General features: G+C 63.5%; 105 protein-coding genes and 1 tRNA gene (1 of these 106 only partly in view). 49 read left to right on the forward strand and 57 right to left on the reverse strand.

Annotated elements, in window-relative coordinates:
- From lon to tig, 4 genes are all read right to left on the reverse strand, one after another.
- On the reverse strand, window positions 1–788 hold the 5' end (the start) of the coding sequence (lon, locus tag AWB76_RS16615) for an endopeptidase La (protein ID WP_061161225.1). It extends 1,636 nt beyond the left edge of the window; 788 of the gene's 2,424 nt are visible here — the first part of the coding sequence; the start codon lies at window positions 786–788; the stop codon falls past the left edge of the window.
- 186 nt (window positions 789–974) lie between these two features.
- Window positions 975–2,246 (reverse strand): ATP-dependent Clp protease ATP-binding subunit ClpX, encoded by a 1,272-nt coding sequence (gene clpX, locus AWB76_RS16620; RefSeq protein ID WP_008349753.1) that lies wholly within the window; start codon window positions 2,244–2,246, stop codon window positions 975–977.
- A gap of 172 nt (window positions 2,247–2,418) precedes the next feature.
- Entirely contained in the window at window positions 2,419–3,072 is a 654-nt protein-coding gene (clpP, locus tag AWB76_RS16625; protein ID WP_035498698.1) for an ATP-dependent Clp endopeptidase proteolytic subunit ClpP, read from the reverse strand.
- A 139-nt stretch (window positions 3,073–3,211) separates the two neighbouring features.
- Entirely contained in the window at window positions 3,212–4,558 is a 1,347-nt protein-coding gene (tig, locus tag AWB76_RS16630) for a trigger factor (RefSeq protein WP_061161226.1), read from the reverse strand.
- 231 nt (window positions 4,559–4,789) lie between these two features.
- On the opposite strand from tig, the gene AWB76_RS40970 reads away from it, so the two are divergent.
- On the forward strand, window positions 4,790–5,005 hold the full coding sequence (locus AWB76_RS40970) for a hypothetical protein (RefSeq protein ID WP_157696157.1): 216 nt from the start codon (window positions 4,790–4,792) through the stop codon (window positions 5,003–5,005).
- A gap of 79 nt (window positions 5,006–5,084) precedes the next feature.
- On the forward strand, window positions 5,085–6,233 hold the full coding sequence (locus AWB76_RS16635; protein WP_061161227.1) for a glycerate kinase family protein: 1,149 nt from the start codon (window positions 5,085–5,087) through the stop codon (window positions 6,231–6,233).
- Window positions 6,234–6,257: 24 nt separating this feature from the next.
- Here AWB76_RS16635 and AWB76_RS16640 read toward each other — a convergent pair whose 3' ends face one another.
- Together AWB76_RS16640 and AWB76_RS16645 are read right to left on the reverse strand one after the other, a co-directional pair.
- Window positions 6,258–7,700: a PepSY-associated TM helix domain-containing protein gene (locus tag AWB76_RS16640; protein ID WP_061161228.1), complete on the reverse strand. Its 1,443-nt coding sequence runs from the start codon at window positions 7,698–7,700 to the stop codon at window positions 6,258–6,260.
- A gap of 219 nt (window positions 7,701–7,919) precedes the next feature.
- Window positions 7,920–8,288: a DUF2946 domain-containing protein gene (locus AWB76_RS16645; RefSeq protein ID WP_061161229.1), complete on the reverse strand. Its 369-nt coding sequence runs from the start codon at window positions 8,286–8,288 to the stop codon at window positions 7,920–7,922.
- A 260-nt stretch (window positions 8,289–8,548) separates the two neighbouring features.
- On the opposite strand from AWB76_RS16645, the gene AWB76_RS16650 reads away from it, so the two are divergent.
- A tRNA-Leu gene (locus AWB76_RS16650) sits at window positions 8,549–8,635 on the forward strand.
- Window positions 8,636–8,680: 45 nt separating this feature from the next.
- Here the strand turns inward: AWB76_RS16650 and AWB76_RS16655 are convergent.
- The gene (locus tag AWB76_RS16655; protein ID WP_061161230.1) at window positions 8,681–9,067 is read right to left on the reverse strand and encodes a DUF5594 family protein; all 387 of its coding nucleotides are present in this window, start codon (window positions 9,065–9,067) and stop codon (window positions 8,681–8,683) included.
- Window positions 9,068–9,286: 219 nt separating this feature from the next.
- Here AWB76_RS16655 and AWB76_RS16660 point away from each other — a divergent pair, with 219 nt between their 5' ends.
- Window positions 9,287–10,129: a squalene/phytoene synthase family protein gene (locus AWB76_RS16660; protein ID WP_061161231.1), complete on the forward strand. Its 843-nt coding sequence runs from the start codon at window positions 9,287–9,289 to the stop codon at window positions 10,127–10,129.
- Here AWB76_RS16660 and AWB76_RS16665 read toward each other — a convergent pair.
- Both AWB76_RS16665 and AWB76_RS16670 read right to left on the reverse strand, forming a co-directional pair.
- A complete protein-coding gene (locus AWB76_RS16665) occupies window positions 10,126–10,974 on the reverse strand; it encodes a DUF1501 domain-containing protein (protein ID WP_061161232.1) in 849 nt (282 codons plus the stop codon). The genes AWB76_RS16660 and AWB76_RS16665 overlap by 4 nt on opposite strands.
- Before the next feature lie 17 nt (window positions 10,975–10,991).
- The gene (locus AWB76_RS16670; protein ID WP_061161233.1) at window positions 10,992–11,363 is read right to left on the reverse strand and encodes a hypothetical protein; all 372 of its coding nucleotides are present in this window, start codon (window positions 11,361–11,363) and stop codon (window positions 10,992–10,994) included.
- A gap of 245 nt (window positions 11,364–11,608) precedes the next feature.
- Between AWB76_RS16670 and ompR the strand changes: the two genes are divergently transcribed.
- The 4 genes from ompR (at window position 11,609) to AWB76_RS16690 (ending at window position 15,116) form a co-directional block, all read left to right on the forward strand.
- Window positions 11,609–12,334, forward strand: a complete 726-nt coding sequence (gene ompR, locus AWB76_RS16675; protein WP_008349770.1) for a two-component system response regulator GluR — start codon at window positions 11,609–11,611, stop codon at window positions 12,332–12,334.
- A 62-nt stretch (window positions 12,335–12,396) separates the two neighbouring features.
- A complete protein-coding gene (locus AWB76_RS16680) occupies window positions 12,397–13,761 on the forward strand; it encodes a two-component system sensor histidine kinase GluS (protein WP_061161234.1) in 1,365 nt (454 codons plus the stop codon).
- Between the two features lie 194 nt (window positions 13,762–13,955).
- Complete coding sequence (locus AWB76_RS16685; protein WP_061161235.1) at window positions 13,956–14,504, forward strand: peroxiredoxin; 549 nt, start codon at window positions 13,956–13,958, stop codon at window positions 14,502–14,504.
- An 87-nt stretch (window positions 14,505–14,591) separates the two neighbouring features.
- Window positions 14,592–15,116 carry a carboxymuconolactone decarboxylase family protein gene (locus tag AWB76_RS16690; protein WP_061161236.1) on the forward strand — a complete coding sequence of 175 codons (525 nt, stop codon included), beginning with the start codon at window positions 14,592–14,594 and terminating at the stop codon, window positions 15,114–15,116.
- Between the two features lie 16 nt (window positions 15,117–15,132).
- Here AWB76_RS16690 and ispF read toward each other — a convergent pair whose 3' ends face one another.
- Together ispF and ispD are read right to left on the reverse strand one after the other, a co-directional pair.
- On the reverse strand, window positions 15,133–15,624 hold the full coding sequence (gene ispF, locus AWB76_RS16695; protein WP_061137492.1) for a 2-C-methyl-D-erythritol 2,4-cyclodiphosphate synthase: 492 nt from the start codon (window positions 15,622–15,624) through the stop codon (window positions 15,133–15,135).
- 26 nt (window positions 15,625–15,650) lie between these two features.
- Entirely contained in the window at window positions 15,651–16,373 is a 723-nt protein-coding gene (ispD, locus tag AWB76_RS16700) for a 2-C-methyl-D-erythritol 4-phosphate cytidylyltransferase (RefSeq protein WP_061161237.1), read from the reverse strand.
- Window positions 16,374–16,500: 127 nt separating this feature from the next.
- Here ispD and mfd point away from each other — a divergent pair, with 127 nt between their 5' ends.
- From mfd to AWB76_RS16715, 3 genes are all read left to right on the forward strand, one after another.
- The gene (gene mfd / locus AWB76_RS16705) at window positions 16,501–19,977 is read left to right on the forward strand and encodes a transcription-repair coupling factor (protein WP_061161238.1); all 3,477 of its coding nucleotides are present in this window, start codon (window positions 16,501–16,503) and stop codon (window positions 19,975–19,977) included.
- 755 nt (window positions 19,978–20,732) lie between these two features.
- Window positions 20,733–21,968, forward strand: a complete 1,236-nt coding sequence (gene argE / locus AWB76_RS16710) for an acetylornithine deacetylase (protein ID WP_061161239.1) — start codon at window positions 20,733–20,735, stop codon at window positions 21,966–21,968.
- Between the two features lie 23 nt (window positions 21,969–21,991).
- On the forward strand, window positions 21,992–22,999 hold the full coding sequence (locus AWB76_RS16715; protein ID WP_061161240.1) for a threonine/serine dehydratase family protein: 1,008 nt from the start codon (window positions 21,992–21,994) through the stop codon (window positions 22,997–22,999).
- 54 nt (window positions 23,000–23,053) lie between these two features.
- Here AWB76_RS16715 and AWB76_RS16720 read toward each other — a convergent pair whose 3' ends face one another.
- From AWB76_RS16720 to AWB76_RS16735, 4 genes are all read right to left on the reverse strand, one after another.
- Entirely contained in the window at window positions 23,054–23,869 is an 816-nt protein-coding gene (locus AWB76_RS16720) for an ABC transporter permease subunit (protein ID WP_061161328.1), read from the reverse strand.
- Window positions 23,869–24,777, reverse strand: a complete 909-nt coding sequence (locus AWB76_RS16725) for an ABC transporter permease subunit (protein WP_061161241.1) — start codon at window positions 24,775–24,777, stop codon at window positions 23,869–23,871. The genes AWB76_RS16720 and AWB76_RS16725 overlap by 1 nt, the downstream gene beginning before the upstream one ends.
- Window positions 24,774–25,946, reverse strand: a complete 1,173-nt coding sequence (locus AWB76_RS16730; RefSeq protein ID WP_061161242.1) for an ABC transporter ATP-binding protein — start codon at window positions 25,944–25,946, stop codon at window positions 24,774–24,776. Before AWB76_RS16730 ends, AWB76_RS16725 begins: the two co-directional genes overlap by 4 nt.
- Window positions 25,947–26,081: 135 nt before the next feature.
- Window positions 26,082–27,197, reverse strand: coding sequence for a polyamine ABC transporter substrate-binding protein (locus AWB76_RS16735; protein WP_061161243.1), 1,116 nt, complete (start codon window positions 27,195–27,197; stop codon window positions 26,082–26,084).
- Window positions 27,198–27,770: 573 nt separating this feature from the next.
- On the opposite strand from AWB76_RS16735, the gene AWB76_RS16740 reads away from it, so the two are divergent.
- The 3 genes from AWB76_RS16740 to AWB76_RS16750 all read left to right on the forward strand — a co-directional run bounded on the left by AWB76_RS16740 (window position 27,771) and on the right by AWB76_RS16750 (window position 30,765).
- A complete protein-coding gene (locus AWB76_RS16740; RefSeq protein ID WP_061161329.1) occupies window positions 27,771–29,108 on the forward strand; it encodes an Nramp family divalent metal transporter in 1,338 nt (445 codons plus the stop codon).
- A gap of 101 nt (window positions 29,109–29,209) precedes the next feature.
- Complete coding sequence (locus AWB76_RS16745) at window positions 29,210–30,490, forward strand: phospholipase A (protein WP_244173385.1); 1,281 nt, start codon at window positions 29,210–29,212, stop codon at window positions 30,488–30,490.
- A 71-nt stretch (window positions 30,491–30,561) separates the two neighbouring features.
- Window positions 30,562–30,765: a DUF1289 domain-containing protein gene (locus AWB76_RS16750; protein ID WP_061161244.1), complete on the forward strand. Its 204-nt coding sequence runs from the start codon at window positions 30,562–30,564 to the stop codon at window positions 30,763–30,765.
- Between the two features lie 69 nt (window positions 30,766–30,834).
- Here the strand turns inward: AWB76_RS16750 and AWB76_RS16755 are convergent, their stop codons facing one another.
- From AWB76_RS16755 to AWB76_RS16770, 4 genes are all read right to left on the reverse strand, one after another.
- The gene (locus tag AWB76_RS16755) at window positions 30,835–32,427 is read right to left on the reverse strand and encodes an ABC-F family ATPase (RefSeq protein WP_061161245.1); all 1,593 of its coding nucleotides are present in this window, start codon (window positions 32,425–32,427) and stop codon (window positions 30,835–30,837) included.
- A gap of 199 nt (window positions 32,428–32,626) precedes the next feature.
- Window positions 32,627–34,072 carry a threonine synthase gene (gene thrC, locus AWB76_RS16760; protein ID WP_061161246.1) on the reverse strand — a complete coding sequence of 482 codons (1,446 nt, stop codon included), beginning with the start codon at window positions 34,070–34,072 and terminating at the stop codon, window positions 32,627–32,629.
- A 9-nt stretch (window positions 34,073–34,081) separates the two neighbouring features.
- A complete protein-coding gene (locus tag AWB76_RS16765; RefSeq protein WP_061161247.1) occupies window positions 34,082–35,404 on the reverse strand; it encodes a homoserine dehydrogenase in 1,323 nt (440 codons plus the stop codon).
- A 25-nt stretch (window positions 35,405–35,429) separates the two neighbouring features.
- Window positions 35,430–36,668, reverse strand: coding sequence for a pyridoxal phosphate-dependent aminotransferase (locus AWB76_RS16770; protein WP_096031314.1), 1,239 nt, complete (start codon window positions 36,666–36,668; stop codon window positions 35,430–35,432).
- Between the two features lie 420 nt (window positions 36,669–37,088).
- On the opposite strand from AWB76_RS16770, the gene AWB76_RS16775 reads away from it, so the two are divergent.
- The 12 genes from AWB76_RS16775 (at window position 37,089) to AWB76_RS16830 (ending at window position 49,875) form a co-directional block, all read left to right on the forward strand.
- The gene (locus tag AWB76_RS16775) at window positions 37,089–37,475 is read left to right on the forward strand and encodes an Mth938-like domain-containing protein (protein ID WP_061161248.1); all 387 of its coding nucleotides are present in this window, start codon (window positions 37,089–37,091) and stop codon (window positions 37,473–37,475) included.
- 303 nt (window positions 37,476–37,778) lie between these two features.
- Window positions 37,779–39,452 (forward strand): glycosyltransferase family 39 protein, encoded by a 1,674-nt coding sequence (locus AWB76_RS16780; RefSeq protein WP_061161249.1) that lies wholly within the window; start codon window positions 37,779–37,781, stop codon window positions 39,450–39,452.
- Window positions 39,453–39,549: 97 nt separating this feature from the next.
- Window positions 39,550–39,921: an SMR family transporter gene (locus AWB76_RS16785; RefSeq protein ID WP_061161250.1), complete on the forward strand. Its 372-nt coding sequence runs from the start codon at window positions 39,550–39,552 to the stop codon at window positions 39,919–39,921.
- 53 nt (window positions 39,922–39,974) lie between these two features.
- On the forward strand, window positions 39,975–41,132 hold the full coding sequence (locus tag AWB76_RS16790; protein WP_061161251.1) for a DegT/DnrJ/EryC1/StrS family aminotransferase: 1,158 nt from the start codon (window positions 39,975–39,977) through the stop codon (window positions 41,130–41,132).
- A 29-nt stretch (window positions 41,133–41,161) separates the two neighbouring features.
- Window positions 41,162–42,199: a glycosyltransferase gene (locus AWB76_RS16795; RefSeq protein ID WP_061161252.1), complete on the forward strand. Its 1,038-nt coding sequence runs from the start codon at window positions 41,162–41,164 to the stop codon at window positions 42,197–42,199.
- On the forward strand, window positions 42,196–43,182 hold the full coding sequence (locus AWB76_RS16800; RefSeq protein WP_061161253.1) for a formyltransferase: 987 nt from the start codon (window positions 42,196–42,198) through the stop codon (window positions 43,180–43,182). The genes AWB76_RS16795 and AWB76_RS16800 overlap by 4 nt, the downstream gene beginning before the upstream one ends.
- Window positions 43,179–44,225: a bifunctional UDP-4-keto-pentose/UDP-xylose synthase gene (locus AWB76_RS16805; RefSeq protein ID WP_061161254.1), complete on the forward strand. Its 1,047-nt coding sequence runs from the start codon at window positions 43,179–43,181 to the stop codon at window positions 44,223–44,225. The genes AWB76_RS16800 and AWB76_RS16805 overlap by 4 nt, the downstream gene beginning before the upstream one ends.
- A 9-nt stretch (window positions 44,226–44,234) precedes the next feature.
- Entirely contained in the window at window positions 44,235–45,131 is an 897-nt protein-coding gene (locus AWB76_RS16810) for a polysaccharide deacetylase family protein (protein ID WP_061161255.1), read from the forward strand.
- A 72-nt stretch (window positions 45,132–45,203) separates the two neighbouring features.
- Window positions 45,204–45,665 carry a peroxiredoxin gene (locus tag AWB76_RS16815; protein ID WP_061161256.1) on the forward strand — a complete coding sequence of 154 codons (462 nt, stop codon included), beginning with the start codon at window positions 45,204–45,206 and terminating at the stop codon, window positions 45,663–45,665.
- Between the two features lie 397 nt (window positions 45,666–46,062).
- Window positions 46,063–47,928, forward strand: a complete 1,866-nt coding sequence (locus AWB76_RS16820; RefSeq protein ID WP_061161257.1) for a PhoH family protein — start codon at window positions 46,063–46,065, stop codon at window positions 47,926–47,928.
- Window positions 47,929–48,120: 192 nt separating this feature from the next.
- Complete coding sequence (locus AWB76_RS16825; RefSeq protein ID WP_061161258.1) at window positions 48,121–49,011, forward strand: C40 family peptidase; 891 nt, start codon at window positions 48,121–48,123, stop codon at window positions 49,009–49,011.
- 57 nt (window positions 49,012–49,068) lie between these two features.
- Window positions 49,069–49,875: an SDR family oxidoreductase gene (locus tag AWB76_RS16830; RefSeq protein WP_061161259.1), complete on the forward strand. Its 807-nt coding sequence runs from the start codon at window positions 49,069–49,071 to the stop codon at window positions 49,873–49,875.
- 39 nt (window positions 49,876–49,914) lie between these two features.
- On the opposite strand, the gene AWB76_RS16835 is transcribed toward AWB76_RS16830, so the two are convergent.
- The 8 genes from AWB76_RS16835 to AWB76_RS16870 all read right to left on the reverse strand — a co-directional run bounded on the left by AWB76_RS16835 (window position 49,915) and on the right by AWB76_RS16870 (window position 55,865).
- The gene (locus AWB76_RS16835) at window positions 49,915–50,925 is read right to left on the reverse strand and encodes an inorganic phosphate transporter (protein ID WP_061161260.1); all 1,011 of its coding nucleotides are present in this window, start codon (window positions 50,923–50,925) and stop codon (window positions 49,915–49,917) included.
- 112 nt (window positions 50,926–51,037) lie between these two features.
- Window positions 51,038–51,664 carry a DUF47 domain-containing protein gene (locus AWB76_RS16840; RefSeq protein WP_061161261.1) on the reverse strand — a complete coding sequence of 209 codons (627 nt, stop codon included), beginning with the start codon at window positions 51,662–51,664 and terminating at the stop codon, window positions 51,038–51,040.
- Between the two features lie 140 nt (window positions 51,665–51,804).
- Window positions 51,805–53,193 (reverse strand): replicative DNA helicase, encoded by a 1,389-nt coding sequence (locus AWB76_RS16845; RefSeq protein ID WP_061161262.1) that lies wholly within the window; start codon window positions 53,191–53,193, stop codon window positions 51,805–51,807.
- Between the two features lie 123 nt (window positions 53,194–53,316).
- Window positions 53,317–53,772 (reverse strand): 50S ribosomal protein L9, encoded by a 456-nt coding sequence (rplI, locus tag AWB76_RS16850; RefSeq protein WP_061161263.1) that lies wholly within the window; start codon window positions 53,770–53,772, stop codon window positions 53,317–53,319.
- Between the two features lie 28 nt (window positions 53,773–53,800).
- Window positions 53,801–54,076: a 30S ribosomal protein S18 gene (gene rpsR, locus AWB76_RS16855; protein ID WP_007000150.1), complete on the reverse strand. Its 276-nt coding sequence runs from the start codon at window positions 54,074–54,076 to the stop codon at window positions 53,801–53,803.
- Window positions 54,077–54,078: 2 nt separating this feature from the next.
- Entirely contained in the window at window positions 54,079–54,378 is a 300-nt protein-coding gene (gene priB / locus AWB76_RS16860; RefSeq protein ID WP_061161264.1) for a primosomal replication protein N, read from the reverse strand.
- Window positions 54,379–54,421: 43 nt separating this feature from the next.
- Window positions 54,422–54,793, reverse strand: a complete 372-nt coding sequence (gene rpsF / locus AWB76_RS16865; protein ID WP_061161265.1) for a 30S ribosomal protein S6 — start codon at window positions 54,791–54,793, stop codon at window positions 54,422–54,424.
- Window positions 54,794–54,911: 118 nt separating this feature from the next.
- Window positions 54,912–55,865: a LysR family transcriptional regulator gene (locus AWB76_RS16870; RefSeq protein WP_061161266.1), complete on the reverse strand. Its 954-nt coding sequence runs from the start codon at window positions 55,863–55,865 to the stop codon at window positions 54,912–54,914.
- A 170-nt stretch (window positions 55,866–56,035) separates the two neighbouring features.
- Here AWB76_RS16870 and gcl point away from each other — a divergent pair, with 170 nt between their 5' ends.
- From gcl to lysM, 4 genes are all read left to right on the forward strand, one after another.
- Window positions 56,036–57,811 carry a glyoxylate carboligase gene (gene gcl / locus AWB76_RS16875; protein ID WP_061161267.1) on the forward strand — a complete coding sequence of 592 codons (1,776 nt, stop codon included), beginning with the start codon at window positions 56,036–56,038 and terminating at the stop codon, window positions 57,809–57,811.
- Window positions 57,812–57,881: 70 nt separating this feature from the next.
- Window positions 57,882–58,682, forward strand: coding sequence for a hydroxypyruvate isomerase (hyi, locus tag AWB76_RS16880; RefSeq protein WP_061161332.1), 801 nt, complete (start codon window positions 57,882–57,884; stop codon window positions 58,680–58,682).
- 27 nt (window positions 58,683–58,709) lie between these two features.
- A complete protein-coding gene (locus tag AWB76_RS16885) occupies window positions 58,710–59,618 on the forward strand; it encodes a 2-hydroxy-3-oxopropionate reductase (RefSeq protein WP_061161268.1) in 909 nt (302 codons plus the stop codon).
- Window positions 59,619–59,920: 302 nt separating this feature from the next.
- Window positions 59,921–60,415, forward strand: a complete 495-nt coding sequence (lysM, locus tag AWB76_RS16890; RefSeq protein WP_061161269.1) for a peptidoglycan-binding protein LysM — start codon at window positions 59,921–59,923, stop codon at window positions 60,413–60,415.
- A gap of 120 nt (window positions 60,416–60,535) precedes the next feature.
- On the opposite strand, the gene AWB76_RS16895 is transcribed toward lysM, so the two are convergent.
- Window positions 60,536–61,918 carry an FAD-containing oxidoreductase gene (locus AWB76_RS16895; protein WP_061161270.1) on the reverse strand — a complete coding sequence of 461 codons (1,383 nt, stop codon included), beginning with the start codon at window positions 61,916–61,918 and terminating at the stop codon, window positions 60,536–60,538.
- A 239-nt stretch (window positions 61,919–62,157) separates the two neighbouring features.
- Here AWB76_RS16895 and AWB76_RS16900 point away from each other — a divergent pair, with 239 nt between their 5' ends.
- Window positions 62,158–63,471 (forward strand): cation:proton antiporter, encoded by a 1,314-nt coding sequence (locus tag AWB76_RS16900; RefSeq protein ID WP_061161271.1) that lies wholly within the window; start codon window positions 62,158–62,160, stop codon window positions 63,469–63,471.
- The gene (locus tag AWB76_RS16905) at window positions 63,468–64,082 is read left to right on the forward strand and encodes a P-loop nucleotide/nucleoside kinase family protein (RefSeq protein ID WP_061161272.1); all 615 of its coding nucleotides are present in this window, start codon (window positions 63,468–63,470) and stop codon (window positions 64,080–64,082) included. Before AWB76_RS16900 ends, AWB76_RS16905 begins: the two co-directional genes overlap by 4 nt.
- On the opposite strand, the gene AWB76_RS16910 is transcribed toward AWB76_RS16905, so the two are convergent.
- From AWB76_RS16910 to AWB76_RS16920, 3 genes are all read right to left on the reverse strand, one after another.
- Window positions 64,079–65,188: a saccharopine dehydrogenase family protein gene (locus tag AWB76_RS16910; RefSeq protein ID WP_061161333.1), complete on the reverse strand. Its 1,110-nt coding sequence runs from the start codon at window positions 65,186–65,188 to the stop codon at window positions 64,079–64,081. The two genes, AWB76_RS16905 and AWB76_RS16910, sit on opposite strands and share 4 nt — an antisense overlap.
- Before the next feature lie 146 nt (window positions 65,189–65,334).
- The gene (locus tag AWB76_RS16915) at window positions 65,335–65,790 is read right to left on the reverse strand and encodes an Lrp/AsnC family transcriptional regulator (protein ID WP_053568293.1); all 456 of its coding nucleotides are present in this window, start codon (window positions 65,788–65,790) and stop codon (window positions 65,335–65,337) included.
- Between the two features lie 105 nt (window positions 65,791–65,895).
- Window positions 65,896–66,786, reverse strand: a complete 891-nt coding sequence (locus AWB76_RS16920) for a LysR family transcriptional regulator (RefSeq protein ID WP_061161273.1) — start codon at window positions 66,784–66,786, stop codon at window positions 65,896–65,898.
- Between the two features lie 164 nt (window positions 66,787–66,950).
- On the opposite strand from AWB76_RS16920, the gene AWB76_RS16925 reads away from it, so the two are divergent.
- Together AWB76_RS16925 and AWB76_RS16930 are read left to right on the forward strand one after the other, a co-directional pair.
- Window positions 66,951–67,466, forward strand: a complete 516-nt coding sequence (locus AWB76_RS16925) for a Spy/CpxP family protein refolding chaperone (RefSeq protein ID WP_061161274.1) — start codon at window positions 66,951–66,953, stop codon at window positions 67,464–67,466.
- A 119-nt stretch (window positions 67,467–67,585) separates the two neighbouring features.
- Window positions 67,586–68,014 carry a PGDYG domain-containing protein gene (locus AWB76_RS16930; protein ID WP_061161275.1) on the forward strand — a complete coding sequence of 143 codons (429 nt, stop codon included), beginning with the start codon at window positions 67,586–67,588 and terminating at the stop codon, window positions 68,012–68,014.
- Window positions 68,015–68,021: 7 nt separating this feature from the next.
- Here AWB76_RS16930 and AWB76_RS16935 read toward each other — a convergent pair whose 3' ends face one another.
- The 8 genes from AWB76_RS16935 to AWB76_RS16970 all read right to left on the reverse strand — a co-directional run bounded on the left by AWB76_RS16935 (window position 68,022) and on the right by AWB76_RS16970 (window position 76,297).
- Window positions 68,022–68,387: a DUF3022 domain-containing protein gene (locus AWB76_RS16935; protein ID WP_035507842.1), complete on the reverse strand. Its 366-nt coding sequence runs from the start codon at window positions 68,385–68,387 to the stop codon at window positions 68,022–68,024.
- Window positions 68,388–68,427: 40 nt separating this feature from the next.
- Entirely contained in the window at window positions 68,428–69,219 is a 792-nt protein-coding gene (locus tag AWB76_RS16940; RefSeq protein ID WP_061161276.1) for a YhfC family intramembrane metalloprotease, read from the reverse strand.
- Window positions 69,220–70,311, reverse strand: coding sequence for a LacI family DNA-binding transcriptional regulator (locus tag AWB76_RS16945; RefSeq protein ID WP_061161277.1), 1,092 nt, complete (start codon window positions 70,309–70,311; stop codon window positions 69,220–69,222).
- A gap of 103 nt (window positions 70,312–70,414) precedes the next feature.
- A complete protein-coding gene (locus AWB76_RS16950) occupies window positions 70,415–71,383 on the reverse strand; it encodes a 2-hydroxyacid dehydrogenase (protein WP_061161278.1) in 969 nt (322 codons plus the stop codon).
- 688 nt (window positions 71,384–72,071) lie between these two features.
- On the reverse strand, window positions 72,072–73,355 hold the full coding sequence (locus AWB76_RS16955; RefSeq protein WP_061161279.1) for an MFS transporter: 1,284 nt from the start codon (window positions 73,353–73,355) through the stop codon (window positions 72,072–72,074).
- Window positions 73,356–73,398: 43 nt separating this feature from the next.
- Window positions 73,399–74,400: a sugar kinase gene (locus AWB76_RS16960; RefSeq protein WP_061161334.1), complete on the reverse strand. Its 1,002-nt coding sequence runs from the start codon at window positions 74,398–74,400 to the stop codon at window positions 73,399–73,401.
- 56 nt (window positions 74,401–74,456) lie between these two features.
- Complete coding sequence (locus AWB76_RS16965) at window positions 74,457–75,266, reverse strand: sugar phosphate isomerase/epimerase family protein (protein WP_061161335.1); 810 nt, start codon at window positions 75,264–75,266, stop codon at window positions 74,457–74,459.
- Window positions 75,267–75,406: 140 nt separating this feature from the next.
- Window positions 75,407–76,297: a LysR family transcriptional regulator gene (locus tag AWB76_RS16970; RefSeq protein ID WP_061161280.1), complete on the reverse strand. Its 891-nt coding sequence runs from the start codon at window positions 76,295–76,297 to the stop codon at window positions 75,407–75,409.
- Between the two features lie 116 nt (window positions 76,298–76,413).
- Here AWB76_RS16970 and AWB76_RS16975 point away from each other — a divergent pair, with 116 nt between their 5' ends.
- The 4 genes from AWB76_RS16975 (at window position 76,414) to AWB76_RS16990 (ending at window position 82,170) form a co-directional block, all read left to right on the forward strand.
- Window positions 76,414–77,484, forward strand: a complete 1,071-nt coding sequence (locus AWB76_RS16975; protein WP_061161281.1) for a YeiH family protein — start codon at window positions 76,414–76,416, stop codon at window positions 77,482–77,484.
- A 67-nt stretch (window positions 77,485–77,551) separates the two neighbouring features.
- Window positions 77,552–80,482: a molybdopterin oxidoreductase family protein gene (locus tag AWB76_RS16980; protein ID WP_061161282.1), complete on the forward strand. Its 2,931-nt coding sequence runs from the start codon at window positions 77,552–77,554 to the stop codon at window positions 80,480–80,482.
- A gap of 11 nt (window positions 80,483–80,493) precedes the next feature.
- Window positions 80,494–81,213 (forward strand): 4Fe-4S dicluster domain-containing protein, encoded by a 720-nt coding sequence (locus AWB76_RS16985; protein ID WP_061161283.1) that lies wholly within the window; start codon window positions 80,494–80,496, stop codon window positions 81,211–81,213.
- Window positions 81,214–81,231: 18 nt separating this feature from the next.
- Window positions 81,232–82,170: a dimethyl sulfoxide reductase anchor subunit family protein gene (locus AWB76_RS16990; protein WP_061161284.1), complete on the forward strand. Its 939-nt coding sequence runs from the start codon at window positions 81,232–81,234 to the stop codon at window positions 82,168–82,170.
- 22 nt (window positions 82,171–82,192) lie between these two features.
- Here AWB76_RS16990 and AWB76_RS16995 read toward each other — a convergent pair whose 3' ends face one another.
- Window positions 82,193–83,434, reverse strand: coding sequence for a cystathionine gamma-synthase family protein (locus tag AWB76_RS16995; RefSeq protein ID WP_061161336.1), 1,242 nt, complete (start codon window positions 83,432–83,434; stop codon window positions 82,193–82,195).
- 191 nt (window positions 83,435–83,625) lie between these two features.
- Between AWB76_RS16995 and AWB76_RS17000 the strand changes: the two genes are divergently transcribed.
- The 7 genes from AWB76_RS17000 (at window position 83,626) to AWB76_RS17030 (ending at window position 91,062) form a co-directional block, all read left to right on the forward strand.
- Window positions 83,626–84,360: a glutathione S-transferase gene (locus AWB76_RS17000; RefSeq protein ID WP_061161285.1), complete on the forward strand. Its 735-nt coding sequence runs from the start codon at window positions 83,626–83,628 to the stop codon at window positions 84,358–84,360.
- Window positions 84,361–84,386: 26 nt separating this feature from the next.
- The gene (gene dkgB, locus AWB76_RS17005; protein WP_061161286.1) at window positions 84,387–85,190 is read left to right on the forward strand and encodes a 2,5-didehydrogluconate reductase DkgB; all 804 of its coding nucleotides are present in this window, start codon (window positions 84,387–84,389) and stop codon (window positions 85,188–85,190) included.
- 175 nt (window positions 85,191–85,365) lie between these two features.
- Complete coding sequence (locus tag AWB76_RS17010) at window positions 85,366–87,102, forward strand: ClcB-like voltage-gated chloride channel protein (protein WP_061161287.1); 1,737 nt, start codon at window positions 85,366–85,368, stop codon at window positions 87,100–87,102.
- 228 nt (window positions 87,103–87,330) lie between these two features.
- Entirely contained in the window at window positions 87,331–87,597 is a 267-nt protein-coding gene (locus AWB76_RS17015; RefSeq protein WP_061161288.1) for a hypothetical protein, read from the forward strand.
- A gap of 39 nt (window positions 87,598–87,636) precedes the next feature.
- Complete coding sequence (locus AWB76_RS17020) at window positions 87,637–87,879, forward strand: DUF2795 domain-containing protein (protein ID WP_061161289.1); 243 nt, start codon at window positions 87,637–87,639, stop codon at window positions 87,877–87,879.
- 531 nt (window positions 87,880–88,410) lie between these two features.
- The gene (locus AWB76_RS17025; RefSeq protein ID WP_061161290.1) at window positions 88,411–88,806 is read left to right on the forward strand and encodes a DUF2946 domain-containing protein; all 396 of its coding nucleotides are present in this window, start codon (window positions 88,411–88,413) and stop codon (window positions 88,804–88,806) included.
- Window positions 88,807–88,974: 168 nt separating this feature from the next.
- Window positions 88,975–91,062 carry a TonB-dependent receptor family protein gene (locus AWB76_RS17030; RefSeq protein WP_061161337.1) on the forward strand — a complete coding sequence of 696 codons (2,088 nt, stop codon included), beginning with the start codon at window positions 88,975–88,977 and terminating at the stop codon, window positions 91,060–91,062.
- A 13-nt stretch (window positions 91,063–91,075) separates the two neighbouring features.
- On the opposite strand, the gene AWB76_RS17035 is transcribed toward AWB76_RS17030, so the two are convergent.
- Complete coding sequence (locus AWB76_RS17035; protein WP_061161291.1) at window positions 91,076–93,448, reverse strand: AsmA family protein; 2,373 nt, start codon at window positions 93,446–93,448, stop codon at window positions 91,076–91,078.
- A 124-nt stretch (window positions 93,449–93,572) separates the two neighbouring features.
- Between AWB76_RS17035 and AWB76_RS17040 the strand changes: the two genes are divergently transcribed.
- Together AWB76_RS17040 and AWB76_RS17045 are read left to right on the forward strand one after the other, a co-directional pair.
- Window positions 93,573–94,262: an ABC transporter ATP-binding protein gene (locus AWB76_RS17040; RefSeq protein ID WP_208606579.1), complete on the forward strand. Its 690-nt coding sequence runs from the start codon at window positions 93,573–93,575 to the stop codon at window positions 94,260–94,262.
- Window positions 94,259–95,074, forward strand: coding sequence for an ABC transporter permease (locus AWB76_RS17045; protein ID WP_061161292.1), 816 nt, complete (start codon window positions 94,259–94,261; stop codon window positions 95,072–95,074). Before AWB76_RS17040 ends, AWB76_RS17045 begins: the two co-directional genes overlap by 4 nt.
- Before the next feature lies 1 nt (window position 95,075).
- Here the strand turns inward: AWB76_RS17045 and AWB76_RS17050 are convergent, their stop codons facing one another.
- From AWB76_RS17050 to AWB76_RS17100, 11 genes are all read right to left on the reverse strand, one after another.
- Window positions 95,076–95,552, reverse strand: coding sequence for a VOC family protein (locus AWB76_RS17050; protein ID WP_061161293.1), 477 nt, complete (start codon window positions 95,550–95,552; stop codon window positions 95,076–95,078).
- 52 nt (window positions 95,553–95,604) lie between these two features.
- Entirely contained in the window at window positions 95,605–96,075 is a 471-nt protein-coding gene (locus tag AWB76_RS17055) for a VOC family protein (protein WP_061161294.1), read from the reverse strand.
- Between the two features lie 141 nt (window positions 96,076–96,216).
- Window positions 96,217–98,154: a hybrid sensor histidine kinase/response regulator gene (locus tag AWB76_RS17060; protein WP_061161295.1), complete on the reverse strand. Its 1,938-nt coding sequence runs from the start codon at window positions 98,152–98,154 to the stop codon at window positions 96,217–96,219.
- Window positions 98,155–98,228: 74 nt separating this feature from the next.
- Window positions 98,229–98,693: a response regulator gene (locus AWB76_RS17065; protein ID WP_008349436.1), complete on the reverse strand. Its 465-nt coding sequence runs from the start codon at window positions 98,691–98,693 to the stop codon at window positions 98,229–98,231.
- Entirely contained in the window at window positions 98,686–101,058 is a 2,373-nt protein-coding gene (locus tag AWB76_RS17070; RefSeq protein WP_061161296.1) for an ATP-binding protein, read from the reverse strand. Before AWB76_RS17070 ends, AWB76_RS17065 begins: the two co-directional genes overlap by 8 nt.
- The gene (locus AWB76_RS17075; RefSeq protein WP_061161297.1) at window positions 101,055–101,681 is read right to left on the reverse strand and encodes a biliverdin-producing heme oxygenase; all 627 of its coding nucleotides are present in this window, start codon (window positions 101,679–101,681) and stop codon (window positions 101,055–101,057) included. The genes AWB76_RS17070 and AWB76_RS17075 overlap by 4 nt, the downstream gene beginning before the upstream one ends.
- 185 nt (window positions 101,682–101,866) lie before the next feature.
- Window positions 101,867–102,169, reverse strand: a complete 303-nt coding sequence (locus AWB76_RS17080; protein WP_074171364.1) for a hypothetical protein — start codon at window positions 102,167–102,169, stop codon at window positions 101,867–101,869.
- 32 nt (window positions 102,170–102,201) lie between these two features.
- Window positions 102,202–104,892, reverse strand: coding sequence for a DNA ligase D (ligD, locus tag AWB76_RS17085; RefSeq protein ID WP_061161298.1), 2,691 nt, complete (start codon window positions 104,890–104,892; stop codon window positions 102,202–102,204).
- 4 nt (window positions 104,893–104,896) lie between these two features.
- Complete coding sequence (gene ku / locus AWB76_RS17090) at window positions 104,897–105,808, reverse strand: non-homologous end joining protein Ku (RefSeq protein WP_061161340.1); 912 nt, start codon at window positions 105,806–105,808, stop codon at window positions 104,897–104,899.
- A gap of 258 nt (window positions 105,809–106,066) precedes the next feature.
- Window positions 106,067–106,618, reverse strand: a complete 552-nt coding sequence (locus tag AWB76_RS17095; RefSeq protein WP_061161299.1) for a DUF6013 family protein — start codon at window positions 106,616–106,618, stop codon at window positions 106,067–106,069.
- A gap of 156 nt (window positions 106,619–106,774) precedes the next feature.
- Window positions 106,775–107,791, reverse strand: a complete 1,017-nt coding sequence (locus tag AWB76_RS17100; RefSeq protein WP_061161300.1) for a zinc-binding alcohol dehydrogenase family protein — start codon at window positions 107,789–107,791, stop codon at window positions 106,775–106,777.
- A gap of 98 nt (window positions 107,792–107,889) precedes the next feature.
- Here AWB76_RS17100 and AWB76_RS17105 point away from each other — a divergent pair, with 98 nt between their 5' ends.
- Window positions 107,890–108,846 (forward strand): LysR family transcriptional regulator, encoded by a 957-nt coding sequence (locus AWB76_RS17105; protein ID WP_061161301.1) that lies wholly within the window; start codon window positions 107,890–107,892, stop codon window positions 108,844–108,846.
- A gap of 47 nt (window positions 108,847–108,893) precedes the next feature.
- Window positions 108,894–109,733 (forward strand): phosphoserine phosphatase SerB, encoded by an 840-nt coding sequence (serB, locus tag AWB76_RS17110; RefSeq protein WP_061161302.1) that lies wholly within the window; start codon window positions 108,894–108,896, stop codon window positions 109,731–109,733.
- Between the two features lie 39 nt (window positions 109,734–109,772).
- Here the strand turns inward: serB and AWB76_RS17115 are convergent, their stop codons facing one another.
- The 5 genes from AWB76_RS17115 to rimO form a co-directional block, all read right to left on the reverse strand.
- Complete coding sequence (locus AWB76_RS17115; protein ID WP_061161303.1) at window positions 109,773–110,966, reverse strand: cystathionine beta-lyase; 1,194 nt, start codon at window positions 110,964–110,966, stop codon at window positions 109,773–109,775.
- 66 nt (window positions 110,967–111,032) lie between these two features.
- A complete protein-coding gene (locus AWB76_RS17120; RefSeq protein WP_061161304.1) occupies window positions 111,033–111,668 on the reverse strand; it encodes a hypothetical protein in 636 nt (211 codons plus the stop codon).
- An 11-nt stretch (window positions 111,669–111,679) separates the two neighbouring features.
- Window positions 111,680–112,864, reverse strand: a complete 1,185-nt coding sequence (gene bktB, locus AWB76_RS17125) for a beta-ketothiolase BktB (protein ID WP_061161305.1) — start codon at window positions 112,862–112,864, stop codon at window positions 111,680–111,682.
- A 17-nt stretch (window positions 112,865–112,881) separates the two neighbouring features.
- On the reverse strand, window positions 112,882–113,805 hold the full coding sequence (locus AWB76_RS17130; protein ID WP_061161306.1) for a sugar kinase: 924 nt from the start codon (window positions 113,803–113,805) through the stop codon (window positions 112,882–112,884).
- 4 nt (window positions 113,806–113,809) lie between these two features.
- Window positions 113,810–115,201 (reverse strand): 30S ribosomal protein S12 methylthiotransferase RimO, encoded by a 1,392-nt coding sequence (gene rimO, locus AWB76_RS17135; protein ID WP_096031315.1) that lies wholly within the window; start codon window positions 115,199–115,201, stop codon window positions 113,810–113,812.
- Window positions 115,202–115,343: the final 142 nt, after the last annotated feature.

Consider the following 115,343-nt stretch of genomic DNA (forward strand, 5'->3'; position numbering starts at 1 on the left):
GCGGCGGTGATGCGCTTCTCGAGCTCTTCGAGATCCGCACCCTCTTCGCCTTCGCCCAGTTCCTTCTGGATGGCCTTGACCTGCTCGTTCAGGTAGTACTCGCGCTGACTCTTTTCCATCTGGCGCTTGACGCGGCCACGGATGCGCTTTTCGACCTGAAGGATGTCGATTTCGGCTTCGAGCTGGGCGAGCAAATGCTCCAGACGCTCGATCACAGGGAACATCTCGAGGATGTGCTGCTTTTGGTCGAGCTTGAGCGGCAGATGCGCGGCGATGGTGTCCGCAAGACGACCCGCCTCGTCGATGCCCGACAGCGACGTCAGGATCTCGGGCGGAATCTTCTTGTTGAGCTTCACGTACTGATCGAACTGCGAGACGATCGCGCGGCGCAGCGCTTCGGTTTCAGCGCTGTCGGCGTGATCCGGCTCGAGCGGCATGACATCGCAGGAAAACTGCGTTTCCTGCTCTTCGATCGAGAGCGTTTTCGCGCGCTGTAGGCCTTCGACGAGCACTTTGACGGTGCCGTCCGGCAGCTTCAGCATTTGCAGGATGTTGGCGACACATCCTACTTCGTACATGTCCTTTTCGGTCGGCTCGTCCTTCGCCGCCGTTTTCTGGGCGACGAGCATGATGTGCTTGCCGCCTTCCATCGCGGCTTCGAGTGCCTTGATCGACTTGGGCCGCCCGACGAAGAGCGGAATCACCATATGCGGGAAAACGACTACGTCGCGCAGCGGGAGCAGCGGCAGCGTAATGCGTTCCTGCGGGAGGAGTTGGGTTCCTGACATTTCATTTCCCCATTAGTGGAATCAGTTCAGTCGTAAGTAAGGCCGTTCAGAGCTATTGCAAGCCTTTATCGGAAGGGAAAAGTCGTTAGTCAAAGATCGCGTCAGTAACGTCCACAAGATAAACCGACAAAAATAAAAGGCCGTTCACGTCGCCATGAACGACCTTTCGCCGACACACAGCCTGCTTCAGTTCGATCCTGCTACTTTCGGCGCGTCTTCGTAGATGAGCAGCGGCTTGCCGTCGCCGTCGATCGTGTTGTCGTCGACGATCACCTTCGAAACGCCCTTCATCGTCGGCAGTTCGTACATCACGTCGAGCAACGCCTGTTCCAGAATCGAACGCAGGCCGCGGGCGCCGGTTTTGCGGCGAATCGCTTTCTGCGCGATGGCCTGGAGCGCCGCCGGACGGATTTCCAGTTCCACGCGTTCCATCGCAAAGAGCTTGTGATACTGCTTCACGAGCGCGTTCTTCGGCTCGATCAGAATCTTCACGAGCGCGGCTTCGTCGAGCTTGCCGAGCGTCGCCACAACGGGCAGACGGCCGATCAGTTCCGGAATCAGACCGAATTTGATCAGATCTTCCGGCTCGACTTCGCGCAGGACTTCGCCCGCGTCACGATCCTGCTTGCTCTTCACGCTCGCGCCGAAACCGATTCCGGTTTTCTCGGTGCGATCCGTGATGACTTTTTCAAGCCCGTCGAACGCGCCGCCGCAAACGAACAGGATATTGGTCGTGTCGACCTGGATGAAATCCTGATTCGGGTGCTTGCGTCCGCCTTGCGGCGGCACCGACGCCATTGTGCCTTCGATCAGCTTCAGGAGCGCCTGCTGCACGCCCTCGCCCGACACGTCACGCGTGATGGACGGGTTGTCCGACTTGCGGCTGATCTTGTCGATTTCGTCGATGTACACGATTCCGCGCTGCGCCTTGTCGACTTCGTAATTGCAATTCTGCAGCAGCTTCTGAATGATGTTCTCGACGTCCTCGCCGACATAGCCGGCTTCGGTCAGCGTCGTGGCATCCGCGATCACGAACGGCACATTCAGCATGCGCGCGAGCGTTTGCGCGAGCAGCGTCTTCCCCGAGCCGGTCGGCCCGATCAGGAGAATGTTGCTCTTCGACAGCTCGATGTCGTCCTTCTTGTCGAGATGCTTGAGCCGCTTGTAATGGTTGTACACGGCCACCGCGAGAATTTTCTTCGCGCGTTCCTGGCCGATCACGTACTGATTGAGGATGTCGCTGATTTCCTGCGGGCTCGGCAGGTCGGACTTGGTCAGCCCGGCCTCCTCCGCCGCACCGGCTGCCTCGTCGCGAATGATCTCGTTGCACAGGTCGATACATTCATCGCAGATGAACACCGACGGCCCGGCGATGAGCTTCTTGACCTCATGCTGGCTTTTGCCGCAGAACGAGCAATACAGCAGCTTTTCGCTACTGGAACCTTTTTTGTCCGCCATAAATGTGTAAGCCTCCGGACACTCTTGTTACATGATACGCCCTTCGATTCGCCCACGCAGATTCGCACCCGCGTGGACAAACGAAGCGCGTTTTGGCGTTGCGCCGCGTGCGCGACTTCGTACTTTGCCGGCCCTGCCTCCAGAAGCCGGCGCGGCGCCGCTCCGGACGCCTTCAGGGACGCTTGTGAAGCACCTGGTCGACGAGACCGTAAGCCTGCGCATCGTCGCCCGACATGAAGTTGTCGCGATCCGTGTCGCGCGCAATGCGCTCGACCGGCTGACCCGTGTGATGCGACAGCAACTGATTCAAACGTTCCTTCAGGTACAGGATTTCCCGCGCCTGGATCTCGATGTCCGATGCCTGACCGCGTGCGCCGCCGAGCGGCTGGTGGATCATCACGCGCGCATTCGGCAGCGCGACGCGCTTGCCCTTCGCACCCGCCGCCAGCAGGAACGCGCCCATGCTCGCGGCGAGACCCATGCACAGCGTGGAGACATCGGGCTTCACGAACTGCATGGTGTCGTAGATCGCCATGCCGGCCGAAACCGAGCCGCCGGGGCTGTTGATGTAAAGGCTGATGTCCTTGTCCGGATTCTCGCTTTCGAGGAACAGCAACTGTGCGACGACGAGATTGGCCGACTGGTCGTTCACTTCACCGACGAGAAACACCACGCGCTCCTTGAGGAGACGCGAGTAAATGTCATAGGCACGCTCGCCGCGGCCGCTCGTTTCCACGACCATCGGAACGAGGCCGAGCGCCTGGGCTTCGAAATCCCGCGATGCGTGGGACGCCAACGTGTCGAGCAATTCAGCGCGAAAGGTCATGCAATTTCCTTGTTCGGAATAGGGATACTGAACGACAAAGGAACATCCAGTAGAACGGCATGCAAACGCCCAAACTTTAATGCAAAAAAGGCGTGCGAGCCGTCAGTCCGACGACTCCGCACGCCCCTTGCCTAACGCGTCAGGCTTGCGCCGTTGCGCTGGCCAGTTCCTCGAAGCTGACTTCCTTGTCGGTCACCTTGGCCTTGCCCAGGACGAAATCGACGACGTTGCTTTCGACGACGTACGCTTCCATCTCGGCGAGGCGCTGCTGGTTCGAATAATACCAGCGGACGACTTCCTTCGGGTCTTCGTAGCTCTTGGCGAATTCGTCCACTTCAGCGCGGATCTGCTCAGGCTTCGCCTGCAGTTCATTGACCTTCACGAGTTCGGCGAGCACGAGGCCCAGCTTCACGCGGCGCTCGGCCTGCTCGGCGAACATTTCGGCCGGGATCGGCGCGTCGGCGGCGTTCGGCACACCGCGCTGCTGCAGGTCCTGGCGAGCCATTTCGACGAGGCGCTGCTGATCCTGCTCGATCAGTGCCTTCGGCACGTCCAGCTCGGAGATCTTGAGGAGCGCGTCCATGACCTGGTTCTTCACGATCTGCTGCGTGCGGCGCTTGGCTTCGCGCTCCAGGTTGTCCTTGATCTCGGTGCGCATTTTCGTGAGGTCGCCGTCTTCGATGCCGAGCGACTTCGCGAAGTCCGCGTTGATTTCCGGCAGATGCGGCCACTCGATCTTCTTGACCGTGATGGTGAATTGCGCCGTTTTGCCCGCCACGTCCTTGCCGTGGTAGTCCTCGGGGAACTTGAGGTCGAACTCGCGCGTTTCGCCTGCTTTCAGGCCCGTCGCAGCTTGCTCGAATTCGGGCAGCATGCGGCCTTCGCCCAGCACGAACGCGAAGTCCTCCGCGCTGCCGCCTTCGAACGCGACGCCGTCGATCTTGCCGACGAAGTCGAGCGTCACGCGGTCGCCTTCCTTGGCTGCGAGGTCCGCGCCGCCGTCGCCGTGCTCGCCGGCTTCGCCGCGTGCGTGGAAGTGCACGCGCTGCTTGCGCAGGATGTCCAGCGTGCGGTCGACTTCGGCTTCCGAGATGGTCGTGACCGTACGTTCGATTTCAGCGCTCGTCACGTCGCCGAGCTGCACTTCGGGATACACCTCGAAGGTGGCGTCGAACGCGTAGGCGTCGGTTGCGGCTTCCGACTTCGGCGCGAAGCTCGGCTGGCCCGCGACGCGCAAGTTTTCGGCGCGCGTGACGTCGAAGAATTCCTTGCCGACCTTGTCGCTCAACACTTCGGCCTCGACCTGGCCGCCGTACTGCTGCGTCACCATCTTGAGCGGCACCTTGCCCGGGCGGAAACCCGGCATGCGCACGTTCTTGGCCAACTGGCGGATGCGCGAATCCACTTCCTTCTGCACCGTGTCTTTCGGCAGGGAAATCGTCACGCGGCGTTCGAGCTTGCCGAGGTTCTCAACTACGTTAGCCATGGCTGAAATCGTCCTAGAGTAAATCGTAAATTCGGTGTTCGGTTCTTCCGCGGTTCTTAAGGCGCGGGTCCGGATGCAGACTCTGCATGAGCCGGCCGATATCGACGCCTGGCGCCGGAAGACGCGCAAAAATGCGTCTCGCGAATGTGCCGGAACGTCGCCCGACACGGTGTCAGTCAACAGAGCCAAGTATTTTAGCAAACAATTCCGGGCGGCCCTTCCGACGAATCAGTGAACGCGCTGTTTCGCTTTGATTTGCCTCGAGAATCGCCCATTTTGCGCATCGATTTCGGCGTAAATCCGCGTTTTCCCGGCGCGTTCGCGCGTGCAGAATTCCCGCTATCGGCACGCGGCTATTTTGCGGCGCGCGCCACGCTGATAAGCTTGCCGGCGCATGATTCACGCGACGAAGCGGCCCGGCGCGCAATCCATTGCCGCAAGGCATGAAACGCATGCAACAAATGCATAGATAAGGCCTCGCTGCCGCTTTTCAATCGTCCCTCTACACCAGAACATTCGAGACACCATGCCTAATGCCACGTCTGCTGCTCCTGTAGTTGTCATCGCTCCCGATTCCTTCAAGGGCTCGCTCTCCGCGGAAGGCGTCGCGAACGCCATCGCGGAAGGCATCAGGCGCGCGCGGCCGGATGCCGACATTCGCATCCGCCCGATGGCCGACGGCGGCGAAGGCACGCTCGACGCGATGCTCTCGGCGGGCGGCGAGCGCCGCATGCTCAACGTGCGCGGCGCGGCGGCGGCACGCCGCGATGCCGCCACGGGCCTGCTCGACGACGGCGGCGCGATCATCGAGACGGCGGAAGTCGTCGGCATCACCGATCCCGACGGCATGGCCGTGCCCGTCGCCGAACGCAGCACGCTCGGCATGGGCGAGGCGATCCGCGCGCTGCTCGACTCGGGCGCGCGCAAGTTCTACGTCGCGCTCGGCGGCAGCAGCACCAACGACGGCGGCGCGGGCCTGCTCGTCGGCCTCGGACTGAAACTCTTCGATGCCGACGGCAAAGCGCTCGACCCGGTGCCGTCGGCGCTCGCGCGGGTGGCGCGCATCGATGCATCGGGGCTCGATCCACGCGTGAAGGAGGCGGAATTCGTCGGCATGTCCGATGTCGACAATCCGCTCACCGGCGATCACGGCGCGACCGCGATCTTCGGTCCGCAAAAGGGCGTGACGCCGGAGCAAGTGGCGACAATCGATGCCGCTCTCGCCCATTTCGCCGATCTGCTCGAACCCGCGATGGGCGTCGCGAAACGCAACGAACCCGGCGCGGGCGCGGCCGGCGGACTCGGCTTCGCGCTGCACATGCTTGGCGCGCGCTTCGAGACGGGCGCGGAAGTCGTGGCGCGCGAGATCGGGCTCGATGCCGCGCTGGAAGGCGCGAACTGGCTCATCACGGGCGAAGGCCGCTCCGACGTGCAGACGCTGCACGGCAAGGCGCCTTTCATCGCCTGCAAGCATGCGCGCGATCAGGGCGTGCCGGCGTCGCTGCTGTCGGGCGCCGTCGATTCGGCCGCGCTGCCGCGCCTCTCCGAGTTCTTCAGCGGCTGCTTCTCGCCGGCTCCGGGTCCGATCACGCTCGAAACGGCAATCCGCGATGCCGCGCGCCTGCTCGCCAACGAAGCCGAGCAACTCACGCGGCTGCGGTTCGGTTCCAAGTAAAGCGGAACGAGGCGCGCGGACCCGTCAGGCCGCCGCGCGCTTCACGCCGAACGCGAGGCGATCGAGGCACCACACGGCGAGCATCGTCGCGCCCATCATCGGGAAAATCATGCCGAGCACGGTCAGGCTGCCGCGCCATGCGCGCATCGGCGGACGCTTCGCCGGACGCACCGGCACGCCGAGTTCGCGCGCGGGCCGGCGCTTCATCCACATGACGAAGCCCGTCACGGACAACGCCGCGAGGCCGAGCGAGATCGCCGAGCAGGCGATCTGGTTCGCGAGCCCGAAATAACGCCCCATGTGCAGCGACGTGCCGTACGAAATCAGTTTCGCGACGCCGCCGTAGCTTGCGTAATCGATATCGGACAGCACGTGGCCACTGTATTGATCGACGTGCAGCGTGCGTTCGGCGCGCGGATTGGCGGGGAAATACGACACGGTGTAGACGCCCGTCGGCCTGGTCGGTAACGCGATGCCGTAGTCGTCGGCGATACCATTTTTCGCGGCGAGCGCGACCATGTCGTCGAGCGGCACACGCGCAGCCGATGGCGACGCCTCCGCGCCCTCGGGCACCATCGTCGCGCCGACGGCCCACGGCGTCTGATGCAGCGGCAGGTCGTCCATCTTCATCTGCATGCCGTGCATCGCGTGTTCGCCGGCGTCTTTCGCTTCGTGCGTCGCCGCGGGCTTCGTCGAATGCACGTGCGCCTCGCCCCACGCGCCCTTCGGATAACCGAGCGATGCCGATGTCGCGAGCGCCTTGAACTCCTTGCCCCACGATCCCGACCACGGCAGCCCCGAGAGCACGAAAAAGAGCGCGCCGATCGCGAGCCAGATGCCGCCCACCGCGTGCAGATCGCGCCACCACGCGCGCCCTTCGAGCGACAGCCGCGGCAGCCACAGGCCGCCCTTTCTCGCGTTCAAGCGGCCCGGCCACCACAGTGCGATGCCGGTGCCGATCATCACAAGCGTCCAGCATCCCGCGAGTTCCATCAGCAGTTCGCCAGTCTTGCCGAGCATCAGGCCGCGATGCAGATTGCGCACCTGCTTCATCAAGCGATGTTCGACGGACAGCGTGCCGAGCACCGTGCCGTCATACGGGTTCACATACACGCTTTCGCTCTCGCCCGACGGCAGGCGAAAGACGAATTCGGCACTGCGCGTGCGATCGGTTTCGATTTGCGCGAGCGTCGGCACGGCGCCGCGCGGTTCGCTCGCGACGGCTTTCGCGAGCAGGACGTCGCGCGAAAGCTGCGGGCCGTGCGTGTCCGCGACGACCATTCTGTCGCGATGGAGCAGCGGCTCGATCTGCGGCTGGAAACAATAGATCGTGCCGGTGATCGCGAGCACGATCAGGAGCGGCATCACGAAGAGTGCCGCATAGAAATGCCAGCGCCACAGCGTGCGACGATGCGCGATGACTTCCGCGTTCGACGCCGCTGCCGCGTTCGGATTGGGTGCAAGCATGGCGATTCTCGTTGAGTGTGTGCGCGTTCGGTGAGCGAGCAGCGGCGTGGCGATGCCCATGCGCGCTCATGCGGTCGCACTAAGGTACTGTCGGCGTCGCAGCCCTATTCCCGGGCGTGCGCGCAATTCGATGGAAACAAACAACCGCCGGCGAGCGATCGCGCGTGCGTTGCGCTCATGCGCGCGACGGACGTCGAAGCGATCGGACGAAGGACGGTTTCAGGAAACGACGGGAGGCGCGCGCGGACTTGCGGCGTTGAAGGACTTCGAGAAGAATCCGCCGACATGCGCGTATATCGGCGCACGAACGACGCGCTCGACCCGCGCGGCCTCGTGCGCAACGCCCGTGACGATCGGCGGATTATGCGCAAGCAGTCCGCAGTACGAGCAGGCGTCGAAATGGCTCGCGGCGTCGTGATGCCCTTCGTGCGCATCCGCTGTGGATGCATCGACCGTGCATAGCACCGCGTGCGGATCGGCGGCATTGCGCGCGGCGAGCGTCTGGCTGATGACCGGCGCGACAATGGCAAGCCACATGGCGGCGATGCCGAGCCATGCGACAAAGCGATTGCGCGCATTGCGAGTCATGAGCGGGAATGTGATGCCGAAGCGAAGGATGGAACGAAATTGTAGGCAGCTGATGCGCAAGCCGCAATCGCCGCGCGCGTATGCCCGGGATCGATGCGCTTGCAGGCGTCTCGCAGCCCAAAAAGCGTTGACGCAATTTCGCAGACATCGACAGATGAATCGGTTAGAATCTCCGGCTTGGCACAGTGGACCGGTGCCGGACACGGCGGCATCGCCGGGCGCGGATCATCCCCGCATCAGCCCAGAGCGCCTGCCGTGTTGCGAGGATGGCGAAATTGGTAGACGCACCAGGTTTAGGTCCTGACGCCCGCAAGGGTGTGGGGGTTCGAGTCCCCCTCCTCGCACCACAACGAAACCCCTTTCATCGGCAAAGGGGTTTTTCGTTTTCGGGCCTAGATGTCGAGGTCGCCCAGCTCGACCGTCATCAACTCGCCTTTTGCCTGCGAGCGACCCGCGAAGTCGATGCCCGCCCGATCCATCGCCCGTCTGATTTCATCCGGTATCTGCTGACTCGCGCGCACGGTGGCGATCGGCCGGTCGACGTGCGACAGGAATCGCCGCACGCAAGTCGGCTGCCAGACCACGAAGACATTGAGCGGGTACGTCAGCTTCGCATCGGCGCCGCGGTTCGCGGTGATGTGCAGTCCGACGGTCGGCGAGACGTGCATCTGACGCGGGCACACGCGAAAGTCGAAGCCGAAATCCGTCGCCACGCTTCTCACGAGGTGAGGCAGACACGTGTCGCCGAATTGCCGGTTCTCGGATTTGCTCAAGGCCACGGATGCCTCCGCCTCAGACGCCGATAGAGTCGATTGCCGCAGTGTTGCGCGCGGGAAAAACAGCGTCGGTGGTTCGGCGCACAATCTTGCAGTGCGAAGCCGCCGGCAGCGAAGCCGCGCCTCGCCGGATAAAATGAGCGCCCGTGCGCCGGTTCGCCGCGTGACGAACCGAAAGACAAAACCGCGACGCGTCCCCTTCGACTCCCACAAGCCCCGTTCGTGAATTTCGACGACTATTGCCAGCAAAAGGCCGCACCCGAAGGGTCCGGCACGTACTACGCGCTGCGCCGCGCGCCAGCGGCGAAGCAGCCGCTTCTGACTGCGCTCTACGCGCTTTATCGCGAGCTGGAAGAGACCGTCAGGGAGACCAGCGATCCGACCATCGGCCGTACCAAGCACGCGTGGTGGCAGAGCGAGCTCGGCCGGCTCGATGGCGGTGAGCCCACGCATCCCGTCACGAAGGCATTGCAGGCCCACGCGGGCGATGCCGCGCACCCCGTTCTGGACGATGCCGGCCGTGCGTCGCTTGCCGCCGTGGTCGACGGCTTCGGCATGGACCTCGATCAGGCGCGTTATCTCGACTGGCCCGGCTTGCGGCGCTATCTCGATCAGACCGGCGGCGCATTCGCGACGGCAGTGGCTCGCGCGAGCGCGCGTGATCCGCAGCAAGCCGCGGTGTGGGCCGCGCCGCTCGGATCGGCGTTGTTGCTCGCGGAGCGCGTACACGATGTCGGCGACGATGCGCGTAATGGCCGCATCTATCTTCCCATCGACGAGTTGCAGCGCTTCAACGTGACGGCTGCGGACATCATCAATCGCAAGTACGGCGATGCGTTCACGGACCTCATGCGCTTCCAGACCGGACGGGCCCGGCAAGCGCTCGGCGATGCACTGGCCGCCATTCCCGCGCCGGAACGCGCGGCGCAGCGCGTGCTGCGCGCGCAGGCTGCGCTGTCGCTCGCGCTCTTCGATGAGATCGAGCGGGAGAACTTTCAGGTGCTGCATCAACGCATCGCGTTGACGCCGATCCGCAAGCTGTGGATCACATGGAAGACGCGTTAGACGCGAATAATCGGTAGCGGCTCGAAAATGCAATCGTTTTGCCCGCATGCGTCGAGTACCGTCGCATAGAGCCTTCTGAAATCGACGTCCACGGACAAACCACCGTCTGCATCGAGTCGATCGAGTCGCGGCGGCGTGCCGTAGAGTCCGCCGCGCACGCATCCGCCCATCACGAAATGCGCCGCGGCCGCGCCGTGCTCCGTGCCGCCAGCCGCGTTCTCTCGCGCGGCGCGTCCGAACTCCGAACGCGTCATCACAAGCGTGCGACGCCATGCACCGGATGCGATCAGCGAAGCGCGCAAGGATGCAAGACACTCGCCCAGTTCAGCAAGCAGCGCAGCATGCCGATGCAACTGATGTTCGTGCGTATCGAAGCCATGCAAGGTGATGTGCGTCACCTTTATGCCGCGCGCATGCACACCATTCACATGATCGAGCCAGCCATCGGTGCGATATTCATCGGCATGCGACGCGGTGTCCCATATCTGGCGCGAACGGTAATGCGAGCGATTGGGCGCGTCGTATCCGATGCCCTGCACGATCGCCAGATCCTTCGCGCGCCACGCGCTCATCAACGGTCGCAGCGACGGATGCAGTCCTGTGTGCTCATCGAGCATCAACGCGTGGTCGTTCGGTATCGCGAGCGTGGGCCGCAACGCGCGATAGCGTGGATCGGCGATCGGGATGACCGTGTTGAGCGCATCGTTGCCGCCGTCGAGATCGACGAGCACGAGCGAGTCAACGGCAGGAGAAGTATTGAAATGTGCGATAGCGCACGCATCGATCATGTTGCCCGCGCATCCCGCGAACGCGCCGGCAATCGAGAGGAACTGACGTCGGTTCATCGTGCAAACAGGCAGCTTCAGCGCTTGTAGAGATCGCGCACCGCTTCTTCGATGTGCTGGCGCAAGAGACGCCGCTCGTCGGCGGTCATCACGGTATGGCGCGGCGGACGCGCGGGCGGCGTCTGATCGACCTGCTGGATGGATTGCATGGCCGGCGCTTTGGGATCGCGGTCGCGACTCGATGGTGTCGCGCCCTTGCTCACGCGCTGCTGCGCGCGAATCATGCGGCCGTCGAAACGATTCGGGGAACTCGTGAAGCCGCGATCGAAGCCTGTCGATTGCGCATAGGCGTGAGGCGTGCTCAGTACTGCGTAAAGCGCACTGGCAAGTAGTGTCTTCCTAAAAATGCGCTGTGTGCGCACGGGTCCGCGCTGCCGCGCTCCCTTCATGTTGTTCCCTTCGTTGCTCGACAACCGGACAGCCTCAGTCTTTTCATTCACGTCTTGCCGTGGCTTGGTCGGGCCACAAGACGCGCTTGGTCTAATGGAGTATCTACCGAATGGCGGGCTTAGGTAAAGCAGTGTACGCACCAAACCCTTAGGCCGTGCCACAGCCCCCGTAAATTTTGTAACGAACTGTTACACTCCGTTTTGTTACAAACTCGGTGTTTGAACAAACGCGCTAAGATGCCGCCATGGAAACCAAGAACCCTTCAAAAATTCTCGTCGTCGACGACGATCCGCGCCTGCGCGACCTGCTGCGGCGCTATCTCGGTGAACAGGGCTTCAACGTGTACGTCGCAGAGAACGCGCCGTCGATGAACAAGCTCTGGGTGCGCGAGCGTTTCGATCTGCTCGTCCTCGATCTGATGCTGCCCGGCGAAGACGGTCTTTCCATCTGCCGGCGTCTGCGCGGCAGCAACGATCGCACGCCTATCATCATGCTCACCGCGAAGGGTGAAGACGTCGATCGCATCGTCGGCCTCGAAATGGGCGCGGACGACTATCTGCCGAAGCCTTTCAATCCGCGCGAACTCGTCGCGCGCATTCACGCGGTGTTGCGTCGTCAGACGCCGTCCGAATTGCCGGGCGCGCCGTCCGAAACCACCGAAGTGTTCGAGTTCGGCGAATTCGCGCTGAACCTCGCGACGCGCACGCTCACAAAGAACGGCCAGGAAATTCCGCTGACCACCGGCGAGTTTTCGGTGCTGAAGGTCTTCGCGCGTCATCCGCGTCAGCCGCTCTCGCGCGAAAAGCTCATGGAGCTTGCGCGCGGCCGTGAATACGAAGTGTTCGACCGCAGCCTCGACGTCCAGATCTCGCGTCTGCGCAAGCTGATCGAGCCCGATCCCAGCAGTCCGCGTTTCATCCAGACCGTGTGGGGCCTCGGCTACGTGTTCATTCCCGACGGCGCGGCCTGATCGGTCTTCGAGCGAGTTTCGTCACGCTTTCTCCCCTTCACCGAGCTGAACCCGACAGACTCATGCGCATCGACAGGCGGCTACTGGCGCTCGCGTTCGGCGGCCTGTTCTGGCGAACCTTCGCGCTGATCGCGCTGCTCATCGCAGTCAGTCTGACGGCGTGGTTCCAGAGCTTTCGCGTGATCGAGCGCGAGCCGCGCGCGCAACGCGTGGCGCTTCAGCTCGTCGCCGTGGTCAAGCTCACGCGCACCGCCCTGCTTTATTCCGACCCCGATCTGCGCCGCGCGCTGCTCCAGGATCTGGAAAGCAACGAGGGCGTGCGCGTGTATCCGCGCGAGACCACCGACAAATACAAGCTGCAGCCCGATGAGTCGCTCAACCGGCTGATCGAGCGCGACGTGCGCGGGCGGCTCGGCAACGAGACGATCATCGCGCAATCGGTGAACGATATTCCGGGCGTCTGGATCAGCTTCAAGATCGACGACGACGATTACTGGGTTGCGCTCGATCGCGATCAGCTCGATACCGTCACCGGCCTGCAATGGGCCGGATGGGGCGTGTTCGCGCTTGCGCTGTCGCTGTTCGGCGCGGCGTTCATCACGAGTCTCGTGAACCGGCCGTTCGCGCGCCTCGCGCTCGCGGCGCGCAAGGTCGGCTCGGGACAATCGCCCGAACCGTTGCCCGAACGCGGCATGGGCGTGGCGGCGGAAACCAATCGAAGCTTCAACCAGATGGTGACCGATCTCGAGCAGCTCGAAGCGGATCGCGCGCTGATGCTCGCGGGCATTTCGCACGATCTGCGCACGCCGCTCGCGCGTTTGCGGCTCGAAACGGAGATGAGTCCGTCTGACGAAGCGACCAAGCTCGCGATGATCGACGACATCGAGCAGATGGACATGATCATCGGGCGCTTCCTCGACTATGCGCGGCCGATGCAACGCATGCCCGAGGCCGTCGATCTGTCGATGATTGCAAGCGAACTCGCCGCCCGCTTCCAGGCCGACGACGGCGTCGTCATGCGTACCGATCTGGCGCAGGGCGCGATCATCGAAGGTGATCCTACGGATGCGCGCCGCGTGGTCGGCAACCTGCTCGAGAACGCGCGCAAATACGGCCGCAGCGAACACGACGACGTCGCGCGTATTACGCTGCAAACGCGCGTCGCGCACGGCAAGGTCGAACTCTCCGTGATGGACGAAGGCCGCGGCATTCCCGACGATCAGGTCGCGCTCATCACGCGCCCGTTCTATCGCGTCGATACGGCGCGCACGCAGGCGAACGGCACGGGCCTCGGCATGGCGATCGTGCAGCGCCTTGTCACCCGTCAGCGCGGCACGCTGCGTCTACGCAACCGCACGCCTTTGCCGGGCTTCGAAGTCACGATCGACTTCCCGCCGATGAAAGGCGGCGTGCGCTTCGAAGGCTAGACGCCCTTTCATCGACGTTCGTCAATTCCTATCCGTCTCGGTAGTTAAAAACTATCGAGACAATTATTTTTATAGAGTTAAGATGAACCGGGTTAACGCTCGGTGCGGCTGGCATGAAAGTGTCACGCGCGCGTTACGACGATCCAGTAGCTTGATGAGACTGTCCTTTCAACGATTTCACAGGAGTTTTCCGCATGAAGACCGTTGGCGATAAAGTCGAAGCATTCACTGTCACCGCTGCGAAGCCGGGTTTCAACCATCACGAAGAGAACGGCCAGTCCGCGTTCGAGGAAATCACCGAGCAGTCCTTTCCGGGCAAGTGGAAGATCATCTACTTCTATCCGAAAGACTTCACGTTCGTGTGCCCGACGGAAATCGTCGAATTCGCGAAGCTGGCGACCGATTTCGAGGATCGCGACGCGGTTCTGCTCGGCGGCAGCGTGGACAACGAATTCGTCAAGCTCGCCTGGCGCCGCGAGCATAAAGACCTGAACAAGCTGAACCACTACGCGTTCGGCGACGTGAAAGGCGAACTGATCGATCAACTCGGCGTGCGCGACAAGGAAGCCGGCGTCGCGCTGCGGGCGACGTTCATCGTCGATCCGGACAACGTCATCCAGCACGTGTCGGTCAACAATCTGAACGTGGGCCGCAGTCCGGAAGAAGTCCTGCGTATTCTCGACGGCTTGCAAACGGACGAACTGTGCCCGTGCAACCGCGCGGTCGGCGGCGCGACGCTGTAAGCGTTCCTGATGCTGCAAAGCCCGCCATTGCGCCGCATGTTTTCGGTCGAATGGCGGGCTTTTTAACGCCACCGAAGAGGAAAAACAATGGAATTTCTGTCTGCGATCAAGGAACTCGTGCCGGACTATGCGAAGGACATTCGCCTGAACGTCGACGGCACGATCGCGCGCTCATCGCTCGAAGGCAATGACGCGGCCGGCGTCGCGCTGGCCGCCGCGTATGCCGCGAAAGCGACGAAGCTCGTCGGCATCATCCGCCAGGCGGGCGTGCTCTCGCCCGAAGAGACGAACGCCGTGCTCACCGCCGCCGCGCTGATGGGCATGAACAACGTCTGGTATCCGTATCTGGAAATGGCCGACAACGCCGATCTGAAAACCCAGCCCGCCAACTTGCGCATGAACGCGTATGCGTCGCACGGCGGCGTCGACAAGCGGCGCTTCGAGATGTACGCGCTCGCGGCGTCGATCGTCGGCAAGTGCCATTTCTGCGTGAAATCGCACTACGAGAATCTCGTGGCCGAAGGCATGTCGGCGACGCAATTGCGCGACGTCGGCCGCATCGCGGCGGTGATCAATGCCGTCGCGCTGACGATCGAAGCCGAAGGAAAGTGACGCTTCCCGCCGCGTTTCAGCCGTCGATCGACGTGCGGCGCAACAGCACCGCGGCCTGCGCCTCGATGCCTTCCTTGCGCCCGAGATAGCCGAGCTTCTCGTTCGTCTTGGCTTTCACGTTCACGCGATCCATCGGGAGATCGAGATCGGCGGCGATGTTTTCACGCATCGCGTCGATATGCGGCGCGAGCTTGGGCGCCTGCGCGATGATCGTGCTGTCCACATTGGCGATCGCGAATCCCGCCTCCGACACGCGCCGGAACGCCTCGCGCAGCAGCACGCGGCTGTCCGCGCCGGCGAATTCCGTCGCCGTATCGGGGAAATGGCGGCCGATATCGCCGAGCGACGCCGCGCCGAACAGCGCGTCGGTGATCGCGTGCAGGAGCACGTCGGCGTCCGAGTGGCCGAGCAGACCGCGCTCGTAAGGAATCGTCACGCCGCCGATGATGAGCGGGCGACCCTCGACGAGCTGATGTACGTCGTACCCTTGTCCGATTCTGAAATCCATCGATGCAAACCTTGGTTGAGTGTGGGTCAGGCGTTCGCGGAAAGCATCGCGCCCGCGAGCGCGAAATCTTCCGGATAGGTCACCTTGAAGTTGCGCAAGCTGCCCTGAACGAGCTTCGGCGAGTGGCCGAGCCATTCGATGGCGCTCGCTTCGTCCGTCAGATCGTGGCCGTCGTGACGCGCACGCTCGATCGCTTCGCGCAACATGCCGAGCCGGAACATTTGCGGCGTCTGCGCCTGCCAGAGCCCGTCGCGCGATTCGGTGCGTGCGACGCGGACGTCCTTGGTGGGCACATCGGGCATGTTCGGTGCGACGCGTTTCAACGTATCCGCGACCGGCAGCGCGAGAATGCCGCCGATGGCATCATCGCGCAGTTCCGCGACAAGTTTGCGAATCAGCTCCGGCGTGATGCCGGGGCGCGCGGCGTCGTGCACGAGGACCCAGTCGTCGTCGCGCGCGCCGAAATTCGCGAGCGCGTTGAGCCCGTTGTACACCGACGCCTGCCGCGAGGCGCCGCCGCAGCGCTCGACCGCGAAGCGCAATCCGGCGAAGCGGCGCGCGTCGAAATGACTGTCGTCCGGTGCGAGCACGACGAGGGTCTGCGAGAATTCGGAGCACGCGTCGAACGCCGCGAGCGTGTACGCGAGCATCGGGCGGCCCGCGACCGTCTGGTATTGCTTCGGCATCGGCGCGCCGGAGCGGCTGCCGGTTCCGGCGCAGGGAATCAGTGAAAACAGGCGCGAAGTCACGGGCGAATGAGGTAAGCAAGTCAAAGTTGAAGCCCGGATTTTATAATAGGTCTTTCGCGACCACGTCCCGCGCATGCCGGTTCGACTCTCCGAACCCGCGTTTGCCGGACGGCTCCATGCACACCTTATGCCTTCCAAAGCCGTCAACGCGCAGTCCAGTTCTCCCATCGCCCTCGTGAAAGCGGGTCAGCGCTTCGTCTTCGATGGCGCGAGCGGCTCGTCGGATGCGCTCGCCATCGCGCGCTATTTCGCGGCGTATCGCGAGAGCGTGCCGCTCCTGACGGTCGTCACCGCCGGCGCCGTCGACGCGCAGCGGCTCGCCGTCGAAATCCCCTACTTCGCGCCCGATGCGCGCGTGCGCCTTCTGCCCGACTGGGAGACGCTGCCGTACGACACGTTTTCGCCGCACCAGGATCTCGTGTCGGAGCGGCTCGCGACGCTGCACGATCTCGGCGAAGGCCGCTGCGACATTCTCATCGTGCCGGCGACAACGGCGCTTTATCGCATGCCGCCCGCGTCGTTTCTCGCGGCTTACACGTTTTCGTTCACGCAGGGCGAGCGGCTCGACGAAGCGAAGCTCAAGGCGCAGCTGACGCTCGCGGGCTACGAGCACGTGAGCCAGGTCGTGCGGCCGGGCGAATATTGCGTGCGCGGCTCGCTGATCGACCTGTATCCGATGGGTTCGGCGCTGCCGTATCGCATCGACCTTTTCGACGATCAGGTGGATTCCATCCGCGCCTTCGATCCGGACACGCAGCGCAGCCTCTATCCCGTGCGCGACGTGCGCCTGTTGCCGGGCCGCGAGTTTCCGTTCGACGAAGCCGCGCGCACCGCTTTCCGCAGCCGCTGGCGCGAGGTCTTCGAGGGCGATCCGAGCCGCTCGCAGATCTACAAGGACATGGGCAACGGCGTGCCGTCGGCGGGTATCGAATACTATCTGCCGCTCTTCTTCGACGAAACCGCCACGCTCTTTCACTATCTGCCGCAAGGTTCGCAGCTCGCGTTCGTCGGCGATATGGATGCCGCGATCAAGCGCTTCACGCACGACACGAAGCAGCGCTTCGACTTCCTTTCGCACGATCGCGAGCGGCCGTTGCTCGAACCGCGCCGGCTCTTTCTGACCGACGACGATTTCTTCACGTTCGCGAAACCCTTCGCGCAGTTGAAGTTCCCCGCCACGCCGGAAGGCGGCTGGGCCGTGCCGCTGCCGGGACTCGCGATCGACCGTCACGCCGACGAGCCTTTGCTCGCGCTGCGCCACTATCTGGAGCAGACGGAGAACCGCGTGATGCTCGTCGCGGAATCGGCGGGACGTCGCGAGACGATCCAGCAATTGCTCGCCGACAACGGCCTGCGCGGCGAATCGCGCGACACGTTCCAGGAATGGCTGAGCGCCGAAGGCAAGTTCACGCTCGGCATCGCGCCGCTTGCGAACGGCTTTTCGCTGCCTGGGGAAAAGCTTTCGATCGTCACCGAAACGGAGCTTTACGGACCGCTCGCGCGCCGCGCCGGACGCCGCCGACAGGAACAGGCGAGCAACGTCGATTCGATGGTGCGCGACCTCGCCGAATTGAAAGTCGGCGATCCGGTCGTACATGCGCAACACGGCATCGGACGGTACATGGGCCTCGTGTCGATGGATCTCGGCGAAGGCGAAACCGAGTTCCTGCATCTGGAGTACCACAACGAAGCGAAGCTGTACGTGCCCGTCGCGCAACTGCATGTGATTTCGCGCTATAGCGGCGCGGACCCGGAAAGCGCGCCGTTGCATACGCTCGGCTCCGGCCAGTGGGAAAAGGCCAAGCGCAAGGCCGCGCAGCAGATTCGCGACACGGCCGCCGAACTGCTCAACCTGTACGCGCGCCGCGCCGCGCGCGAAGGTTATGCGTTCAAGCTCGATCCGCGCGAATACGTCAAGTTCGCGGAAAGCTTCGGCTTCGAGGAAACGCCTGATCAGGCCGCGGCGATCGCGTCCGTCATCGGCGACATGACGAGCGGCAAGCCGATGGACCGCCTCGTGTGCGGCGACGTCGGCTTCGGCAAGACGGAAGTCGCGTTGCGCGCGGCGTTCATCGCGGTGATGGCGGGCAAGCAGGTCGCGATTCTTTCGCCGACGACGCTGCTCGCCGAACAACACACGCAGACGTTCACCGACCGCTTCGCCGACTGGCCCGTGCGCATCGCGGAACTGTCGCGTTTCAAGACCGGCAAGGAAGTATCGACGTCCGTGCAGCAGATCAACGAAGGCTCGGTCGATATCGTCATCGGCACGCACAAGCTCTTGTCGAGCGATGTGAAGTTCAAGCGCCTCGGGCTCGTGATCATCGACGAGGAGCATCGTTTCGGCGTGCGTCAGAAGGAAGCGCTGAAGGCGTTGCGCGCCGAAGTCGACGTGCTCACGCTGACCGCGACGCCGATTCCGCGCACGCTCGGCATGGCGCTCGAAGGCCTGCGCGACTTCTCGGTGATCGCGACCGCGCCGCAAAAGCGGCTTGCGATCAAGACCTTCGTGCGCCGCGAGGAAGACGGCGTGATCCGTGAAGCGATGCTGCGCGAACTGAAGCGCGGCGGCCAGGTGTACTTCCTGCACAACGAGGTCGAGACGATCGAGAACCGTCGCGCGATGCTCGAAGCGCTGGTGCCGGAGGCGCGCATCGCGGTCGCGCATGGACAGATGCACGAGCGCGAGCTCGAGCGCGTGATGCGCGATTTCGTCGGCCAGCGCGCGAACGTGCTGTTGTGCACGACGATCATCGAGACCGGCATCGACGTGCCGAGCGCGAATACGATCCTCATGCATCGCGCGGACAAGTTTGGTCTTGCGCAGTTGCATCAGTTGCGCGGACGTGTCGGGCGCTCGCATCACCAGGCGTATGCGTATTTACTTGTGCACGATCCGCAGTCACTCACGAAGCAGGCGCAGCGCCGGCTCGAAGCGATCCAGCAGATGGAGGAGCTCGGCTCGGGCTTCTATCTCGCGATGCACGATCTGGAAATTCGCGGGACCGGCGAAGTGCTCGGCGACAAGCAATCGGGCGAGATTCACGAGATCGGCTTTCAGCTTTACACCGACATGCTGAACGATGCCGTGCGTGCGCTGCGGGACGGCCGCGAGCCGGATCTGAACGCGCCGCTCGCGGCGACGACGGAGATCAACTTGCACGCGCCCGCGATTCTGCCCGCCGATTATTGCGCCGACGTGCAAGAGCGTCTGTCGTTGTACAAGCGGCTGGCGAACTGCGAATCGAGCGATGCGATCGATGGCATTCTCGAAGAGCTCGTCGATCGCTTCGGCAAGTTGCCGCCGCAGGCGCATGCGCTTGTCGAGACGCATCGGTTGCGGCTGGCTGCGAAGCCGCTCGGGATCTCTAAGATCGATGCGGGCGAGCAGTCTATCTCGCTGCAGTTCATTCCGAATCCGCCTGTGGATGGCATGAAGATCATCGAGATGGTGCAGAAGCACAAGCACATCAAGCTGGCAGGGCAGGACAAGTTGCGCATCGAGTCGCGGAGTCCCGATCTTGCGGTGCGGATCTCCACCGTGAAGGAGACGCTGCGGGCCTTGGGGGGGCCGGTGCGGCAGGCGGTGGCTGCTTCTCGTTGATTGTGTTCTTCGGTCGGGGTTCTGCTGTGGAATCCTGTTTTCGTGTTGGTTTATTAGCACTGCCCCTGTGCGGGGCGGCAGTCACTTTCTTTGCTGCTGCAAAGAAAGTAACCAAAGAAAGCAGCTCGATACGCGCGCGGTCACACGCAATTTGGGTAGTTCTCTCGTCCTCGGTGGCACTCGCCTAAGTGTCGCCCTCAAGCACCCCACCGGGCTTGGATCGCGCACGGTCTGACTGGCTAGTCGTTCCAGGGCGCTGGTTCAGCACCAAATAGCTCCGGCCCGCTTCGCGGCCGACCGGTCCATTGGGTCGGCGCGTGCTTCTTTGCTGACGCTTCCATCTCACCGCACATGAGTCAGCTTGGTTTCCCTTGCAGACCCAACGGCGGCGCTTAGCGCTGTGCCGGAACTCTTTCGTGCTGAACCAGCGCGCCAAAACTAATAGCGTGTCAGACCGTGCGCGACCCAAGCCCGATGGGGCCTTCGAGGGCACTCTTTAGGCGAGTGCCACCTTGGACGAGAGGACTACCCAAACTACGTGTGACCGCGGGCGTCAGAAGCTGCTTTCTTTGGTTACTTTCTTTGCAGCAGCAAAGAAAGTGACTGCCGCCCCGCACAGGGGCAGTGCCAATAGACCAAAAGCAAACCGGGATCCGGCGAAACAAAACCAAAAAATGCCAAAACCCCAAAAAGCCCCATGCGGCCAGCATCACCCTTTTGGGCTATGATCAAACCCTACCCGCAGGAGTCAAAAAATGTCACAGATCGCTGATCCGGCGCATCTCGAAGCCCCATCTTCCTCGTCCAAATCTTCCACGCCGATCTCCCTCCCGTGGATCGAGCGCCTCGTTTCCATCGACACCGTCAGCCGTAATCCGAATCTCGGTTTGATCGAAACCGTGCGCGACGAACTGCGCCGTGCGGGCATCGAAGCGATCATCACGAACGATCCGCGCGGCCAGTGGGCGAATCTCTTCGCCACGGTCCCGGCGCACGACGGCGAAACCAACGGCGGCATCGTGCTGTCGGGCCACACGGACGTCGTGCCGGTCGACGGTCAGGACTGGCAGAGCGATCCGTTCAAGCCCGAAGTGCGCGACGGCCTGCTCTACGGTCGCGGCTCGTGCGACATGAAAGGCTTCATCGGCGCGGCGCTCGCCATGCTCCCGAAAATGCAGTCGACGAAACTCGCGAAACCCATCCACTTCGCGCTTTCCTACGACGAAGAAGTCGGCTGCGCCGGCGCGCCGCTGATGATCGCCGATCTGCAAAAACGCGGCTTGAAACCCGATGGCTGCATCGTCGGCGAACCGACGTCGATGCGCCCGATCATCGCGCATAAGGGCATCAACACCTACCACTGCTGCGTGCGCGGCTTCGCGGCGCACTCGTCGCTGACGCCGAAGGGTTTGAACGCGATCGAATATGCCGCGCGGCTCATCTGCCACATCCGCGATTTTGTCGACGAATTCCGCGCGCAAGGTCCGTTCGACGAACTCTACGACGTGCCCTTCACCACCGGCCAGACGAGCACGATCAAAGGCGGCAACGCGATCAACACCGTCCCCGCCGAATGCAACTTCGAGTTCGAGTTCCGCAATCTGCCGACCATCGACCCGGATCAGATTTTCAGACGCATCGAGTCGTACGCGCACGAAACGCTGTTGCCGAAGATGTTGAAGGAACACGGCAACGCGGCCATCGAATTCACGAAGCTCGCGTCCGCGCCCGGCCTCGATGCGACCGAGCAGGCCGCGATCACGCAGCTCGTGCGCGCGTTGACCGAAAACCAGGACAAGCACAAGGTCGCCTACGGCACCGAAGCCGGATTGTTCGCGAACGCGGGCGTGCCGAGCATCGTGTGCGGGCCGGGCAATATCGAGCAGGCGCACAAGGCGAACGAGTACGTGTCGCTCGAACAGCTCATCCAGTGCGAAGCGTTCCTTGGCAAGTTCATTCACAGCATGTCCGTCGGAGCACAGCCCCGCTGACCTTCTCTATCGACCTACACGCCATGTCCACCGCCACGCAGCATTCCGACAATACGATCGACGGCACGCCCATTCCGACGCTCGACGAGATCGCCGAGCAGCACATGGCGCTCACGCCGTGGGTCGCGCGCACGCCGACTTTCGAGCGCCACGATTTTCCGACGCTCGAAGGCACGCCGATCACGTTCAAGTTCGAACTGCTGCAGGCAAGCGGCACGTTCAAGGCGCGCGGCGCGTTCTCGAACATCCTCGCGCTCACCGATAGCGAACGTTCGGCGGGCGTCACGTGCGTATCGGCGGGCAATCACGCCGTGGCGGTGGCGTACGCGGCGCAGCGCATGGACGTGGGCGCGAAGGTCGTCATCATCAAAAGCGCGAGCCCGGCGCGCGTCGCGCTATGCCGGCGCTTCGGCGCGGAAGTCGTGTTCGCGGAAAATGTGGCCGAGGCATTCGATGTCGTGCGGCGCGTCGAGGCGGAAGAAGGACGCGTGTTTCTCCATCCGTTCAACGGTTATCGCACGGTGCTCGGCACGGCGACCCTTGGCTACGAATGGACGTCACAGGCGCCCGATCTCGACGCGGTGATCCTGCCGATCGGCGGCGGCGGCCTGGCGGCGGGCGTATCGACGGCGATGCGTCTCGCGAATCCGTCGCTGCACGTGTACGGCGTGGAACCCGAAGGATCGGACGCGATGAAGCGCAGCTTCGAAGCGAATCACACGATCAAGATGGGCGCAATGCACGGCATCGCCGATTCGCTGATGGCGCCGCACACCGAGCAGTACAGCTACGAGCTGTGCCGGCGGCATATCGACGACATCGTCACCGTGTCCGACAACGAATTGCGGCACGGCATGCTGCAGTTGTTCAGCGAGTTGAAGCTCGCCGTGGAGCCGGCATGTGCCGCCGCCACAGCCGCCCTGCTCGGGCCGTTGCGCGAGCGTCTGCAAGGCAAGCGCGTCGGCGTGCTGTTGTGCGGCACCAATACCGATCCGGCCACGTTCGCGAAGCATCTGGCGAACGCCGTCTAAAAATGCGCGCGGCCCCGTTCAGGGGCCGCGATTTCATCGAAATCGAACGAGACGTTACATCACCGCCGCGAGTCTTCTGCGCTCGCTGCGCTGCATGAACGCATTTGCCGCGATCACGCCGACGGTCACGAACGCGATGAACAAGGTCGCGAGCGCGTTCATCTCCGGATTCAGACCCAGACGCACACGCGAGAACACGACGAGCGGCAACGTGGTCGAGCCGGGACCGGACAGGAACGCCGACAGCACGAGATCGTCGATCGACAGCGTGAAGGACAGCAGCCAGCCCGCGACGAGCGCCTGCGAGATCAGCGGCAGCGTGATCGAGAAGAACACGCGCAACGGCGTCGCGCCGAGATCGAGCGCCGCTTCCTCCAGCGACGGATTCAGCTCCCGCACGCGCGATTCCACGATGATCGCGACATACGAAATGCACAGCATCACGTGCCCGATCCAGATTGTGAAGAAGCCGCGATCCGGCCATCCGATGAGCTTCGCCATTTCGACGAACAGCAGCAGCAGCGAAATGCCCTGAATGACTTCGGGGATCACGAGTGGCGCGTTGATCATGCCCGCGTAAAGCGTGAAGCCCTTGAAGCGCCCCATGCGCGCGAGCACGAAGCCCGCCCATGTGCCGATCACGACCGACGCGCATGCCGTGAAGAACGCGATGCGCAATGACAGCCACGCGGCGTTGATAAGTTCGTCATCGGTGACGAGCGCGCGATACCACTTCAGCGACGGCTCGGTCCACACGGTGACGAGCGGTGAATCATTGAACGAATAAACGATGAGGCTCAGGATCGGGATATACAGAAACGCAAACCCGAGACCCAGCGCGGTGACCTGCAACGGACGGCTGACCTTGATCATCGCTTTTCCTCCAGTTGCTTCGCCTGGAAGTGCTGGAAGAGCGCCATCGGCACGAGCAGCAAGAGGACCATCGCGCAGGTGACGGCGGAAGCCATCGGCCAGTCGGCGTTGTTGAAGAACTCGTTCCACATGACGCGGCCGATCATCAGCGTATCCGCGCCGCCGAGCAGTTCCGGAATCACGTACTCGCCCACCGCCGGAATGAACACCAGCAGACAGCCCGCGATGATGCCGTTCTTCGACAGCGGCAACGTGATCTGCACAAACGCCTTCCACGGCTTCGCGCCGAGATCGTAGGCCGCTTCGAGCAAGGTCAGATCCATCTTCACGAGATGCGCGTAAAGCGGCATCACGAGAAACGGCAGATACGAATACACCATGCCGATATACACCGCGATGTTCGTGTGATACAGCTCGATCGGCGAATGCAGCAGGCCGATCGACATCAGGAAATTGTTCAGGAGTCCGTTGTTCTTGAGAATGCCGATCCACGCGTACACGCGAATCAGGAACGACGTCCAGAACGGCAGCATCACGGCCATCATCAGGATATTGCGCGAGGCCGGATTCGAGCGGGCGATGTAATACGCCATCGGATAGCCGATCAGGAGGCACAGCAATGTGGAGACCGCCGCGACCAGCAGCGAGTTCATATAGGTCGCGAAGTACAGGCTGTCCTTGACGAGGAACGCGTAGTGCGCGAGATCGAGCGCGATATGCATCACGCCCTCTTCCATCGTCACGAGATCCGTGTACGGCGGAATGCCGAGCTGGCTATCCGCGAAGCTGATCTTCACGACGAGCAGGAACGGCACGAAGAACAGCATCAGCAGCCACAGATACGGGCCGCCGATGACGAGCGTGCGTCCGGAAATGCCGATGCGCTTGAGCCAGTTCATCATCATGCCGTCAGCACCACGCCCGCCGACGCGCTCCAGCGCACGTAGACTTCGTCGTCGAACGTGGGCGAATCGATCTCGCCGATCGCGAGGCTCGACAGGTTCGCGACCACGACCTTGCCGGAATCGAGCGTCACGTGATAGAGCGTGTAGCCGCCCATGTACGCGATGTTCGTCACCCTGCCGCGGCCCCAGTTGTACGTGCCTTCGGGCGGCTTGCGCGTGAGCGCGATGCGCTCCGGGCGCACCGAGATCGTCACCGGCATGCCGAGCGGCCCGGTGATGCCGTGGCTCACATAGAGACGCACCGGCAGATCCGGCGATTCGATAAAAATGTGATCCGGCTCGTCCTCGACGACATTGCCGTCGAAGAGATTCGTCGAGCCGATGAACTGCGCCGAGAAGCGGGTGTTCGGATACTCGTACACCTCGTGCGGCGTGCCGAGCTGCACGATCTGCCCTTCGCTCATCACGGCGAGGCGATTGGCCATCGTCATCGCTTCTTCCTGGTCGTGCGTCACCATGATGCAGGTGACGCCCACCGAGTCGAGAATGTTGACCAGCTCGATCTGCGTGCGCTGACGGATCTGCTTGTCGAGCGCGGACATCGGCTCGTCGAGCAGAAGCAGCTTCGGGCGCTTCACGAGGCTGCGCGCGAGCGCGACGCGCTGCTGCTGGCCGCCCGACAACTGATGCGGCTTGCGCTTGGCGAACTTCGCCATCTGCACGAGTTCGAGCGCGTTGTTGACGCGGTCCTTGAGTTCGCCGCCTTTTACGCCTTCCTGTTTCAGCCCGAACGCGACGTTCGACTCCACACTCATGTGCGGAAAGAGCGCGTAGGACTGGAACATCATGTTGACCGGCCGGTTGTACGGCGGCATCTTCGCGAGATCTTCGCCGTCGATCAGGATCTGCCCTTCGGTCACGGATTCGAGTCCGGCGAGCATGCGCAGCAGCGTCGACTTGCCGCAGCCCGAGCTGCCGAGCAGCGCGAACAGTTCGCCCTTCTTCACCGACAGATTCACGCCCCGCACGGCCGTCGTCTCGCCGAATTTCTTCACGACGTCGACGATCCGCACGAAGTTGTCGTCCGTGTTCTGGGCCGACGGGAGACCGCCCGGCTCGCGCCGGCCGGCATTAGGCGCTGCCTTCACTGCGCTCGACTGCTCACTCATGATTGCCTGTTCGACTCCTTGCTTCGATGCGTCTTTCGTGACTCGCCCGCCGAACGTTGCGCGTTGCGGTCACGAACAAAGCCCCCGGAGGTCCAGGGGCTTCGTCGTTTCAAAAGAATAACCGGCTTGCCAGTTTCATCGGCCGGACTTGAATTCTGTCCAGAGCCGCGTCTGCAGGCGCTGGATTTCCGGCGGCAGCGGCTTCAGCAGGAACAGCGTCTTGATGACGTCCTGCGGCGGATACACGGCCGGATCGTTCGCCACGTCCTTGTCCACGTACTTGCGCGCTTCGAGGTTCGCGCTCGGGTAGTACACGGCGTTCGTGATCGCGGCGTGAACCTGCGGCGTCTCGATGTAGTTGATCCACTCGTGCGCGGCCTCCTTGTTCTTGGCGTCCTTCGGAATCGCCATCACGTCGAACCAAACCGGCGCGCCGCCCTTCGGAATGTAGTACTCGATCTTGAACGGCTTCTTCGCGTCGACGGCGCGATGCTTCGCGATCACGACATCGCCCGACCAGCCGTAGGTGAAGCAGATGTCGCCGCCGACCATGTCGTTGATGTAGCCCGACGAGTTGAACTGCGTGATGTACGGACGGATCTTCTTCATCATCGCGAGCGCGTCACGATAGTCGGCCGGGTTCGTGCTCATCGGATCCTTGCCGATGTAATGCAGCGCCGCCGCGAACATCTGGTCCGGCGCGTCGAGCACGGAGACGCCGCACGCCTTCAGCTTCGAGATGTTCTCGGGCTTGAAGAGGATGTCCCAGTTGTTCAGCTCGACGTTCGGACCGAGGATCTGCTTCGCCTTGTCGACGTTGTAGCCGAGACCCGTCGTGCCGTAGGCCCAGGGCACCACGTACTTGTTGCCGGGGTCCGCGCCCTCGACGAGCTTCATCAGGTCGGGATCGAGATACTTGAGATTGGGCAGTTTCGACTTGTCGAGCGGCGCGAAGATGTTCGCGGCGATCTGCTTGCCGGCGTAGTTGCTCGTCGGCACGACGATGTCATAGCCCGAACGGCCGGTGAGCAGCTTGGCCTGCAGGGTGTCGTCGCTGTCGTAGTTGTCGTACTTCACCTTGATGCCGGTCTGCTTGGTGAAGTTGGGAATCGTGTCCTTGGCGATATAGTCAGACCAGTTGTAGACATTCAACTGCGTGTCCTTCGCGGATGCCGCGAGCGGAGTCAACATCGCGGCGCATGCCAGAGCGCCCGCCAGCTTGGCCGTGCGGCTCGCCAGTTTCTCGTTCATTTCGATTCTCCCTTGTTCCGACGTGTCCCGACGTCGTGCCGCGCGGACCCGGCGCATTGTCCCATCGCCGATTGACCCGCGACTCCCTTAAAACCCCGAAAACTACCATTAAACGCAAGCGCGACAAAAAACTAATGCGCTGCTTGTCGCGCAAAATGCACACGCCCTTGCGCTGCGCCGCCGCAGTCTTGCCACGCGGGCTTCTCCAGGGCTTGGCGCCGCTTGCGGACGGCTAGAAAGAGCGCGCATTTTAGCCCCTAATCGGCTGCTGCGGCACCTGATAAAACCACACTCGTCAAAGTGACACGCAAGCGTAAGCCCATTGCAATGTCATTATTCGTGATCGGCCGCCTGCATCCCTTCGCGTCGTCGTTTCGTATCTCTTTTGGAGCGACGGAAACGGGATGAGCCCGGGCGTCCGAGCCTGACGAGCTTTGACGAATAGCCAGCGGAACAGTTGTTGCGAGCCAATTCGACGTGCGCCGCGAAATGCGGCGTCTTCCGGACCGGCAACGCACGCGCTTCGACCGACACGACGCCGCCGTTGCATCGCTATTCGAGGCCGCCTACCGCATGAATACCCATCCGTCCGTGCTCGCCCAGCTTTCAGCCGCGAAACCCGGCGCGCAGTCGCCCGCGGCAGGCCGCGAGGACCGGCAACGGGCGCCTCGGCCGCGCGGGCGCTGGTATTCGTTCGCCGGCGCGGGCGCGCTCGTGGCCATCGGCTATATGGATCCCGGCAACTGGGCGACGGCGCTCGCGAGCGGCGCGCGCTACGGCTACTCGCTGCTGTTCGTGGTGCTGCTCGCGAGCCTCATGGGCATGCTGCTGCAATGGATTGCGTCGCGCCTGGGCGTCGTGACGGGGCGCGATCTCGCGCAGTTGTGCCGCGAACGCTACAGCCGCCGCATGACGCTCGTGCTGTGGATCGCGTGCGAGATCGCGATCATCGCGTGCGATGTTGCCGAGGTCGTCGGCAGCGCGGTCGCCTTGCAGATGCTTTTCGGCGTCTCGCTCACCGCGGGCGTGCTGATCTCGGCGGTCGCGACCTTCGCGATGCTCGCGCTGCAAAGCCGCGGCGAGCGCCCGTTGCGGCGGGCCGTGTCGACGCTGATTTTCTTCGTGAGCCTTTGCTTCGTGATCGAGCTCGCGCTGGCGCATCCGGTCTGGGGCGACGCGGTGCGCGGGCTCGCCCCGTCGCGCGAGCTGCTGCGCGATGCCGGCATGCTCTGGCTCGCCGCCGGCGTGCTCGGCGCGACGGTCATGCCGCACAACCTCTACCTGCACTCGGCGCTCGTCAAAGACCACGCGAGCGCGGGCGACGACGCCACCATCGGGCGCACGCTGCGCGGCGTGAACATCGACACGTTCGGCTCGCTCGGGCTCGCGTTCATCGTCAATGCTTCGCTGCTGGTGGTCGCGGCGGCCGTCTTTCACGCGAACGGCCACACCGGTGTCGACGATCTCGCCGATGCGCACCGTCTCCTCGCGCCGCTCGTCGGCAGTCACTGGGCGGGCGTCGTGTTCGCGACCGCGCTGCTCGCGTGCGGCCTGAACGCGACGGTCACCGGCACGCTCGCCGGCCAGGCGGTGATGGAAGGCTTTCTGCGCCTCAGGATGGCCCGCTGGGCGCGAGCGCTGCTGACGCGCGGCCTCGCGATCGGCCCGGCGCTCGTCGCGGTCGGAAGCTTCGGCCAGCATGGCTCGAACACGCTGCTGGTCGCGACGCAGGTCGTGTTGAGCCTGCAATTGCCGCTCGCGGTGATTCCGCTCGTGCGCTTCGCCTCCGATGCCGGGCTGATGGGCCGCTGGCGCGTCGCGCGTGTGCCGCTCGCGCTGGCGTGGGCATGCGCGGGCGTGATCGTCGCGTTGAACGGAGCCATGCTCTGGCAGGCGGTTTTTTCACGCTGACATGTCGATTTCGTGTCGATCTCGGGTTCGTGGCGCGTCTCGTGCTACCAAATCGCTTTTGCCCCTCGCCCTCGCCCTCGCCCGAACAGGACACGAATTACATGGCTCACGGCCCTCGATCGCCTTCCATCGAACATTCCCGCCGCTTTTCCGGCTGCGCGCGCACCGTCACGCTTTTGTGCGCCGGCCTGTGTGCGAGCGCAGCGGCTGACGCGACGGTCGCTGTTGTGCAGCCCGCGCGCGAAGCCGCCGCTTCTCAGCCGCTCGAACTGACGCTCCTCTATACCGACGACGACGCGAAAACACTGACCGTCGATGTCCCGAAGCAACTGATCGTGAACCTCACCAACGGCGATCTGCCGCCCGCGCCGCTCACGCTCGAACGCGATCCGAACGTGCCGGACCGTCTGCGTCTCGCGCCGGGCCAATATCGACGAGTGCGCTTTTCCGCGCCGTGGCCCGATTCCGCGCGCGGCACGGTGAAAATCGATCCGGTCGGCTTCGATGCTTCGCCGATGCTCGTCACGATCAATCGCAGCGACACGCAGACTCAGGTTGCCGCCGCCGAAAAGCGCGAAGCGCAAGCCACGACGCCCGGACAACTCGCCAGCGCGACGGCTGCCGCGAACGCCGTCTCCACGCCGGCGTCCAGCACCGACACGCTGCTTTCCGGCCGCTTCTCGACGTTCGAGCCGATCTATTTCGCCGACGGCAAGAACGGCGACAACCTGGCGAAATTCCAGTTCAGCTTCAAATACCGCCTGCATCTGCCCGACGATCCGCGTTCGCGCGGCTTTCTGGACAATCTCTACTTCGGCTACACGCAGACGGCGATCTGGAATCTGTCCGCCGAATCCGTGCCGTTTCGCGACATCAGCTTTCAGCCGCAACTGTTCTACTACGTGGAGGACACCGGCTGGAAGAGCGCGCTCTTCACGCGCATGGGCGTGGCGGCGGGCATCGGGCACGAATCGAATGGCAAGAGCGGCGACGAATCGCGCGCGATCAACATCGCGTTCGTGCGTCCGACGTGGGATTTCGGCGATCTGAACAGCAATCACCTGACGCTTTCGCCGAAGTTCTACTACTACCTGTCGAGGGCCGGCAACGAGGACATCGCGGATTATCGCGGCTATGTCGATTTTCTCGTGAAGTACGGCAGTCCCGACGGCTGGCAGCTCGCGACGACACTGCGCAAAGGCACGAAGCACTGGTACGGCAGCGTGGAATCGCAACTGACGTATCCGCTCGCGAAGCTGATCGGCAGCGCGTGGGGCGGGTATCTCTTCCTGAGCTACTTCAACGGATACGGTGAGGACATCCTCGATTACAACCAGCGACATCACTGGATCGCCCGGATAGGCTACAGTATCGCCCGTTGAGTTTTTTTACGATTTTGAACGCCGCGTTGCCGCCCTTTTTGTTCGGCGCCGATGCGGCCACGAGTTAGCCCATGTCTTCGAATCTTCACGGTCTGCCCGATAGTCCCTGCATCGGCGTGTGCTCCACGCTCTTCGACGAAGTCTGCAAAGGCTGCGGCCGTACGGCCGGCGAGGTGTCCAACTGGGTGTTCCTCAACGACGAGGAAAAACGCGCGATCTGGGAGCGCATCACGCGCGAAGGAACGGCGATGCGGTTTCGCAACGACCGGCTCTGACCAGCAATACAAAAACGGCCCGCTCTTTCGAGACGGGCCGTTCTTTTGCAGCATGTGCGAGGCGGCAGATTACTGAATGCCCTGGCTCGACAGGAAATCCTCGTAATTCCCGCCGAAGTCACGCAGCGTGCCATCGGTCTTCACTTCAATGATGCGATTCGCCAGCCCGCTCACGAATTCGCGGTCGTGCGACACGAAGATCAGCGTGCCTTCGAACTTCTCCAGCGCGATCTGCAGCGATTCGATCGACTCCATGTCCATGTGGTTCGTCGGCTCGTCCATCAGCAGCACGTTGTGGCGGCCGAGCATCAGCTTGCCCCAGATCATGCGGCCCTTCTCGCCGCCCGACAGCACCTTCACGTTCTTCTTGATGTCGTCCGCGTTGAACAGCAGACGGCCGAGCGTGCCGCGCATCATCTGCTCGTCGTCGCCTTCCTTGCGGTATTGGTCGATCCACTCGGTCAGCGTCTCGTCCTTCGGAAACTCTTCGTACGTGTCCTGCGGCATGTAACCGACGTTCGCGTTCTCCGCCCACTTCACCGTGCCGTGATCCAGCTCCAGCGCGCCCTTGAGCGACTTGAGCAGCGTCGTCTTGCCCGCGCCGTTCTCGCCGATGATCGCGATACGCTCGCCCGGCTGAACCGACAGGCTGAAGTTCTGGAAGATCGTCCGGTCGTACTTCTTCGTGATGTCTTCCGCGACCACCGCGATGTTGTGCAGCTTCTTTTCGTACTCGAAGCGGATAAACGGGTTCTGACGCGACGACGGCTTGAATTCCTCGATCTTGATCTTGTCGATCATCTTCAGGCGGCTCGTTGCCTGACGCGCCTTCGACTTGTTCGCCGAGAAGCGGCGCACGAAGTCCTGCAGATCCGCCACGCGTTCCTTCGCCTTCTGGTTCGCGGCCTGCTGACGCTCGCGCGCCTGCGTCGACGCCAGCATGTAGTCGTCGTAATTGCCCGGCCAGACCTTCAGCGTGCCGTAGTCCATGTCCGCCATGTGCGTGCAGACCTGGTTCAGGAAGTGACGATCGTGGGAGATGATGATCATCGTCGAGTTGTACTGGTTGAGCACGTCTTCCAGCCAACGGATCGAGTTGATGTCGAGGTTGTTGGTCGGTTCGTCGAGCAGCAGGACGTCCGGCTTCGAGAACAGCGCCTGGGCGAGCAGCACGCGCAGCTTCCAGCCGGGCGCCACGTTGCTCATCGGACCGTTGTGATCGTTGATGTCGATGCCGATGCCCAGCAGCAACTCGCCTGCGCGGGCTTCGGCCGTGTAGCCGTCGTATTCGGCGAACTTGGCTTCGAGGTCGGCGGCGCGCATGTAGTCGTCGTCGGTCGCGTCCGGGTTCGCGTAGATCGCGTCGCGCTCGGTCATCGCGGCCCACATTTCGGTGTGGCCCATCATGACGACGTCGAGCACACGCATGTCTTCGTACGCGAACTGATCCTGACGCAGCTTGCCGAGACGGATGTTCGGCTCGAGCATGACGTTGCCGGAGCTCGGCTCCAGATCGCCGCCGAGGATCTTCATGAAAGTCGACTTGCCGCAGCCGTTCGCGCCGATCAAGCCATAGCGGTTGCCTTCGCCGAACTTGACCGAGATGTTCTCGAAGAGGGGCTTGGGCCCGAATTGCATGGTGATATTGGCGGTAGACAGCACGGCGCGTCCTTTTGAATGGGGTACGACGAAAAACCTAAGATTTTAGCAGCTTTTGGCAGGGTTTTGCCCTCGCTGGGCCCTTTGCGCGCTTCTCACTCCGGCGCAATTTGGTGCCGCATCATGAAAAACGGGGCGCGGCGATGAAGCCACACCCCGTGCGTAAAGCGCCGAGCCGCCCGCGGCGGCCGCGCCGCTCGCGTTACGTGCGCTCGGCGATAAACGCCTTCACCACGCCTGCATCGGCAGAGACGATATCGAACCTTTGTGGCAGTTTTTCAAGCCCCACGAACGCCGACGGCCGCTCCGGCTCGCGATTGAGCGCCTCGCGGATCGTCTCGCCGAACTTGATCGGCTGCGCGGTTTCCAGAACGATCATCGGCACGCCGGGCTTCAGATTTTCGCGCGCGACCTTCACGCCGTCGGCGGTGTGCGTGTCGATCATCGTGTGATAGCGCTCGAACACGTCGCGGATGGTCTTCACGCGGTCGTCGTGATCGCTCTTGCCCGACACGAACCCGAACTCCTTCACGCGCGCGAAGTCGCCGCTCGCGGCGAGGTCGAAGCCGCCCTTCTCTTCGACGTCGCGGAACAGTTGCAGCACGCGCGCCGGATCGCGGCCGAGCAGGTCGTACACGAAGCGCTCGAAATTCGACGCCTTCGAAATATCCATGCTCGGGCTGGTCGTGTGATACGTCTCCGCCGCGCCGCGCACGCGATACACGCCCGTCTTGAAGAACTCGTCGAGCACGTCGTTCTCGTTGGTCGCGACGACGAGCTGATCGATCGGCAAGCCCATCATGCGCGCGATATGTCCCGCGCACACGTTGCCGAAGTTGCCCGAGGGCACCGTGAACGACACGCGTTCGTCGTTGCTCTTCGTCGCGGCGAAATAGCCCTTGAAGTAGTACACGACTTGCGCGACGACGCGCGCCCAGTTGATCGAATTGACCGTGCCGATCTTGTGCTTCGCCTTGTACGCGTGATCGTTCGAGACGGCCTTGACGATGTCCTGGCAGTTGTCGAAGTTGCCCTCGACCGCCAGATTGAAGATGTTCGGATCTTGCAGCGAGAACATCTGCGCGGTCTGGAACGCGCTCATCTTCTTGTGCGGCGAAAGCATGAACACGCGCACGCCGGTCTTGCCGCGCATCGCGTATTCGGCGGCGCTGCCGGTGTCGCCCGAGGTCGCGCCGAGAATGTTCAGCGTCTCGCCGTGCTTCTCCAGCGCGTACTCGAACAGATTGCCGAGCAGTTGCATCGCCATGTCCTTGAAGGCGAGCGTCGGACCGTTCGACAGTTCCAGCAGCGAGATCGTCGTGCCGTTTTCCTCGCCGAGCGTCTTCAAAGGCGTGATCTGCACCGCGCTCTCTTCGTGGCGCACGTTGCTGTACACCTGCGCCGTGTAGGTCTTGCGCGTGAGCGAGCGCAGGTCCTCGGCGGGAATGTCGTCGCTGAACTTCGACAGCACTTCGAACGCCAGGTCCGCGTACGACAGCGTGCGCCAGTGCGCGAGTTCATCGGCGCTGACTTTTGGATATTCCGCCGGCAGATAGAGGCCGCCGTCTTTGGCGAGGCCGCCCAGCAGGATATCGGAGAACGTGTGGCGCTCGTTCGTGCCGGCGCCGCGCGTCGAAATGTAGTTCATCGTGCGTCCTTAGTTGAGCGCTTCCATGCGCAGCTTCGTCACCTTCGAGACGACCGTGGACAGCGCCTCGATCTGCCCGATCGCCGCGTTCACGTTCTTTTCCAGCGTCTCGTGCGTGATGAGGATGATGTCCGTCTCGCCCTTGTTCGCGCCGTCGACTTCTTCCGATTCCTTCTGCAGCAAGGCGTCGATGGAAATGCCCTTGTCCGCGAGAATGCGCGTGATGTTCGCGAGCACGCCCGTCACGTCCGCGACGCGCAGACGCAGGTAGTAGCCGCTCGTCACTTCGTCGATCGGCAAAATGGGCGTGTTCGAGAGACTGTCCGGCTGGAACGCCAGATGCGGTACGCGGTGTTCCGGATCGGCCGTATGTAGGCGCGTCACGTCGACGAGATCCGCGACCACGGCCGAAGCCGTGGGCTCCGCGCCCGCGCCCTTGCCGTAGTACAGCGTGGTGCCGACCGCGTCGCCGTGCACGACGACCGCGTTCATCGCGCCTTCCACGTTCGCGAGCAGGCGCTTGGCGGGAATCAGCGTCGGATGCGTGCGCAACTCGATGCCCTTCTCCGACCGCCGCGCGATACCGAGCAGCTTGATGCGATAACCCAAGTCTTCCGCGTAACGAATGTCGATCGCGGCAAGCTTGCTGATGCCTTCCACATACGCGCGATCGAACTGCACCGGCACGCCGAACGCGATCGCGCTCATGATCGTGACCTTGTGCGCCGCGTCGACGCCTTCGATGTCGAAGGTCGGATCGGCTTCGGCGTAACCGAGCTCCTGCGCGGCTTTCAGCGCGGTCGCGAAGTCGAGCCCGCGGTCGCGCATCTCCGAGAGAATGTAGTTCGTCGTGCCGTTGATGATGCCCGCGATGTACTCGATGCGGTTCGCCGTCAGCCCTTCGCGCAGCGCCTTGATGATGGGGATGCCGCCCGCCACCGCCGCTTCGAACGCGACCATCACGCCCTTCGCGCGCGCGGCCTCGAAAATCTCCGTGCCGTGGACCGCGAGCAGCGCCTTGTTGGCCGTCACGACATGCTTGCCGTTCGCGATCGCGCGCAGCACCAGCTCGCGCGCGAAACCCGTGCCGCCGATCATTTCGCACACGATGTCGATGGAAGGATCGTCGACGACCGCGTTGAAGTCGCCCGTCAGCGCGATGCCTGCCTGCTTCGCGGCTTCGGCCTTCGCCGGCGTGCGCACCGCGACGCGCGCGATTTCGATGCCGCGTCCCGCACGTCGTTTGATTTCTTCCTGGTTACGGCGCAGCACCGTGAAGGTGCCGCTGCCCACCGTGCCGAAGCCCAAAAGTCCTACTTTGATCGGTTCCATGCAGCGCGAGTCTTTAAAAGAGAGATTAAGCGGAATGCCGTTTTCGATAGCCGTCGAGGAAGCGCGCGATGCGATTGATCGAATCCGCGAGATCGTCGACGTTCGGCAGGAAAACCACGCGGAAGTGATCCGGCGTCGGCCAGTTGAAGCCCGTGCCCTGCACGAGCAGCACGCGCTCTTCGAGCAGCAGGTCGGTGATGAACTGCTGGTCGTCCTGGATCGGGTACATCTTCGGATCGAGCTTCGGGAACATGTACAGCGCGGCTTGCGGCTTCACGCAGGTCACGCCCGGAATCGCCGTGAGCATGTCGTACGCGAGCTCGCGCTGCTTGAAGAGACGCCCGCCCGGCAAGATCAGGTCGTTGATGCTCTGATAGCCGCCGAGCGCCGTTTGGATTGCGTACTGGCCGGGCACGTTCGGGCACAGGCGCATCGACGCGAGAATGCCGAGACCTTCGAGATAATCCTTCGCGCGGCGGCGGTTCTCTTCGATCAGCCCGGAAATCGCCATCCAGCCCGCGCGATAACCGCACGAGCGGTAACTTTTCGAGAGACTGTTGAACGTAACCGTGATGACGTCTTCGGACAGGGCGGCCATTGCCGTATGCGTCTGGCCGTCGTAGACGATCTTGTCGTAGACCTCGTCGGCGAAAATGATCAGGCCGTGCTCGCGCGCGATCGCGATCAGTTCGCGCAGCAGGTCGTCAGAGTACAGCGCGCCGGTCGGATTGTTCGGGTTGATGACGACGAGCGCCTTGGTATTCGGCGTGATCTTCGCGCGGATGTCGTCGAGATCGGGCATCCAGCCGTTGCTCTCGTCGCACATGTAGTGGCGCGGCGTGCCCGACGACAGGCTCACCGCAGCCGTCCAGAGCGGATAGTCCGGCGCCGGCAGCAGCACTTCGTCGCCGTCGTTCAGGAGCGCCTGCATCGCCATGACGATCAGCTCGGACGCCCCGTTGCCGATGTAGATATCGTCCAGTTCGACGCCCGTCACGCCCTTTTGCTGCGTGTAATGCATGATCGCCTTGCGCGCAGCGAACACACCCTTCGAATCCGAATAGCCCGACGAACCCGGCAGGTTGCGGATCATGTCCTGAATGATCTCGTCCGGCGCTTCGAAGCCGAACGGGGCCAGATTGCCGATATTCAGCTTGATGATGCGATGCCCTTCCTCTTCGAGGCGCTTCGCGTGTTCGAGCACGGGCCCGCGAATGTCGTAACAGACGTTTTGCAGCTTGTTGGATTTGAGAATCGGTTTCACGACTGGCGCTCTGTGTCTGGTGTGAATGCGGACTGGTTTCCGGATGTCGGTCAGGTGCGGCTCGGTTTTGCAGACAGCCAGCCTGGCGCGCGGAAAGCGTACGGGCGTGGTGCGAAAAACCAAAGGGTGAAGCGGCTCGCCCGGACGGCTCGCACTTTCCCGAGCACCGAACGATGCATTTTAGACGCCGCGCCAGGTAAGGCACGGGCGATGCGGACCGGATTGCGTGCCGGCGGCGGCTTGTGGCGGCACGCAAGCGCAACGGGCGGCGCACGAGCGAGCCCGGCAGCCGAAAAGTTATAATTTACTGATTATGGCCCAGTTCCGCAATGCACCAATCGAATGCGCCGAAAGGGGCGCAAACGGCGTTGCACCTGCGCCTGACGGACCTTTTCCACTATTCCTTGCCGGATCATTGTTTTGAAACTGCACCAGGATTCCAATAGCGCGCTCAACACCATCACGAGCTACGGAGACGGATTCGTGGCGATCAATCTCCAAAGGCACGAAAGCAGCGTGATCGTCATGCCCGAGACGCCGGTTGCGGCGTGGCCGGTGTCGTCGTTCGAGGCGCTCACGCCGGAGCATTTCGACGCGCTCGTCGAGGCGGCGCCAGAAGTCGTCATTTTCGGCAGCGGATCGCGGCTGCGTTTTCCGCATCCGCGCCTCACGGCGCAACTGGCGAAGCACCGTATCGGCGTCGAGACGATGGATTTCGGCGCGGCCTGCCGCACGTACAACATATTGATGTCCGAAGGCCGGCGGGTCGCCGCCGCGCTCTTGATCGAAGAGCCGGCGAAGCGCTAAGGAAACACTAAGGAAGCGCTGGCAGACTCCTGCCGCCCGTCCGATAAAGGCGCGAGCCGGCGTCTGGCGCGGGATCAAATTTGACGGGAGGCAGCCGGGCGTGCGCTACACTCCCGCCCGGCATCCGTCTTTACAGGATGCGGGGCGCGGCGCGAACGCATCGATCGGGTGATCGCCGGGAGGGATTCGCGGCGCTCATCGGCCCGAACGTGCATGCAGAAGCTGCAGTCTCGCCCAGCACGTATCCGCCACCCAATTCGTTTCACTAGCGCCGCACATCGCGGCATCGGACAGGTCGACTTCATGAACGATACGCCTACCCGGCTACCGCTCACGCGTCTTTCGCTCATTCTTCTCCTTCTCGCGCTCGCGATCATCTGGTTCGCGCCGCTCGGGTATCGCCATCTCGTGCCGAGCGATGAAGGCCGCTACGCCGAAATGGCGCGCGAGATGTTCGTGACCGGCGACTGGATCACGCCGCGCTACAACGGCTACAAGTATTTCGAGAAGCCGCCGTTGCAAACCTGGGCGAACGCGCTCACATTCGCGTGGTTCGGCATCGGAGAATGGCAGGCGCGGCTCTATACGGCGCTCACGGGCTTCGCGGGCGTGCTGCTCGTCGGCTATACCGGCACGCGCGTGTTCAACGCCGTGACGGGCTTCGCCGCCGCGGTCATCCTCGCGACGTGCCCGTACTGGAACCTGATGGGCCACTTCAACACGCTCGACATGGGCCTGTCGTTCTGGATGCAGCTCACGCTCTGCGCGCTCCTGCTCGCCCAGCGCCCCGGCCTGCCGACGCGCGAAGTGCGCCTCTGGATGTGGCTCTGCTGGGCCGGAATGGGCGCCGCCGTGCTGTCGAAAGGTCTCGTCGGCCTGATCCTGCCGGGCGCGGTCCTCGTCCTCTATTCGCTCGTATCGCGCGATTGGGCGTTGTGGAAGCGGCTCTATATCGGCAGCGGGCTGATCGTGTTCCTGATCGTGACCGGCCCCTGGTTCGCGCTCGTGCAGATGAAGAACCCCGAGTTCTTCAACTTCTTCTTCATCGTCCAGCAGTTCAAGCGCTACCTGACGCCCGAGCAGAACCGCCCCGGCGCGTTCTACTATTTCGTGCCCGTGTTGATCGTGGGTTTCCTGCCGTGGCTGTCGATCGCCTTTCAGAGCGTGCGCCACGGACTGAAAACGCCGCGCCAGCCCAACGGCTTCGCGCCCGTCACGATGCTGCTGATCTGGTCGGCGTTCATCTTCCTGTTCTTCAGCGCGTCGCATTCGAAGCTCATTTCCTACGTGCTGCCGATCGCCCCGGCGCTTGCGCTCGTGATCGGGCTCTATTTGCCGTCGCTGACGAAGACGCAGTACCGCATGCATCTGATCGGCTATGCGGTGTTTCTGATCGCCGCGGCGTTCGGCGCGATCTTCCTTGGCCGCGCTGGCAGCGCCAATACGCCGAATGCGCTCTATCGCGAATTCCAGATCTGGGTGTACGCGGGGCTCGCCGTCGCGTTCGCCGTGACGATATTCGCGCTCTGGCTGAACCGGCGCAGCGTGCTCGCGGGCGCGGCCGGACTGGGCGCGGCGTGGCTGCTGCTCGGCACGATCGCGGGCTCGGGCCACGACGTCTTCGGCACGCAGAGTTCCGGCGTGCAGCTCGTTCCCGCCGTGAAGGCCGCGATGGCCAAGCTGCCGCCCGACACGCCCTTCTATTCGATCGCGAAGCTCGACCACACGATGCCCTTCTACCTCGGCCATACGATGATCATGGTCGGCGAAGCGGACGAGCTGACCTTCGGCGTGCAGACCGAGCCGCAAAAATGGGTGCCGAGCATCGACGAATGGGTCAAGGTGTGGGATTCGGAACGCTACGCGCTCGCGCTGATGCCGCCCGGCCGCTACGACGAACTCATGGCACGCCACGTGCCCATGCAGGTGATCGCCCGCGACGAGCGCCGCGTGATCGTGGAGAAACCGCAGCCGTGAGCGCGGTTTTTTCTCTCGCGAGCGATGCTGCACTGCACGATCGTTCGGCATTTCGCCCTGAACCGAGTATCCTTGTTCCGCATTTGAAAAACGCGCGATGAACCCGATTTCCTTTATTTGCATCGTCATCGGCGTATCGTTGAACGCATGCGCCCAGCTTCTGCTCAAAGCCGGCGTGAACGCGGTGGGCCATTTCGACATGACGCCCGCCAACATTCTGCCGGTCGGCATCAAGATCGCGACGCAGTGGCCCATCATCGGCGGGCTCGCGTGTTATGTGCTGAGCGTCGTCGTGTGGATCGTCGGGCTGTCGCGCGTGGACGTGTCGATCGCCTATCCGATGCTCTCGCTCGGCTACGTCGTCAACGCGTTCGCCGCGTGGTATCTGTTCGGCGAAGTGATGTCGATGCAGCGGCTCATCGGTATCGGCATCATTCTGATCGGCGTCGTGGTGCTCGCGCGCGGCTGACGCGCCCAGCGAGGCATCGCCCGGATCCATTCATTTTCTTAAACGCATAGTCCATGACTCAAACAACGCGGCCGTTTTTGCCTTTCGTGAAGCCCGACATCGACGAAGAAACCATTCAGGGCGTCGTCGACGTGCTGCGCTCGGGCTGGATCACGACCGGGCCGCAGAATCAGCAGTTCGAGGCCGAGTTGTCGGCCTACGTGGGCGGCCGCCCGGTGCGCGCGTTCAACTCGGGCACCTGCACGATGGAAATTGGCTTGCGCATCGCGGGCGTCGGTCCCGGCGATGAAGTCATCACCACGCCGATGACCTGGGTCTCGACGGCGAACGTAATCCTCGAAGTCGGCGCGACGCCGGTGTTCGTCGATATCGATCCGGTCACGCGCAACATCGACCTGAACCTGCTCGAACGCGCGATCACGCCGCGCACGAAGGCGATCATGCCGGTGTATCTGGCGGGCCTGCCCGTCGACATGGACAAGCTCTACGAGATTGCGCGCGCCCACAAGCTGCGCGTGATCGAGGACGCCGCGCAGGCGTTCGGCTCGAGCTGGAAAGGCGAGCGCATCGGCGCGATCGGCGACATCGTGTCGTTCAGCTTCCACGCGAACAAGAACGTGACGTCGATCGAAGGCGGCGCGCTCGTCATGAACAACGAGGACGAGGCGGAACTCGCGCGCAAATATCGTTTGCAGGGCATCACGCGCACCGGCTTCGACGGCATGGACTGCGACGTGCTCGGCGGCAAGTACAACCTGACGGACGTCGCGGCACGCGTGGGGCTCGGCTCGCTGCGGCGCGTCGAAAGCCTCACGCAGCAGCGTCGTGAGCTTGCGCGCCTCTATTTCGATGCCTTCGAAGGCAGCGCGGCGGTCGCGCTCGGCGTAGGTCTGCCAATTCAGAACTTCACCGATCACAACTGGCACATGTTCCAGATCGCGCTGCCGCTGGAAAAGCTCAAGCTCACGCGCGCGGAATTCATGGCGCAACTGAAGGAGCGCAACGTCGGAAGCGGCGTGCACTATCCGGCGCTGCACCTGTTCACGCTGTATCGCGCGCGCGGATTCAAGGAAGGCATGTTCCCGCATGCGGAGCGCTACGGCGCGTCGAACGTGACGCTGCCGCTCTTTCCGGGCATGAGCGCCGAAGACGTGACGCACGTCGTCAAGTCCATCGACGACATCTGCGAGCAGTTCGGACACAACGGGTAACACGGACCATCAAGGACAATCAGCGCAACATGAGTCATTTCGATTTTCCGGCGACGTCCCCCGAGCTTTCGGTGATCATCCCGGTGTACAACGAGGAGGACGGCCTCGCCGCCCTCTTTCAGCGCCTCTATCCGGCGCTCGACGCGCTCGGCACGTCGTATGAGGTGATCTTCATCAACGACGGCAGCCGCGACAAATCCGCCGCGCTGCTCGCGCAGCAATTCCACGCGCGGCCCGACACCACGCGCGTCATTCTGCTCAACGGCAATTACGGCCAGCACATGGCGATTCTCGCGGGCTTCGAGCAATCGCGCGGCGAGATCGTCGTCACGCTCGATGCCGACCTGCAGAATCCGCCCGAGGAAATCGGCAAGCTCGTCGAAAAGATGCGCGAGGGGTACGACTATGTCGGCACCATTCGTCAGCAACGGCAGGACAGCCTGTGGCGCAAGAAGGCGTCGCGCGCGATGAACCGTCTGCGCGAGCGCATCACCAAGATTCGCATGACGGACCAGGGCTGCATGCTGCGCGCGTACAGCCGCCATATCATCGATACGATCAATCGCTGCGGCGAAATCAACACCTTCATTCCGGCGCTCGCGTACACCTTCGCGCAGAACCCGATCGAAGTCGATGTCGCCCACGAAGAGCGTTTCGCGGGCGAATCAAAGTACTCGCTCTATAGCCTCATCCGCCTGAATTTCGATCTCGTCACCGGCTTTTCGGTGGTGCCGCTGCAATGGCTGTCGTTCATCGGCGTGATTCTGTCGGTCGGCTCGGCGGGCCTGTTCCTGCTGCTGTTGATTCGCCGCTTCATGTTCGGCGCGGAAGTCCAGGGTGTGTTCACCCTCTTCGCCATCACGTTCTTCATGCTCGGCGTAATCATCTTCGCGCTCGGGCTGCTCGGCGAATACATCGGGCGGATCTATCAGCAGGTGCGTGCGCGGCCGCGTTATCTCGTGCAGACCATTCTCGAACAGCGCGACGGCGTGTCGGTCGCGGCCAAGCCGCTGCAGGATGCCGTTCAGCAGGTGGTTGCCGTCACGCGTGAGGAAGGCGGCCGATGAAACCGCGCGCAGTCGTCTTCGCCTACCACAATGTCGGCGTGCGCTGCCTGCAGGTGCTGCTCGCGCGCGGCGTCGATGTCGCGCTCGTCGTCACGCACGAAGACAGCGCGAGCGAGAACATCTGGTTCGGCAGCGTCGCGCAGGTCGCGGCGGAACACGGCATCGACACGATCACGCCCGCCGATCCGAAGTCGCCCGAACTGTTCGATATCGTCGAAAAGATCGCGCCGGACTTCATCTTCTCGTTCTACTACCGGAACATGCTGCCGGTCTCGCTGCTCTCGCTCGCGCGGCGCGGCGCGTACAACATGCATGGCTCGCTCCTGCCGAAGTATCGCGGCCGCGTGCCGACGAACTGGGCCGTGATCAACGGCGAGACCGAAGCCGGCGCGACGCTGCATGAAATGCTGGAGAAGCCCGACGCAGGCGCGATCCTCGCGCAAACGCCAGTGCCCATTCTCCCCGACGACACCGCGGCGCAAGTCTTCGACAAGACCGTCGTCGCCGCCGAGCAGACGCTCTGGCGCGTGCTGCCCGCCTTGCTCGCGGGCGAAGCGCCGCATCTGCCGAACGACCTCGCGTCGGGCAGCTATTACGGCGGACGCAAGCCGGAAGATGGCCGCATCGACTGGTCGCAGCCCGCTCAACGTGTCTATAACCTGATTCGCGCGGTCGCGCCGCCTTATCCGGGCGCTTTCACGGATATCGGCGCGGATCGTTTCATCGTCGCGCGGGCGCGGCTCGTGCCCGAAACGGGCGCGCCGGGCGTATCCCCCGAAAGACTCCGTGAGTTGCGGGGTTTGCCCCCGGGCCTAAGGGTGGCGGATAATGCGCTGTTTGGCGTCTGCGGCGATGGCCGCGTCATCGCCATCCACGAATTGCGTCATCGGCCACTGAACGCCGGCGCGCAACCGTCGGGCGAAGAACGCACCGTCGATCCCGCCGAATTCGGCCGAATCATTCAATCCTCTCGTCATTCATGAAAAAAGTTCTGATCCTGGGTGTCAACGGCTTTATCGGCCATCACCTGTCCAAGCGCATCCTCGAAACCACCGACTGGGAAGTCTTCGGGATGGACATGCAAACCGACCGCCTGGGCGACCTCGCGAATCACGAGCGGATGCATTTCTTCGAAGGCGACATCACGATCAACAAGGAGTGGGTCGAGTATCACGTGAAGAAGTGCGACGTGATCCTGCCGCTCGTCGCGATCGCCACGCCCGCCACCTACGTGAAGCAGCCGCTGCGCGTGTTCGAGCTGGACTTCGAAGCGAACCTGCCGATCGTCCGCTCGGCCGTGAAGTACGGCAAGCATCTGGTGTTTCCGTCGACGTCCGAGGTGTACGGCATGTGCACCGACGAGCAGTTCGATCCGGAAAACTCCGTGCTCTCGTACGGTCCGATCAACAAGCCACGCTGGATCTACGCGTGCTCGAAGCAGCTCATGGACCGCGTGATCTGGGGCTACGGCATGGAGGGGCTGAACTTCACCCTCTTCCGTCCGTTCAACTGGATCGGACCGGGCCTCGACTCGATCTACACGCCGAAGGAAGGTTCGTCGCGCGTCGTGACGCAGTTCCTCGGGCACATCGTGCGCGGCGAGAACATCAGTCTCGTCGACGGCGGCGCTCAAAAGCGCGCCTTCACCGACATCGACGACGGCATCGGCGCGCTGATGAAGATCATCGAGAACAAGGGCGGCGTGGCGTCGGGCAAGATCTACAACATCGGCAATCCGACAAACAACTTCTCGGTGCGCGAACTCGCGAACAAGATGCTCGCGCTCGCGAACGAGTTCCCCGAGTATTCGGACAGCGCGAAGAACGTGCAGCTCGTCGAGACGTCGTCGGGTGCGTACTACGGCAACGGCTATCAGGACGTGCAGAACCGCGTGCCGAAGATCGACAACACGATGCAGGAACTCGGCTGGGCGCCGCAAGCGACCATGGACGACGCGCTGCGCAAGATCTTCGAAGCGTACCGCGGGCATGTGGGCGAAGCCCGCAAGCTGGTGGAACAGGCGTAAGGCGCGCGCGTGGCCCGCATCGTTCTGAAAATCGACGTCGATACGCTGCGCGGCACGCGCGAGGGCGTGCCCAACCTCGGGCGTCTGCTCGACAAGTACAGCGCCCGCGCGACGTTCCTCTTCAGCCTCGGCCCGGATCACACCGGCTGGGCGCTGCGGCGCGTCTTCCGGCCGGGCTTTCTGAAGAAGGTGTCGCGCACGTCGGTGGCCGAGCACTACGGCGTGAAGACGCTCATGTACGGCGTGCTGCTGCCGGGGCCGGACATCGGGCGGGAAGCGGTGTCGGAAATGCGCGCCATCCACGAGGCCGGCTTCGAATGCGGCATCCATACGTGGGATCACGTCTACTGGCAGGACAACGTGCGCGGGCGCGATCGCGACTGGACCGTCGCGCAGATGCAGCAGAGCCATGCGCGTTTCATCGAGATTTTCGGCGGGCCGCCCGTCACGCACGGCGCGGCCGGCTGGCAGATGAACGGCTACGCGTTCGAACAGATCGACGCATGGGGCATGCGCTACGCATCCGACGGGCGCGGCCACACGCCGTACATCCCCGTGCTCGATGGCCGCACGCTGAATCACATCCAGATGCCCACCACGCTGCCGACGCTCGACGAAGTGCTCGGCGTGGACGGCGTCGACGAAAGCAATGTCGCGGCGCACGTGCTGCGCCACACGGCGAACAATCCGCACGATCAGGTGTTCACGCTGCACGCCGAGCTCGAAGGCCAGAAGCTCGCGCCCGTGTTCGAGCAACTGCTGGCCGGCTGGCGCGCGCAGGGACACAGCTTCGCCACGATGGGCGACTACCATGCGACGCTGGACCGCTTGTCGCTGCCCACGTACCCTGTGACGTGGGGCGAAATTCCGGGCCGCGCGGGCGAACTCATCGTCCAGCCGGGCTGAAGCGGCGCGTGGCCGCTTGCGAATCGCCCCCGTTTTTCTCACCAACAAACCAGAACAACCGGAGAAACCTACGTGTCAGTTGCAGTCGACCAGCCCGTTCCCGATTTCACCGCACCCGCGACGGGTGGCGAGTTCACCCTGTCCTCCTTGCGCGGCAGGAAAGTCGTGCTTTTCTTCTACCCGAAGGACAACACGCCGGGCTGCACGACCGAAAGCCTGGGGTTTCGCGACCACTACGATCAGTTCAGAGCGGCCGGCGCGGAAGTGGTCGGGATTTCGCGTGACAGCGTGAAATCGCACGACAACTTCAAGGCGAAGCTGGAGCTGCCGTACACACTGGTTTCCGATAGCGACGAAGCCATCTGCTCGCTCTTCGATGTCATCAAAATGAAGAAAATGTATGGCAAGGAAGTGCGTGGCGTGGAGCGCTCGACCTTCCTCGTCGACGCGAAAGGCGTGCTTCGGCGCGAGTTCCGCGGCGTCAAGGTGCCAGGCCACGTAGCGGCGATCGTCGAGGCTGTACAAGCGATTTGAGGCACGTTATATTGGTTCGCAATGAGCGCCTGTCCTCCCCATTTCCTTTCGTTTAGCGCGAGCCGCCGTGTACCCGCCGGTACGGTCGGCATGGATCCGGGCTATGTGGAGCCGGCAAGGGAAAGGCGCTCTGAAGTTGAAGTCAGCCGCTGGTTCCGGTAGTCGGAACGGCGGCTTTTTTATTTGGCGTCGCACAAAAGCCACGGTTGATCGGCTCGCGCGCGATGTGTTGCACGCAACCTCCAAGGAGCAGATCGAAACTTAGGCGAACCGGCGTTTTCGACAACGAAGCGCGCCACCGGGCGCAAACTGCGGGAACCGTTCGCTTCGAGGGCGTACGAGCAGGATGCGACAGGCGGCGCACGATACACGACCCGATTCCTTTCGAGGGAACACCATGCCTTTGCCTACCGCCCCAACCAAGCTCGGCCATCTCCTTCCGGCTGAAGAATACAAGGCCAAAGCCCGGCCTTCGAAACAGTCGAAAAAACAGGCTACGGCGAGCGATGACGACGCCTACGGCGCGGCCGAGACCGTCGCCGCCGAGCGTCCCGCCACGAACGCGGCGCACACGCTGCGCTCGATCGCGAGCGAGGTGCTGACCCAGATTCCGGCCGAACCGCACGTTGAAGCGGTCGTGCCGCCGCCTGCGCCGGGCACCGTGCCCGTGCGCGGCCGAAAATCGAAACAGACCGCGGCGCTCCTGCAGCCCGCGCCGGCTGCGCGCGCCACGCCGGAACCTGTCGAAGCCCGCTCCGAGCGCGCCGAAACGCCCGTCGCGACCGAAGCACCCGCGCCCGCCACGGCGCGGGACACGCGCGCACAGAACAAACGCCGCAAGGGCACGGCGGCCGAAGCCGAACTGCGCAAGCTTTTCGTGCTCGACACCAATGTGCTGATGCACGACCCGAGCTCGCTCTTCCGCTTCGAGGAACACGACGTCTATCTGCCGATGATGACGTTGGAAGAACTCGACAACCACAAGAAGGGCATGTCGGAAGTGGCGCGCAACGCGCGTCAGGTGAGCCGCACGCTCGATGCGCTCGTCGCGCACGCGGGCAATGCCAGCAAGATGGCCGAAGGCCTGCCGCTCGCCGCGCAAGGCAATCGCGACGCGCTCGGCCGTCTCTACTTCCAGACGACGCTCACGGACATCGAGCCGGTGGAAGGCTTGCCGGTCGGCAAGGCGGACAACCAGATTCTCGGCGTCGTGCGCGCGTTGCAGAAGGAACGGCCGGATCGCCAGGTCGTGCTGGTGTCGAAAGACATCAACATGCGCATCAAGGCGCATGCGCTCGGCCTGCCCGCCGAAGACTACTTCAACGATCAGGTTCTGGAAGACAAGGATCTGCTCTACTCGGGCGTGCGCGCGCTGCCGCAGGACTTCTGGACCAAGCACGCGAAGGGCATGGAGAGCTGGCAGGACACCAAGACCGGCACGACGTATTACCGCGTGACCGGGCCGCTGTGTCCGTCGATGCTGGTCAACGAGTTCGTCTATCTCGAACCGCAGAACGGCGAGCCGTCGTTTCATGCGGTCGTGCGCGAGCTGAACGGCAAGACCGCGCTGCTGCAGACGCTGCGCGACTACGGTCATCACAAGAACAATGTGTGGGGCATCACCGCGCGCAATCGCGAGCAGAATTTCGCCCTCAATCTGTTGATGAATCCGGAAGTCGATTTCGTCACGCTGCTCGGTCAGGCCGGCACCGGCAAGACGCTGATGGCGCTCGCCGCCGGCCTCGCGCAAGTGCTCGACGACAAGCGCTACAACGAGATCATCGTGACGCGCGCGACGGTTCCGGTCGGCGAGGACATCGGTTTTCTGCCGGGCACGGAGGAAGAGAAGATGCAGCCGTGGATGGGCGCATTCGACGACAACCTCGAAGTCCTCCAGAAAACCGACGACGCCGCCGGCGAATGGGGCCGCGCCGCGACGCAGGAGCTGATCCGTTCGCGCCTGAAGGTGAAGAGCATGAACTTCATGCGCGGCCGCACGTTCGTCGACAAGTACGTGATCATCGACGAGGCGCAAAATCTGACGCCGAAGCAGATGAAAACGCTCGTCACGCGCGCGGGTCCGGGCACGAAGATCATCTGTCTTGGCAATATCGCGCAGATCGACACGCCTTATCTGACGGAAGGCAGCTCGGGTCTCACGTATGTCGTCGATCGCTTCAAGGGCTGGACGCACAGCGGCCATGTGACGCTCGCGCGTGGTGAGCGCTCGCGTCTCGCCGATTACGCGTCGGACATTCTGTAGGCCCGGCATCATCGCGATGAAACGGCCCGGCGGAACGATCCGCCGGGCTTTTTTTTCATCTGAACGTTCCGCGGCGGCAACACTTACAGCGGAAACTTCATGTAAATCCTCAAGACATCTTGCCGCACGCCCGTGGCACGGATTAGTATCGGCACACTGTCCTTCCGGGCGAGCTTTCGCTCGTCTATTTCAATGCGTCGAATCTGGCTACCGCTTTTCGTTACCGTGCTGCTCGCCGCGTGTGGAACCGCGCCGCAGCAGGCCACGCGCAAGCCCGCCGCCAGCACGAGCGCCAACCGCACTTACAGTCCTTCGCCCGGCTTTCCGAATTTCGTCGATCACAGTGTCGGGCGCGAGGAAATCTCCATTCAGGCGATGTCGCTCGTCGGCGTGCCCTACCGCTGGGGCGGCAACACGCCCGATGCAGGCTTCGATTGCAGCGGGCTCGTGCGATATGTCGTCGACCGCGCGGCATCGGTGAATCTGCCGCGCACGACCGCCGATATGAGTTCGCGCGGTGAATCCGTCGAACCGGATGAGATCGCGCCGGGCGACCTGATCTTCTTCAATACGACCGGACGGCCGCATTCGCACGTCGGCATCTATGTCGGCAAGCTGCGCTTCGTGAATGCGCCATCGACGGGCGGCACCGTGCGGCTCGACTATCTGACGAACCCGTATTGGGCGAAGCGTTTCGATGGCATCCGCCGCGTCGCGCCGCCGAAAGCCGCGCCTGCGCCGTTCGATGCGCCGACCTACATCGCGTCGCCCGCTCCCGTCCAGACGCCTGTGCCTGTGCCTGTGCCTGTGCCTGAGCCCGCGCCCGCGCCCGCTCCGGCGAACGCGGATGCCTTCGAGCCGCCGCCTTCGACGCTCAACGCGGCGCAACGTCAGGCCCGGGCCGCGGGCGCCACGACACCGAGCGTCGCGACGATGAATGCATCGTCCGATCCGATTCAGGCGGCCGCCGACGCCTTCGAGCCGCCCGTGCGCGTCATGCGCGCCTCCACCGGCTCGCTCGCCGCACCCCGCCCCGCGCAGAACGACGATCCCATCGCCCGCTTCGCCACCGGCACGAACTGACGCGCGCTGCGCGTCTCTGCTATCGTGTTCGGATCATCTTCGACGGAGCGCAACACCATGGACTTGGGACTCGCGGGCAAGGTCGTCCTGATCACCGGCGGCAGCAAGGGAATCGGATTCGCATGCGCCAAAGCGTTCGCGAGCGAAGGCGCGAAGGTCGCGATCGTTTCGCGCGATGCCGCGAATCTCGCCCGCGCCCGGGAGCAACTGGCGAGCGACGGCTATCACGTGCATCTTGCGCGCGCGGATTTGCACGAAGCGCACAGCGCCGAGGATGTCGTCGAGGAAGCGAGCGCCGCGCTCGGACCGATCGATATTCTCATCAACAGCGCCGGCGCCGCCCGCCGCTACGATCCCGATACGCTCGATGCCGCCGCCTACAAGGCCGCCATGGACGCCAAGTATTTCGCCTACGTCTATCCGCAGCAGGTCGTGCTGAAGCGCATGGCCGAGCGCCTTCGCAACGACCCGAACGCCGAGCCTGGCGCGATCGTCAATATCGTGGGAATGGGCGGGAAGATCGCGACTGACATTCATATCGCGGGCGGCGCGGCCAATGCGGCGCTGATGCTCAACACCGTCGGACTCGCGCATCATTACGCGAAACTGGGCATCCGCATCAACGCGATCAATCCCGGCGCGACGCTCACGGAGCGCGTCGAGGAAGCGCTCGAACTGGAGGCGCAGCGGCAAGGCGTGACGCGCGATCAGGTGCTCGCCGACAGCCAGGCCAAAGTGCCGCTCGGACGTTACGCGAAACCGGAGGAAATCGCCGACGTGGCGCTCTTTCTGGCAAGCCGCCGCGCGAGTTACGTGTCGGGCGCGATCATTCCGATGGACGGAGTGTCGTCGCCGATCATCTGACGCGCTGCGGGCCCGGAACAAGCCCGCAGGCGGAACGAATCAAAGGAAGCGGTGGCCGATCCACCAGCCGGCTGCCGCCAGCGCGGCGGATGCGGGAATGGTCAGAATCCATGCCCACACGATATTGCCCGCGACGCCCCAGCGCACTGCGCTGAACTTCTGCGTCGCGCCAACGCCGACGATCGCGCCGGTGATCGTATGCGTCGTCGACACGGGAATGCCGAGGAAGGACGCGACGAAAAGCGTGATCGCCCCGCCCGTCTCCGCGCAAAATCCGCCGACGGGCTTCAGCTTCGTGATCTTCTGGCCCATCGTGCGCACGATGCGCCAGCCGCCGAAGAGCGTGCCGAGACCCATCGACAGATAGCACAGGCCGATCACCCAGATCGGCGGCGCATCGGCGGTGGCGGACGCATAGCCGGTCGCGATCAGCAGCATCCAGATGATGCCGATGGTCTTCTGTGCATCGTTGCCGCCGTGGCCGAGCGAATACAGCCCCGCCGAGACGAGCTGCATGCGGCGGAAACGCCGGTCGACCTTGGACGGCGGCGTGCGGAAATACAGCCACGACACGAGCAGCATGAAGAACGAGCCGAGCACGAAGCCGAGCAGCGGCGAGATGAAAATGAACGCGACCGTCTTCAGCAGTCCGTCCCAGTTGAGCGATCCCCAGCCCGACTTCGCGAGCGCCGCGCCGACGAGGCCGCCGATGAGCGCGTGCGACGAACTCGAGGGAATGCCGTAGATCCAGGTGACGATGTTCCAGCCGATCGCGCCGACGAGCGCACCGAAGATGACGTAGTGATCGACGATTCCCGGATCGATCGTGCCTTTGCCAACGGTGGCGGCGACTTTCAGGTGAAAGATGAAATACGCGATGACGTTGAACGCGGCGGCAAACGCGACGGCCTGCTGCGGCTTCAGCACGCCGGTCGAGACGACCGTGGCGATGGAATTGGCAGCGTCGTGAAAGCCGTTCATGAAGTCGAACGCGAGCGCGACGATGACGAGCAAGGAGACTGCCCAAATGGCGAGTTGAATCGAATGCATCAGTTGGTGTTGTTTTGCCCGGTCATGAAAAACAATGCCGGTTTGTCGTCCCGGTTTGATCGTGTCCCGCCGCGCGCGGGCCTGCCGCGCGCCGGGGGCTCGGACGGCTAGGTCAGGCGTTTTCCAGCACGATGCCTTCGATGATGTTCGCGACGTCTTCGCACTTGTCGGTGATCGTCTCGAGCAACTCGTAAATCGCCTTCAGCTTGATGAGCGTCTTGACGTCGTCTTCCTCGCGGAAGAGTTTCGACATGGCCGAGCGCAGCACGCGGTCGGCATCCGACTCCAGACGGTCGATTTCCTCGCAAATCTTCAGGATCTCGCTCGCGCGCTTCATGTCCGCCAGCAATTCGACCGCCTTCTGCACGCGCGTGACCGTGCCCGTGCAGATGTGCGCGAGCTGGCTCGCTTCCGACGTCACGGCACGCACGTCGTACAGCGAAATGGCCGTGGCGACGTCCTCCATCAGATCGAGGATGTCGTCCATCGTCGTGATGAGCTTGTGAATTTCGTCGCGGTCGAGCGGCGTGATGAACGTCTTGTGCAGCAGGTCGATGGTCTCGTGCGTGAGCTTGTCGGCGCGCTTTTCGTTCGCCTGCACGTTCTGCTTGTGAACCTCGGCTTCGTCGAGGTTGTCGATCAGCAGCTCGAGCTCGCGGCTCGCGTCGACCATGCACTTTGCGTGCGCGTTGAAGATCTCGAAAAATTTGCCCTCGGTGGGCATGAAACGACCGAACATGAAAATCCCGATAAATGGGTCAATCTGAGTCAGACATCAAACTGACATATTGTACCTGCGCGCACTTGCCGGCGCACCGCGCGCATCTGACGCGCGGCTGCGACGGTGGCGGACTCTTGACAGCGGATGCGGTGGATGAGTTATTCGCCGCCGTAGAAGTTTTGCGCGCCGGCGAAGTTGTCGAACTTCGTGTATTGACCGTGGAACGTCAGACGAACTGGGCCGATCGGGCCGTTACGCTGCTTGCCGATGATGATTTCCGCCGTGCCCTTGTCGGGGCTGTCGGGGTTGTAGACTTCATCGCGATAGATGAAGAGGATCACGTCCGCGTCCTGTTCGATAGCGCCCGATTCCCGCAAGTCCGACATGATCGGCCGCTTGTTCGGACGTTGCTCGAGACCACGATTCAACTGCGACAACGCGATCACGGGCACGTCGAGTTCCTTGGCGAGACTCTTGAGCGAACGCGAGATTTCGGAGATCTCGGTCGCACGGTTTTCGCCGCCGCCCGAACCCGACATCAGCTGCAGATAATCGACGATGATCAGCCCGAGCTTGCCGCATTGCCGCGACAGACGCCGCGCGCGCGAGCGCAGCTCCATCGGATTCAGGCCGCCGGTTTCATCGATGAAAAGTTGCGCCTCGCTCATTTTTTGCACGGCGTGCGTGAGCTTCGGCCAATCCTCGTCCGTGAGACGGCCCGTACGCATGCGATGCTGGTCCAGCCGGCCGACGGAGCCGAGCATACGCATGGTCAGTTGCGTGCCGGGCATTTCCATCGAGAACACCGCGACCGGCAAACCGTACTCCACCGCCACGTATTCGCCGATGTTCATCGAGAAAGCCGTCTTACCCATCGACGGGCGCCCCGCTACGATGATCAGTTCGCCGCCGTGCATACCCGAGGTCATGCGGTCGAGGTCGACGAAGCCCGTGGGCGTGCCGGTCACGTCGCTTGGATTGGCGGTGTGATACAGCGTGTCGATACGCTCCACGACCTGCGTCAAGAGCGGCCCGATCTCCAGAAAACCCTGCGTGCCGCGCGCGCCGTCTTCGGCGATCGAGAACACGCGCGCTTCGGCTTCGTCGAGAATCTGACGGACTTCCTTGCCTTGCGGATTGAACGCATCGGCGGAGATTTCATCGGCGACGGACACAAGGCGGCGCAGCACCGCGCGATCGCGCACGATTTCCGCGTAGCGGCGGATATTCGCCGCGCTCGGCGTGTTCTGCGCCAGCGCGTTCAGATACGCGAGCCCGCCCACTTCCTCGGCCTTGCCGGCCATCGTGAGCGCTTCGTAGACGGTGATGACGTCCGCCGGGCGCGTTGAGGCGATCAGCTTGCCGATGTGCTCGTAAATGATGCGATGGTCATAGCGATAGAAATCGCTCTGATGCATCAGGTCGGCGATGCGGTCCCATGCGGCGTTGTCCAGCAGCAGGCCGCCGATCACGGATTGTTCGGCTTCGATCGAATGAGGCGGGACCTTCAGCGCGTCGAGTTGCGGGTCTTTGGACGGTGCGTTCATGGGGTGGAATTATCGATGAATTCGGCGCGTAGGAACAACGCTCAGACAAATAAAAAAGGCAGGAACCTCGACGGTTCCTGCCCTTCTTTCCTGCGCTGCGAGGTGCGAGGCCTCGCCTGAAACTTACGCGTGCTCGCCGAGCACCGACACCGTGACGTCGACCAGCACGTCCGTGTGCAGCGCCACTTGAACCGGATGATCGCCGACCATCTTGATCGGGCCTTGCGGCAGACGCACTTGCGCCTTTTCCACTTCCGCGAAGCCTTGCTTCTTCAGCGCGTCAGCGATGTCCGCGTTCGTGACCGAACCGAACAGACGGCCGTCGACGCCAGCCTTCTGGCCGATCTGAACCGTGAAACCGTTCAGCTTTTCGCCTTGAGCTTCAGCAGCCTTCAGCTTCTCGGCAGCGACCTTTTCGAGTTCGGCGCGGCGCACTTCGAATTCAGCGATTGCGTCCTTGGTCGCGCGGCGAGCCTTCTTGCCGGGGATCAGGAAGTTACGTGCGTAGCCGTCCTTGACCTTGACGATATCGCCGAGGTTGCCCAGGTTGACGACTTTTTCCAAAAGAATGATTTGCATTTTTGGCTTTCCTTAGTGCGTCGTCTGATTAGGCCTTGTGCAGGTCGGTGTACGGCAGGAGCGCGAGGAAACGCGCGCGCTTGATTGCCGTGTCGAGCTGGCGCTGATAGTGCGCCTTCGTGCCAGTCAGACGAGCCGGCGTGATCTTGCCGTTTTCGCCGATGAAGTCCTTCAGCGTTTCCGTGTCCTTGTAGTCGATGTACTCGACACCGGCTGCCGTGAAACGGCAGAACTTCTTGCGCTTGAAGAGCGGGTTTTGTTGCTGACGACGCTTGTCGAATTTCTTACCAGTCGGGCGGGGCATGATTAGTCCTTTCCAATGTCCTGCAATTCTGTGATGTGAAACACCAGGGTTCGTGCGTTACGGCTTCTCTTCGCCAGAAAGCCGGTGAAGCGTGTTTCGACGCCCATCGGACAGCTTTCCAGTCTGCCGCTCGCTTCGCCGGCCGCGACCGCCTGCAGGGTCAGTTCGATTTTCCGGGCGATGCCCGCCTCGACGACTTCTGCCGCGTGTTGCAACGTGCAGCTTGCGATGGGAATCCCGGCGGGCGTGTACCGCACCGGTTCGCGTTCCACGACGCTTGCTGTCAGTTGCAGCCGGTTCACTTAAAGTGTTCGTTCCTGGTGGCTTGACAGTTCGAAACTGTCCTTAAGCCTGCGCTTCGGACGGCTGGCTAGCCGCCTTCTTGGCTTCTTCGCGCTGCACTTCCTTCATCATCGGCGACGGGCCGGTTTCGGCCTTCTTCATCTTGACGATGAGGTGACGCAGAACGGCGTCGTTGAACTTGAATGCGTGCTCCAGCTCTTCGAGCGTGGTCTGGTCGCATTCGATGTTCATGCAGACGTAGTGAGCCTTCGCGAGTTTCTCGATCATGTAGGCCAGCTGGCGGCGGCCCCAGTCCTCGATGCGGTGGATCTGGCCACCGTGCGACGTGATCGTGCTCTTGTAGCGCTCGATCATTGCGGGCACTTGCTCGCTCTGATCGGGATGCACGATAAAGACGATTTCGTAATGACGCATATTCACTCCTTGTGGATTAAAGCCACCCGGGCGTCGGACCGGTGCGGCAAGTGAGAAGCCAAACAGTATATACCTGGCTGACATCTATGCGCAAGGCTTTGGCTGGGTTTTCAAGCACTTAGCCCGTATGCGCCGGCTCGGCGTGCGGTTCGCCCGGAAGCGTCAGCCGGCGGCTCCAGTAACCCGGCTGCGCGTAAATTTCCTTAAGGTAATCAATGAAATAGCGCACTCTTGCCGGTACGTAACGCTGCTGCGGATAGACGGCGAGAATGTCATAGTCGGGAAGCTCGAAATCGTCGAGGACGGTTTCCAGTTCGCCCGATTCCAGTTGCCGCTGGATTTCCCACGTCGAACGCCAGCCCAGACCGAGGCCCTCCGACGCCCAGCGATGCAGCAACTCGCCGTCGTTGCAGTCGAGATTGCCCGTCACGCGCACCGTCACGACCTTGCCATTGCGCCGGAAATACCAGCCGCGGTTCTGTCCGCCCTGCAGATTGAACGCGAGACAGTTGTGATTCGGCAGGTCTTCGAGCGTCTTCGGCCGCCCGTGCTTCCTGAAATACGCAGGCGTGCCGCACACGACGCGCCGGTTGCTCGCGAGCTTCACCGCGACGAAATTCGGATCGACCGCCCCGCCGATGCGAATCGACAGATCGTAGCCCTCGCGCACCAGATCGACGACGCGATCGGTCAGATTGAACGACATCTGCAATTCAGGCTTGTCACGCACGAACGGCGGCGCGTGCGGCGCGACGTGCATGCGCCCGAACGCGGCCGGCGCCGACACGATCAGATGCCCGCCCACCGCGCGCCGGCCTGCGGCGAGCTCGTTTTCCGCCTGATCCCAGTCGGCGAGCAGGTTCTTGCAGCGGTCGAGAAACGCCGCGCCTTCTTCGCTCACGACGAGCCGCCGCGTCGAACGATACATCAGCTTCACGCCAAGGCGCTTCTCGAGTGCGTCGATGCGCCGTCCGAGAATCACGGGCGACACGCCCTCCTCCAGCGCCGCCGCGGCGAGGCTTCCCGCCTCAGCCACGCGCACGAAGGTTTCTATCTGCTTGAAGCGGTCCATCTCGCGTCTCCCGCCAATGCCCCATCAATCGGGCATTCGGTACTTTTTGTTTGGAAAAAAGCGACTACCGCTGATCTTATCAAACCTTTTTCACAGACTTAAAGTGGAACGGAACCCTGCTTGAATGCAGACAGCGATTTCGGATAGAGACCCCCAGGAAGGAGACAATCATGCCCAAGATGAGAGCCGTCGACGCAGCCGTCCTCGTGCTGGAAAAAGAAGGAATCGATACCGCGTTCGGTGTGCCGGGCGCGGCCATCAACCCGTTCTACTCGGCGATGAAGAAGTCGGGCGGCATCAGCCACGTGCTCGCGCGTCACGTCGAAGGCGCATCGCACATGGCCGAAGGTTATACCCGCGCGGCGCCGGGCAACATCGGTGTGTGCATCGGCACGTCGGGCCCGGCCGGCACGGACATGATCACCGGCCTCTACTCGGCTCAGGCCGATTCGATCCCCATTCTCGCGATCACCGGCCAGGCGCCGCGCGCGCGTCTGTACAAGGAAGATTTCCAGGCCGTCGATATCGAATCGATCGCCAAGCCCGTCACGAAATGGGCCGTCACGGTGCGCGAACCGGCGCTCGTGCCGCGCGTGTTCCAGCAGGCGTTTCACCTGATGCGCTCGGGCCGTCCGGGTCCGGTGCTGGTCGACCTGCCGATCGACGTGCAGATGGCCGAAATCGAATTCGACATCGACACCTACGAGCCGCTGCCGGTCTACAAGCCGAAAGCGACGCGCGCGCAGGTCGAGAAGGCGCTCACGATGCTCAACGACGCCGAGAAGCCGTTGATCGTCTCGGGCGGCGGCGTGCTGAACGCGGCGGCGGAAGACCTGCTCGTGCAGTTCGCGGAAACGCTCGGCGTGCCCGTCATTCCGACGCTCATGTCGTGGGGCGCGATCCCCGACGATCACCCGCTCATGGCCGGCATGGTCGGCTTGCAGACGTCGCACCGCTACGGCAACGCGACGATGCTCGCCTCCGATTTCGTGCTCGGCATCGGCAACCGCTGGGCGAATCGTCACACGGGCAGCGTCGAGGTTTACACCAAGGGCCGTAAGTTCGTGCACGTGGATATCGAGCCGACGCAGATCGGCCGCGTGTTCGGACCGGATCTCGGCATCGTGTCGGATGCGAAGGCCGCGCTCGAACTGTTCGTCGACGTGGCGAAGGAATGGAAGGCTGCCGGCAAGCTGAAGGATCGCGGCGCGTGGGTTGCGGACTGCCAGCAGCGCAAGCGCACCCTGCAGCGCAAGACGCACTTCGACAATGTGCCGATGAAGCCGCAGCGCGTCTACGAAGAGATGAACCTCGCGTTCGATCGCGACACCTGCTTCGTGACGACGATCGGTCTTTCGCAGATCGCGGGCGCGCAGTTCCTGCACGTGTTCAAGGCGCGCAACTGGATCAACTGCGGTCAGGCCGGCCCGCTCGGCTGGACGATCCCTGCCGCGCTCGGCGTGCGTGCGGCGGACCCGCAACGCAAGATCGTCGCGCTGTCGGGCGACTATGACTTCCAGTTCATGATCGAAGAACTCGCGGTCGGCGCGCAATTCAAGCTGCCCTACGTGCACGTGGTCGTGAACAACTCGTATCTCGGCCTGATCCGTCAGGCGCAGCGCGGCTTCGAGATGGACTACTGCGTGCAGCTCGCGTTCGACAACATCAACGCGCCTGAACTCGAAGGCTACGGCGTGGATCACGTCGCGGTCGCCGAAGGCCTCGGCTGCAAGGCACTGCGCGTGTTCAAGCCGGAAGACATCGCGCCGGCGCTCAAGAAGGCGCAAGCGCTGGCCGCCGAACATCAGGTGCCGGTCGTCGTCGAGATGATTCTCGAACGCGTGACCAACATCGCGATGGGCACCGAGATCGACGCGATCAACGAGTTCGAGGAACTCGCCGAAACGAAGGCAGACGCACCGACCGCCGTCACGCCGCTCGACTGAGAAGCGCCGCCGCGCGTTCATCCAAGGAACGCGCGGCGTGCATCCGCTGACCGACCATCAGGAAAGAACAATGCCGAAATTTGCCGCGAATTTGACCATGCTGTTCAACGAAGTCCCGTTCCTCGACCGCTTCGCCGCGGCCGCGAATGCGGGCTTCAAGGCGGTCGAGTTCCTGTTTCCTTACGCCTTCTCGACCAGCGATATCCAGAAGCGCCTGAAGGACAACGACTTGCGGATCGTGCTGCATAACCTGCCCGCCGGCAACTGGGAAGCGGGCGAGCGCGGCATCGCGTGTCTGCCGGACCGTGTCGCCGAATTCCGCGAAGGCGTGCCGCGCGCGATCGAGTACGCGAAGGCGCTGAATGTGCCGCAACTGAACTGCCTCGTCGGCATTCCGGCGGCGGGCGTGTCGGCGGAACAGGCGCGCGCGACCATCATCGAAAATTTGCGCTTCGCTGCCGATGCGCTGAAGAAAGAAGGCATCCGGCTGCTGGTCGAGCCGTGCAACTCGTATGACATTCCGGGCTTCGCGCTGAATCGGTCGAAGGAAGGACTGGATGTGATCCAGGCGGTCGGCTCGGACAATCTGTTCCTGCAGTACGACATCTATCACATGCAGCGCATGGAAGGCGAACTCGCCGCGACGATCAAGAAGAACCTGCCGAAGATCGCGCACATCCAGCTTGCCGACAACCCCGGCCGCAACGAGCCCGGCACGGGCGAGATCAACTATCCGTTCCTGTTCGCGCTGCTCGACGAGATCGGCTATCAAGGCTGGATCGGCTGCGAGTACAAGCCGCTCAACGGCACGGAGGCGGGCCTCGGCTGGCTGCAGAGCATCGGCGGCGTGAAGCAGGGCGCGACCGCTTAAACCAGACACATAGGAGGAGCTAGAAGTATGGCAACGATCGGTTTCATCGGCCTCGGCATCATGGGCGCGCACATGGCGCGCAATCTCATCAAGGGCGGCCACAAGCTCGTCGTGAACGGCAAGTTTCCGGTGCCGGACGATATCCGCGCGCAGACCCAAGTCGTCGCGGACTCGACCGCTGTGGCGCAGGAAAGCGAAATCGTCATCACGATGGTGCCGGACACGCCCGATGTCGCCAATGTGCTGTTCGCCGATGACGGCGTCGCGAAGGGTCTCACGAAGGGCAAGCTCGTGATCGACATGAGCTCGATCGCCCCGCTCGAGACGCAGGAGTTCGCGAAGAAAATCAACGCGCTCGGCTGCGACTATCTCGACGCACCGGTGTCCGGCGGCGAAGTCGGCGCACGTGAAGCGACGCTCACGATCATGGTCGGCGGCCCGGAGAAGTCGTTCGACATTGCGAAGCCGCTCTTCGAACTGATGGGCAAGAACATTTCGCTCATCGGCGATAACGGCGCGGGTCAAACGTGCAAGGTCGCGAACCAGATTATCGTCGCGTTGAACATCGAAGCCGTTGGCGAAGCGCTGCTCTTTGCGGCACGCTCGGGCGCCGATCCGGAGCGCGTGCGTAAGGCGCTGATGGGCGGTTTCGCATCGTCGCGCATTCTCGAAGTGCATGGCGAGCGCATGACGAAGCGCACATTCAATCCGGGCTTCCGTATCGAACTGCATCAGAAAGACTTGAATCTGGCGCTCGATGGCGCGCGCAAGATGGGCCTCGCCCTGCCCCACACCGCGAGCGCGCAGCAACTCTTCAGCGTGTGCGCGGCGAACGGCGGCAAGGCGTGGGATCACTCGGCGCTCGTGCGTGCGCTCGAGATCATGTCGAACTTCCAGGTGGCCGACGAGCCGCAGCAGACCAAAGCTGCTGCGTGATTCGCATCACCTGAACCGTGGGGCGTCCCGCGTATGGGCACGCGGGACAAATGCCGCTCTGGGCTGAGGGCGGCAAGTGGGGTCCGAGAAGCGGCACCCGGCGGTGCGCCGGGTAAGCCTTGGTCGGTCAGACGGTTTGTCGTCGGGTGTCCGCGTCGGATTGTTGCAAATTGCGTCCTTCATCTGACGCATGAGCGGTGCTAGAAATCCTTTTGTTGAAACTCAGAACTATCTGGTGGTCATCGCGACTAATCTGCCTAGACTTCGCGGGCCGTAACCACCGTTAATCAAGGAGTTGAACAATGGGCATTCTCAGCTTTATCAAGGAAGCAGGTGAGAAACTCTTCGGCGCAGTCACGCCGAGCGCAGAGGCGGCGCCCGCTGCCGCGCCGGTCGATGTCGCCGCGCTGAATCAGAAGGCGGGCGAAGCCATCGCGGCGTACATCCGTTCGCAAGGTCTCAACGCGGATAATCTCGATGTAAAATACGACGGCGCGTCGCATACGGTGACCGTGTCGGGTCAGGCGGCGGATCAGGCGACGAAGGAAAAGATTCTCGTTGCCGCGGGCAATGTGCAGCATGTCGATAAGGTCGACGATCAGTTGACCGTGCCGAATGCCGAGCCCGAGTCGCAGTATTACACCGTCGTGTCGGGTGACAATCTTTGGAAGATCGCCGAGAAGTATTACGGCAATGGTTCCAAGAACGATGTGATCTTCGAAGCCAACAAGCCGATGTTGAAAAGTCCGGACAAGATTTATCCGGGGCAAGTTTTGCGTATTCCGGCGGCGAGCTGATTCTTTTCTTCTTTTTCTCTTTTTCTCTTTTTCTCTTTTCTCGCCTTTCAAAACGCGGACCCTTGGTTCGCGTTTTTTGCTTTTTGCGTTTTTGCCAGATCCCGGCGAAACGCCCAAACCTCAGCCCAACGCCCCCAACCCCTCCAACAGCGTAGGAATCAACTCACTCACAGTCGGATGAATATGCATAGCCCGCTGCAGAGTCGTATAGGGCGCATCCGCATTCATGATATCGATGAACGTATGAATGGCTTCATCCCCTTCGATCCCGTAAATCGCAGCCCCTAAAAACCGCTGCGTTTGCGCATCGACGAGTGCCTTCATGAAGCCATCGGTCTCACCGCGCTCCCGAGCGCGCCCAACGCGTGACATCGGCATCGTGGCAATGAGCGCCTCGCGCCCGTCCTTGCGCACCTCTTCCTCACTCATCCCCACCCGAGCGAACGGCGGATCGACGAACACCGCATAAGCCATGATGCGCGTATCGACGCTTCGTGATTCCCCATCGAGCAAATTGGAAGCGATGATCTCGTAGTCATTCCACGACGTATGCGTGAACGCGCCGCGTCCGTTCACATCGCCCAACGCGTACACGCCATCCGCTTTGGTGCGCAATTGACCGTCGACATCGATCATGCCGTGCCTGTTCACCGCGATGCCAGCATGCTCCAGTCCCAGATCGTCGGTGTTCGGCGTGCGGCCCGTCGCGAACAAAAGATGCGACGCGTCGATAACTTCGTCACCATTGAAAACGCGCACGCCGCCTGCCAAAGGCTCCACGCGCGATAGCTGCGCGCCGAAGCGAAACTCGACGCCCTCTCGCACGAACACGTCCTGCATCGCGCGGGCGACGTCCTCATCCTCGCGCGTCAGGATGCGCTCGCCACGCACCAGCAACGTGACGCGGCTGCCGAAGCGCCGGAACATCTGCCCGAACTCCAGCGCGATATAGCTCGCCCCGACAATCACCAGATGCTCCGGCACTTCGGTCAGTTCGAGAATCGACGAATTGGTCAGATACGGCACGCGCCCGAGGCCATCGACATCCGGCACCACCGCGCGCGTGCCCGTGTTGATGAAAACGAGATCGGCATCGATCTGCTGCATCGAGCCGTCGTTCGCCTCGATCGCCAGCGCGCGCGGTCCCGTGAAGCGCGCGTGTCCATTGAACACGCTGAGGTTCTTCGTCGCGCGCAGCCACTTTTCGATGCCCGTGCGCGAGCCGCCGATCACCTCGTCCTTGCGCGCCTTCACGCGCGCCATGTCGATGCGGATATCGCCGCCGATCATCACGCCGTACTGCGCCGCCGTGCGCGCGACATGCGCGGCCCGCGCGCTCGCGACATAAGTCTTGGTCGGCGTGCAGCCGACGTTCACGCAGGTGCCGCCAAAAAGATGCCGCTCGATCACCGCCGTGTGCCTGCCGCTTTGCGCTAGCCGCACGGCCAGCGGCGAGCCGCCTTGCCCCGTGCCAATGACAACCGCATCGAAATGCTGTGACATGCTCGGTTCTCCCGGGTCTTTGCATACAAAACGCAAAAGACCATGCGAATGAAGCGGATGAAGAATGCAGCAGCTGGAATCGAAATGCATCTTACGCGCAACTCGTTGAGCGGGCAGAAAGCCGGTCCGATGCCCGCTGTGCGGACACGGGCATGGCGCGTGCTGTCTTCGATTCGAACGTCCCGCGCAGCACGGCGCGCGGTCCGCTCAATCATCAGCATCTGTAGCCGAAGGCATTCATGATCGAGACGATCTGGTTTCTCGTCGTGGGCGGCGTGCTCATTTTCATGGGCCTCGCCAGTTCGATGTTCAAGCGCCTGCCGATCAGCACCGCGATGTGCTACCTCGCGATCGGCTTCGCGATGGGCCCGGGCACGGCCAATCTCCTCACGCTCGACCTCGCGACCGACGCAACGGTCCTCAGGCGCATCACCGAGGTCGCGATGCTCGTGTCGCTCTTCGCGATCGGCCTGAGGCTGCGCGTGCCGCCCACCGACCGCATCTGGCTCCTGCCGATCCGCCTCGGCCTCGTCGCGATGGTGCTCACCGTCGCCGTACTCGCGCTCTTCGGCGTCTACGTGCTCGGGCTCAGTTGGGGACCGTCGCTGCTACTCGCCGCGATGCTCGCGCCAACCGACCCCGTGCTCGCGCACGACGTGCAGGTGGAAACGCCCGGCGACATCGACCTGTTGCGCTTTTCATTGACGGGCGAAGGCGGGCTCAACGACGGCATCGCGCTGCCGTTCGCGTTGCTCGGTATCGCGGTGTGCCGCTTCGAGGCGAAACCGGGCGAGGCGTTGCATTGGGGCTTCGCATTGCAGGCGATGTGGGGCATCGCGGGCGCGCTCGTGAGCGGCTGGCTGCTCGGCGCGCTGTCGGTTCGGCTCGTCGCGTGGCTGCGCACGCGCCACGGGCAGGCGCTCGGGCCGGAAGGCTTCTATGCGCTCGGGCTCATCGCGCTGTCGTACGGCGTGGCCGAATTGCTGCACACATACGCGTTTCTCGCGGTATTCGCCGCCGGTCTCGCAATGCGCCGCGTCGAGCAGAAGCAGAGCGGCGACAAGTCCGCGCGCCAAGCGGTCGGCAAGATCGATGCGGACGATGTCGGCGCCGCTGCGGCCGATCCCGAACGCGCCCACGCATTCATGGCCGAGCGCGTGCACGGCTTCACAATCGAGCTGGAACGCATCGCCGAAGTGGCGATCATGCTGATGGTCGGCGCCGTGCTCGCGACGATGTGGCGCGACGTATTCACCTGGCAGGCGACCGTGCTCATCGGCGCGCTCTTTCTGGTGTTGCGGCCGGCGGCGGTCGAGGCATCACTCATCGGCTCGCAGGCGACGGGCGCGCAGCGACGGCTCATGAGCTGGTTCGGCATACGCGGCGTCGGCTCGTTCTATTATTTGCTCTATGCATTCGAACATGCGCCGCGCGATGTGACCGCGCCACTCGTGCCGCTCGTCATCGGGACCATCGCCGCTTCGGTCATCGTGCACGGCATCAGCGCGACGCCGCTCATGAACCGGTATCAGCGCGCGCGAACCGATGCATGACCTTCGCCTTTTCTTTCGAGGACCGACCCGGCGTGAAGCATCTGATCTTCTTCTGCGGACATGCCGGCACCGGCAAGACGACGCTCGCCAAACGCCTCTTCGCGCCGCTGATGCAGGCGAGCGGCAAGCCCTTCTGTCTGCTCGACAAGGACACGCTCTACGGCGCGTATAGCGCGGCCGCGATCGGCGCGCTGACCGGCGATCCGCACGACCGCGACAGCCCGCTTTTTATCGAGCATTTCCGCGATCCGGAGTATCGCTGTCTCATCGATACGGCCGCCGAAAATCTCGCGCTCGGCGTGAGTGCCGTGATTGTCGCCCCGCTTACGCGCGAGGTGCGCAATGCACGGCTTTTCGATCGCGCGTGGCTCGGCATCGATGGCGACGTCGACATTCGCGTCGTCTGGGTGCATGTCGATGAGGATGTCGCGCGTGAACGCATCGTCGCGCGCGGCGATCCGAACGATGCGTACAAGCTCGCGCATTGGGAGGAATATCGCGAGCGTCTCTTTGTTCCCGATGAGGCGCTCGCCCGAACGCTCGTGATGTTCGACAACACCGCGCCGTCCGATCAGGCGCACGACGAACTGCTCGTGCGCCTCATTGGTTAAGCAGCGGCGAGCTGTCGAGCCGTCGCCACCGCGTTCGCGCCTTCGTACAGCTTGCCGAAGCGGTTGTTCAGAAACGCGGCGAGCGGCACCTGTTCCTGACGCACGAAGCCGCTTTGCGGCAGCACGCCTTCGCGGAAAAGATCGAGTTCCGCGCAAATCGCGCCGGCGGTCGTGATCTGGATCGCGCTCATCGGCACGCCGCACACGTCCTTCGCGAAGATCTTGCGCGTGAACACGTCCTGCACGAGTTGTCCGCGACGCATGCCCGTCACCGTCACGAAGATCAGCACGACGTCCTGCGCCGTCGACGGCACCGCGCGCTTCAACATCGTCTTGAGACCGTCACGGTCGGTGGACATGCGCAGATCGTCGAGCAGGAACTTCATCAGATCGCGATGGCCCGGATAGCGCACCGACTTGTAGTCGAGCGTCTCGACCTTGCCCGCGAGCGTTTCGCATAACGTGCCGAGTCCGCCCGACGTATTGAACGCTTCATACTCGATGCCATCGAGCGAAAAATGTTCGACGCCTTCGAGCGGCTGCACCCATTGCGTGCGCCCTTCGCGAATCGCCTCGCACGGCTGGCAATACTCGTTGATGAGGCCGTCGATGCTCCACGTGAGGTTGTACTTCAGCGCATTCGTCGGGAACTCGGGCAGCGCGCCGACGCGCATTTTCACTTCGCGCACATCGTCGAGACGCTTCGCCAGATCATGCGCGACGATGCCGATGAAACCCGGCGCAAGACCGCATTGCGGCATGAAGGCAAGCTCCGAGTCGTCCGCGATCGCGCGGATCGCGTGCGTCGCGCGCACGTCCTCGGTCAGATCGAAATAATGCACGCCCGCCGCTTTCGCCGCCGACGCGACGTTGATCGCGAGGTAGTAAGGCAGCGCGTTGACGAGCGCATCGAAGCCGGCGAGCGCTTGACGCAGCGCCGGCGTATCCGCGGAATCGACGCGGCGCGTCGGGATGCCTTGCACATCGAGAAGCGCGAGCGCGTGTTCGTCGCGATCGAACGCGACGACGTCGAAATCCCCCGTTTCGCGCAGCAAATGGGCAATGCTCTGACCGATCAATCCGGCGCCGACGAGGGCCACTTTCATGTTCATCTCCTTTGTGTGTGCGTGTTGGCCGATACACTTCTTCACACAGTTTAGGAGCACGCGAATACTGATCCTAGACGCAAAATGATGCGCTTCGACGACGTATTTCGTCGTTTCGACGATCGATCACTACGATTCGTATCGACTCAACCTGCGCGATCGATTTTGCGCGCGAGGATGATGGACGTCGTCGTCCGTTCGACGCCTTCCAGCGCGCCGATTTCATCGAGCAGATCGTTCAGGCGGTCGGGAGAATCGGCGCGCAGCCAGGCGACGTAATCGAACTCGCCGCTCACCGCGCAGAGCAACTGAATCTCCGGCATGCGCGCAAAGCGCTTCTGCAGGTCGCGGCCGTACTTCGGCGTGAGCTTGATGCCGACATACGCCTGAATGCTCGCATCGAGCACATCCTGACCGAGCCGCACGCCGTAACCCGCGATCACGTTGTTCTTCTCGAGCCGCGCAATGCGGGCGATGACCGTCGTGCGCGCGACGCCCAGTTGCCGCGCGAGATTCGCAACGCTCTCGCGCGCGTTCATCTGCAAAAGCGCGACGAGATTGCGGTCGATGTCGTCGAGCTGATCGAGGCGCGGCGGTCTCATGTGGGCGTCGTCCTTGGCGTTTTGTGTTTTGCGTTATGCGTTTTGAATGCCATCTGGCATTTTGTGTTTAGCATTATCGCCGAGACGCTATGCAAACAACGCCGGTCAGACGCCGAGCTTCGTCACCATGAAATCGACAAAACTCGCGAGCTTGGGCGTCGCGCGCGTATCGCGTGGATAGACCAAATGCACAGGCGATGGCTTCGGCAGGAAGTCCTGCAGCACGGCGACGAGCGCGCCGCTTTTCAGCTCGTCGTCGACGAGTGCGTGCGGCTGAAGCACGAGACCGAAGCCCGCGAGCGCCGCCTTCTTGAGCGCCTGCCCGTTGTTCGTGCGAAAGCGCGCGGACTGGGTGCGGCGCGCGTGCATCGTGTCGTCCTCGCCTTCGAGCCGCCAGCCCGCCTCGCGGCCCAGATGCACGAAGCCCAGGCACTCGTGGCTCGCGAGATCGGCGGGCGTCGTGGGCGTGCCTGTGCGCGCGAGATAGGAAGGCGCCGCGCATACCGTCATCGCGTACGGTTCGAGCGGGCGCGCGACGAAGCTCGAATCGGCGAGCGTGCCGATGCGCACGGCAGCGTCGAACCCCTCTTCCACGATATCGACCATGCGGTTGGTCAGATCGAGCTCGACGCTGATTTGCGCGAACGCCGCGAGAAATTCGGTCACGGCCGGCGTGACGAACTGCACGCCGTATGTCAGCGGCGCGGTGACGCGCAGTACGCCGCGCGGCGTCGCGCTCATGGATTCGGCGAGGGAATCGGCGGAATCGACTTCCGCGAGAATGCGCCGGCAGCGTTCGTAATATTCGCGGCCGATCTCGGTCAGACTCTGGCGACGCGTCGTGCGCACGATGAGCCGTGCATCGAGCCGCGCTTCCAGCGCCTGCAGATGCTTGCCGGCCATCGGCGCGGATATCGAAAAGCGTCCGGCGGCGGCGCTCAGGCTGCCCGCCTCGACGATGGCGACGAAGACCCGCATGCTCAACAAGGTATCCACTGCGTTTATTTCCAGAGTCGTTTCGAATGTAAGCAGTTGTGGCAATACGGGCGAATCCGCATGCACTCGTGATACTAATATCCGCCGATGGCGTGATCGTCGCGCTTCCTTTCGGCGCGGCTTACGAAGCACGCCGCTTTCCATATCGATCGAAGGTAACCCGAATGAAAAGAACACTCGTTGCATTGGCCGCATTTTGCGCATTGAGCCCGGTTTTCGCACAGCCGTCGGCGCCCGCTGCGGCATCGTCGCCCGCCGCTCAGACCGCGGCATCGGCACCGGCCGGCAGCAAGCGCGAGGCACGCGTCGAGGAGCGTATCAAGGAACTGCATTCGAGCCTCAAGATCACGCCGCAGCAGGAAGATCAGTGGTCGAAGTTCGCCGATGTCATGCGCGACAACGGCCGCACGATGGCCGATCTGTACCGGCAGCGCATCGCGCAGCGCGACACGATGTCCGCGCTCGATGACATGAAGCAATACGAGCAGATCACCCAGGCCAACGCCGATGGCACGAAGCGCCTCGTCGAAGCTTTCGAGCCGCTTTACGCGAGCCTTTCGCCCGAGCAGAAGAAGCTGGCCGATACGAGCTTCCGCTCGGAGCACGGCAAGCCGCGTCACAGCGCGCATCGTCATCCGCATGCGGCGGGCGCGGATGCGGCATCGGCAACGAAACCCTGAAGCAGGACGGCACAAAAGAGCCCGCATCGCGCGATGCGGGCTCTTTTTCGTTCGCCGGGTGCAAAATGGCGCGAATGCCGTTACGATCCCGCTCCGCCCACGTCATTCCCAATCCCGCCATGCTCCATCTTTCGCAACTCGATCTCGCCACCGATCCCGCCGCGCGCCGCGTCGTGAAGGACGAAGCCGTCGCCGTCGAATTCGCGGCCGCAGCCGGTGAACTCATGAGCCTCGAAGGACCGAATCGCTATGCGAGCGGCGATGCGATCGTCAGCGGCGCCGGCGGCGAACGCTGGGTCGTGTCGCGCGAGCGCTTCGATGCGAAGTACGTGCCCGAAGGCGGCATCGCGCACGGCGAGGCGGGCACGTATCGCAACCGTCCGAGCGTGGTGCTCGCGAAGGAGATGCGCAAGCCCTTCTCCATCGCGCGCTCCGCAGCCGGCGACATCCTGACCGGCGACGCCGGCGACTGGGTCATGCAATACGCGCCGGGCGATTACGGCGTCGTGAAAGCGGCGCGCTTCGCCAAGGTCTATCGCGACGCTTGAGCCGCGCTCAGGCGAAGTCCTCGCCCATTTCGATGTCCACTTCACGCGGCACGGTCTGGCCGTCCGCGTACATCTCTTCGAGCGATCCGAGCGTCGCTTCCACATAGGCGCGCAACACCGCATAGCTGCGCGCGTGCATGCGCGGCGGCATCGCACGATAACGCGCGAGCGCGGCCGGATCGAAGCGCACGTCGATCGTGATGCGCCGCGCGCTCGAACCGAAGCGCATCGCCACGTAGTGAATCACGAGCGAAGTCCGGCCTTCATCGTCCTTGCGTTCGGCGAATTGCGTCTGCTCGGGAAAGAGATCGCAGATCACGTGCGCGAGCATGTCGATGTCCGCGCTCGGGCAGTCGTATTGATAGTCGTCCATTCGATGTCGATATTCGATTGAAGCCGAGAGCGCAATCGGCTTATCTGCCCTGCGCCGCGGCACGCCGATAGTAGCGCACGAGCGCGGCCGCGACGATCACGCCGAGCACGAGATACACGGCGTCGGCGGCGATGAGCGGCACGAGCCGCGCCTGAAAGAGCGCCGCAGGCAAGCCGACGAGCGCATGCGCCGCGATGAGAAACGCGAGCGCGTGCCGCGAGCGTTCGCGCAGCATTTGCCACATCAGCGCGGAAAAGCCGAGTTGCAGCACGAACGCACCCGCACGCTCGACCAAAAAAATGCCCGCCGAAACCGGCGACAAGCTCATCAGCACGAGATGAATGCGCGCGATGGCTTCGAGCGGCGCGTTGGCGAAATGCGCATCGAGCGTGCCGCGATTCGCGAGCACCGCATAGACGATCCATTGCGTCTGCACGAGCACGCCGACGATCCACGCTTCCGCCCCGCCGTGCCCGATGCCGTAACCGAGCGCCGGCCCGTGCCGGTCGAGCGCGCCCGGCTCGCGCGAGATGAGCCATTTCATCGCCAGAAAACGTCCGACTTCCTCGCACAGGCCCGCCGCGATCGCGCCATAGATGACGAACACCGCGGGATTCGCGAGCCACGCCGAGGTGACCGGATTGCTCAACATGAAGCCATGCAGCGCACGTTCGATGACCATCGCGAAGAGCGCGAATGTGGCGATGCCGAGAATCGCCTCGCGCGGCACGATCGCGAAGCGCGGCTGCAGCTTCCTGTAAAGCACGATGGGCATCGCGGCGATGATGAGCGTCGCGAGCGCGAGGCTCAGCAAGGTCGTCACACTGACCATTCAGATTCCTTGTGATGCTTGTTGCGCGTCGTCGTGATTCGCGCGTGCCGTCGATGCGCGCACGACGAGCTCGCCCGGCAGCAGGCATTCGCGCGCGGGCATCGCGGCGCCGCCGAGACGCTCGTGAAGAAATTCGACCGCGCGCCGGCCAATATCGTACGTCGGCTGGCGGACGGTCGTCATGCCGGCGAGCTGCGCCCATTCGGAATCGTCGATCGACATCAGCGCGACGCTCGCCTGCCAGTCCGCGCCGTGACGCTCCTTCAGATGCACCGCGACGCGCAGCGCGACCGGCCCGTTCGCCGCGAACAATGCGACGCGCTTGCCCGCCGCTTTCGCCGCCGCGACGCGTGTGTCGAGTTCGGCGAGCGCGGGCGATGCATCGGCGAGATCGATTACGAGCGTCGAGCCGCTCGCATCGAGCGCCGCGACGGTCTCGCGAAACGCGGCCTCGCGCAGGCGCCGCGAGCTCACGTGCGTGACGGGCTGCACGATGAACAGCAGTTCGTCGAAACCTTCGTCGACGAGATGACGCGTCGCGATCTGCACGGCGGCGGGATTGTCGAGCCCGACCATGTCGGTGATGAAACCTTCGACGGAGCGATCGACGAGCACGACCGGAATGCCGCCGCGCGCGAAGCCTTGCAGCAGTTCTTCCTTCACACCGAGCGCATTGACGATGACGCCTTCGACGCGATACGTCGTCAGCAATTGCAGATAGCGCCGCTCCATGTCGATTTCGTTGGCTGCGTGACAGATGAGCGGCATGTAGCCGAGCGCGTGGCACGCGGCCTCGACGCCTTGCAGCACTTCGACGGAATAGGGATTGGTGAGGTCGGCGAGCAGCATGCCGATCAGACGATTGCGGCCGCGTTTCAGGCCGCGCGCCATCTGGTTCGGCCGATAGTCGAGCTTGGCGATGGCCGCCTCGATGCGCTCGCGCAGATCGGGCGACAGCACGCCGATCTCGCCGTTCAGATAGCGCGAAATGCTGGTCTTGCCAGTACCGGCTTCGCGGGCGACATCGGTGATGGTCGCGCGGCGCGCGCCGAACGCGCTCGGGCGGTTCGTCAGTGTGGGATCGTCGGACATAGTGGTCGTGGGCACGCGCTTCGCCGTGAAACGTGGCGCGATGCGGTCATTATCGTTCTCCTCGCATCGCGCATGTTAGCGCATGCCCGCGCGACCCCGTTTTTCAGCGCGCGAGGACGTCGCGATTCACGATGTTCTGCGTGAGCGTGCCGTCCAGTGCGCCGATGAGATTTTCCGCGGCGTTGCGCGCCATCGCGTGACGCGTTTCGAGCGTGGCCGAGCCGATGTGCGGCAGCGCCACGACATTTTTCATCGCGAGCAGCGGCGAATCGGCGGGCAGCGGTTCGTGTTCGAACACGTCGAGACCGGCGCCGCGGATCGTGCCGTTCTGCAGCGCTTCGATGAGCGCGGCTTCGTCGACGGTCGGCCCGCGCGAAGCGTTGATCAGGATCGCGTCCGGCTTCATTTTCTTCAGCTCCTTCACGCCGATGAGCCCGCGCGTTTCGGGCGTGAGCGGCACTTGCAGGCAGACGAAATCGGAATGTGCGAGGAGCTCATCGAGCTCGACGCGCTTTGCGCCGTAGTCCTTTTCCGCCTGCTCGTTCGGGCTGCGGTTCGTGTAGAGCACGTTCATGCGAAAGCCGAGCGATGCGCGCCGTGCGACCGCCCCGCCGATGCGTCCCAGGCCGACAATGCCGAGTGTCTTGCCCTGCACATCGACGCCGAAGCATGCCTCGCCGATGCTGGCTGTCCAGTTGCCTTCCTTTACCCATTCGGCCAGTTCGACGACGCGGCGCGCGCTGGCGAGGATCAGCGCGAAGACCGTATCGGCGGTGGATTCGGTGAGCACATCGGGGGTGTGCGTCAGCACGATGCCGCGGCGCGTGAGGTCTTCCACGTTGAATTGGTCGAAGCCTACGGAGATCGTCGACAGTGCTTTCAGGCGTGTTGCGCCTTCGATCATGTCGGGGGAGATTTTTATGCTCGCGCCGATGGCACCGTCAGCGTCTTTTAGCGCTGCGACGAACGCAGCTTCGTCTTTCGGGTCGACGTTCAGCACTTCCGCGTGTTTGCGGAGATAGGTTTCTACGTCGTCGGGCAGGGGTTTGTAGGCTACGATTTTTGGCTTCATGGTGTGGTTCTTTGCTCGCTGGTCGTCGTGGTTTGGGGATTGTCGCCGGATCCCGTTTTCATGTTGGTCTATTAGCACTGCCCCTGTGCGGGGCGGCAGTCACTTTCTTTGCTGCTGCAAAGAAAGTAACCAAAGAAAGCAGCTCGTTTAGGCCCGCGGTCACACGTAGTTTAGGTAGTTCTCTCGTCCCAGGCGGCACTCGCCTAAAGAGTGCCCTCATCACAATCACCGGGCTTGGATCGCGCACGGTCTGTCACATCGCTCCGCTCTACTCGCTGGCTCAGCACCAAATAGCTCCGGCCCGCTTCGCGGCCGAGGGGCCAATCGGGTCTGCGCGTGCCTCTTCGCTAACGCTTCCATCTCACCGCACACGCGTCAGGTTGGTTTCCCTTGCAGACCCCACGGCAGCGCGGAGCGCTGTGCCGGAACTCTTTCGTGCTGAACCAGTATTCTCAGAGGTACTAGCTTGTCAGACCGTGCGCGATCCAAGCCCGATCGGGCCTTCGAGGGCACTCTTTAGGCGAGTGCCGCCGGGGACGAGAGGACTACCCAACGTGCGTGTGACCGCGGGCCTGAGAAGCTGCTTTCTTTGGTTACTTTCTTTGCAGCAGCAAAGAAAGTGACTGCCGCCCCGCACAGGGGCAGTGCTAATAGACCAAAAACAAACCGGGATCCGGCGACAAAAAAATCAAGACCGCACAACAACCCCACCACGAACGGCAGCTTGAGGTTTAACGGCTAACGTAAGCCAAACAGCAAGCAGCAGAGCAGCGCTCATGAACACGTAAGAGGCGGCCGGCGACCCAGTAGCCCCATTCAAATACCCCACGAAATAGGACCCAACGAACGACCCAAGCGCCCCCATGCTATTGATAAGCGCCATCGCCCCGCCGGCGACATTCTTCGGCAGCAACTCCGGCACGATCGCAAAGAACGGCCCATACGGCGCATACATCGCCGCGCCCGCGATCACGAGCAACGCATACGAAGCCCAGAAGTTCGTCGACCCAAGCAGATACGATCCCGCAAACGCCACCGCGCCGATCAGCAGAAACGGCCACACAAACGCCTTGCGCGTCTGAAGCTTGTCCGAGGCCCACGAAGCCAGCAGCATCGCGATCGTCGCAGCAAGATAGGGCACTGCCGAAAGCCACCCCGTCTCGACCATGCCGAGCGTCGACCCGCTCTTCAGAATCGAAGGCAGCCACAGCACAAACCCATACACGCCGATGCTCCAGCAGAAATACTGCGCGCACAGCTTGATCACCGCCGGCGACTTGAACGCCTCGCGATAATTCTTCACCGGCTTGATCGCAGCCTGTTCCGCGCGCAGCGTCGCATCGAGATCGTTCTTCTCCTGGTCCGTGAGCCAGCTCACCTGCGCGGGCTTGTCCTTCACGATGAACCACCAGATCACCGCCCACACCACGGCAGGCAGCCCTTCCGCGATAAACATATGCCGCCAGCCGAACGAGTTCACGAGATAACCTGACACGACCGACATCCACAGCACCGTCACCGGATTGCCGAGAATCAGAAACGTATTCGCGCGCGAGCGTTCCGATTTCGTGAACCAGTTCGCGATGAACACGAGCATCGCCGGCATCACCGCCGCCTCGACGACGCCCAGCACGAAGCGGATCGCCATCAGCGACGGAATATTGCTCACCATGCCCGTGAGCGTCGCGCAGCCGCCCCACAGGACGAGGCTCCAGAACACGAGCTTCTTCACGCTGCGGCGCTCGGCGTAAATCGCGCCCGGAATCTGGAAGAAAAAGTAGCCGAGAAAAAACAGCGCGCCGATCAGCGACGACAAACCCTTGCTGATGCCGAGATCCTGATTGATGCCCGCAGCCGACGCGAAGCCGTAGTTGGCTCGGTCGAGATACGCGAGGCTGTACGTGATGAAAACGATCGGCATGATCGCCCACCAGCGGCGCACGGCCAGCGTGGGAGTGGAAGAACTTTGCATGGTTGTCTCCGAACGCACTTCGGTTGAGTCTCGTGGATGGCTCTCAGGCCAGATCGAACGCGGCTTTGGCCGTCTTGTCGTTGGAATCCTGCGCTTCCAGCCGATCGAGCGCGGCGCGCGCCGGCAGGCCCTCGCTATCGCCGATCACCTGAATCGCCAGCGCGCCGATGCGGTTGCCGCGCGCGATCGCATGACGCACGTCGCGCCCTTCGAGCAGCGCGCTCACGACGCCGACCGCGAAGCCATCGCCCGCGCCGACCGTATCGACGACATTGTCGACCGGCACGCCCGGCACGATGCCCTGCTCGCCGTCCGCCGTGCGAAAGTACGCGCCGTGCGCGCCCAGCTTCACGACGACGCCCTTCGCGCCCCGTTCGAGGTAGAACGCGGCGATGTCCTCCGGCTTCGCATAGCCCGTCAGCGTCAATCCCTCCGACACGCCCGGCAGCACCCAGTCCGCCAGCGCGGCGAGCGCGTTGAGCGATTCGGCCATCGCCTCGCGCGACGGCCACAGCGTCGGGCGCAGGTTCGGATCGAACGAAATCGTCTTGCCTGCTGCACGCATTTCGCGGGCCATGTGGAACGCGAGTTCGCGCGAAGTCGCCGAAATCGCCGGCGCGACGCCCGTCAGATGCAAATGACGCGCGCCGAGCACGTAGTCGGCGCAGTAATCGTCGAGCGACAGATGGCTCGCCGCCGAGCCCTTGCGGAAATATTCGACGGCCGGATCGCTGCCGTCGTCGCATTTGCCCTTGAGCTGGAAACCGGTCGGATAACGCTCGTCGATCGTCACGCGGCGCGCGTCGATGCCTTCGGATGCCAGCACGTCGAGCACATAACGGCCGAACGAATCGTTGCCGACGCGGCTCATCCAGCCCACCTTGAAGCCTAAACGCGACAAACCGATCGCCACGTTCAGGTCCGCGCCCGCGACACGCTTCGTGAATTGACCGGCCTTCGCGAGATCGCCAGTGACGGCCGCGACGAACATCGTCATCGCTTCGCCGTAGGTGACGACGTCGAGGGCTTCAGGCTTGGCTTGCATGTCGGTGTCCTTTGCAGATGAATGCTGAATGCAAAATGCGTAATTCAAAATGCCGCTCAAAATGCCGAAATGCGTTCGACCTGGCGAGCCGCGTCCGCGTCGAGCGAGGCGTCCGCGCCGGGAATGAACGGATATTCGATGCCGCGCGGCACATCGCCGGGCAAATGCGCGAGCAGCGTCGCGAAACGCGCGTCGCCGTTTGCGGGCGCGGCGGCGAAACGGCGCGCGCCCTCGCCCATCACCGCCTTGCAGTGCACATAGCCGACGTAGGGCGCGAGACGCTTCACGGCGTCGAGCGGGTCTTGCTCTGCCCAGTGCCAGTTGCCGGTGTCGAAGGTCATCGCGAGGCCGCTTCGGGCCGGCAGCGCCGTGAAAAGCGCGTCGAACGCGCCGATCGTGCCGCCCGCCTTCAGTTGCCCGTTCTCCACGACGACGCGCGCCTTCGATTCGGCGATTGCCGACATTAAACGGTCGAGCGTCGCCGCATCGGTCGCTACGCTGGTTTCCGTGCCGCCCAGTTGCAGCTTGACGATGCGCGCGCCGAGCGCAGCAGCCTCATCGATGGCAAGTTTGAGTGTGTCGAGATCGAGCGAACCGTCGTCGCGAAACAGCGTTGCGGGCGTCGAATGGACGGCCCACAAACCCTGCCCGCGAATCCGTTCGCCCAGTTGCGCGAGCGCTCCCACTTGCGCATCGGTTTCGCTCGCGAATAGTTCGCGGCGCACTTCGAAGCCGCCAGCGCCCGCACGCGCCGCAGCGGCAGCCCAGACCGAGTGGCCGTCGCGACGGATCGCATCCGCGCCGAACGCGCTCGCGACGATCACGACTTCGGTACGCTGGCCATCGATGCGGGATTTTTGATTCACTTGCGTCTCACTCTCGGTTTTGGCCCCGAAAATCCTCATTGGAACCGGTTCCATAAACGTTTTTCAAAAAAGACGCCGCAGCGCCCGTGTGAGAACGAATGGTGCGTCAGACCGCCGCCAGCGCGCCATAGTGGAATTCCCTAGCCGAGCAAACCGGGCTCTTCGCACAGTTCCAGAAAACGGGCTGCGACACGCGACGGCGTGGCCGCGTGCGGCAGAAGGATCGAGAAACGACGCGTGAGCGGTTGCGGCGCGATGCGCACGCGCCGCAACGCGCTGTCCTCGTGACGAATCGACATCGCCGACACGAAGCCGATGCCCATGCCCGCGCGCACCGCCTCCTTCACGCCCTCCACGCCCGCGATTTCGAGCGCGACGCGCATCGGCGCATCGCAATCGGCGAACGCGCGCTCGATGATCTGCCGCACGCCCGAGCCGGGCTCGCGCAGCACGAGCGGGTGCTCGCTCAACGCGTCCAGCGTGGCGGCATCGCGTCCGTCGGCGAGTGGATGGCCGTTCGGCAGAATCGCGACGATCTCGTCCTCGCGCCACGACGTGACGGTCGTGCCGAGCGGCAGATCGTGGCCGGGCGAGCCTTCGACCAGCGCGATATCGAGCGAGCCGAGCGCGGCGACGATATCGGCCGTATTGCCGTCGATGGTCGTCACGAGCACATCCGGATACCGCTTGTGAAACGCCGCGATCAGATACGGCAGCAAATAACTCGCGGGCGTCGTGCTCGCGCCGATGCGCAGCGTGCCGCGCTCCAGCCCGCGCAACGCGTCGCGCAGCGCGTGCGCCGCGCGGAAAGTCTCGCGCAGCCGCTCCGCGTGGCCGAGCAACTGCTCGCCGGCGGCGGTCAGGCGCACGCCGCGCCCGTCGCGCTGATAGAGCGGCTCGCCGAATTCATCCTGCAGCAAGCGCAATTGCCCCGACACCGCGGGCTGCGACAGATGCAGCGCCACCGCCGCGCGGCTGATATTGCCGTGCTCCGCCACTGTCGCGAAAGTTATCAGTTGTTCCGGGGTCATTTATCGTAAATATCAGCGCGTCCGATACTTCACATTCTAAATCACGATTTTTCATATTGATATATCGAGAATAGGATTAGCCCATCGAGTCATCCAACATTCCAACGGGTTCTTCCATGTCAACGGTCCAGTCCGCCCAAGCCCTGGCGCCCGCCGCGCCCTCCACGCGCGGGCAGCTCAACGGCATTCTCTTCGTCGCATTGTTCGCCGCCGCCGTCACGCGCCTCGCCTCGGTGCCCGCCATCGCCGGGCTTGGCATCAGTCCGCTGATCGTCGGCATCGTGGCGGGCGCGATCTACGGCAACGCATTGCGTCACGGCATGCCCGACAGCTGGGCCGCCGGCGTCAACTTCTCCGCGCGCAAGCTGCTGCGCATCGCGGTCGCGTTCTTCGGGCTGCGCGTGAGCCTTCAGGAAATCGCGCAAGTCGGCGTGTCCGGATTCACGGTGTCGGTGCTGGTCGTCGTGAGCACGCTCGTGATCGGCACGTGGGCCGGCATGAAGCTGATGAAGCTCGATCGCGATACCGCCCTCCTCACGGCAGCCGGCAGCGCGATTTGCGGCGCGGCCGCGGTGCTCGCGTTCGAATCGACGCTGCAATCGAAGCCGCACAAGAGCGCGATGGCCGTCGGCAGCGTCGTGCTGTTCGGCACGCTCTCGATGTTCCTCTACCCGCTCGCGCTCAACGCCGGCTGGTTGCATCTCGATACGCTCGGCGCAGGCCTGTTCTTCGGCGGCACGATCCACGAAGTGGCGCAGGTCGTGGGCGCGGCGAGCAACGTGAGCCCGGAAGCGACGCATATCGCGACCATCGTCAAGATGACGCGCGTGATGCTGCTGGTTCCGGTGCTGCTCGTGATCGGTTTCTGGATCAGCCGCTCGCGCAATGCGGCGGACGGCGCGGCGCAGGGCAAAGGCAAGATCGCGGTGCCCTGGTTCGCACTCGGCTTTCTCGCGCTCGTCATCGTGAACTCGCTGCATGTTTTGCCCGATGTCGCCACGAGCACGATCAACACGCTCGACACCTTCGCGCTCACGATGGCCATGACCGCGCTCGGCATGGAAACGCGCATCGCGCAGATTCGTCAGGCCGGCCCGCGTGCTCTGGCCACCGGCGCGATCCTGTATGTGTGGCTCGTCGGCGGCGGCCTGCTGATCACGCTCGGCGTCGAGCGTCTCTTCGGGTGACCGAGGCACTGAAGTACCCGTCGCGCGAGAACCCCCTCGCGCGACATCGCTTTTTGAAGGAGCACTCATGGAACACGGCGCTCGTACCCAGAACGAGAAGCTCGATGTCAAGACCACGACGTGCTACATGTGCGCGTGCCGCTGCGGCATCCGCGTACATCTGCGCGACGGCGAAGTCAGATACATCGACGGCAATCCGAACCATCCGCTCAATCAAGGCGTGATCTGCGCGAAAGGCGCGTCGGGCATCATGAAGCAGTATTCGCCCGCACGCCTCACGCAGCCGCTGATGCGAAAACCCGGCGCGCTGCGCGGCGAAGCGCAGTTCGAGCCGGTCTCATGGGAGGTCGCGCTCGATACGCTCGAAAAGCGCCTCGCCCACCTTCGCGCCACCGATCCGAAAAAGTTCGCGCTCTTCACGGGCCGCGACCAGATGCAGGCGCTGACGGGCCTCTTCGCGAAGAACTTTGGTACGCCTAACTATGCGGCGCACGGCGGCTTTTGCTCGGCGAACATGGCCGCGGGCATGATCTATACGATGGGCGGCTCGTTCTGGGAATTCGGCGGCCCGGATCTGGACCGCGCGAAGCTCTTCTTCATGATCGGCACGGCGGAGGATCATCACTCGAATCCGCTCAAGATCGCGTTATCGAAATTCAAGCGCGCGGGCGGGCGCTTCATCGCGATCAATCCGATCCGCACGGGCTACGCGGCCATCGCCGATGAATGGGTGCCGATTCGCCCCGGCACCGACGGCGCGCTCTTCATGGCGCTGATCCACGAGCTGATCGCCGCCGACGCCTACGATCACGAGTTCGTCACGCGCTACACGAACGCGGCCGAACTGCTCGACATGAACGAAGCGAGCGACACCTTCGGCCTTTTCGTGAAAGACGAAAGCGCGCCCGAGTCGAACCCGCTCTTTCCGCAGAATCATCTGTGGTGGGATACGAAGAGCAATCGCGCGGTCGCGCATCATGCCGACGACGCCGAGCCCGCGCTCGATGGCCGCTATACGCTCGACGACGGCACGCCCGTCGCGCCGTCCTTCGCGTTGCTGCGCGAGCAAGTCGCATCGTGCACGCCGGAATGGGCCGCCGACATCACCGGCATTCCCGCCGCGACGATCAAGCGCCTCGCCGCCGAAATGATCCAGGCGAGCCGCGATCACAAGATCACGCTGCCGATTCAATGGACCGATTGCTGGGGCAAGAAGCACGACACGGTGACCGGCAACCCGATCGCCTTTCACGCGATGCGCGGTCTCGCCGCCCACTCGAACGGCTTCCAGTCGATCCGCGCGCTCGCCGTGCTGATGTCGCTGCTCGGCACGATCGACCGTCCGGGCGGCTTCCGTCACAAGTCGCCGTTCCCGCGCGCGGTACCGCCGTCGGCGAAACCGCCGAATCATCCCGATCAGGTGAAACCAAACACGCCGCTCGCGAACGGTCCGCTCGGCTGGCCCGCTGCGCCCAGCGATCTCTTCATCCACGACGACGGCACGCCCGTACGCATCGACAAGGCGTTCTCGTGGGAGTATCCGCTCGCGGTGCACGGCGTGATGCACAGCGTCATCACGAACGCGTGGCGCGGCGATCCGTACACCATCGACACGTTGATGATCTTCATGGCCAACATGGCGTGGAATTCGTCGATGAACACGATGGAAGTGCGCAAGATGCTCGCCGACAAGCACGAAAGCGGCGAGTACAAGATTCCGTTCATCGTCGTGTGCGACGCGTTTCAGTCGGAGATGACCGCGTTCGCCGATCTCATCCTGCCCGACACGACGTATCTCGAACGCCACGACGCGATGTCCATGCTCGATCGCCCGATCTCCGAGTTCGACGGTCCCGTCGATTCGGTGCGCGTGCCGGTCGTGCCGCGCACGGGCGAATGCCGGCCGTTTCAGGAAGTGCTCGTCGAACTCGGCAGCCGCCTCAAGCTGCCCGCGTTCACGACGCCCGAAGGCACGCGCAAGTATCGCGATTATCCGGACTTCATCGTCAATCATCAGACCGCGCCGGGATCGGGCGTCGGCTTTCTGATCGGCTGGCGCGGCAAGGACGGCAAGGATGCGCTCGTCGGCGAACCGAATCCGAACCAATGGGAAGAGTACGCAAAGCACGATTGCGTCTATCACTACACGCTGCCCGAAGAACTGCAATACATGCGCGGCCAGAACGGTCCGTATCTCCAGTTCGCGGTCGACAAGGGCTTTCGCAAGTTCAACGAGCCGATCCTGATTCAGCTCTATTCCGATGTGATGCAGAAGTTCCGCCTCGCCGCGCAGGGACGCACGAAAGGCCGGCAGCCGCCGGACCATCTGCGTGCGCGTATCGAGCAGTATTTCGATCCGCTGCCATTCTGGTATGCGCCGCTCGAACTCGATACGACGAATCTCACGCAATATCCGCTCGCAGCCGTTACGCAGCGCCCGATGGCGATGTATCACTCGTGGGACTCGCAGAATGCGTGGCTGCGGCAGATTCACGGCGAAAACATGCTTTACATGAATCCGCGCATGGCGAAGGCGAACGGCATCGAGGATGGCGGCTGGATCTACGTCGAATCGCAATGGGGCAAGGTGCGCTGCATGGCGCGCTATAGCGAAGCGGTCGAGCCGGGCACGGTGTGGACGTGGAACGCGATCGGCAAGGCGTCGGGCGCGTGGAGCCTCGGTCCCGACGCGAACGAATCGCAGCGCGGCTTCCTGCTCAATCACCTCATCACCGACGAGCTTCCGGCGTCCGCGCGCGAAGGCATGCGCGTCTCGAACTCCGATCCGATCACCGGACAAGCCGCGTGGTACGACGTGCGCGTGCGCGTCTATCCCGCTGAAAGCGACGCCGACCACACGCTGCCGCAATTCGCGCCGATGCAGCCATCGCCCGGCATGACGGGATCGATACAACGCGTCGTGCAAACCTACTTCGCCGGACGCGGCGAGTTCGCCGCGCGTCTGCGCAACGTCATCAAGCGCGACGCAAAAAACTGAAGGAGACCAGCATGACTCAAATGGCCCTCGTCATCGATCTGAACGTCTGCGTCGGATGCCACGCCTGCGTCACGAGTTGCAAGGAGTGGAACACGTCCGGCGAAGCAGGCAGTCTCGCGGATCAGCGACCCTACGACGCCGATCCGTCCGGCACCTTCTTCAACCGCGTGCAAACGTATGAAGCGGGCGAATTTCCGCTCGCCGATACGATCCACTTTCCGAAGTCGTGTCTGCACTGCGAAGACCCGCCGTGCGTGCCCGTCTGTCCGACCGGCGCGAGCTACAAGCGCAAGGAAGACGGACTCGTGCTCGTGGACTTCGACAAGTGCATCGGCTGCAAGTACTGCGCGTGGGCGTGTCCGTACGGCGCGCGCGAACTCGACGAAGAGCGCAAGGAGATGACCAAGTGCACGCTGTGTGCCGACCGCATCTACAACGAGGCGCTGCCCGAGCGCGATCGCAAGCCGGCGTGCGTGCTCGCGTGTCCGACATCGGCGCGGCTTTTCGGCGATATCCACGATCCCGAGTCGGTCGTGTCGAAGGCGATCGAGGAGCGCGGCGGCTATCAGCTGATGCCCGAATGGGACACGAAGCCCGCGAATCATTATTTGCCGCGTCGTCCTGTGAATTCATGCGGCAGCGGCGGCTCGTGCGGCTGTCAGTCAAAAGACGCCGATGCGCTCGACGCACACGGCGACCTCAATCTCGCGTCGATGGCCGTGCGCGTCTGACCTCATCGGAGATCGAACATGAAACCCGCGTTTTCCGTCGTGTTCCTCACGACATTGAGCGGCGCCGCGCAAGGCTTGCTGATCGCGCTCGTCGGCGTCGAAGTGTGCGCGAAGCTCGGTCTGATTGGCGCGCCCGCGCAGATGTTCTTCATCGTCGGCGCGGCGTTGTCGGTCGTGCTGGGCGGGCTCGGGCTGATCGCATCGTTCTTTCATCTCGGGCATCCCGAGCGCGCGTGGCGTGCCATCGCGATGTGGCGCACGTCGTGGCTCTCGCGCGAATGTCTGTGCCTGCCTGCGTTTCTCGGATGCGCTGCGGTGTATGGCGTCGCGCACTGGATCGGCACGCCGTGGTCGCTTGCCATCGGTTTGATCGGCGTGATCGCATCCGCGGCGCTCTTCGTCTGCACCGCGATGATCTACGCGTGCCTGCGCTTCCTGCAGGAATGGGCGACGCCGCTCACGATGGTCAACTTCGTGCTGCTCGGCTGCGCGTCGGGGTTCACGCTCGCGACGGCGTGCGCCGCGTGGCTCGCGCCATCGCTCGCGGCGGGTCTCGCCGCTTGCGCCTGCACGCTGACGCTCGCGGGTTGCGCGACGCGCGTCGCTGCGTTGCAGCGCAATGCGAAGCTGCGGCCGAAATCGACCGTGCAGAGCGCGACGGGCATCAAGGGGCCGAACGTCGTGCAGAAGTCGCGCGGCTTCACAGCGGGCGCGTTCAATCTGCGCGAGTTCTTTCACGGACGATCGGCCGAAGCGATCGCGCGCATCAAGTGGACGTTTCTCGTCGGCGCGTTCGCCGTGCCGTTCGTGCTGATGGTGCTCGGCATCGGAGCGCAGTCGGTCGCGCTGTTCTGCCTCGCGTGCGTCACGCAGTATCTCGGGCTCGTTGCCGAGCGATGGTTCTTCTTCGCCGAAGCACGGCATCCGCAGAACATTTACTACGCGCGCGCCTCGTAACGCGACGAGGCACGCGCTTCGGTCATGCCGCGAGTTTCAGCGCCTGCTCGAAATCGGCGATGAGATCGTCGATATCCTCGATGCCCGCTGAAAGCCGCAGCATGCCGTCCGAAATGCCCATCGACTTGCGCACGTCGGGGCCGGCTTCGAAGAAGATCGTCGGCGCGACCGGAATGATCAGCGTGCGCGTGTCGCCGAGGCCGGTCGCCTTGACCGGCAATTTCAGCGCGTTGACGACGTCGATCATGCGATCCGCATTGCGCAACTCGAACGACAGCAGCCACGACGCGCCCTTGAACAGCGCCTGCGCGGTCTCGTATTGCGGATGACTCTTCAGCCCCGGATAGAACACGCGCCCGATGGCCTCGTGCTGCTCCAGAAACTGCGCGAGCGCGAGCGCGTTCTCGCTGCATTTGGCGACGCGCAGCGCGAGCGTTTCCGCGCCCATCGCGATGGAATGCGCCTGCTCCGACGACAGCGACGCGCCCATGTCGCGCAGCCCTTTCTTGCGGATTTGCAGAAGCCCCTGTTCCTTCGACGCGGACTTGCGATATTCGTCCGCGATGTTCGGATACGCGCTCCAGTCGAAGAGCCCCGTGTCCGTCACCGCGCCGCCGAGCGCCGCGCCATGACCCGCGATCGTCTTCGTCAACGAATTGACGACGAGACTCGCGCCGACCGCCTTCGGCCGGAACAGTGCCGGCGACGTGATCGTGTTGTCGACGACATACGCAAGCCCACGCTCGCGGCACAGCTCGCCGATGCCCTTGAGATCGGGAATCTGCGTGCCCGGATTCGCGATGGTCTCGACGAACACCATGCGCGTATTCGGCTGGATGGCGTCGGCGACATTCGCGGCGGACGTGCCATCGACCATCGTTACTTCGATGCCGAGCGTGCGCAGCGTGCCGAACAGGCTATTCGTGTTGCCGAACACATAGCGGCTCGACACGATGTGATCGCCCGCGCGCAGCAAGGTGAGGAAAATGGCCGTGATGCCGGCCATGCCGGTGCTGAAACAGATCGATCCGATGCCGTCTTCGAGGCTCGTGATCTTGCGCTCGAGCGCGGCCGTGGTCGGCGTGCCCTGGCGCGCGTAGTTGAAGCCGCCCTTCTTCGTGCCCTGGAAGACGCCGATCAGATCTTCCACGCGCTCGAATCCGTACTGGACCGATGTGTGGATCGCCTGACGCACGCCGCCATGCTCGACGCCCACGGTTCTGTCGCCGTGAACGATGCCTGTGGTGAAGCCTTGCTTGTCCATCCCTTCTCCGCTACGTCGAAAACGCAAAACATCGATTTTGCACGATTCGCGGCGATTCATGGCATCGGCGCGAAACGGGAACGCGTGTTGCTCGCTCGCTTCTTCGTCCGCGCGTTTCATCGCACGCTGAAAACGCGCACACTCAACTGTCGCCGCACACGCGGCATGCCCCGACGAGGAGCCCCTTTCTCATGGCTTACGAACTCCACTACTGGGACGGATTGCAAGGGCGCGGCGAATTCGTCCGGCTCGCGCTGGAAGATGCCGGCGCGGAATATATCGACGTCGCGCGCGAAACGAAGAAAAGCGGCCACGGCATGGACGCGATGATGAAAGTCCTGAACAGCAAGACGGAGCCGCAGATTCCCTTCGCGCCGCCGTTTCTGAAGGATGGCGAGCTGATCGTGCCGCACGTCGCCAACATTCTTCTGTATCTCGGGCCGAAGCTGAAACTCGCGCCGAAGGACGAAGGTCTGCGCTACGTCGCGCACGGCCTGCAACTGACGATCGCCGATTTCGTCACCGAAGTGCACGACACGCATCATCCGCTCGCGACCGATCTCTACTACGAAGACCAGAAGGACGCGGCGAAAATCCGCTCGCAGAGCTTTCTGGACAAGCGCGTGCCGAAATTCATGAACTACTTCGAGCGCGTTCTGAAGCAGAATCCGCACGGCGACACGCAGATGGTCGGCGACACGACCACTTACGTCGATCTGTCCATCTTCCAGATCGTCGATGGCCTGCATTACGCCTTCCCGCGCGCGATGAAAAAGTTCGGCACGCAGTATCCGCGCGTCGCGGCGATTCACGACGCGGTGCTGCAACGGCCGAACATCGCCGCTTATGTCGATTCGGAACGGCGCATTCCGTTCAACGAGTCGGGCATCTTCAGACACTATCCCGAACTCGATCAGGACGCTTGACACCTCAACGCCAACCAGGAGCCAGCATGGTAGAAACGATTCCTTCATTCGGTCTGGGCACCTTTCGCGTCGATGCCGCAAAGACCACGAACGCCGTGAAAAGCGCATTGCAGATCGGCTATCGTCATATCGACACGGCGCAGTTCTACAACAACGAGGCGGCCGTCGGTCAGGGCGTGCGCGAATCGGGCGTGCCGCGCGACGACATCTGGGTGACGACGAAAGTCTGGTGGGAGCGGCTCTCGCGCGACGCGCTCATCGCGAGCCTGAAAGACAGTCACACGAAGCTCGATATCGGCACGATCGATCTCGCGCTCGTGCACTGGCCGTCGCCCAAAGGCGCGGTGCCGATCGCCGAAACGCTCGCGGCGATGCAGGAAGCGCAGAAGCTCGGGCTGATCCGCCATGTCGGCGTGTCGAATTTCACGGCGCCGCTGCTCGAGGAAGCGCTGAAAGCGCCGGGCGGCGAGCAGATCGTGACGAACCAGATCGAAGTGAGCCCGTTTCTCGCGAACCGCAAGCTCGTCGAGGCGACGCAGCAACTCGGCGTCAAGGTGACCGCGTACATGCCGCTCGGCGAAGGCCGCGCGCATAACGACCCGACGATCAAGGCGATCGCCGCGAGACACAACGCTTCGCCCGCGCAGGTGACGTTTGCGTGGCTCTTGTCGCGCGATATCGTGGTGCTGTCGGCATCGACGAATCCGGAGCATCAGAAGGCCAACTGGGACGCGCAGAAACTCAAGCTCGACGCCGACGACATCGCGAAGATCGACGCGCTCGACGAAGGCAAGCGCAACGCGAATCCGTCGTTCGCGCCGAAGTGGTGACAACGCTTTGACGCGCGGCGCTTCCCACGCAGCCCGGCCACGCCTGAGCCGGGCTTTTTTTTGGATTTTCCAGCCGCGTTCGAGTGCGTTTCGACGTCCGCAGAGCCGCGCTGCAATGCTATCCTTGCGAGTCCCTTATTCCATTTGCTTCTAAGCTTTCCACGATTTCGCAAAAGTGCTCTCATTCCTGCTGAAGCTGCGCACGCGCGCCCAACGGCTCTTCCGTCTGTCGGACTCGCATACGATGCTCGTCTGGGCGGTCGTCGTCGGCGTGGCCGGCGCTTTCGCCACCTCCGTCTTTCGCGAAGGCATTCAGTTACTCCAGCATCTGCTGGGCAACCACTCGGAAGGTCTCGTTGCGCTCGCGCGCGATTTGCCCTGGCCGGTGCGCGTGTTGCTGCCGGCGGTGGGCGGGCTCATCGCGGGCGGCTGTCTGCTGATCGCCCGCAAGCGCGCCAGCAAGAATTCGAGCACGGACTACATGGAAGCCGTGACCATCGGCGATGGCGTCGTGCCCGTCTGGCAAAGCGTATGGCGCAGCCTGTCGTCGCTCATCACCATTTCGAGCGGCGGCTCCATCGGCCGCGAAGGCTCGATGGTGCAACTCGCTGCGCTCGTGTCGTCGCTCATCGGCCGCTGGGTGCACTTCGATCCGCCGCGCCTGCGTCTGCTCGTCGCGTGCGGCGCGGCGGCCGGTATCACGTCGGCGTACAACGCGCCTATCGCCGGCGCGTTCTTCGTCACCGAACTCGTGCTCGGCTCGATGGCCATGGAAAGCTTCGGGCCGATCGTCGTTTCGTCGGTCGTCGCCAACATCACGATGCGCGAGTTCGCCGGCTACAAGCCGCCGTACGAGATGCCGGTGTTCCCGACCGTCACGGGCATCGAAGTGCTGCTCTTCGTCGTGCTCGGGCTGCTCTGCGGCGTGCTCGCGCCGCATTTCCTGCGGCTGCTCTCGGCATCGAAAAAGCGCTTCTCAACCTTGCCGCTGCCCTTGCCCGTGCGCCTCGCGCTGGGCGGGCTGATCGTCGGCGTCATTTCGATCTGGTGGCCGGAGGTCTGGGGCAACGGCTACGAAGTCGTGAACTCGCTGCTGCACGAACCGTGGACCTGGACCGCGCTCCTGACCGTGCTCGTCTTCAAGATCATCGCGACGGCGGCCACCGCCGGCTCCGGCGCAGTAGGCGGTATCTTCACGCCGACGCTCTTCGTCGGGGCGGTGCTCGGGTGTCTCTACGGCATCGGCGTGCACGCGATCTGGCCGGACTCGACCTCCGCGCCGTTCGCCTACGCGATGGTCGGCATGGGTGCGTTTCTCGCCGCGGCCACGCACGCGCCGCTCATGGCGATCCTGATGATCTTCGAGATGACGCTGTCCTATCAGGTCATGCTGCCGCTGATGGCCTCGTGCGTGATCGCGTATTTCATCGCGCGCACGTCCGAGCAGACGTCGATGTACGAAGTCACGCTGCGCCGCAATCGCGAGGAGAAAGAGCGCCTGCGTCTCGCCGCCACGCAGATGCGCGAACTCGTCAAGCCCGCCGATACCGTCGTGCCGCTGTCCGCGAACGTGAAGGACATGACGCGCGTGTTCCTCGAGTATCCGGTGAAGTATCTGTATGTCGTCGATGAAGCCGGGCGTTTTCAGGGCGTCGTCGCGCTGAAGAACATCACGTCCGATCTGCTCGACGACAAGACCTGCGAGTCCAAGACCGCCGCGGATTATCTTCAGCCGCAATTCGACGTGCTCACGCCCGACATGTCGCTCGGCGAGGCGCTTCAGCATTTCCTGGCCTTCCAGGGCGAACGGCTGCCGGTGATCGAGAAAAAGACCCAGCCGCTGCTGCTCGGCGTCGTGTACAAAACCTCGCTTCTGGACGCATACTTCCGTTTGAACCCGACGTCGCGCTGAAACTGCGCAGCCGTGCAATTTCGCGGCGCGCAGCGATGCGTGCGCGCGTCTCACGCGCGAGTCGGAAGGACTTCACATTTCACTCGAAGTATGGTCGCGCGACGCCCACTCGTCGCGCACATGCGCGCCGGTCTTAAAGGGACCGCGCGTATGGCGGGCAGTGCGAAGGGCCATCGGCATAGGCTTTGCTTGGTCCTCTCTGCTGCCTACGTGAGGAGGGGTTGCCCGATGAAGACCTCAACGTTGTTGTCGATGGCCCTCGTTTCGGTCTCGTGCTACGCCGCGCCGCTGCACACGAGTTCGACCGACGTGTCCACCGCCGCCGTTTCTGCGACGCTCGCCGCGCTGCGTGTGAACGCCGCGCCCGTCGCGCCGCCCGCGCCCGAAGTTTCGGCGCAGGATCTCGATCATGCGCGCTGGCGCCATGTGCCGCTGCCGAAGTCGCGCACGCCGAGCCACGGCATGGCGAGCCAGACGATCCAGGTCCAGACGTGACGCGCCTCCTCATTCACTGACTCGACTCTGGAACTCGGAATGACCGACACGCACGCAAAAAACGCATTGAACGACGAGCCGATCGACGACGAGATCGCCCAGGTCTTACGTCTCGTGAAGTATCCCGCCAACAAGGACGCGATCGTCGATGCGGCCCGCGCGGCGGGCGTGTCGAACGACGTCATCACCGTGTTCGATGGCCTGCCCGAGCAGGACTACACGGACGCGAATTCGGTCGAGCAACTGCCGGGCAGCAACGGCGGTCCCGGAATTTCGATCTGAAGCCCAGAACGTCCCCTGGAACGTGACGACAGCGCGCTGCGCACAAGCGCGCAGCAGCGCTTCGCCCGCGTTCGATCAGGTCGTACAAATCCTCTTTCATCAAAGACTTAACTCGCATACGCGAGGCTTTTCAACACCGCTATCCACAGAAATTGTGGATAACTCGGGCATCGGGTCTATGCGCCTCACCCGGCCGAAAAAGTGGCGCGATCCGCGCCGCGCGGGGATTTCGTCGCGAAATCAAGAATCTGGATGAGTCGCCAAGCGGTTTTCCACAGGCCTTTCCCCGTGCGCTGGGGATAAGTTATGCATAGCCCGATGCGCATTGATGCAACGTGAAGCGCCCATGACTTTTCGTTCGGCATCAGGCATTTAGCAGACTTTTCGGCGCGTTTTCAACAGGGTGCTCCCCAGTTCGTGGGGACAACATGCATACCCGCTGATTCCGGGAATTTATGTCCGGTTTGCTTTGTAATACAAAGTAGCCCGAGGCATAATCCCGGCACTCGGAATTTGCACACCTTCGCCCTCATGCGCAGTCGCTTCCACCAACGAACGGGTTCACTGCTGGCATTGCTCGCGATGCTGCTGATCACGTTCGCGCCGGTGGTCTCGCAACTGCTCGCGGCCAACGCGCACGCCGTTCAACTCACCGACGAGCTGACCGCCGAACTCTGCTCGGCGCACGCGTCCACGGTCGAGCGCTCCGCCGGCCATCATGCGAACGACGGCCTCGCGCATCTCGACGATCAGGCCTGCGGCTACTGTCACTTCTTCGCGCATGCGCCCGCGATCGCGAACGCACGCGCATCCGCGACGCTCGACGTTCCGGCGCGACGTATCGTCGTCGTGGCGCGGATTCCCGCCGAGCGCCCCGCTCCGCCGTTCAGCACCGCGCAATCACGCGCGCCTCCGGTTCTCATCTGATTTCGTCCCTATGGATCGATGCCTTCGCGGCATCGAGCGGCGTCGCTCGTCCGTAGCGTCGCGCCGCGTTCATTCATCTCGATTTCGAAGAAGAACCATGCTCACTCTTTCAGCAAGTGGCGGCGTCGTGCCGTCCGTACCAAACGACGTTCACGCGAGGACGCCGGCATGAAGCGACTCGCCCGACAAAGCGCCCTCATGACGGGCATCACCGCGCTATTCGCGACACGCGCATTCGCCCAGGCCGAACCCGCGACGCTTCCCGCCGTGATCGTGCAGGGACAGGCGCAGCATTCGCTGGCCTCGCAAGACGTCGCGACCCAGAAGCGCACGCTCGACACGACGGTCGGCTCCGTCGGCTTCGTCGACAGCGCGGACTATCAGAACACCTACGCCTTCACGCTGCGCGATGTCCTCAAGAACGTGCCCGGCGTGTTCGTGCAGAACCGCTACGGTCAGGAGTTGCGCCTGTCGATTCGCGGCTCGGGGCTCGCCCGCGGCTACCACACGCGCGGCCTGGAGATCTTGCAGGACGGCATTCCGACCAATCTCGCCGATGGCAGCGGCGACTACTATCAGATCGACCCGCTCGCGCTGCAGTCCGTCGATGTCTACAAGGGCGGCAACGGCCTCGCGTACGGATCGTCGATGATGGGCGGCGCGATCGATTTCGTGACGCCCTCCGCCTACACCGCCGATGCGCCCAACATCCTGCGGCTCGAAGGCGGCAGCTTCGGCACGGTGCGGGGCAGCGCGCAGTTCTCGCGCGTGATGGGCCCGCTCGATTTCATCGGCACGTTCTCGGTGAATCACGCGGACGGCTATCGCGATCACGAGCGCGGCCAGTACGAGCAGTTCAACGCGAATATCGGCTATCGCTTTTCGCCGGATGTCGAGACGCGCTTCTATCTCGGCGCGTATGTCGTCGATCAGCAACTGCCCGGCACGCTCACGCTCTCCGACGCGCTCAACAATCCGACCAAGGCATCCGCGAGCGCGATCGCGGGCGATCAGGCGCGCGATACGCGCACGGAGCGCATCGCCAACAAGACGACCGTCAAGCTCGATGTCGGCCAGTTGGACGTCGTTACGTGGGCGATCCACAAGAGCCTTTATCACCCGATCTTCCAGGTCATCGATCAGGACGGCTGGACCTACGGCTTCGCGCCCCGCTATACCGCGACGTTCAACGTAAGCGGCATGCGAAACGACTTGATCGCGGGCGCGCGTTTCTTCGGCGGCACCACGCAGGCGCGGCAGTATGTGAACGTATCGGGCAACGAAGGCGCGCAAACGCTCGACTCGACGCAAAGCGCCTACAACTACGAGGCGTACGTCGAAGACCGTCTGTTCTTCCTGCCGACGGTCGCGCTGATGGCGGGCTTCAAGGCGTTGCGCGATGTGCGCAAGTATGTGGATCACGGCGGGCTCGCGGCCGATCCGAACTACAAGTCGGCGAGCGAGACCTTCAGCGGCGTGAATCCGAAGCTCGGCCTGATGTGGCAGCCGAATCGCGAGATGCAGGCGTTTATCGACATCACGCGAAGCCAGGACGTGCCCGATTTCACCGATCTCACGCAGACCTTCGCGAGCACGACGCGCTTCACGCCGCTCACGTCGCAGCATGCGTGGACGCTCGAACTCGGCACGCGCGGCACGCGCGATCGCGTGAGCTGGGACGTGACCGCGTATCGATCGCTGGTGCGCGATCAGTTGCTTCAGTACACGACGAATCCGGACATACCTGCATCGACGTTCAATGCGAACAAGACGGTGCTGCAAGGCGTCGAGGCGGGCGTGTCGGTCGATGTCTGGCGCGATGTCACGCACGCCGGCGCGGGCGACAAGATCACGCTATCGGGCTTGTGGAATCTGAGCGACTTCCGCTTCAAGGACGATCCGCAGTACGGCAACAACCGCATCGCGGGCGTGCCGGTGAACGTGCTGCGCGCGGTGCTCGGCTACTCGCGGCCGAACGGCTTTCACGTGTCCGCATCGGTTGACTGGGTGCCGGCGGGCGCATGGGCCGACGACGCCAACACGTTGCGCGTGCCTGGCTATACGCTGCTCGGCGTGCAGGCGGGAATGGATTTTCGCAACGGCCTCTCGGTCTTTCTCGATGCGCGCAATCTGACCAACAAGCGCTATGTGAGCGACATCAGCACGATTGCGGATGCGCGCACGGCGGCGTCGACCGCGATCTTCTATCCGGGCGAAGGCCGCAGCATCTTCGCGGGCATGCGCTACGCGTTCTAAGCGCGCGGCGGTCTCAACTGCCGCGATACTGCGCAGCGCTGGCGGCCGCCGGCGCCGCCGGCTTCTTCGCGTTCTTGTCCTTCGCGGAGCCGGTCGCCGCCGCATCCGACGACATATACGCCGGCGCCGCCTTCGCCTTCTGCTTCTGTCCGGCAGGCGGCGCGGTCGGCGCCTTGCCGATATCGGCGAGCATCTGCTGACACGGCAGCGGCTTGTTATTGCTCGGCGCGATGAGCGGAATCAGCGCCGCGAAGGGATTGATGAGACCGAGACCCACGGCCGCCGCGCCACGCAGCGCAAGCACCGGACTCACGCCGATGTGCGGGTCCTTGAACGTGCCCTTCACGTACAGCGGCGAGCGCAGCGAGAAAATGCGCAGACCCTTCGTGTGCGGATGGATGCCCAGATCCATGTCCTCCGTCTTCAGATTGATGGTGCCATCGACGTTGATGACGGCGTCGTCGGTGTCGAGCGCGAAGACGCGCGAATCGAGCACGCCATCGGTCACGACGAAATCGGCCGCCGCGCAGTTGATGTTCACGTCGCGCTTGCCGAAGAGCTTCTCGTACACGACGTTCGCCACGTTCAGCCCCGCCGCTTCCATGTACAGACGGCTCACGGTGCCTTCCGTGATGAGCGCCTTCACCTCGCCGTTCGATGTTGCCGCGAGCGCCGCCGGCGAATTGCCGGTCGCGGAGAGCGCGGCGTCACCGTTGACCTCGCCGAGCGCGGATTGCATCGTCTTCACGGTCGGGAAAAGCTGCTTCAGCTTCAGATGCCGCGCCTGCGCCGATACGCGGCCCTTGAGCGGCGCGGCGCTGCCATCGAGATGGATGTTCGATGCCAGCGAGCCGCCCGCCACGCCGAACTTCAGCGGCTCGAACGACAGCACGCCATCGGTCATGATCACGTGCGTGTACAGATCGGTGATCGGCAGATCCGGATCCTTGATGATGCGCTGGCCGGTGAACTTCACATCGGCGTCGATGGCTTTCCAGCGATCGGTCTTGAACTCTTCCGTCGGCAGCGCCTTCGACGACGGCTGCTTCTGCGCATCGCCACGCTTCGCCTTGCTCGCGTTCGAGTCCGCGCCGATGATCGGCGCGAGATCCTTGAACTGCAGCAGATGCGACACGAGTTCGCCTTGCAGGAGCGGACGCGGCTTCTTGCCCGCATAGACGAGCGAGCCGTTGATGTCGCTGCCGCCCACGCGCCCGGTGAAGTTCTCGTAATGGAACACGTTGCCGTCCGCGCGGAACTGGCCAGTGAGCCGCCCTTCGGTCGCGAACGGCGGCGTCTCGGGCAAGGTCACGCCCGTGAACGGATAGAGGTGCGCCATGCTGACGGCCTGAATCCACAGGCGCAGATCGAGCGCGGCGAGATGCGCCGGATCGGTCACGGTGCCGACGAACGCGATATGCGTATCGCCAAGACGCACGTCGGCCTGCACGGGGAACGGGCGCTTCGCATCCTGCACGGCGAGCACGCCGCCGAGCTTCCCGTCGCCCGACACCTTGCCGCCGTTGTACGTGCCCTTCACGGTCCAGCCGAATGCGTAAGGCGGAACTGGCGGTTTCGGGCCTTCCTTGGTCGTGATGCTGGTATTCGCCGACGTGCTCGCCGGATTCGGCGCCGATGCATTCGCCGCGGCCGCCGCCGAGGCAGCCGAAGCCGCCGACGCTTCGGACGCCGCGGCCGCATCGGCTTGCTTGTTGAGCTTCGCCGCGCCGCTCTTGCCGACCATCTCCGCCGACGATTTCGCCGATGCCGCTTCCTGCTGCTTCATCACATCGCCGATCGGCACAGGCTGCCCGAGCGTATCGATGACGACCTGCATGTCGGCCTTCGTCACTTCGTCGTGGACACCGACGGTGCCTCTCGCGAGCGAGATGTCGCCGAGCTTCAGATTCCACGTCGACGGCTCGGTCGACTGCTTGAACTTGAACGTCCAGTTGTTGCGATTGTCCTTGAGCCGCTCGATATCGATCGATGGATTCACGAGATTGATCGTCGGAATCACGATGTCGTGCGCGAGCAGCGGCAGCACGGCCACCTGAAAGTCGATTTCGTCGAGCGTGGCGAAGTGTTGCTGGCGCGCCCAGTCCGGATTGGCGATGGTGATCTTTTCAGCGGAGAAGCGCGGCCACGGCACCCAGCGCTTCCAGCCCGTCTCGTTCGGCGGACGATGCCAGCCGACCTTCAGGTCGCCCGTGATTTCGAAACGTCGGCCGATCGCTTCCGATACCTTGTCATCGACCCACGGCCGCAGGCGGTTCCAGTCGAAGGTCAGGAAAATCACGACCAAAATTGCAATCAGAACCGCCAGAACGGCAAAAAACCATGCGACGATCCTTCCGATTTTTCCGGTCGAGCGGGCCTGCACCATGACGAATCCATCCGTTTTTCTGATTATGATTGCGGCAGCACATCGTGTGCCCGCGCGCTCGGGCGTCCGCTGAGCGCCGAATGTCCGTAAGATGCTAATCCAAAGAACGACGCCCATACCCACGATGCAGGACGTGACATCAACCGAACTCGTCGCGGCGCACGGCGTCGTGCGTCGCGACGCCGTGCGCGGCACAGAGCTGCTGCATCCGACGAATTTCGCCCTCGACACAGGCCAGCGCGCGGCGATCACCGGGCCGTCCGGCTCGGGCAAGAGCGTCTTCTTGCGCACGCTCGCGCTGCTCGACGCGTGCGACGAAGGCCACGTCACGTGGCGCGGCGAGCGCATCGCGCGTGCGCGGGTTCCGGCCTATCGGCGGCGTGTCGCGTATATCGCGCAGCGGCCCGCGATGCTCGATGGCACCGTCGAGGACAATCTGCGCTATCCGTTTTCGCTCAAGACCTATCACGATGCACATTTCGATCGCAATACCGCAATGCGGCTCGCGCAGGCGGCCGGTCGCGGCGCGGACTTCCTCGACAAGCTCGCGAGCGAACTGTCCGGCGGCGAAGCGCAGATCGCGGCGCTCGTGCGCGTGCTACAACTTTCGCCCGATGTGCTGCTGCTCGACGAACCGACCGCATCGCTCGATCCGGCATCGGCACGTTCGATCGAAGCGCTCGTTTCCGCATGGTTCGACGCCGACCCGGAACACGCGTGCATCTGGGTATCGCACGATCCGGAGCAGGCGAAGCGCGTCGCCACGCGTCATCTGACGATGAATGCGGGCGTGCTCGGAGGCGACACGCGATGAACGGCTATCAGAACCTCAGTCTCTTCGATATCGGTCTCGCGGCGGCGCTGATCGTCATTAATGGCGCGCTGTCGGTCGCGCTGGATCTGCGGCTCGAACGCAAACTGCTCATCGCCGCGATCCGGACCATCGTGCAACTGCTGCTGATCGGCTACGTGCTCGGCTGGGTCTTCGCGTTCAATCGCTGGTATGTCGTGCTGCCGTTGATGGCGCTGATGACGGTCATCGCCGGTTTTGCCGCGTCGGATCGCGGGCGGCGCACCTACGCGGGACAGCGCGCGGACAGCATCGTGTCGATCTGGGGCAGTTCGTGGCTGATCGGCGCGTTTGGGCTCTTCGTCGTGATCCGGATTCATCCGTGGTACGAACCGCAATACGCAATTCCGATTCTCGGCATGATCCTCGGCAACTGTCTGACGGGCGTGTCGCTCGGCATCGAACGCATGACGGAAGAACTGACTTCGGGACGCGGGGCCGTGGAGATGTCGCTCGCGCTCGGCGCTTCGCGCTGGGAAGCGGCGCAGGGGCCCGCGCGCCAGGCCGTGCGCGCGGGCATGATTCCGACGCTGAATCAGATGGCCGTGGTCGGCCTGGTCAGCCTGCCCGGCATGATGACGGGTCAGGTGCTCGCCGGGCAGTCGCCGTTGCAGGCGGTGCGCTACCAGATCGTCATCATGTTTCTGATCGCCGCGGGGTCGGGACTCGGCGTGGTCGGCGCTGTCGTGCTGACGTACCGGCGGCTCTTTTCGAGCGACCATCGCTTCATGGCGTCGAAGCTCGTCGAACGAAAGCCCCGCAAGCGCGCCGCGTAGCCTACTCGCCGTTGTACGCCCGCTCCAGCGCCGGGAGATCGAGCTTGATCATCTCGCGCATCGCTTTCATGGTGCGATCGGCTTTGGCCTTGTCCGGGTCCTGCAACATCCCGAGCAGACGCGTCGGCGCGATCTGCCACGTCACGCCGAAGCGGTCGGCGAGCCAGCCGCACGCCATCGACTGGCCGCCTTCCAGCAGCTTGTCCCAGTAATGGTCGATTTCCTCCTGCGTTTCGCATTTGATGAACATCGAAACGGCCGGCGAGAACTTGAATTCCGGATTGCCGTTCAGCGCCAGGAAATCCTCGCCTTCGAGCTCGAACATCACCGCGATGACGCTGCCGATCGGGCTCGGCCCCGACTCGGTGCTGCGCATGATGTCTTTGATGCGCGCGTTCCTGAATGTCTCGACATAAAAATTTGCGGCCTCTTCGGCCTTGCCGCCTTCGAACCACAGACAGGGCGAAATCTTGTGCATGTGCGGATCTCCGTTCGTGGATGCGTGCCTCGTTTCGCGCGTCAAGTCGCGATCAACCGCACGGCTGCTGTGCCATTGCCTGCTTCATTTCCTCGGGCGTCATGTCGCGCGTGTGCGTCGCGACCGACCATTGATGGCCGAACGGGTCTTCCAGACGCCCGTAGCGGTCGCCCCAGAACATGTCGGCGACGGGCATCGTCACTTTCGCGCCGGCGGCTTCGGCCTGCTTCACGGTGGCGTCGGCGTCTTCGACATACAGGTGGATCGTGACCGGCGATCCCTTCAGCGCTTTCGGACCGACCGAGCCGAATTGCGGGAATTCATCGACGAGCATGAGCGTCGAATCGCCGATTTTCACCATCGCGTGCATGAGCTTGCCGTCCGGCGCGGGCATGCGGCCCAGCTCGACGGCGCCGAACGCGCGCTTGTAGAACTCGATCGCTTCCGCCGCGCCCGCGCAGACGAGATGCGGGGTCAGCGAATGCATGCCTTCGGGGATCGGCTTGACGGCGGGATTGGACATATCGGCTCCTGTAATGAATGAGCGCGCCGGGTTTGGCGCGGTCTCATACCCTACAACGAATGGAGCAGCCGTCAATCGACAAAACGGCGCATGGGGCTGTCAAATTTCTGCAACCGCGTCCTGTCACGACAGGCGGATAGCTTATTTCGAATGCTCTTCCGCAAGCGATTGAATCAGGGCTTCGAGCCGCGAGAAATTGACCGGCTTGGTCAGATGATCGCGAAAGCCCGCTTCGCGGCATCGGCGGATGTCTTCGTCCATGCCGTAGCCCGTGATCGCCACAGAGGGCTTGTCGGGCTGCAAGGTTTGCCACGCCCGCGCGATATCGAGCCCGCTGCCGTCCGGCAAGCCGATATCGCTGACGAGCAGATCGAATGGTCCGCCCTTCGCGCGTTCGAGCGCCTCCGCGACGGTGATCGCGACCGACACTTCGTGGCCGAGCATTTCGAGCACTTCGGCCATCGCCGACGATGTCTGCTCGTTGTCCTCCACGAGCAGCACCCTGAGCGCGCGGCCCTGCTCCTGGCGCGCGGCCTCGACGAGCGGCTCGTCGGCGCGCGTGGGCTGCATTTTCGCGAGCGGCAGCGTGAGCGTGAAGCGCGCGCCTGCGTCGCGGCCTTCGCTGTACGCCGACAGCGTGCCGCCGTGCTTCTGCGCGAGCGTGCTCGCGATGGCGAGGCCAAGGCCCAAGCCGCCGAACGAGCGCGTGATCGAATCGTCGGCCTGTTCGAACGCCGAGAAAATGCGCGGCAACGCTTCCGCACTAATGCCGATGCCGCTGTCCGTCACCGAAACCGCGATCGTCGCCGGATCGGGATTCCATGTGCGCACGTCGATGCGCCCGCCCGCCGGCGTGAACTTCACCGCGTTCTTCATCAGATTCCAGACGATCTGCTGAAGCCGTGCGGCATCGCCGAGCACGATGAACTGGCCCGCGTCGAAATGCGTGTCGAGCGTGAGGCCTTTCGCGCGCAGATCGGCCTCGGACATGTCGAGCGCGCTCATCAGCAAGGTATCGAGCGCGACGCTCGCGAAATTGAGCGACAGCTTGCCGCGCGCGATGCTCGTCAGATCGAGCAGATCGTCGATGAGACGCGCCTCCAGCTCGACATTGCGGCGAATGAGATCGAGCGTCGGATGCGCCTCGCGCGACAGCGAATGCTTCATTTCGAGCAGACGCACCGCGGCGAGAATCGGCGTGAGCGGCGTGCGCAATTCATGCGACAGCACCGCCAGAAAATGGTCCTTCGCGCGATTCGCGGATTCGGCCTGATCCTTCGCGAGCCGCAGTGCGTCGGCGGCCATGTGCGCGTCGGTGGCGTCGCGCACGATCTTCGAGAAGCCGATCAGCTCGTCATGCTCGCTGCGGATTGCCGTCGTCACGCCCGACGCAAAGAACGAGTGGCCGTCCTTGCGCCAGAGCCAGCGATCGTCGCTTGCGCTGCCTTCGCGACGCGCCGTGTCCAGTTCGGCTTCGAACACGGCCGCCTCGCGATCTTCCTGCGCGTAGAAGATGTTCGCGGACTGGCCGAGCACGTCCTGCGCCGGAAAGCCCAGAATGCGCTCCGACGCCGCGTTCCACGTGCGAATGCGCCCTTCGGGATCGAGCGTGATGACCGCGTAATCCTTCAGCGCGTCGATGAGCAAGCGGAAATGCGTCTCCGTCTCGCGCAACGCCCGCTCGACCGCGATGCGCTGCGCGCGTTCGGCGCTCTCGCGCATCGCGCGGCGCACGACGGCGGGCAGGCGCTGCAAACGCTGCTTCAGCACGTAATCGGTCGCGCCGCGCTTGAGCATATCGACGGCATGCTCTTCACCCAGCAGACCCGACACGAAGATGAACGGCGTGTCCGGCGAGCGCTCGCTCGCGATGGTGAGCGCCTCGATGCCCGAAAACGTCGGCATCACGAAGTCGGCCAAAATCACGTCGAAGCGCCTCTTCTCCAGTTCGGCGATGAAATTCGCGGAGTCGTACACGATCGACGCATCGACCGCATAGTCCGCGCGTTCGAGCTGGGCGATCGTCAGCTCCGCATCGAGTGCGTTGTCTTCGACGAGAAGCAGATGCAGGGGCTGCATGATCTAGGCGTCCTCTTTAAAGGACGCTTGCGGGCGCACCGGACAGGGCGAAGTCATGAACATGGGCGCGGCCGTCATTGCGCCGGCGGCGGGCGGCGAAAGCGCGTCGAACCCGGCGGCGGTTCGTTGAGCACGGCCCAGAATACACCGAGATCGCTGATCGCTTCGACGAACTCGGCGAATTCCACCGGCTTCACCACATAGGCGTTCACGCCGAGCTCGTAGCTGCGTATGAGGTCCTGCTCCTCGCGCGACGAGGTCAGCATGACCACCGGCACGCTCTTGAGCGACGCATTCGAACGGATCATGTCGAGCACTTCGAGGCCGTCGATCTTCGGCAGCTTCAGGTCGAGCAGAATCACGGCGGGATTGCCGGGCGCGCGCTCCTTCCACTCGCCTTCGGACGTGAGATAGTCGATGGCTTCCTGGCCGTCCCGCGCCACGATCACTTCGTTGGCGAGCTGACTCTTGTCGAGCGCGACGAGCGTGAGCTCGAGATCGTTCGGATTGTCTTCGACGAGCAATATCGGTTTAAGCATGGTCTTTTCTTGACTTTGTATTTGGCGCGCCCTGTGTTCCAGTTGCATTGCGATAGTCGACCGGCAGCGAGAAATAAAACACCGCGCCCTCGCCCAGCCGTCCTTCGGCCCACGTGCGCCCGTCGTGACGCTCGACGATGCGCCGCACATTGGCCAGCCCGATTCCCGTGCCCTCGAACTCTTCCGCCCGATGCAGCCGCTGAAACACGCCGAACAACTTCGCGCCGTACTTCATGTCGAAGCCGACGCCGTTGTCGCGCACGCCGATCACGTATTCATCGCCGTTGCGGTTGGCGAATATCTCGATTTTCGCCGATTCCCGCGTCCGCGTATATTTCACCGCGTTCGAAATCAGGTTGCGCACTGCGAGCTGGAGGAACGCGGCGTCACCGGTGACGCGCGGCAGATCGCCGATCATCCATTCGATGTCGCGCCCCGAGCCTTCCACCTCGAATTCCTGCACGACGCCGCGCACGAGCTGACCGAGATCGACCGGCGCGGGCCTTAGCGCGGCGCGGCCCATTTGCGAGAAGGTCAGCAGATCGTCGACGAGCGTGCCTGCGAAGCGCGCCGAATCGAGCATGTTGTTCAGAAAGCGCCGGCTCTTGTCCGACATGCGCTCGCCTTCCTGCTCGCGCAACAGATCGCCGTATCCCGCGATATGGCGCAGCGGCGCGCGCAGGTCGTGCGACACCGAATACGAAAACGCTTCGAGTTCCTTGTTCGCGCGGGCGAGTTCGGTCGCGAGTTCGGCGCGCTCTTCCGCGCGCCGCAACACGATATTCAGCAACGCGCCGCGCAACTCGCCGGCGATTTCGAGTTCACCCTGACGCCACATCGCGGAATGACCGCGCACCGTTTCGAGCCACGGCGAGAAGTTCGTGCGCGGCGCGCTCGCGCCATCCGCGCCTTCGATCTTGACCGGCTCGCCCGCCCACTTGATGGTCTGCATCAGTTCGGGTCTGAACCACAGCAGATAGTTGCGAAAAATCTGCGAGACCGGCACCGCGAGCACGCCGCACGCCTTGTCCTCGTGCGCCTTGGCCGGCGGCCATTCGCGGGCGAGCGAATCGGTCGCCCATACGCCGGTGGTGTGCTCCGCGAGCCAGTGCGTGAGCGCGCGCACGGTGTCCTCGTCGGGTGTCGAGCCGAGCAGCGTGATCTGATCGTCGAAGATGATCGCCGCGCCCGCCGAACGCGCGAAGCTCAGCACATCGTTCGGCACGGCCTGCAAACCGGCAACGAAATTCTCGTGCTCGCCCATCGCCGAAATCAGGCGGCCCATCGTGCGGCGCAAAGCGGTCAGATACTCGCCCTCGGCGCGCTCTTCCTTCGCTTCGATCTGCAAGGACAGCATGTGCCCGAGATGTTCGACCGCGACGCGCGTGTTGAACGGCACGATGCGCGCGCGGTGATCGTGACACGAGACGAGTCCCCACAACTGCCCGCGCACGACGATCGACACCGACATCGACGCATGCGTGCCCATGTTGCGCATGTACTCCAGATGCACGGGCGAGAAGCTGCGCAGCGTGGCGTAGGTGAGATCGGTCGGACGGCCGGTGACGGGATTGAGACTCGGCACGAGCCGCGCGGGCGTGTAATCGACATCGGCGACGAGGCGGATGCGGTTCTTCAGATACAACGCGCGCGCCTGACGCGGAATGTCGGACGCCGGAAAGAACTGATGCAGGAACGACGGATAGCCCTCGTCGCGATCTTCCGCGAGCACATGGCTGCGGCCTTCCTCATCGAAGCTGTAGAGCATCACGCGACCGAAGCCCGTGATCGCGCGCACTTCGCGCACGGCCAGTTCGGCGAGCGCCTGCACGCTCGGCGCTTCCTGAAGCCCGCGTGCGAACGTGCGCACGAGCGGATACATCGAGGCGAACGCGTCGCCCGTCGCGGCGGCGGCTTCCATCTCAACGATAAGCATGCCGTCATGACGATGCATCGTGATATCGAAGCGCAGCGGGTTTTCGGACGACGGCGGCGTGACGTCGAGCGGACCGATATAGAGCGGCGCGTCGTCGAGCGCGGAGCCTGCCGCCGCCCGCGCGACGCGTTGCGCGCCCGCCGCGCCGAGCACGGCATCGAGCGGCTCGCCCAGCAAGCCTTCGACGCTCGCGTTCGTCAGCGCAGCAAGGTTCTCGCTCGCCTGCACGATGCGCAGATCGTCGCGCAGGACGAGCAAAAAGCCATGCGGCTGGATGCCGCCGGGGATGTGGATCGGCTCGGCATCGCAGTCCTGGCTCGCAATGCCCGAACTGAGCGTGCGCCGGCGCGCTTCGGCATCGGGCGGTCCTTGCGATGGGTCGTGCAACGCCTCCGCGCCGATGGGCGGCTCGCTCGCGGACTCGCTCATGTAGCCGCTCCCGACGCCGGCTGTGAAGCATCGACATCGACTGCTTCGCGACACAGCCACGCGTGCAGGCTGTCGAAGGTCGCGATGGCGGCCTTCACGGCATCGTCGTACTGGAGCGCGGGCACGCTCGCCGCCGCCGTCGCGCGAAACGCGTTCCACATGCTGCCGGTGCGCGGGCCGTAGCCGTCGAAATACGTATTGCCGACGCCCGGCGCGAGATCGAGACGCTCGGCGACATGCGGCGCGATGAAGCGGCCGCCGAGCGTGCTGCCTTCCATTACGTACATCGAGCCGAATGCATCGCCGATGTCATGCATGGGCGGAAGATCGTCGTGTCCGGCTTGCGGCACCGATACGTTGAACTGCTTATCGCCCGTCAACGCGATGAGATCGGCGGCGAGCAGCGACGTCTTGCGGCGCGCGTCGAAGAAGTCCGCGAGCGATGCCGGCATGCAGGCGCCCGCCGCATCTTCCCAGGGCGCGACATAGCCATAGAATCGTTCGAGCAGCGCGATATATTCGTCGCGCTGCAGGTCGTCCCGCATCAGGTCGAGCGCATGCTCGAGCCGCGCATGGCACGCGGCGGTTTCGTTCTTCAGACGGGACAGAAGGTCGAGTTGCATGTTTCGTTAAATTGGCTTTGGGACGCGGGCATCGGAAGGGCTTACCGATTCCCGCGTACCGCGCACGCGCATATCGGTAGAAAAAACGCGGCAAACGTTGTGCTCGAGACCCGCTCACGATTAACGATTCATTCTACGCAAGCGGCCCGCGCGGTGCCATTCGGACAGGCTTTTCACCATACGGTTCATCGCTTCTTCGCGCCGGCGTCGTCGCTATTCGCGTTCGCGTGGGAATCGCGCTGCGTGTCGCGCTGATAGTCGTCGCCGCCGCGTCGATCCGTATCGACGAGACCGCGTTCGATGTCCTCATGCGCCTGCTTGCCGACATCGCGCGCGCCATGCTCGTGCTGCGATTCGACGTTCTGATCCGCTTCATGCGGCAGCGGCGCGTTCGATGCATCGTCGCGCGACTGCTTCTCGCGATCCTTGCTCGCCATTTCGCGTCCACGTTCGGGCACGCTCTCCGGTGCTGCATTCGACTGCTTCATGATCGTCTCCCTGAGCGAACCTGAATGAACACTCACTTGCGCGACCCGGTCAGCCCGAGCCGCTTCTTCATGTCCGCCGTGATCCGTTGACGGGACTTGCCGTAGCCCGCCCACGGATCGCCTTTCAACGCATCGAGCCGCTCGCGCACGTTGCCGATATGCCATTGATCGCCGCTTTTCACATCGTCGAGTTCGTCCCAGGAAATCGGCATCGATGCGCCGAGCCCCGGCCGCGCCCGCAGCGAGAATGCGGCGACCGTGCTCGATCCGCGGTTGTTGCGCAGATAGTCGATGAAGATCTTGCCCTTGCGATTCTGCATGCCCATCTTCGCGGAAAAGAGCTTGGGCAGCGTGCTCGCCATATGCTGCGCGACGGCCTGCGAGAAGTCCTTCATGTCGTCCCAGCTCGCATGTTTCGCGAGCGGCACGACCACGTGAAAGCCTTTCCCGCCGCTCGTCTTGCAGAACGATGCGAGACCGAGTTCGACGAGCAGATCTTTCGTGAGCCGCGCGGCCTCGATCATGCGCTCCCAGCCGACGCCTTCGCCCGGATCGAGATCGAACACCATGCGATCCGGCTTCTCGATGTTCGATGCCACCGCATTCCACGTATGCAGTTCGATCGTGCCCATCTGCGCCGTGCCGACGAGCGCCTTCGATGATTCGATGGTGAGCAGCGGCGGATGCCCCGGATCGATATCGGGATGCTGCGTGATGTGCGGAATCGCGAGCTTTGCGCTGTGCTTCTGAAAGAACAGTTCGCCGCCGATGTCCTCCGGCGCGCGCACGAGCGACACCGGCCGGTCCTTCAGATGCGGCAGCATCCAGTCGGCGACTGATGCGTAATACTCGACGACATCGAGCTTGGTCAGCCCCGTCGATTTATCGATCACGCGATCCGGATGGCTGATCTTCACGCCTTCGATTTCGGCCGAACTCGCCTTGGTCTTCTTTGCGGCGGTGCTCTTTTTCGCCGCGACTTTCTTCGCCGCCACCGGCTCTTCCTTCACGATCTGACGCGCGGGTTTATCGTCGCGCAGACTGACGAACGATGCTTGTCGCACGATCCGCTCCTTGGTCCATTCCGCGAAATTGCATTCGGCCACGAGTTCGGGCTTCACCCAGTGCACGCGCGTGCGGCTGCGTTCCTGCGGCTCGCTGGCAAAGGGCATGCGTTGGGTCTCGCGCTTGTCGAGTTCCTTCTTCACCGCGACGAGCATCGCGTGATCGAAACCCGTGCCGACGCGGCCCGCGTACTGCAGCTTGCCGTGCGTATCGTAGACGCCGAGCAGAAGCGCGCCGAAGTGCCCGCGGCTGCCCGATGGCTCCGAGTAGCCGCCGATCACGAACTCCTGTCGACGCCGGCACTTGAGCTTGATCCACGAATGGCTGCGACCCGAGACATACGTGCTGTCGATGCGCTTGCCGATGATGCCTTCCAGCGCCATGTCGCACGCGCTCTTCAGAAGCTCTTCGGCGTGAAAGGCGAAATCCTGCGAATAGCGCAGCACCGGATCGTCGACCGGTTCGATGAGCGCCTTCAGAATCGCGCGCCGCTGCACGAGCGGCACGTGGCGCAGGTCGTAGCCGTTCAGAAACGGCACGTCGAAGAAATACACGACGATGTCTTGCGGACGACCGGCATCGAACGCGTTTTGCAGCGCCTGAAAATCCGGCAGGCCGCGTTCGTCGAGCACCACGGCTTCGCCGTCGAGCCAGCCGCTTTCGATATCGAGCCTGTCGAGCGCCGTGATCTGCTTCGAGAATTTCGCGGTCCAGTCGTTGCCGTTGCGCGTATAGATGCGAATCTCGCGCTTCGTCTTCATCGTTTCGATGCGCACGAGCACACGATAGCCATCGAATTTTATTTCGTAGGCCCAATCATTTCCGCTCGGCGCGGTATCGAGCAGCGTCGCGAGTTGCGGCTTGAACGTCGCCGGCAGCTTCGCCTTGACGGCGCCTTCGATCGCCGGTTCGTGCGACAGCGTGCGCAACGATTCGGCGCTGCGATTCGCGACGATATCCGGATGCGCGTGGCCGTCTGCCGCTTTAGCCGTGGCCTTGCGCGTCGTGGTTTTCTTTGCGCTCGTCTTGCGTTCGGTGCGCTCGCGTAACGCGCCGCTCTTGTCGCGCGCGCCGAGCGACGCCGACATCACACTGCCCGGCTTCTTCAGCAGAATGTCGTATTCGGCTTCGGGCCGCGCTTCGTCGTCGCGTTCCTTGATGAGGAGCCACTGCTCCTTGTCGCCGCTGCCGCGCATATGGCTTTTCACGAGCGTCCAGCCGCCGTGCAGCTTTTCGCCGTCGAGCGTGAACTTGAGCTTGCCCTTCGCGTACTCGCGCGCCGCCTCTTCGACGCTGCCCGATTGCGGCGCCCACGTTCCGCGATCCCACACGATGACGCTGCCCGCGCCGTAATTGCCCTCGGGAATCTCGCCTTCGAACGAGCCGTAGTCGAGCGGATGATCCTCGACGTGCACCGCGAGCCGCTTCACCGACGGATCGAGGCTCGGCCCCTTGGGCACCGCCCATGACTTGAGCGCGCCGTCGAGTTCGAGACGAAAGTCGTAGTGCAGGCGGCGCGCGTCGTGTTCCTGGATCACGAAGGACAATGTGCTTTGCGCGGATTTTTTCGCGCGCGCAGTACGCTTTGCCGCGCCGGACGGCTCCGGCGTCTTGTCGAAACGCCGCATCCGTTGATAGGTGTCGAGTTTCTCGGCCATCGGCTTAAGCGCGTTTGCGGCGCGTCGTCTTGCGTGCGGGGCGCGCGGTTTCTTCTGCGGTTTCGTCGCTCGAATCGCCGTCGGATTGCGTGGCCTTGGCACCGCGTTTTACCGTGCCGCCGCCCTTCTTCAGACTGCGCTTGAGCAGTTCGGACAGGTCGAGAATATCCGCCGATGCCTTTTCCTCGCCGCTCTCGTCGACCTTCATCACTTCCGCGACCTTGCCTTCCTTCACCTTCTTGTCGACGAGCGCCATGATGTCGTCCTTGAAGGTGTCGTGATACTTCGCCGGGTCCCACGTGTCGCTCATATCGTCGATGAGCCGTTTGGCCATGTCGAGTTCCTTCGGCGTGACGCCCGCCTTCTTCGTATTCTCGTCCGGGAATTTGAACTCGCTGAAGTCGCGCACTTCGTCGCCCCAGCGCAGCGTATTGAGCGCGAGCGCCGGCCCGACCGGAATCAGCGCCGCCAGATGCTGCTTGTTGTGCAGCACGACGCTCGCGATGCCCACCTTGCCGGTGTCCTTCAGCGCGTCACGAAGAAGCGCGTAGACCTTTTCGCCCTTGCGATCGGGCGCGAGATAGTACGGCGTATCGAGCGAAAGGAACGAGATGTCGGGCGCGTCGACGAAGGCGAGAATGTCCACCGTCTGCGTCGATTCGGGGTTGGCCGCGCGGATTTCGGCGTCGGTCATCACGACGTATTTGCCCTTTTCATACTCGAAGCCGCGCACGATGTTGTCGCGCGTGACTTCCTTGCCCGTGTTCTTGTTGATCTGCTTGTAGCCGATCGGGTCCATCGAACGCTTGTCGAGCAGATTGAAGCCGACCTTCTCCGACTGCGTCGCCGGATAGAGTTGCACGGGCACGTGGACCAGCCCGAAGCTGATCGCGCCTTTCCAGATCATATGCGGCATCGTGGCACCTTCGCTATCGGATTTCGCGCGCGGATTTTGGCGCGGCATCGACAGGAATCGCACGAAGCGTGCCAAGCGGTGCGGGCGCGCCGCGTCGTGTGCCGGCCGTGCGCAGCGGCGCGCGTCGGACACCGCGATCTGTAAGCTTTACTGACGATGGGCGCCATCGACTCGAATTCGATGGGCGGCGACATCCAAGACCGTTAGTTGCGATACGAAGATAAAAAAACGCGCCGAACGAATCGGCGCGTCAGACTGCTATTTCCGGCTCGCCGTCACGGTCAACTGCGTGCCGTCGTCCAGCGTGACGGTTTTCTTCGATCCGGTGGACGTCGGCATCGAGAAACGCACGATCTGGCTGAAGCGGTTATCGACGGGACATTGCAGCGTCTTGCCGCCCACGGTCACTTTGCTCGTGCCCTTCGGCGCGTAGGCGCGAAAGCTGATCTGCACGTTTGCCGAACCGTTGTCCGCGACGACCGGCGCGAAGCGGATCTGCACCTGCCGCACCGCCTGCCCGTCCGCGCTTTTCGGCACCGATGCCGCCTGCGGACAGCCGTCCGGCACCGGTTGCGCGCCGCTCGCCGCCGCGCCTTGCCAGGTGAAGTCGTCGGTCTGACCCGAGCGGATAGTGCGCGTTTCCTGTTCGTTGCCGAAATTCTTCGACGCCATTTTCACCGTGTACTTGATGGGGCCGTCATTGGGCGCTTCGGAGAGAACCTTGATGCCTGGCGTCGCGTGGGCGGTCGCTGTGAACAGCGCGAGCGCGGCGACGGAAACGATGCGACGAACGTTCAAACGACGATTCATGCCGCCACCTCCGTATCGAGCGCTATGAAGGAAGGCCGGCGCCGCGAAGCGCCAGCGTGCCGTAAGGCCGATTCAGTCTAGCGCCCCGCATGACGGCTCATCCTAGTGGAAAACCCGAGTGAGCAGCAACGTCGATGACGTTCGTCAACGCCACGATCAGAAGCCGGTCAGCACCAGCTTGCCGACGGTGCGCCCTTCTTCCAGCAGGCGATGCGCCTCGCGCAGATTCGCGGCATCGATCTTGCCGAGATCGCGGCCGAGCGTCGTGCGGATCGTGCCTGCGTCGATCAGCCGCGCCACTTCGGACAGCAGCTTGTGCTGCTCGATCATGTCGGGCGTCCTGAACATCGCGCGCGTGAACATGAACTCCCAGTGAAACGCCGCGCTCTTCGATTTCAGCAATTCGACCGCAACGGGTTTCGCATTCTCGACGATCGTCGCAATGCCGCCTTGCGGCTTGATGACTTCGGCGGCGGCGGGAAAATGCGTGTCAGTGTCGTTGAAAATCAGCACGTAATCGACCTGGGCAAAGCCGATGTCCTTCATCTGCTTCGGAATGTCCTCGAAGTGATTGACGATGTGATCCGCGCCGAGATCTTCGGCCCATTTCGCCGATTCGGGCCGCGAGGCCGTCGCGATCACCTGAAGCTTCGCGACGCGCTTGGCGAGCTGAATGCCGATCGAGCCGACGCCGCCCGCCCCGCCGATGATCAGCACCGACTTCCCCGCATCCTTGCCTTCCGCCGACACGCCGAGCCGCTCGAAGAGCGCTTCCCATGCGGTGATCGTCGTGAGCGGCAGCGCGGCGGCGCAGGTGAAGTCGAGCGATTTCGGCTTCGCGCCGACGATGCGCTCGTCGACCAGATGAAACTCGCTGTTCGCGCCCTGACGCGTGATGTCGCCCGCGTAGTAGACCGGATCGCCGACCTTGAAGAGCGTCACGTCCGGCCCGACGGCTTCCACGACGCCCGCCGCGTCCCAGCCGAGCACGCGCGGCGTCTCTTCCACCTTGTCCTTCGGCGCGCGCACTTTCGTGTCGACGGGATTGACCGCGATCGCCTCGATCTTCACGAGCAGATCGCGGCCGGTGGGCGCCGGCTTGTCGACTTCGATGTCGATAAGCGCTTCGGGATTGGAAATCGGGAGATAGCGGGTCAGGCCGATGGCTTTCATGTGTTGCTCCACAAAGAGGATTTGCCTCGATCTTAAAGCGTGTCCGTCATCTCGAAAACCGCCATAATCGCTGAAACATTTTTCGGAAAATCCATCAAATGGCGAGCGATTTTCTGACGGAGGGCACGACGCGCGAGCGCCTCGATCTGCTCGACGTCAGCCTCTTCATGCGCGCGGCGGCGCTGGCGAACCTCTCGTCGGCGGCGCGGGAGTTCGGTTTGTCGCCGGCGGTGGCGAGCGCGCGCATCGCCGGGCTGGAGCGCATGCTCGGCGCGCGGCTCTTGCACCGCACGACGCGGCGCGTCTCCGTCACGCAGGAAGGCGAAATCTTCGCGGCGCACGCGCGCGAACTGCTCGATGCCGCCGACGCCGCGCGCGCGTCGGTCGGGCGCGCGCGGGAGCATCCGCACGGACGGCTGCGCGTGACGATGCCCTCCTCGCTCGGCCGCCAGCACATCTCGCCGCTGATTCCCGCGTTCTTGCGCGAGTATCCCGGCGTGACCGTCGAGTTGCGCATGACCGATCAGATCGTCGATCTCGTCGATGAAGGCATCGATCTCGCGATTCGCATCGGCGCGCTGAAGGATTCGACGCTCATCGCGAAAAAGCTCGCGAGCAACCGGCGCGTGCTGTGCGCATCGCCCGCGTATCTCGCCGAACACGGCATGCCGCGCCATCCCGCCGATCTCGTCGATCACGAATGCGTGATCCTCGCCGATCAGCGCGACTGGAGTTTCGTCACGCCGACGGGCGTCATCGACGTGCGCGTGTCCGGGCGGCTCGTCACGGACAACGGCGAAGTGATCCGCGATGCGCTCGCGGCGGGCATCGGCATCGGGCTGAAATCGACGTGGAGCGTCGCGCCCCTGCTTTCGAGCGGCGAGCTTGTCACCGTGCTCGACGATTACCCGCTCGCGCAGACCGTCGCGATCTGGGCCGTGTATCCGAGCCGCGCGTTCGTGCCGCCGAAGACGCTCGCGTTCATCGAGTTCCTCGCGGCGCAGTTCGGCGAGCCGCCTTACTGGGATGTCGATCCGGCGCGCGTGCAGCGCTGAAGGTTCTTTACAATGGCGGTTTCCGCCTTTCTGCGCTTTCCGCTCCGATGAATCTCGTCATTCAAAGCCTCGCCCCGATCTCCGATTCGCACTTGCGCCCGCTCGCCGCGCTCGCCCGTTCGAAGGCAACCCAGCGCGTCGACGACACGCTGCTGCGCCTCGTCGACGCCGATCCGCTGCAACGTCCCGACATCGACGTCTATTGCGGCACGCACGCGCTCGATTACGCGTACGTCGAGCCGGCCGCGAAGCTCGCCGATTTCGGCCTCGTCGCGATGGACATGGATTCGACGCTCATCACGATCGAGTGCATCGACGAAATCGCGGATTTCTGCGGGCTGAAGGCCGAAGTCGCGGCGATCACGGAAGCGTCGATGCGCGGCGAGATCAAGGACTTCAACGAAAGCCTCACGCGGCGCGTCGCGCTGTTGAAAGGACTCGACGCGAGCGCGCTCGAACGCGTCTACGAAGAGCGCCTGCAACTTTCGCCGGGCGCGGAACGCATGCTCGACGGCGCGCGCGCCGCCGGCCTGAAGACGCTGCTCGTGTCGGGCGGATTCACGTTTTTCACCGAGCGTCTGAAGGCGCGGCTCGGCCTCGATTACACGCGCGCGAACACGCTCGAAATCGTCGATGGCAAGCTGACCGGCAAGGTCGTCGGGGAAATCGTGAACGCGGACGTGAAGGCGCGCACGCTCATCGAGACCTGCGCGCAGATCGGCATCGATCCGACGCGCGCCATCGCGATGGGCGACGGCTCGAACGATCTCAAGATGATGGCGGAAGCGGGTTTGTCGGTGGCGTTTCGCGCGAAGCCGGTCGTGCGGCAGGCGGCGAGCGTCGCGTTCAACTTCGTCGGGCTGGACGGGTTGTTGCGGCTGTTCTGAACGCTGTCGAAACGGCGCCTCTGCGGCGCCGTTCTTCATTCAGGCAAACGCCTTGGCGAGCGCGGCTTCGAGATCCGCGCGCAAATCCGCTTCCGCTTCCAGGCCGATATAGAAGCGCACCAGCACGCCCTCATGCGGCCATTGCGATGCGGTGCGCATCGAGCGGATGTTGTACGGCATCGCGAGGCTGTGCGCGCCGCCCCAGCTCCAGCCGATCGAGAACAGATCAAGCGCTTCGACGAAGGCATCGACCTGAGCGGACGTATAACGGCCATCGAAGACGATCGAGAACAGGCCGCCCGCGCCGCCCGTGAAATCGCGCGCATAGAATTCGTGGCCAGGACAATCCGCGAGCGCCGGATGCAGCACCGCCGTCACTTCCGGGCGCGTCTTGAGCCACTGCGCGAGCGCGAACGCCGTGCGGTCGTGGGCTTCGTAACGCGCTTTCATCGACGGCAGGCTGCGCAGCACGAGCGACGCATCGTCCGCCGACACGCCGATACCCATGCGCATGCGCGCGCGCTTCAGCTTCTTGTGCAACTCCGCATCGCGCGTGATGGTCGCGCCCATCAGAATATCGCTGCCGCCCGATTGATACTTCGTCAACGCCTGCACGGAAATATCGACGCCATGCTCGAACGGCTTGAACGTGAGGCCCGCGGAGTACGTGTTGTCGATCGCCGTGACGATGCCCTTCGCGCGCGCGACGGCGACGATCGCCGGCACGTCCTGCACTTCCATCGTCACCGAACCGGGCGCTTCGAGCCAGATCAGCTTCGTGTTCGGACGGATCGAATCGGCGATGCCCGCGCCGGTCATCGGATCGTAATAGGTCGCTTCCAGCCCAAAATCCTCGACGAGCCAGTCGGCGTGATCGCGATTCGGGCCGTATGCGTTGTCGGGGATCAGAACGTGATCGCCCGCCTTCACGAGACCGAAGTAGACGTTGGAGATCGCCGCGAGCCCGGACGGCTGCAGGAGCGCGAACTCGCCGCCCTCGATCGCGGCGAGACGCTGCGCGAGCGCGATGGTCGTCGGCGTGCCGTGCAGGCCGTAGCGCCACTTCGAGTCGTCGCTCCAGACGAGCGAGCGCATCGACGCGAGATCGGGAAACACGACCGTCGAGGCGCGCGCGACCGGCACCGAGAACGACTCGAAGCCGGGCGTGATGCGGTCCTCAGGCTGAACGATGCGGGTTTGCAGATCGCGGTCCTTGTTGCTGGAATCAGTCATGACTTTGCAATACGGAATGAAAAGAGACCGCCGCCGGAACGCCCGGCGGGGTGAAGACAAAGCGAATCATTCGCCGATGATGACGTTGCTCGTGCCGCCGACGGCATTCTTCGGCGGCGCAGGCGGCGCGGGTTCCAGCGACGGTGCGGGCGGCGCCCTGGCCGCGCCTGTCGCCGGCAAGGTCTGGCCGGGCACGGCGGGACGCAGGTCGAAGGGTTGCGCGTTCGAATCGTCCGGGTCCATGCGCTCGCCCGACACGCTGCCGTCCGCCGCGAACTTGCCGACCCAGTTGCCCGTGATGTGCGTGCCGTCGTTCGATTCCTCGATCTCGAGCGTGTCGCCGTCGCGATCGCCCGCGACGAGAATCACGTTCGGGCTGCCCGCGAACTTGTATTCGCCGTGCACGCCGGACGGCTCGTCGGTTTTCGCGCCGAGCTTCATTTCGATCTGCCTGTCGCCGAGCGTGCCGACGTAGCGCGGGAAACGTGCGAACTCTGGATTCGGCGTGAGCGGCTTCTGCGGCGGCAGCGCGAGTTCCTTGATGGCGGCCTGCGCGCCGTGCGCGTCGGCGCCCGCCGGTTCGCGCTGACCGGACGCGAGCACGCCGGACGCGCCCGTCGGCATCGGCGAATTGCAGCCGGCGAGCGCCGCGATCAGAGTCAAAGCCGCGGCGATGCGCGGCCCTTTCATGCTTCGAATCATCCTTCCGTCCTTCAGATACGCTCGAAAATCGCCGCGATGCCCTGCCCGCCGCCGATGCACATCGTCACGAGCGCGTAACGCCCGCCGATGCGCTGCAGCTCGTACAGCGCCTTCACCGTGATGAGCGCGCCGGTCGCGCCGATCGGATGTCCGAGCGAAATGCCCGAGCCGTTCGGATTGACCTTCGCGGGATCGAGCTTCAGTTCCTGCGACACGGCGCACGCCTGCGCGGCGAACGCCTCGTTAGCTTCGATGACGTCGAGATCGTCGACCGTCAGGCCCGCGCGTTCCAGCGCCTTCTGCGTCGCCGGAACCGGGCCGATGCCCATGATCTTCGGATCGACGCCCGCGTGCGCATACGCGACGAGGCGCGCGAGCGGATGCGCGCCGCGCTTCTGCGCGACGGACCGCTCCATCAGCACGACTGCCGCCGCCGCGTCGTTGATGCCCGACGCGTTGCCCGCCGTCACCGTGCCGTTTTCCTTCGCGAACACGGGCCTGAGCTTCGCGAAATCGTCCGCCGTCGCGTTCATGCGCACGTGCTCGTCGCGCTCGAACACGGTGTCGCCCTTCTTCGACGCGAGCGTGATCGGCAGAATCTGGTCCTTGAAATAGCCGGCTTCGATCGCCTTCGCCGCGCGCCGGTGCGATTCGAGCGCGAGCGCGTCCTGCATCTCGCGCGTGATGCCGAATTTCGCGGCGACGTTTTCGGCCGTCACGCCCATGTGGATCTTGTCGAACGGATCGTTCAGCGCGCCGACCATCATGTCGACGATGCGCGTATCGCCCATGCGCTGTCCGAAGCGCGCGGCGGGCATGATGTACGCCGCGCGGCTCATGCTTTCCGCGCCGCCGCCGATGGCGACATCGGCATCGCCGAGCAGAATGGACTGCGACGCCGAGACGATCGCCTGCAGGCCCGAGCCGCACAGGCGGTTCACCGTGAGCGCGGGCGCGTGCTGCGTGACGCCGCCGTCGAGCGCCGCGACGCGCGCGAGATACATGTCGCGCGGCTCGGTATGCACGACGTTGCCGAACACGACATGGCCGACTTCATCGCCGCCGACGTTCGCGCGGGAGAGCGCCTCGCGCACGACGCGCGCGCCGAGATCGGTCGGACTGAAGTCCTTCAGCGAGCCGCCGAAATCGCCGATCGCCGTGCGCACGCCGCTTACCACCACCACTTCACGTTGCATGTTGCCGTCTCCGTTGGTTATTCGGCGAGCGCGCGTTCCACGGTCGCCCGGGTCGGAATCGGCGCGACCGCGCCGAAGCCTTGCGTCGATAAAGCCGCTGCGGCGTTCGCATAGCGCGCCGCCGCGAAGGGATCGTCACCGGCGACGATGCGCGCGATGAACGCGCCGCCGAAACAGTCGCCCGCGCCGGTCGCATCGACCGCCTGCACGACGCGGCCCGGCACCACGCGCCGCTCATCGGGCGTCGCGATATAGGCGCCTTCCTTGCCGAGCTTGAGCGCAACGACTTTCGGGCCGAGATTCAGCAGCGCGTCGACGATCGCGTCCTTGTCTTCGTGGCCGGTGAGCAGCGTCACGTCGTCCCAGCTCGGCAGGCAGATATCCGTCGAACGGATGGCTTCGAGCATCACCGCGCGGGCGCGCGCGAGCGGCCACAGCTTCAGGCGCAGGTTCGTATCGAAGCTGACCTTGACGCCGTGCGAGCGCGCGTGATCGATCGCGGCGAGCGCGGCGTCGCACGCGGACACGCCGATCGCGAGACTGATGCCCGACAGATGCACGACCTTCGCGGCGGCGATCGCATCGAGCGGCAGATGCGACGGCGCGTAGCGGCTCGCGGCCGAGCCCGCGCGCAGATAGTCGAAGCGATGCCCGTTCTCGCCGTGCGACACGAAATAGACGCCCGTGGGCGCGTCGTGATCGATGCGCACCGTCGATGTATCCACGTTTTCCGAGCGCCACAGATCGAGCAGCAACTGCCCGAACTGATCGTTGCCGACGGCGGACACGAAGCCCGTCGCCGCACCCTGGCGCGATGCCGCGATCAGAAAGTTGGAGACATCGCCGCCGAAGCCTTGCAGATAGTTCGGCTGATCGCGCGTCGACTGATTGAACTCGATCATGGCCTCGCCGAGCGCGAGGACGTGCGGCATCGCTGGCATGGATTTAGACCTCGCCCCAGAGATCGTGGCCATCGGCGCCGGTGATCTTCACCGACACGAAGTCGCCGGCCTTGTAGCGCTTCGATGCCTTCGTCGCCGGCGCGATGTACACGACGCCGTCGATTTCCGGCGCATCCGCCGCCGTGCGGCCGATGCCGCCTTCGGCGCTCACTTCATCGACGAGCACTTTTAGCGTCTTGCCGACCTTCTTCTTCATGCGCTTCGCCGACAGTTCCTCGGCCAGCTCCATGAAGCGCGCGCGGCGTTCCTCGCGCACGTCGTCGGGCAATGCGCCCTCGAGTTCGTTCGCGGTCGCGCCTTCGACCGGCGAGTAAGCGAAGCAGCCGACGCGATCCAGATCCGCTTCCTTGAGAAAGTCGAGCAGTGTCTGAAACTGCTCTTCCGTTTCGCCCGGAAAGCCCGCGATGAACGTGCTGCGGATCGTCAGATCGGGACAGATCTCGCGCCACGTCTTCACGCGCTCGAGCACCTTTTCGGCGTTGGCCGGGCGCTTCATGCGCTTCAGCACTTCGGGATGCGCGTGCTGGAACGGCACGTCGAGATACGGCAGCACGTGGCCGCGCAGCGGGCCTTCGGCCATCATCGGGATGACGTCGTCGACGCTCGGATACGGATACACGTAATGCAGGCGCACCCACGCGCCGTACTGCGCGGCGAGTTCGCCGAGCGCACCGACGAGATCGGTCATGCGCGTCTTGAGCGGCTTGCCATTCCAGAAGCCCGTGCGGTATTTCACGTCGACGCCATACGCGCTCGTGTCCTGCGAGATCACGAGCAGCTCCTTCACGCCGGACTTGAAGAGATTTTCGGCTTCGAGCATGACTTCGGCGACGGGGCGCGAGACGAGATCGCCGCGCATCGACGGAATGATGCAGAACGTGCAGCGGTGATTGCAGCCTTCCGAAATCTTGAGGTACGCGTAGTGGCGCGGCGTGAGCTTGATGCCGGCGGGCGGCACGAGGTCGGTGAACGGATCGTGCGGTTTCGGCAGATGCGTGTGCACCGCGTTCATCACTTCGTTGGTCGCGTGCGGGCCGGTGACGGCGAGCACCTTCGGATGCACTTCCTCGATGAGGCCCGAGCCGCTCGCGCTCTTTTTCGCGCCGAGGCAGCCGGTGACGATGACCTTGCCGTTTTCGGAGAGCGCCTCGCCGATGGCGTCGAGACTTTCTTGCACAGCCTCGTCGATGAAACCGCAGGTGTTGACGACGACGAGATCCGCGCCGTCATACGTGCCGGAGATTTCGTAACCTTCGGCGCGAAGCTGGGTCATGATCTGCTCGGAATCGACGAGCGCTTTCGGGCAGCCGAGCGACACCATGCCGATTTTCGGCGCGGGAGTCGTCTTGGCGGTTGAATCTAAAGAATTTTTCACGGGAACGATGTCTTGTGGGAGCGCACGAGGCCAATCGACTATTTTACCCCGGAGCGCCGAAAGACCGGATTTCCCGGGCTTTCCGTCCTTGTCCGATTCCCTTCGCCGGCCGGGCATCGCACATTCGGTGACCCACGCGGAT

This window comes from Caballeronia temeraria (assembly GCF_001544795.2).
GTDB lineage: Bacteria > Pseudomonadota > Gammaproteobacteria > Burkholderiales > Burkholderiaceae > Caballeronia > Caballeronia temeraria.

Coding starts and splice junctions, on each gene's coding strand:
- AWB76_RS17060 (WP_061161295.1), bottom strand. CDS start 98,154: ATGCAGCCCCTGCATCTGCTTCTCGTCGAAGACAACGCACTCGATGCG.
- mfd (WP_061161238.1), top strand. CDS start 16,501: ATGCCTTCCAAAGCCGTCAACGCGCAGTCCAGTTCTCCCATCGCCCTC.
- AWB76_RS17070 (WP_061161296.1), bottom strand. CDS start 101,058: ATGAGCGAGTCCGCGAGCGAGCCGCCCATCGGCGCGGAGGCGTTGCAC.
- AWB76_RS16910 (WP_061161333.1), bottom strand. CDS start 65,188: ATGAAAGTGGCCCTCGTCGGCGCCGGATTGATCGGTCAGAGCATTGCC.
- bktB (WP_061161305.1), bottom strand. CDS start 112,864: ATGCAACGTGAAGTGGTGGTGGTAAGCGGCGTGCGCACGGCGATCGGC.
- AWB76_RS16825 (WP_061161258.1), top strand. CDS start 48,121: ATGCGTCGAATCTGGCTACCGCTTTTCGTTACCGTGCTGCTCGCCGCG.
- ku (WP_061161340.1), bottom strand. CDS start 105,808: ATGCCGCATATGATCTGGAAAGGCGCGATCAGCTTCGGGCTGGTCCAC.
- serB (WP_061161302.1), top strand. CDS start 108,894: ATGAATCTCGTCATTCAAAGCCTCGCCCCGATCTCCGATTCGCACTTG.
- AWB76_RS16895 (WP_061161270.1), bottom strand. CDS start 61,918: ATGTCACAGCATTTCGATGCGGTTGTCATTGGCACGGGGCAAGGCGGC.
- clpP (WP_035498698.1), bottom strand. CDS start 3,072: ATGACCTTTCGCGCTGAATTGCTCGACACGTTGGCGTCCCACGCATCG.
- AWB76_RS16635 (WP_061161227.1), top strand. CDS start 5,085: ATGCCTAATGCCACGTCTGCTGCTCCTGTAGTTGTCATCGCTCCCGAT.
- AWB76_RS16900 (WP_061161271.1), top strand. CDS start 62,158: ATGATCGAGACGATCTGGTTTCTCGTCGTGGGCGGCGTGCTCATTTTC.
- AWB76_RS16905 (WP_061161272.1), top strand. CDS start 63,468: ATGACCTTCGCCTTTTCTTTCGAGGACCGACCCGGCGTGAAGCATCTG.
- hyi (WP_061161332.1), top strand. CDS start 57,882: ATGCCGAAATTTGCCGCGAATTTGACCATGCTGTTCAACGAAGTCCCG.
- AWB76_RS17080 (WP_074171364.1), bottom strand. CDS start 102,169: ATGAAGCAGTCGAATGCAGCACCGGAGAGCGTGCCCGAACGTGGACGC.
- AWB76_RS16715 (WP_061161240.1), top strand. CDS start 21,992: ATGTCCACCGCCACGCAGCATTCCGACAATACGATCGACGGCACGCCC.
- AWB76_RS16995 (WP_061161336.1), bottom strand. CDS start 83,434: ATGGACAAGCAAGGCTTCACCACAGGCATCGTTCACGGCGACAGAACC.
- AWB76_RS16805 (WP_061161254.1), top strand. CDS start 43,179: ATGAAAAAAGTTCTGATCCTGGGTGTCAACGGCTTTATCGGCCATCAC.
- AWB76_RS17035 (WP_061161291.1), bottom strand. CDS start 93,448: ATGGTGCAGGCCCGCTCGACCGGAAAAATCGGAAGGATCGTCGCATGG.
- AWB76_RS16830 (WP_061161259.1), top strand. CDS start 49,069: ATGGACTTGGGACTCGCGGGCAAGGTCGTCCTGATCACCGGCGGCAGC.
- dkgB (WP_061161286.1), top strand. CDS start 84,387: ATGGTAGAAACGATTCCTTCATTCGGTCTGGGCACCTTTCGCGTCGAT.
- ligD (WP_061161298.1), bottom strand. CDS start 104,892: ATGGCCGAGAAACTCGACACCTATCAACGGATGCGGCGTTTCGACAAG.
- AWB76_RS16930 (WP_061161275.1), top strand. CDS start 67,586: ATGCTCCATCTTTCGCAACTCGATCTCGCCACCGATCCCGCCGCGCGC.
- AWB76_RS17050 (WP_061161293.1), bottom strand. CDS start 95,552: ATGCACAAGATTTCGCCCTGTCTGTGGTTCGAAGGCGGCAAGGCCGAA.
- AWB76_RS16750 (WP_061161244.1), top strand. CDS start 30,562: ATGTCTTCGAATCTTCACGGTCTGCCCGATAGTCCCTGCATCGGCGTG.
- AWB76_RS16955 (WP_061161279.1), bottom strand. CDS start 73,355: ATGCAAAGTTCTTCCACTCCCACGCTGGCCGTGCGCCGCTGGTGGGCG.
- ispF (WP_061137492.1), bottom strand. CDS start 15,624: ATGGATTTCAGAATCGGACAAGGGTACGACGTACATCAGCTCGTCGAG.
- AWB76_RS16970 (WP_061161280.1), bottom strand. CDS start 76,297: ATGACCCCGGAACAACTGATAACTTTCGCGACAGTGGCGGAGCACGGC.
- thrC (WP_061161246.1), bottom strand. CDS start 34,072: ATGAACTACATTTCGACGCGCGGCGCCGGCACGAACGAGCGCCACACG.
- gcl (WP_061161267.1), top strand. CDS start 56,036: ATGCCCAAGATGAGAGCCGTCGACGCAGCCGTCCTCGTGCTGGAAAAA.
- AWB76_RS17115 (WP_061161303.1), bottom strand. CDS start 110,966: ATGACTGATTCCAGCAACAAGGACCGCGATCTGCAAACCCGCATCGTT.
- AWB76_RS16845 (WP_061161262.1), bottom strand. CDS start 53,193: ATGAACGCACCGTCCAAAGACCCGCAACTCGACGCGCTGAAGGTCCCG.
- AWB76_RS16885 (WP_061161268.1), top strand. CDS start 58,710: ATGGCAACGATCGGTTTCATCGGCCTCGGCATCATGGGCGCGCACATG.
- argE (WP_061161239.1), top strand. CDS start 20,733: ATGTCACAGATCGCTGATCCGGCGCATCTCGAAGCCCCATCTTCCTCG.
- tig (WP_061161226.1), bottom strand. CDS start 4,558: ATGGCTAACGTAGTTGAGAACCTCGGCAAGCTCGAACGCCGCGTGACG.
- clpX (WP_008349753.1), bottom strand. CDS start 2,246: ATGGCGGACAAAAAAGGTTCCAGTAGCGAAAAGCTGCTGTATTGCTCG.
- AWB76_RS17015 (WP_061161288.1), top strand. CDS start 87,331: ATGAAGACCTCAACGTTGTTGTCGATGGCCCTCGTTTCGGTCTCGTGC.
- rplI (WP_061161263.1), bottom strand. CDS start 53,772: ATGCAAATCATTCTTTTGGAAAAAGTCGTCAACCTGGGCAACCTCGGC.
- AWB76_RS16990 (WP_061161284.1), top strand. CDS start 81,232: ATGAAACCCGCGTTTTCCGTCGTGTTCCTCACGACATTGAGCGGCGCC.
- AWB76_RS16790 (WP_061161251.1), top strand. CDS start 39,975: ATGACTCAAACAACGCGGCCGTTTTTGCCTTTCGTGAAGCCCGACATC.
- AWB76_RS16960 (WP_061161334.1), bottom strand. CDS start 74,400: ATGCAAGCCAAGCCTGAAGCCCTCGACGTCGTCACCTACGGCGAAGCG.
- AWB76_RS16870 (WP_061161266.1), bottom strand. CDS start 55,865: ATGGACCGCTTCAAGCAGATAGAAACCTTCGTGCGCGTGGCTGAGGCG.
- rpsR (WP_007000150.1), bottom strand. CDS start 54,076: ATGCCCCGCCCGACTGGTAAGAAATTCGACAAGCGTCGTCAGCAACAA.
- AWB76_RS16765 (WP_061161247.1), bottom strand. CDS start 35,404: ATGGAACCGATCAAAGTAGGACTTTTGGGCTTCGGCACGGTGGGCAGC.
- AWB76_RS16980 (WP_061161282.1), top strand. CDS start 77,552: ATGGAACACGGCGCTCGTACCCAGAACGAGAAGCTCGATGTCAAGACC.
- AWB76_RS17000 (WP_061161285.1), top strand. CDS start 83,626: ATGGCTTACGAACTCCACTACTGGGACGGATTGCAAGGGCGCGGCGAA.
- AWB76_RS16945 (WP_061161277.1), bottom strand. CDS start 70,311: ATGTCCGACGATCCCACACTGACGAACCGCCCGAGCGCGTTCGGCGCG.
- AWB76_RS16795 (WP_061161252.1), top strand. CDS start 41,162: ATGAGTCATTTCGATTTTCCGGCGACGTCCCCCGAGCTTTCGGTGATC.
- AWB76_RS16915 (WP_053568293.1), bottom strand. CDS start 65,790: ATGAGACCGCCGCGCCTCGATCAGCTCGACGACATCGACCGCAATCTC.
- AWB76_RS16925 (WP_061161274.1), top strand. CDS start 66,951: ATGAAAAGAACACTCGTTGCATTGGCCGCATTTTGCGCATTGAGCCCG.
- AWB76_RS17055 (WP_061161294.1), bottom strand. CDS start 96,075: ATGTCCAATCCCGCCGTCAAGCCGATCCCCGAAGGCATGCATTCGCTG.
- AWB76_RS17130 (WP_061161306.1), bottom strand. CDS start 113,805: ATGCCAGCGATGCCGCACGTCCTCGCGCTCGGCGAGGCCATGATCGAG.
- AWB76_RS17025 (WP_061161290.1), top strand. CDS start 88,411: ATGCGCAGTCGCTTCCACCAACGAACGGGTTCACTGCTGGCATTGCTC.
- AWB76_RS16640 (WP_061161228.1), bottom strand. CDS start 7,700: ATGCTTGCACCCAATCCGAACGCGGCAGCGGCGTCGAACGCGGAAGTC.
- AWB76_RS16735 (WP_061161243.1), bottom strand. CDS start 27,197: ATGAACGAGAAACTGGCGAGCCGCACGGCCAAGCTGGCGGGCGCTCTG.
- AWB76_RS16680 (WP_061161234.1), top strand. CDS start 12,397: ATGCGCATCGACAGGCGGCTACTGGCGCTCGCGTTCGGCGGCCTGTTC.
- AWB76_RS16730 (WP_061161242.1), bottom strand. CDS start 25,946: ATGAGTGAGCAGTCGAGCGCAGTGAAGGCAGCGCCTAATGCCGGCCGG.
- AWB76_RS16780 (WP_061161249.1), top strand. CDS start 37,779: ATGAACGATACGCCTACCCGGCTACCGCTCACGCGTCTTTCGCTCATT.
- AWB76_RS16820 (WP_061161257.1), top strand. CDS start 46,063: ATGCCTTTGCCTACCGCCCCAACCAAGCTCGGCCATCTCCTTCCGGCT.
- AWB76_RS17045 (WP_061161292.1), top strand. CDS start 94,259: ATGAACGGCTATCAGAACCTCAGTCTCTTCGATATCGGTCTCGCGGCG.
- AWB76_RS16670 (WP_061161233.1), bottom strand. CDS start 11,363: ATGAAGGGAGCGCGGCAGCGCGGACCCGTGCGCACACAGCGCATTTTT.
- AWB76_RS16665 (WP_061161232.1), bottom strand. CDS start 10,974: ATGAACCGACGTCAGTTCCTCTCGATTGCCGGCGCGTTCGCGGGATGC.
- AWB76_RS17020 (WP_061161289.1), top strand. CDS start 87,637: ATGACCGACACGCACGCAAAAAACGCATTGAACGACGAGCCGATCGAC.
- rpsF (WP_061161265.1), bottom strand. CDS start 54,793: ATGCGTCATTACGAAATCGTCTTTATCGTGCATCCCGATCAGAGCGAG.
- AWB76_RS16835 (WP_061161260.1), bottom strand. CDS start 50,925: ATGCATTCGATTCAACTCGCCATTTGGGCAGTCTCCTTGCTCGTCATC.
- lysM (WP_061161269.1), top strand. CDS start 59,921: ATGGGCATTCTCAGCTTTATCAAGGAAGCAGGTGAGAAACTCTTCGGC.
- AWB76_RS17120 (WP_061161304.1), bottom strand. CDS start 111,668: ATGATTCGAAGCATGAAAGGGCCGCGCATCGCCGCGGCTTTGACTCTG.
- AWB76_RS16645 (WP_061161229.1), bottom strand. CDS start 8,288: ATGACTCGCAATGCGCGCAATCGCTTTGTCGCATGGCTCGGCATCGCC.
- AWB76_RS16740 (WP_061161329.1), top strand. CDS start 27,771: ATGAATACCCATCCGTCCGTGCTCGCCCAGCTTTCAGCCGCGAAACCC.
- AWB76_RS16940 (WP_061161276.1), bottom strand. CDS start 69,219: ATGGTCAGTGTGACGACCTTGCTGAGCCTCGCGCTCGCGACGCTCATC.
- AWB76_RS17075 (WP_061161297.1), bottom strand. CDS start 101,681: ATGCAACTCGACCTTCTGTCCCGTCTGAAGAACGAAACCGCCGCGTGC.
- AWB76_RS16985 (WP_061161283.1), top strand. CDS start 80,494: ATGACTCAAATGGCCCTCGTCATCGATCTGAACGTCTGCGTCGGATGC.
- AWB76_RS16725 (WP_061161241.1), bottom strand. CDS start 24,777: ATGATGATGAACTGGCTCAAGCGCATCGGCATTTCCGGACGCACGCTC.
- ompR (WP_008349770.1), top strand. CDS start 11,609: ATGGAAACCAAGAACCCTTCAAAAATTCTCGTCGTCGACGACGATCCG.
- AWB76_RS17030 (WP_061161337.1), top strand. CDS start 88,975: ATGAAGCGACTCGCCCGACAAAGCGCCCTCATGACGGGCATCACCGCG.
- AWB76_RS16745 (WP_244173385.1), top strand. CDS start 29,210: ATGGCTCACGGCCCTCGATCGCCTTCCATCGAACATTCCCGCCGCTTT.
- AWB76_RS16800 (WP_061161253.1), top strand. CDS start 42,196: ATGAAACCGCGCGCAGTCGTCTTCGCCTACCACAATGTCGGCGTGCGC.
- AWB76_RS16975 (WP_061161281.1), top strand. CDS start 76,414: ATGTCAACGGTCCAGTCCGCCCAAGCCCTGGCGCCCGCCGCGCCCTCC.
- AWB76_RS16950 (WP_061161278.1), bottom strand. CDS start 71,383: ATGAAGCCAAAAATCGTAGCCTACAAACCCCTGCCCGACGACGTAGAA.
- AWB76_RS16690 (WP_061161236.1), top strand. CDS start 14,592: ATGGAATTTCTGTCTGCGATCAAGGAACTCGTGCCGGACTATGCGAAG.
- AWB76_RS16785 (WP_061161250.1), top strand. CDS start 39,550: ATGAACCCGATTTCCTTTATTTGCATCGTCATCGGCGTATCGTTGAAC.
- AWB76_RS16840 (WP_061161261.1), bottom strand. CDS start 51,664: ATGTTCGGTCGTTTCATGCCCACCGAGGGCAAATTTTTCGAGATCTTC.
- AWB76_RS17105 (WP_061161301.1), top strand. CDS start 107,890: ATGGCGAGCGATTTTCTGACGGAGGGCACGACGCGCGAGCGCCTCGAT.
- AWB76_RS17040 (WP_208606579.1), top strand. CDS start 93,573: ATGCAGGACGTGACATCAACCGAACTCGTCGCGGCGCACGGCGTCGTG.
- AWB76_RS17100 (WP_061161300.1), bottom strand. CDS start 107,791: ATGAAAGCCATCGGCCTGACCCGCTATCTCCCGATTTCCAATCCCGAA.
- AWB76_RS16685 (WP_061161235.1), top strand. CDS start 13,956: ATGAAGACCGTTGGCGATAAAGTCGAAGCATTCACTGTCACCGCTGCG.
- AWB76_RS16935 (WP_035507842.1), bottom strand. CDS start 68,387: ATGGACGACTATCAATACGACTGCCCGAGCGCGGACATCGACATGCTC.
- AWB76_RS17095 (WP_061161299.1), bottom strand. CDS start 106,618: ATGAATCGTCGTTTGAACGTTCGTCGCATCGTTTCCGTCGCCGCGCTC.
- AWB76_RS17065 (WP_008349436.1), bottom strand. CDS start 98,693: ATGCTTAAACCGATATTGCTCGTCGAAGACAATCCGAACGATCTCGAG.